Here is a 115,343-nt window from a genome sequence, read left to right on the forward strand (position 1 = left end):
ACAGAAGAACCGAGCAGAAAGCTTTGGCTTGTTTCATTTTTCCATGCCATCCACTCCATCAATTCATCGATTTTTTCATTCATTTCCCTCTGAGCAAGTTTTATTTTCCTTGTTAGCTCTTCAAATCTATAGCTAGAATTTGATATTTTAATTTTTAGGGAATCAAATAAATCATTAATACTCTTTCTGTAATCATTATTAATATACTCTTTAAGTGAATCAAGAGACTCATTAGTTGATTCTACTAAATTCCCAATAATTAGTTCCAAAATATCTTCAACAGTTGTCTCTATAGAAATGTTTTTTATTAGAAACTCAACAAACTCTTGGTCAGTAAAGTAATTAAAAGCCTTTTCTTTATCACCAAACTCACCAGTATTTATATGAATGTAAGACTTCACTTCTTGGATTTTCTTATCAAGTCCAATAGAGAAATCTCTAAGTGAATCATCCAAAAGACTACGAGTCAAAGGAGGCATGTATGGATTCTGATCAAACCAGTATTGATTTTTTTCAAAATTCCCTTTATCTGTTTTCAAATAACATAGCTTATGTTGCTTGGCTGGGCCCCATAGCAAATTTACAATGCCACCATGCCTAATATTCATATTCAAAAAATAATCTAAACCATTTGTGGGGCTTAAAGTAAATACATCTCTTACTTGAAGATAAAAATCCAAAATAGATACAAAATACTTGTTATTACTTACAGTGAACGTACCTTTTTTAGTAACAACATCAGTATAATTACTATCATTAATCTGTTCTTTTTCTGATTTCTTTATTGAGTCAAAAGTTTTTCCAAGGTGTTTCACCAAGCTATTTTTAACTGATAGAAAATCAACTTCAATCTTCCCTGCACCACATTCAGTAACACACGTTTCTTTAATTAATTTTTCTAAGTTTCTAAATAGTCCCTCTCTTAATTCTGTATCATCAAGTTTAGATAAGAGAGATTTTATTATATAAAACCTAAAAATATATACTTCTTCAGAAGATTCAAATATATCTATTTTTTCTAATGCTGAAGGTAACAAAACCTCATTGAAAAAATAAGTAAACTCATCACCATCTGGTATGTAGATATTTTTAACATCATCTATGCCCATTAATTCCAATATATCTTCACATAAAAGACCTAAAATCTCTCCATCCTTTGAACCCAACAATTTATAGTATTGATCTGAAATAATCGCTCTATTCACTAACTCAAAATCTGAGAGCTCCTCTTTGCATTCGCAGTAAATGTAATCATAAACTTCTTTTATTGGTAATAGGCTATGACCTTTTCCATCTATAATTAACCGTGCTAAATTATGAATTGCTTTGTCAAATTCTTTTAAGTTGTAATAACAAGAAATTAACTTTGACTGAGCATATTCAGCGAACAAAAAGTCTTCACTTATACTTAATTCTTCATAATATTCGATACAAGAACCAAATTGAGAATCTTTATAGTGGCTATCTCCAATTATCTTTAACCTCCTGCTTTCATCAACTAAGTTAAATAACGCCGAGTCTACACCATGATCTAATAAAATTTTCTGTGAAATATGCTCAAATCCTAATCCATTTTGAATGTCGAGCTTTGTAAATGGGTTAAGTATAGAGCTATATATATCAATGTATCCATATAACTTCTCAACATTAAACTGTTCTAAACCATGAGAGAACTTATCACAATGTAATTTAATAAAATATGACCAATCTGTATGATAGAATCTAAGATAGTATTTTTGAAGTGCTATTATTGACTTGCGTTTATCAGCAGTTATATAAAGATCTAAAATCTCATTACAAATAACAGCAAGCAAGTTATTTAGTCCAGATCTTAAACCACATCTTATTAATGATTTTATATAGATTTCATTTATAGAAACAAAATTTGGCCTGATAGAAAGTAATCTCTCAGATTCAGTTACTACCTCAAGATATTTACCTTTAACATATAAATCACAAACACCTAGCAATTCATCATCATAGACATCTAATTCAACATTGGACTTATTAATTAGCGCAACTATATTTCTAAGTGATTTATCATCAATAGAACAATTTAAATCTTTTATAATGCTATTGTATTTTAAAATTTTTACATCATTAAGATAAAGTGAACAAAGTATCCTTCTGAAGCCTAAGTACCTGTCTATTATATTATTAGCAGAATTCTCTAATATAAGACCAGAATAGTCTTTATATTTTGTTGATGGTGAAAAAAAATGTGAAAAGTATATTATGTCATTATTTCCATCCGCCCCAAACTCTTCTGATTGGTGCTGTATTGAAAATGAATACCTTTCAAAAGAAACATTTTTATCACACCTTATAAACGGGTAATTAGAGTAAACTTCAGACAAACTATCAGATTCATTTGAATTAAAATACTCCATAACTTCATTTCTGAACTTATCAGACTCACTATGTAAGCATTTATCATATAAAAGGTTTAATTTTGATGATATATACCAATTACTAAATCCAAACTTATTAAATATTTCTTCGAGTTTCAATTCTGCATCATCAAGTCTTGAAGTTAACAGGAATGCATCATATTCATCAGAAAGTTTTATGAAACTTGATATTTCATTATAAAATGACTTCAATATTATTGATTCGAATGCAATATCAAAATCTAAATCATGTTTTGAGTCCATATATCTAAAATTGCTTTTGATACGGAAGTCAGTGGGAAATTTACAATCTATTGCACGATCTCGACTACTTGAATCTTCAAGCATATTACAAAGTTGGTGTAATGCAATCTTCTCTGGAAGCCCACGAATACTGGATAACCTCGATGTTGCATTAAGGCCCATTATCATAGGCTTACCATCAACTTTCACTACCTTACTTGATGGTTTTTTTTTCAATCCAACAATCTGTCCAATTATTTTAGATCGAAGACTTAATCCTTTTTTTCTTGTTTTTGTCTTAGCCATAATCTCACCTAATTTTTAACGCTATTATATTACATTAATATGCAAAATTGACGCAATTAATACTTGAAAGTTATACTTGTAAACATGAATAAATTGAACGCCCCATTTTAAATCAACAACATAATGCACTTTCAGTTTGCCAGCAACCTTTACGAGCTAGAACTACTTGAATGAGAGTCATCCAAGTTGTAGGGCCGTATCAGAGGCAACAAATAACGTTATTTCATTCACGAATGTGTAGTGCTTGAGTAATGCTCAGCGATGGTTGTTATTAGAGAGATATCAAATCCCTGTCGGAAAGATCAGACAGGCATAACACTTTTAGGCTAAAAGTAGTCTTATCACATTAGCTTTTCTATAGCTAAAGCTTACTGGCCCTGTTTGCTTTTTTAACTTCGAAACTGAATTTGGGGTAAAAGCATAGAATCATCGGTACCAGTTTGGCTAGAAACCTATGTATCAACATCCCCAAAAATTAACAGTTTCCTTTAAGATCTTGAATCCTTTTATGTAACCAAACCATGCCACCAGGCATTCGTTTTTCAACCAATTGTTGAGTTCAAAAAATCAGAATAGATCACCAATTAGTCACTAGCCCCCCCCCAAGATAGAACTTCCTTATCGTATTGTTAAACAATTTGTACATATTTAATATCAAAACCATTATTTTTTATGTGCATTTATAAGTACTTACATCACTATTTTTTATAATACTAGCAACAAAAAATAAATATACATTTTGTATTGACCTCAATATGTACATAACGTACATTTAATTCGTTAAATAAAACTGCCTAGCAGAAAGCTAATCCTAAGCACTGACATTTTGAACCATAAACGACTGACGGCCCTTTCGAGCTTTGCTCCCAATGGGCACTACCGAGGACAAGGAAATGATTCTAGCGAAAGTTCACACCACACCTAAGCAACGCGATGAGTTTCGTCTACTGGTTGCAATACGTTTTGCCTGCTTGATGGCGCTGGCCAAGGGCCACACCGACCCAATGGATTGCCCACGGGTGCAAGTCCGTTGCGCCGAGCTGGTCAAGCATTTTGCCTATCACCACCCTAGCCCTGCCTTTTACCGCCAGTTCATCCGCCACACGGGCGAACTCGGGCTCAACTTCTGCCTGCGCTTTACCGAGCCCCAACAAGGTTTGTACGGCAAGGTGATGGTGTGGCGTAACGACTCGCAAGCCGTCACTAATGTGCATCCGCTGCACACGATGACGCCAGCCGCGCCGGTCGGCCGCTAAGTCACGATTTAGGCAACCAAGGGGTGATGGTCCATATCCCTGTAATGATAACGGCGACAGTTTCACCTTGTTGGAGGCAATTATGTTTTTTGTTTACGGCGTGTCCATGACCTTAGCGAAAAAACAAGCGGCCAAGAAGTGCAGCACCTCAGTTGGCGCGCACCCTAACCGCCGTCAACTGAGCCCTGCGGAGTACCAAGCCAAGTTGGATGATATGGCGCAGCACTTGTTTGAAACCATGAAGCCACAACGCCTGTCGCATTCGTTATCGACGCCCGCGCTGTGCCAGCAATACATAGTTTTAGCCATGACCCAAGAAGCCCACCGCGATGTGCATATTCGCTATCACAAGCTTTCGGACAAGGTGAACCCAAAAACCAAGAAACCCATCATCAATCTGGTGGTGTTTAACGGCGAAGCCGCAGCCTAGCCCTGCTGATTCAAAAGGAAGGAATAGCGTATGAACCACCCAACGAGAACGACATTTTTAAACGATGTGGCCGAACATCAACTCACCATTCTTAAAGATGATGGGGTGTTCCGTCACATGGAACTCAGCCAAGGCAGCTTTGAGCATCGCTTTGAGATAACCACATGGCCGCAGCATTTGTGCATCAGTGGCGATATGGGCTGTTATGTATTTTCTCGGGTTCAGGACATGTTTTGCTTCTTTCGCCAAAGCGGTGATGACTGGGGTGTGAATGCGAGTTACTGGGAAGAAAAGGTACTGGCTGAGTGTAAAACCGACGGCACTCGCGAGTTTGATGCCAAGGAAGCCGATCAACGCCTTGAGCAGTTTTTGCAGTGGTTTGTCGAAGGGCTAGACCCGACGAATGAAGAAGATGCCGAGGCGATTAGCAGCGCGACCAATGCCGTTAAGGAGTTTACCCAAAACCGCGAGAACGCCGAGTGGGATGTGGTTTATCGCCTCAATAACTGGGATGAGGAAGATGCGGGCGGCATGACGTTAGATGATTTTTGGGATGGCTGGAAAGACCCCTTCACCTATCGCTTTATCTGGTGCTGTTTCGCGATTGTGTTTGCCATCCGCCAATACGATGAAGCCACCCAAAGCAAGGAGGCAGCATGAGCAACGAACATGATTTTTACGCCAAACATTACCCTTGGCTCAATGCAGATCAACGTGAGTGTTTTGATTTCCTTTGTGACATTCACAACGGCGGCAATCACATGTTTGGCAAAATCCAAGCCTGTGGTGATCACGGGTTATCAATCAACAGTACTAGCGCGCATTACATGTCTACCTTCGACTATAGCGCCCTAACGACTGCAGTCGTTCTTGCACATGACCGAATGATCCGCTTTCAAATCGAGCCATCGGGCCCACGCATGTTAAAGCTCGTTGCACATAAACGCCATCAACGTGAAGGCCGAATGAATGAACGCCATCCCAGCATGGAAGAGGCGATTGCCAATGTAAGGAAGCAATACCCATGTGACGAGGTGGCAGCATGAAACAGCGCCCTATTATCTTCAACACCGAAATGGTACGCGCCATCCTTGATGGCCGTAAAACACAGACGCGCAGAATGTTTAAAGCTCAGCCGCATGATGATTGGGCGCCATTTTCTAAAAATGCCGAATGGTATACACCGACAATCATTGATAAGCGCGGATTCTATCAAGCTGCAAATGATGATGTTTTTGGGGTTAGCAGTGAGGATTGCGCGTTTGTTTCACCGTTCGGCACGCTTGGTGATCAGCTGTGGGTGCGTGAGGCAATGACCAAAGCACACGGGCCTGATTTGCATTATGTCTGTGGTGGATTAACGGCAGGCACGGGTGATGAAGACTTTGATTATCGTGGCGCTGAGTATCGCGGGTTTATTCCCTCTATCCACATGCCACGCTGGGCGGCGCGTATTCTGCTGGAAGTCACTGCGATCAGGGTTGAGCGATTGAATGAGATCTCAGCAGACGATGCCATAAAAGAGGGTTTTGATCATTCATGCTCTGCCGCGGCGAAATCGGCGGGCTGGTATGAGAAGCCGCGCACCGCATTCCTGCGCACTTGGGAGCAAATCTATCACAACGTTAATGCTAACCCGTGGTTATGGGTGATCGAGTTCAGGGTGATCAGTACCACAGGCGGTGCGGCATGAACCACTTACTCCCGGGCTTTGAATCACAAGAGCGCGTTGCGTTATTGCTGTCGCTTACCCGCATTAGTTCGCCCGAGGTGATTGCCGCGTTAACGCTGCATTACACCAGCGCCCTGCCAGCTGAACGCGCGGCGGCTCGCCACGGGATCGAACTGTCGAACTTTATGCGCGGGCAAAAGAAGCTGGAGCAAATCGCCGCCACGATCGAGGCCATTAAAGCCATCGACTGGGCCAAGCTGCAATCAAACCCTTTGCTAACAAGCTCTTTGCAACCGAAGCAGGTGGCCTAAATGACTCAATCAGCGGCGTTTCGCCATCTGTAAATCATTATCGCAGCCATAAGTTAAGCCTGTTACTCAAGGCCACAACTGGCGACAGCATCAAAATCGCGCTGGCGCTGGGCGCGTTAGATTGCCTCTACTGGCAAGCATTGGGCAACGGTTTAACCAACCTCGCCAAGGGCATTAGCCGCACCATAGTGTATTCGTACCGATATCACCCAATGCGCCTGCCCTGCCACCAACCTGTCAGCCAAACAAGCGACAACCAAAACAAGGAGGCGGCATGAATACGTTCAGCACTAAAGCGGGCGTGGTCACGTTATCTAAGCCCTACTCCACCTTGATGTGCGATCAGCAACAAATCGAAGTGAAGTACACCCCCAACAACTACCACGGTTGGGGCATTTGTAAGTCTTTTAACGCCATCGAGTGCAGCGACTTCGGCCAAGCCGACGCCGAAGTATTCGCACTCAACGCAGAATCAAAACTCAGGATAAAAGGAGAAGCAGCATGAGCACACCCAAGATTAAAGCGTTTCAAGTACAAGAACATTGCGAGGGCGCCGCGTGCATTGTGTTTCATCAACATGCTGCCGCCGCTCGCCGCATAGGTGCAGGCGAACTCAATCTGACCTTTGAAGATGATATGTCAGTGACTCGCTGCCCTGAATATGACCAATACGCTGCGCAAGGCAACGTGCCTTATCAAGTGTTACTGGCGGATGGTTGGTGTTTTACCTGTTACCACTGCGGCAACCCAATTAAAGCCGAAGACGATGAAGGCAATGCGACGGACATTGAAGCGGTGATCTGCATCGGCGAGGCGTTTTATTGCAACGCGGCGTGCCATTCACAAAAGCAAGCTGACATTACGGATCACAATGCTAAGGCCGAAGCCTTTAAGCAACGACTGTTATCACTGCGCCCTGATCTGACCTTCACGGCATTTAACGGTGCATATCCACAACTGTATTGCACTGCGACATTTACTTTTGAGGGTGCTCAATATGGCGGCTCAGTGGCCTATGACAAGGCTGGCGAGCTTGATTGGCGAGTATCAAACACTGATTTGCCCGCATGGCAAACATACCAAGCCCAGCGCCAAGGAGAAGCAGCATGAAGTCGATACAAGCAGCAACAGTAGAACGTGAAGAAGGTTATTGGACCCATCCCGATTTGCCAGAGTGGGATGAAGGCGTGACCCGTGTGGAGTGTGAAGCATGGGCGGCACGCCAAGGCGGCGAGTTTGTGGCGATTTGGTTTGAACTCGACGCCCCTGAAAACCTCATCGAGCGTTACTTTGACGAGGGCGACACCGATATCAGCGATTGGCAACCCATTTGCGACAAAGCCGGCTCATTCTTGCTGAGTATTCACGACACCGAAGATGGCCCCGTCGCACTGTTCTTCGCACCTAAGGATAAGGACGCGGCATGAAGCTTCAACAGGTGTTATCCGTGTTGGTAAGCCATAACTATGTGAAGGAGTTTAGACCATGAGCCAGCTATTAACTGATGCTGAACTTGAAGTATTGAGTGGATTAAAGCGCCCAGGTGCGCAAGTAAAATGGTTACGTGATCAGGGCATAAACTGCTTTATACGTGCCGATGGTAAACCTTCTGTCACTTGGGATTTTGTGAATAATCCTCGGGGTATGTTGGTTCATCACAAGTCAAGCGAGCCCAACTTTGGAGCACTAAGCAATGCGTAAACGTAAACCTGAGGATGCTTGGTTACCACCTTCAGTCTACATTCATCGCCGTGCTGGAAAGCCAATTTGTTATGTGATTAAGCGTCCTAACTCGACTAAGGTGCTGTGCAAAATCACGGCGAGTAAAGCCGAGGTATGGACTGCATACGAAAAGGCAGTGGCTGAGCTTAGCCTTGAGTACACGGTTAACCGTTTAGCGATGGAGTATTTGGATAGTGCAAACTTTAAAGAGCTTGCCCCCAGAACCCAGCGAGATCGGGACCGTGAACTTAATGTGTTCAGTAAAGTGTTTGGCAGTATGTTACCGGACCGTATTGAGCCACATCATATTAGGCGCTATATGGATCTAAGGGGGCAATCAAGTAAGACCCAAGCAAACCATGAACTCGCGGCAGCTAGCGTGATGTTTGCTTGGGGTTATGAGCGTGGACGCTGTAAAAGCAACCCCGCAAAAGGGGTTAAAAAGTTTAAGGTAAAGGCTCGCGATAGATATATTACTGATGCGGAGTTCAACGCTCTGCTTTCATGTGCAGAGATAAGGTTAAAAATTGCCTGTGAAATAAGTTACCTATGTGCAGCAAGGCAAGGCGATGTTTTGCAATTAACTTGGTCGCAGGTCAATGAAGATGGCTTGTTTATCCAACAGGGTAAAACAGGGAAAAAGCAAATCAAAGCTTGGTCGCCTCGACTACGAAAAGCGATTGCCGAAGCAAGAACTCTGCATTCAGGCATTGCCAGTATTTATGTCATTAATAAACATCCCAGCGGGAAATTAACACAAGATGGATTGCGCAGTGCTTGGAAGCGAGCGATGGCAAAAATGGAAATGGATTATCCGCAGATTGAACGCACTTTCACGTTCCATGATATTAAGGCTAAAGGTGTATCAGACTTTGAGGGAACACTGTCAGAGAAGCAACAATACTCGGGCCATAAAACCTTGGCACAAGTGAACACCTACGACAGGAAAGTGGAAATAGTACCGACAATTGGTAGCGTTAAAAAATGACTACTTATTCAATCCGAGTAAAATCATTTTCTACGTTTTATTCTACGCAAAATAAAACGGCTCGCATATTTCTATGCAAGCCGTTGTTTTATTTGGCAGGGGTGGCAGGACTCGAACCCGCAACCATCGGTTTTGGAGGGGGAGATTAAAAACAGTAAAAACAATTTGTTATGTTGCTTTGTTGAAAAATATTTTTTCTAGTTTACTTTATAACTATATGATTCTATTGAAGATTAAAAAAGAAATTCCAACGATTTTCTCAATCAAACTGACTATAAACTCAAGCGCAGACTACATCATTTAGTTATCAGGAACCTCAATAAAATAAATGTTAACGCTAAAAAAAACCACCAAGCAGAGCCTAGTGGTTTTGATTACTATAAAATTTCGCCGCAACAAAGCTAGTTTACGGTTGCAGCATTGCGCAATGTGCCATTTTTTTTGGCATCAGAGTAAGCTTGATTCAAACGACGCAAGCCCTCGGCTTTACGTTTAGCTATATCGCTACTGTTTTTTGAATGCATATGTAACTCCATCTTCTCCAAAAGCACACCAATGTTCATATTGTAACCGCTTAGCATATTTAGATGCAAGTCGATTATAGAATGGTGTCAACTCAGGTCGTATAGCGGAAGCTGTATATAAATCTGTATGGCGGAACCTTGCATGAGCGTCAATGATTGTAACCAATACAATACCAAACATATTAAGCTGCTCTAATGTAAACTGATCTCTAGGAGTCGCGAAAGATTCCCCTCCTTCAGCCGTATTAACTTGAAGATCAAATTTCACCTCAGAGCTTTTCATTGTAAGCGTTTGTTTTGTATGAGATTCAACCATTAAAACCTCATCAGGTGAACTATAAAACTCTAATGTAGGAGAAAAATAAATTGAATATTCTCGCCCATAAATATTACATTTGACAACATCAGCATCGTAGGTGCCAAATGGAAATATGTCAAAGAAACATTTTAAATCTAGTTCTGTTAAAGCACTAATGGCAGAGAAGGTTTTACTAACATCTCCAATAACTTGGAATGATGCTAAAGACTCATTGTGAAGAACATTATAGTTACAAAAATAGGCTCCAGAAGAAACCACATTATTCTCTAAAAAAGCGAGAGGATAGCCATCATTACTTACCCCAAGAATCAATAGAACATCTCCGGCTTCCCATACAATTTTCTCAAATGGGTCAACTGTTTCAAATCTATTCTCAACAAGATTGGCCAAGTTATCAACACAACCGTGTAAATGAGTGACTTTACAGCCTATTGATTCTGCTAAATTATCAATATTAAGGGTATAGTGTTCAAAGCCAATCCCCATAAACTCACAAAACCGTTGGATTTTCAAGCATTCTCGATGTGCATTATTAGGTTTGGCGTAACTAAATTGCTCTACAAAACCAGAAATAATATTTAATGCTATGTCTGCGCTGGAAGAGAAAAAATTAGAGTATTGAACATCGCGTTTAAGTTCCTCATAAGTAGGCAACCCAGATGGTGCAGACAATCCTGCACCAGATAAAATAATTACCCTCATATAAATATAGTTCTCAACAATAGTTCACAAATCAATAGATAACAGAATATTAATCAACAGCAAACAGTATACCGATAATTCAAATAATCTAAATGGTAGAGTTAAAAATATACAACACTCATGGCCATTTCATCGCATTGAAGGTTGTGTGGCCACGACCGAACAACGGTAGCCACCTTTGCTATCACCCCGGGCTGTGACCTTATCAATGGACCAATCACCGGCCATTTCTGGCGGGAAAGAGTCATTAAGAGTCAGCAGGCCCTCGGCAACCAAGTAAGGATCACCTGGTAAGTCTAGCCTGACACTGGAACCTTGCCGGTTAACCTTGGTCAGTTCGGCGCGGCATGCATGTTGCGCAGTATCAGCGCTTTCGTATGCCTGGCGTAGCTTCTTAAACGGTTCTGCGCCATCGAAGACTTCATGCTCTTGCCCCGTGGCGTTGTCCATCCATTTCGCTTTAACGCCGCTGAAATTAGTTCGGCTAGGTTTGTCCAACTGACAGTTGATAAATTTACCAGCATCATTGGGATCATTATTACCAGGAACACAAACCACTACGGGCGGGATAGTCTGCCCAGTGATGGTTTTAACCTGCCCACGCTTTGCCAACACATACAGCTCATTCACCGGCTTGGCCACGGCATCTCGCTCCTTAGCCAGCCGAGTTAAAAAAGCACTGTCGGTTTCGTCAACTTGGTCAACGTGTGCCAGGGTGATGCCCTCAAACTCGGGCGCCACCCGGGGACTGAACCCATGGGCGCTAACCACCTGGCGAAACAACTCAGCTAATGTCACGTTATCAAATGAGCGGGTTCGGCGTTCCTTGAAGCGGGTTTTGTCATCGATCTGAAACGGCGCGGCCGTGGCCACTATGGTAACAGTCGGCGGGAACAGGCGCGGGATGATGCGGGTGATCTTAAAATCGCCCTTATCAACCAACTTGCCGTCATACCCCTCTGACCAACCCAAGGTGGCGCCCTCTTTGGGCATACCAGTTTGGCCGGCTGTGTCCACCGTCAGAGTAATTTGGTCAGACTGGATGCCTGAGGCGTCCACTCGCTCCCAAGAGATTAGCCGGCTATTGATAATGCCAGCACCCGGGCCACGAACTGACACTTGTGGAATAAATCCTAATCCCATACGTTCACCACCTTATCCGGCGTTTTAGCTGCAAGCTCAGGCAGCTTCACCTCTATCCCTGCCGGCAAGATAGGGCCGTATTGCTCCAGACCAGGATTGAGTTGATACAGCGCCTCTTCGGCTTCGTCATCATCCCGCTGCAGCTGTTGCCACAAAATAAGGGCCACAGAATCACCATCACGACTGCGTATTGTACTCACCGGCATACTCCTCCAGTTCTATGGTAAAGCCCACAACAAAAGCGGTACCGTCATCGATAATGCGGTCTTGTTTCTCCTGCAGGCGCTTAACTGTCCACAGCCCTAAATTGCGCCCATAGCCATCAGTCAGCACTAAAGGCGCTCGCTTCGCTTGGAGTGCTCTGAGCTTGTCCATATTGCTCATACCTTCACCACGGAACCAGGTACCCGTAACATTGATATTTTCCAACGCTTGACCAGTGTTTTGGCTGATAGGTTTTTGGCCGTACCTGGGAACAGTTACCCATCCCCCATCACTGGTACGCTGCAATCCCTCATAGGGCGTCCCCTCGCTGAGCGAGAAGACAAACCCTCCCAATGACATCATCTGTCTCATGTGTCGCTCCTATCTGACAGACTGCTATCTGCCCTGGCTGATACATCACTATTACCCAACAGCATCGGGCTAAGCTCAGCCTTCATTCTGGCCATAAGGTCGTTACCCACATCACGGTCATAGGCAGGATTGCCCGAAGGCGTGATCTGAATAGTCGGTGAGAATGTGATGGTCTTGTTGGACTGTTCGAGCTGCTTGGTTTGTTGAGCGACAGCAGCCGGCGCGGGTTGGTCGGTTTTATCCTCACTGAACCAGCCGCCTATCTTAGTGCCTGCCCACTCTCCCACAGCACCACCACCTAAACCGCCAACAATGGAACCAATGATCCCACCGATAGCAGTGCCGACAATAGGCACAACAGACCCTAATGCCGCACCGGCCATAGCGCCAGCTGCTGCACCACCCATACCGCCGACCATATCCCCTGCAGTGCCGCCTATCTGCTTAGAATCACCGCCAGATATGGCAGACGCTAATCCAGCCCCTTGCAGCAAAATATCCGCTGGTTTAAAGATCTTCCCGGCACCTTTCAATAAGGCACCGCCTGCGGGTAGCATATCCATCACGCTACCTGCCGCACCGGCTATATCTGCACCCGCCATGGCTAAATCACCGGCTGAAGCGGAGCCTGAAACCATAGACAAAGCAGCGCCACCACCAAGTAAGCCTGCCATGCGACCAAACCTACCGGCACGACCAGGACGACGACCTGGTGCATTAGAACCCGCCAAGGCTGGCTCTGGCATAAAGCCACCAAGCAGATCACCTATGCCTCCGGCTAAGCGGCTGGCACCTCCGCGCATACGACCAAGACGGCCACTAGGACGGGCAGCACCTCGCCTGGTTCGGCCCTGACGGCCCTGACGGCCATAACCGCCTGAGCCAGCACCTAAGCCGCCAAGTTTACGATTAAGCCTATCCAGCGCTCTAGATGCTCTGTTGGCGCTTGTGGTTGTTTCATCGGTAGAACTGGAGAGTTTGGTCTTACCCAACTTAAAGCGATCGAGGCCATTGCCCATGGTCAGCTTGGCCAGCTTGAATGCGATAGCACCAGCTTTAACCACAGCAATGGCTGCAGCCACTCCTAACAGGCCTGTGGCCAGCTTAGGGTTTGCCTCGGCAAAGTCTGAGACCGCATCCACCACTGTCATCAGGGGCGGCACCACGGCATCGAGGACGGGTAGCAGGCGATCACCAAGGGTGATCACCATACGATCAAACTTACCACTCAACTGGGCAAGTAAATGTCCTCTAGTCTTCGACCTGTTTACATATTCGTCATTGACGCTGCCGGCGCGGTCAGCTTCTTTAGCAACCCGACCAAAGGCTGCTATCACCCCGTTTTTGTCATCATCCATGGTCGTGACCAACTTGGACACGGCACCCTTGATTTCAGAGCCAAACAGTTGCGATATGACTGCCCCACGCTCATCGGCTGAGACGTCCTGCAGTTCGCGTAATACGCCTAACAAGGTGCCCTTGGCATCTTGCTGCATGGCACTGGCGAGTTCTTCTGGGTCGAACCCCAATTTACCCAAGGCCTGTTTCTGACTGCCCGTTGCCGAATAGCCAGCAGTCAGCGCCCCTGAGATATTTTTCAGGGCCGTTGCCGCTGTTTCTTCCGTGGCGCCACCGGCGATCAAACTGGCAGACAATGCGGCGGTATCGTTGTAACTGAAACCGGCACCCATGGCGGTAGAACCCTGACGAACCATCACAGCAGCAATGTCTTTCGCCTTGGCGTTCATGTTATTGCTGAGATAGTTGGTGGCGTCAGCTAAGTCGAGGGCGTTCTTCTGGGTGAGGCCCATAGCCGCTCGCCACGTTGCTAACGTAGAACCCGCCTCTTCAGCAGATACGTCCCATGCCACACTCATTTTGGTTGCCGACTCGGCGAACTGCAGCAGCTGGTCTTTCTCGATACCAGACTGACCTGCAGCCGTTACTATGTCGGCAATGCCGTCTTGCTTCACACCCAAGTCACCGGCCATCTTCATCATCTGGCGACGGTAATCGGCTTCTTCCTTCTCACTTGAAAAGTTGACGACTTTCTTTACATCGGCAAACTTGCTCTCGTACTCAATGGAACGCTTACCCGCCATCACCATAGGTGCAGCGGCAGCCGCCACCCCAACCGCCTGACCAACCAGCTCGCCCTTTTGAGCATTTCTGGCATCAATGCGGCCCTGTAGGGTCTGAATGTGTTTCAGCTTCGCCGATTGCTGCTCGAGCGCCTTGTTCGCTGCCGTGGTTTGTTTGGCAAGGCGTAACTCTTCTGCGCCCAAGGCGTTAACCTTAAGCCCCGCGGCGCCCAAGTCACGGCGTAAACCACCAAGCTCTTGAGCCTGGCGACCATAGGCAGTGGTTAACTTAGCCGTGGATTGCTCTGCCGATTTCAATGCCAGGCGCTCTTTTTTCAGCGCCTGCTCGGCATCCTTCTTGGCCTGAGTGAGACGGCCTACTTCCTTACGGGCCTTAGCCACTTCTGCCGATTCAGCGCCATAGGATAAAGTCAGTTTTTCTACCTGACTTTCAGCCGATTTTAATGCTGTGCTGTGCTGGTTCAACGTGGCAATTGCAGACTGTTCTGACTGCTGCAATAGTTTGGTTTCTAACTTAGCCCCGGCGAGTTTTGTGCCGGTTGCATCAAGCTGTTCAGACAAACTCTTGAAACGGGCGATCAGCTTTTGCTTATCACCCAGTTCCTTGAGCTTAGCGCTTGTCTCAGTGGCTGCGCTTCGCAGCTTGCCGACACTCTTGGTCGCATCATCGGTCGGGCCGCTAAAACGGTTTACAGCCGATAAGATGATCGATGTTTTTTGGTTGGTATCTCCCACGGCTTACCCCTTCTTTATCCCCAGCTTTGCGGCCGCCAAGTGATAGCGGCGCATAGCTTCGTCAATGCGCCAGCCTAAAACCTCCCCCGGGGATACGTGGTAAACCAGGGGGATAACATCCGTTAGGACTTCAACATCTTTTGGCGAAAGAAGTCCGCCGGTTTTTCCAAAAAATCAATCAGGCGCTCCTGCAGTAAATTCCAGTCAGGCAGCGAAAGGCGCTCCAACTCTTCACGGCTGAAACCTGAGCAACTGGAACTGATAAACAGGGTTCGGTCCCATTCATCCTTGTGCGTGTCCATCAAGTCGGTCGTGGCCACGGTAGGTGGACGAAGCGTATAGCCGGTTTTATCCTGGCCATCGTCACCTTGGAATGGCACCAACAACACCGGCTCAGCAGATGAGACGAAACCTTCAATAAGCTGCGCGGCGCTCATGTGCATAAGCTCCAACACTTGCTCCTGCAGGCTGGTATAGTCTGGCGTAACAAGGCGCTTTAATTCGCTCAACGTAAGGCCGGTACTGGCACAAATGCAGGCACGGAGCAGGTCGGTATCTTTGCCTTTGTGGGTCTTGCTCATTTCTCGGTGCTGACCCATGGTCAGTAATTTCACTGGGACAGAATTAAGCGATTGTTTCTTGTCGTCTTCAATCGGCCATACCAGTTGATGCGTTTTAGGTTCAAACATTTCAAACTCCCAAAATGAAAAAAGGCCCACTCCTAAATGGAGGGGCCTGTGCGTAACAACGAAGAAAAATTATGCCATGCCGATATTGCGACGATGCTCTACCATGAGGTCGCCTTTACCCAGATTCAAAATCTGCGCGTTGCGGTCAATCTCGTAGATCAACTTGCCATTTTCGGTTTTCTTGTAGGCACTGACGGCCATTTCCAACTCAGAATCGGGCAACTCTCCCATCTTGCTCGGGGATTCAGTGACAGAGATTACCTCGCCGGTCAGGCTGTAGACGATAGCGAACTTGTTACCATCTTCATCCTGGTGCGATTCCTTCACATCCACCTGACAGACTTCACCAGCGGCAAGACCAAAAGCGGCAAGCAGCTCCTGGTTGGCGCCCTTGACCTTGAACTTACTGTTCATCTTTTCCAAGCCGACCATGATTTGCCCAGGGATGAACGAACCACCCCGGGTGTCCTGCATGGCTTTCTTGATTTCTGGCGCAGTAAACTCTTCCAGCTCTTTGATTAGTGGCTGACCGTTAATCATGCCGGCGCGGGTAATACGTGAGCGTTGTCCACCCATTACAGAACTCCTTCTAAGAATGACTCGACAATGCCGACATCCTCAATTAAGTGGTATACCATGTGCTCGTTCGGGGCGAAGCCATGGTACTTAATGGCAATATGCCATTCGCCGTTGCGATAGTTTTCTACCGTATTCAACGTGGGGTGCAGATACACTTGAGCGCCCATCACTGTCTCATCTGCCTGCAGCGTCTTGAGCCAGTAGTTCAGCTTAGTGATCTCTTGCTCCATAAAGCTCTTGCTGAGATTGCGGCCCATGGCGCTCTGTGCTGTTTTAGCCAGCTTGCGCACAATCGCGTACTCAAGCCCCACCTGAGACACGAAGCGCCCCGTCACGCAGCGGTTGCCAATCAACGAGAAGCCGCCCATTGAGGTTCGGGCAAAATAAGACACACCGTTCTTATTCAACAAATCACCATTTGTTGATTTGTCCATGATGTTGTAATCAATAGTGCGAGCAGTACCTTGGATTAACGCACCCATGCCGCCCTTGGCTGGACTTTCCCAAGCTCGAACCCTGGCAAAGCAAGACAACGCCACGGCAGCCGCCGAGAAGTACACGTTACCCTTGGCCGCTTGGCTGTATACAGCCACTTGTGGATCTACTAAATAGAAAGACTCATAACCAGTGCCCTCACCGCCCAATGACTGTGAGTAAGCCACTGCGGCTTGGTCGTTAGTATTTGGACCATCACCCACAGGAATGGCAAACAGGCGCTTACCCATGGCTGCCAGTGCATCAGCTACTGGCTTAGTATTGAAGCCCGGGGCCGCAATATGGGTAGGTGTTTCCTGACAATCTGGCAAGGCTTCGATACCGGTACGCTGTCCAGTGGCGCCATCTATAGTACCTATGATGTTGTTAGTTGTTGCGGCGGCATCTAGCCCCTCACCCACAATCACTACATAGATTGGTACTGAGACTAAGCGGAAAATCTCATAGCAAGAACGCCACAAAGTGCCGCGCTCGGTACCGGCAACATCTAGCTTGGCCGCATCACCTAGATTAGCCACACGAATAGGACTGTTCTTAGGCAGTAAAGGGTCGGCATCCGGCGCAGTACCGACCAAGCCAAGGACAATGCTACCCAAGGGTCCCATAGGTGGCGGCGCGGCTTGACGCTCGATGCTGATCCCGTTATGCACAAACGATGCAATCTCAGGCATTAGTTATCTCCTTTGGTAGATTTGTCAGCTTTGGCAACGCCAATCTTGCCTGACAGCAATAGAAAATCTGCCTCACAGGGCAGCAGTTCAAGCACGGTACCGGCTTGGTGCCAGTGCTTCTTATTCGGACACTGATAGGCTTCCAGCACCTGATACTTCTGGCGCGGATTAGCCTGGGCTTTCTGGGTAGCCATAGGGCCTCCTGAAATAAAGAACCCGGCAACATGGCCGGGTTAGAGGTATAAAAAAACCGCCTTAGGCGGTTAGTTATTCGGGTTTAACGGGCCAGACGATTGTCCCGGTATCGATGTATTGCTGTGGCATATCTCGTAAAGCTTGACGATATACAGCATATTTATCTTTTAATTCTGCTGACAATGGACTGTCTGCAAACTGAGTCCAATCTGTGTCAACTATCAACAAATCTCGACGATTGCGAATAACTTCTAACTGACTGTCTGTAATTGTATTTAATGCACTCATACTCGCACACCTTAAATATCCAAGTTTGTATAATTGGGCAACGCTTTTATGGCGTCATGCTGTGCTGAACCATTTAAAACAGCTTCTTCTTTCCTGAAATGAAGCGTTCCTCGATCATTAGAGGAAATCCCAAGAGCAGCGTTATAGCGGCCAATATAGCCACGAGCGACAAATACTAATGTGTTGTATCCTGCAGCACTACTAACCCATATTTTTAGCTGTCCAGCACCAAACTGACCACCATTAGGGTAGAAAGACATCGATACCACACCAGCACCCAACCCATTCTGAGCCATACACTTGATATTGTAAGTGAATCCTACATGCTGTTGTTTCCAGCTAACATGAAGCTGTCTGAACCAGTTGGCCGTTGATGTTGTCGCACCGCTAGCAAATATATCGACAACAAATGAACCTTGAGAAAAACTAGGGTCTGATGAAACATCAAAAGTGAAAATAGGCAAAGTAAAAACAGCAGGGGTACCTGGAATACTTCCGCTACTTATAGATTCATTTGATGGTTGAATACCAAAACGAGAATCAAGAAACAAGTTGTTCATCGTTCCGTTTACTTCAGCAATTTTATCGGCCACCTTCTTGTCAATCTGTCCCATCTTGCCGGCCACTGTGGCGGTCATATTATTGACCGATTCAATTAGCGCCGCTGTATCTTGCGTACTCATAGGTGCTCCTTTTATACGCTGTTAATTAAATTAGTGCCGTTATCAAAAGCGGCGGTTAATTGGGTTATCAGGCGACTCAGTTCCTGATTCGTGCTATCTAGCCCGGTTTGTTTGGCGTAGAACGCTGCCGCTTTCCCCTCTAATAAAGCGGTATCGGCAGCTTTAGCGCCTTTTGCCAGATACCTAGCATCGGCTGCTATCTTGTCGTACACATCGGCGCTATTGGCCTTAGCGGCCAGCGAGGTAATGATGGTACCAATGCTGTCCTGGTTGCCCTTAAGCGCAGCTGCCAGCTCGTAAATGGTGTCCAATTCAGCCGGCGCCAAACCGATAAGGTTCTGGATAAGCTGGTTAACTTCATCCTTGGTGTAAGTCACCCCCTTATCAGCCTTATTAGCCAGCTCAGCTATGTTGACGGTAATTTCCACATCACCACTACCGTCAAAACTCACTTGGCCAGACGCATCACCAGTCAGGCTAAACAGTCTGGCCACCTTAAGCACATGGGCGTAATCGGCGGTGGCTGCTAAACGATTGGTTACCGTCAGATAATCAATGGTGCCGCCGGATTTACTCAGTTTGTTACGCAGCTTGCCGTCAATTGTGCCAAGCAGCTGACTGAACTTACTCAGCATGATGTCTATCGGCGTTTGGGGTTCAGCCATGGGTTACTCCTGGGCGCCAATGGCGCCAATATAATGATCCAGTGTTAGGCTCATACCGCTAACCATACCCAACTGCGCTTGGCTTACCTGTTCGGCTTTTTCGCTTGCCATAACGGCGGCATGCTGTGCCTGCTGCGCCATAGTTAACACGCTTTCAGCCACGGTACCGACAGGCCCTTGGACACCAATGGACACAACATTAAGCCGTGGCCGGCTAAGCTGTTTAATGGTGACCTGATTGCCACCAATATCCATTCTCACCACCTGGCGAACGGTATGGCGCAGCGTTATACGGTTGAGGTTATTCATTGCACGGCTCCCACCGTCAACCGCGCCCAACCGCGCACCAGGCTGTAAGCATCACCACTTGGGAAGGCGACCCGCACTTCCCAGTGCGCATCCTGCCACGCATCAGCCTGCTGACCAGCGGTTTTCTCTGGGCTGATATGTATGGCCATGCGGCCCTTGGTAGGCTCGGTCACAGTAATGTCACCCGCCATACTTGTGCAACTAACCAGTAAGGCATTACTGACTGAACCACGCACCTGCAATGTGATGCTGCAACCAGTAATGTCCACAGGTTGCAAGACGCCAGCTTCGTTTTCAGTCTCCCAAGTCAACTCAAAGTCGAAGGTTGTGCCAGTGACTAGGGGAAGCTCTTGTTCGTCCATACGCCCCCCTTAGGCATGTTTCTTTTCTAAATCCAGCAGACGAAACTCCTGCTTTATTTGGCGGTGCATGGTGTCTACCTGGACGATGGCCATCTTGGTAAATTCCTCATCGATGAGGATGTTGAGATTCTCAGTGCCAACAACCACGGTCACTGTGTTACTGGGTAAAGCGCTCAAGTCCAAGGTGATGGGCTGAATACAGTGGCCATCCTTTGGCTTGTAGTTCAATGTCGTGTTAGGGGCAGAGATCACCCCGAACAACGTTCCAGACGCCAACCAGAACCCCAGTTCCTTGATAGGGTATTCCTGTGGGCCGCTGAACTTGGCAGTGGCTTGCAGAGTGGCGCCGGCACCGTCCTTATATTCGCCAAACTCGACCCGCTGAACTTCGTTCTGCAGCGCTGTCTGGTCTGAGTTTGGGGTGTAGGCTCTGTCACCTGCCGATACCCATTTGAGCTCGGCTTTAATCCCTTTTGACTTGGCACCAATACATTCGTCCAAGCCCTTACGGGTAATTACTAATTTGAGTTGGTCGGTCATCTCGTTACCTTATATAACTGCGCTCGCGTTAACTGCTGAGACGGTGATGCTGTAATGGCCGGCTACGGCCGTGATACCCAACTGGGCATAACCGCTAACGATGGGCGTGATAGCCAGCAAGTTCAGCGGCTGAATGTTTATCCCTGGTAGAGCACCTCCGGCAATGGCCAGCGACACTGTGGCCTTAGGCATAGGCCAAAGCCCTGCCGCACCATGGGTCTCTTTGACATTGGTCGCAGGGGCTCTAGCACCGGCTAATCCGAGCTGAGTTTCTACCCCAAACATCAGCGACAGTTCGATCACATCACGCTCTGATTTACTGTCCGCTATGTAAGCCATCAACTTATGCACGTTGGCGACGTTGACCGGCTTATTGCCTTTCTCCCACGCCAGCACAGCGAGGTTATAGGGTGCCGCTTGCGGAACCTGTTTATACCAAGGCGTGATCTCACTCAGAAAATCCAGTGACTCCAGCGCCATTTTTAAGCCGGCACGGGTGCCACTCAAGCGGCGAACCTGCCAGGCATTCCCGGTCAAGTTGCGTTTTAGATGCTCAGGGTCAGCCGAATCCCATACTGGCAGCTGCCGTTCGGCAGCAAGATACGGCAGCATATTAGGCGGGGTATACCTGGTATCGAGTAACTGAGGGTAAGGCTGAGGAACAGCATAAAGCTCTTCACTCAAAGCCAGCTCCAGCCCACGCTCTAAGGCGCTGCGGTTATCTGGCAGGACGCTATAGGTTTTCAGTGCTGACGGTAATGTTGATTGACTCAAGATACGGCGCCTCACTGTGAGCACAGCGTATTGGCTGCGCGGGTTCGGTTAAATCGGCTCTGTGAGCCCCAGTTGATTTCAATAAAACGCTGTAGATCATTGACGGCTCTATGCTCCCGCCCAACCTATGCTGGCTGGTTGCATATTCCTGCACGGCTTTCTCTGCGGCGACTTTAACCATGTTGGCATCTGGCCCAGGACGAACATAAAGCTGGGCTCTACACGACCAGTTTTGAATGCTCGGGGTCTTCACTGTAATAAGATCCGTTTCTTGGGCTATGTCATCCCGCCCAAGGTAGTTCTGGGTCGCATCCACCAATGCCTGCTCTGGTATGCCGTTGCCGGCATGGGCCAAAATGTAACAATCAACTACCCCGGGAGTGACTTGACGTGCCTGGGCATCTTTGGTTTTGCCGGCATCTTCATGCTCGGCAAACTCATAAGTCACCACCACCTTGTTAGACTCAGGACTTTCCACCTTAACCATTGGCCTACCGCCCAAGGTCATAGCATGAAAGCGGTAACCTGAGCGCGTACCCGTGGTGGCCAAGGCGTAGGCCGCTAGGTAATAACGGGTCAATAGGGCCTCGTTGCTCTCCATTACAGGCGGTACTGGCGGGTAAGCATTGGGGTCACCTTCTGCCAGCACCAGACGCTTAACGCCCAACTGGCTGGCGATCAAATCAACCATAGCGTTATCCGTGGCATACATACCGAACATCTGCTGCGCTTGGGCGTTCATCTGCCGAAAGTGGCTTTGCAGGATAACGGTAAATGCCTCGGTAAATTTGGTCATCAGCTCAGCCTCGTTGGCGAATGTTTCGCGCACTGCGGCGGCATATCCTGGGGCTTTTTGTTCTAGGTACTCCAGTACGCGAGTTTTGACATCGGCCAGCAAGGTTTCAAAAGTCGGCGTGGTGATCACATCCGATTTAGGTAATGGGTTTTGATGGGGAAACATCCAGTGGCACCTCAAATCTAACGGGACGGCCATGCCACATGCCCTCAAAATACAGGCTCAATCCAGTGGCGCCGCGCTTGGCCATGCAGCTGCTAGGGATAAAATCCTGCAGCCCGTTGGCCGGGTTATAAAAAGCCTCGATGGCAAATGCCTGGGCACGAACCAGCATGCTGTCCGACATATTGTCGGCCAAGGTTTCCCGCACTCGGCTGCCAAATCTCGGCCGTTTAGCACGGCCAACCAGCGGCGTGGTCATCACCTGGATAATCCGGCTCACCAACTGTTCAAAGCCGTCAATCTGACGGCCTGTGTTACGGTCGATTCCTATCATAGAAGCGCCTTTATATTCTCCGGCAGCGTCTTATCTAACGCTGCGCGGGTGCAGTCATTGTTCCATAAGGCTTCAATAGATTGAGCCAAAGACGATGCCATCAACTTATTTTTCATATCAGTTAAGAATCGTTGCTCTGCTGCAAACCGCTCAGCAATGCTGCTCATTGCAGAGTGAAACATTTCCGCAATGCCAGACAAAAAACTTTCTAAAGCAGACGATGACATTGAACCTGAAAAGTAAGCTGCAACTTTTTCAACGATGCTATTTGCAGCATCACCAATCGCATTAAAAAACTCGTCACATGCCCCGTTAACCGTTGCAAATAAAGCCTCGGTATTGAAGCAGCTAGACGGCACTTGATTTGTCAGAGCATCTAATCTATTAGCTTGCTGCGCCATAGAAGAAAGCCGTAAGGTGTCATTTGACATTGCCGTTATTTGAGACACATTACCCAATAGGCTGCCATTTGCAGAACTCAATAGCTGGCGCGTACTTGCTAGAATATCTGGATTAACGACACCTAAACTTTCTAATGGCCTTAATGCATTGTCAGCTTGATTTACCGCCGAAATAGCTTAATTACCCACTCCGATAGATGGACTCGAAAAACTCAGGCCGCCCGATTGGATTTTTTTAAATAAATCAATTTTCATCTCTATTTCGTCTCGTTAGGTGTACTCGTGTTAGGGTTGCCAGTTGGATGCGTATGTCCATTATAAATATTGCGATCATCTTGCATGCTGCGCGTGTGGTCGCTGACCTCGCCATCAGCCTTGACGTCCTTAGTCGCGTGCACCAACTTGGTATCGAGGGTAATCTTCTCGCTCGCCTTTAATATCAAGGTGCCGGCATCCATGTCCCATATTTCTGCGCACTTATCCCCGTAGGCCGTAACCACTTGTTTAGGGTCATCAGCGGGGAAAGGGAACTGGGTGGAATCTATACCAACCAGTGCAATGCTTTGGGCGCCGGTGTTGCCGCCGCCAAAATTCAAAATGAGTGCCTGCTCGCCTTTCGTCGGACAACGGTAATGAGATACCCGCCCTGCAGACTGAGCAAACCACTTTATAAAAGGCGTGGTCAGGTCGCCATGCTTGACCTTGACCAGTTTATTGCTTCCGTGTATTTCACTGACACAACCCAAACGGATCATGAGTTGCTGGCGCCGGCGTAGTTCTTCCACCTCAGTGCTTAGCTCTTCAATACGATCCAGATATGGCCCAAGCATTTCACGCACCAAGAGTTCAAGCATCTGCCTCATTGAAGTCCTCCAGTGGGAGATATTCGGCAGGGTCATCCATGTTTACCGGATTCACTGCCAGGCGTATGCCCCGTTCTTCATCAGGCTCCAGCGTTGGCATGCCGATGGTAACTTTCTGCACGTATTTGATTGACCACACTGAATAGGCATCAAGCTCAGGATCTAATGCATCTGGGTCGGCGCTGACGACTTTAGCCGGCATAGCCTTGATGCCAAAGTTAGTGTCCTGCAGGACCACACTGAGGAACATGGCCGCATTACGGGCATCAAGCTGATAAGTGCTTTCTTTTACTCCCATAACGGCCAACACTTCACAGTGCAAATTGACCGCCAACTGGCCATTACCCGGTTGTTCTCCAACCGGCTCCCATCCCATTACTGAGATAAACGCACAAGGCGTTTCTATGGTGTCCGTAATCTCAGGGTAATACTCGACGTCCTTAAGCCATGGCGCCTTAGATTTGAGCCAAAGGCGCACCGCCTCGTGATATTCCGTTAGGTGTATGCCTTTGCTCATGCGTATTTATTCCATTTCTGTTGACGACTAGCGATTGAACTACGACCAGCCACCCGGCCTTTCATATCCGTGGTGAAGTGCTGCATAAACACCTCTGGTAACCCAGAGAAAATATCGTCTTCCAATTTGGTATGCAGCTGGTCTGAAACCGCCACTTTCTTCTCCCGAATAGGGAATCTGGCCGCCCCTTTACGCGCAAAGATAGAGCGTTTACCGCGAACTCGACCAAGAAAGCCGTCTTCGTATTTTTGCTGGCCAAGGGTCTTTGATGTAAAAGCCGCGCCGGCTGGAGAACGCTTGCTACCTAGTCGAGACAATCGGCCTTTTAAACGGCCAATAGACATATCGTTAAGACCAAACCACAGCTTAAGTTCGTCCAGCTTGGCGCTATCAGTTTGACCAACACGAAATGAATACTTGTGTGCCTGCATACGCTTGCGCACTTCCTTGAGCCCCTTGGCATCCATGCCGTCACGCATTAATTTTGAACCTTGTGACTTCATGGTGACCGACGTTCTAGCAATAGCGCGGTTATAGGCGGCCAAAAGCTCCTTTTCAGTGCCGCCCAACATCAACTGAACAGACTCAAGCTCACTTGGATCAATATCGAATAGCAGGCTTTGTTGATTGCTTTGCATCTTTGACTCCAAGATAAACCCGGGTCAGACCTGAACCTTCTGGAACGGGTTGTTTCACCAGTTGCCATTCGCTGCCGGCCACGGTCACACAATCCCGAATATTAAGCCCTGCAGCATCACTATCGGGCAGCAGTAGGGAAGCGTTATTCCCCTCAACAAAACCGCCCCCTTTCAGCTTGGCCGTCTGCTGTGGATTTTTGTAAATCCCCACAACAGGCTTATTTCCGCTTGATAGATGCAGGATGGCTGGCGTACCGAAGTCTTTGGGGTTAAAGAACACCCCAAAGTCATTAGCGCCTATCACTCTTCAGTCTCTTCTTCATCACCGAAGAAATCATCAAGCGCATCGGCTTCGCCTTCTGGGTCTTTGATTTCAACAGTGACCTTGGTTGAGTCCTTAACCACTTTTGCCTGACCGGCACGTACTAAATCACGCGCTTCTGCTTTTGTGACTTCTACGACAGAATCAACCACGCTCTTACCTTCGCCGGTCTTTGGAAAGACAGCGGTACCACGGATCATCACGCCAGAAATAATTTGAACTTTCATGAGTTCACTCCAGATATAAAAAAGGCGCCTCATGGGCGCCGTAACTTAAGGGTTATTACACTTTCTTGCCGTAGGCAAAGGCAGCACCATGGCGAATAGCAACGTCTGCATCCTGGAACACGCGTAGCACAGTACCACCGCTAGCAGCCTTCGTTGACTTATCAACGGTCAGGTCAAGAGCACCCCACATACCGACCAGTGCCTGGCTAAAATCGCCGTGCAACATGGCATCAGTTTCAAGCTGGGTAGATACCACACCTGGATAACCGTTAACCTGGTCGCCATCCCACAGGTACTTAGCCGTTCCAGCCGCCTTTTCTGTGGTTTTTAGGATGCCACGCAGCGATGGGCGCATGGCGTAAGCCATATTAGCCGCCAGTGCGTTAGACTCGGCCACGGCGGTTTCAAACGCCACAATGGTCTTCCAGTCCCAACCGCCTGCAGGGATTGGGATAGCATGCACACCCGTCTGGTTTTTGATACCCAGCGGCTGGTTATTGAGGCCAGTTCCGAGGAACACCGCCTTATCAATACCCAGACCGATACCGCGCAGCATTTCATCACGCACCAGTAAATCAATATCTGGCGTGGATTGCTGCATCAGACGGCGTGTAATTGGCACAGCACCGGCAATGGTCTTCGGTGACATCTTAATGATGCCCAGACCCACATTTGACTCAGTACCGTCTTCGTCTTCATCAATCCAGTAGAAAGACGCGCCGCTGGTCATTTTTGGGATATCGACGTTACCGACCAGGCCAGTCGCAAAACGCACACCTAAGCCGGCTGCGATTGAGTTAGGGCGCAGCAGATCGATAAACTGGCTGCTCCATAAGTCAGTTGCGACCAACTCGCCACCCATACCTGCACCAGTAGACTGAGCAGCACGGCCCAGTTGCGCCAATACTTCATAGTTTACGTAGAAGCCGCGAGCATCTTTGCCCATTTTATCTGCCAGGGCGACAGAGATTTCACGCTCAAAACCAGCTGTTTTCCAATTACCGGTGATACTGGCGCGAACCGCATTGATCAGGCTATAACGGCGAACGTCTTTAGCGTCTAACCCCAGGTTCATTTCTGTACCTGTAGGTTTAACTTTCTTATCACGCACACCGTCAAGGACCAATTGACGGAATTTATCAACTGGGTCGCCATTGGCCACGGCTGCTTGGGCTTCGCGGCCCATGCCAAATTGTGAACCCATAGCCATAATTTCTTGGCAGCGTTCAGTTTCTTGCTTGCGAACGGCTTCTTCGTCTACGGCTACAGCTGGAGCCTTCTGTCGTGGCTTACCAACAGGCTTTTTATCACGGTTTTGTTCTTCTAGTTGCTGCTCTAGGATTTCGTCTTCGTCCATACCTAACTCTCTTAGTTCAATGTTAAAATCAGTTGTGTCGTCGTTATCATCACTTCGGCCTAACCCCACTGAAGTGTCAGCTGGCACAGATACAGATGAAATTTCATAGGGCTGCCATTTGGTTGCCCGATACCAATCAACCCCGTTCTCATCTCGCTTAACGTGGATGATCTCCAAAATACGGTACCCAACGCTGATATGCGGTCGAATACCATCTTTGAGGTCTTGCCATAGCTCTTCGCCGCGCTCGCTACTGGAAAGGCGAATAATGGCTCTACCTTTCTTTTTGTCGATAACTGCGCTTTCAATCGCTCCACGTTGGTCACGAGTGTTGTGATCCATCAGGAACGCGCCGCTATTATTCAGTCTCGACAAATCACACTCACCAGGCGCATGCCCGAGAATTTCCATGCCGAACCACCGTTCAACGGGTTCCTCGCTTGAGAAACTCAATTCAACGGTGCGGTTTTCTTCATTAATGGATTCACGGACAAAGGTGAGGGTGCGAAACTGGCGGCCAAGCTTAAGAGTCTTGCTCTTCTTCTTTGCCATTCTGGTTTCCTTGTTGTTGAGTGGTTACGGCTCGCTGCTTGCGTACCTGTGCCACCATGTTTTCAAACTCCAGCAACTCGTTGATCACTGTCTCAGGGTCCTCCCCCCGTTCACGAATGATCTGCAGTGGGGATTTGGTCATGTTGTTGATGGCCTCAGTGTTGGCCTTCTCATCTTTGAGCGGGTCAACCCAATCCCATCTGCGGCCCTGGAATCTGTGATTATCCAGCCGTTTAAGTTCGCTAAACCGCAAGCCAGGGATGGCATTGCTGAGCAGTGACATTCGCAGCCATTTGGATTTAACCAAGTCACACAGTTCTTGACGCATCCAGCGCTGTTTCTTCTTCCAGCCGTCCCTGTCTTCCAACACGAACTGACGTAGGCTAGAGAAGCTAATTCCCTCACCATCATTACCTAAGGTGTTGTAACTGACATCCAGACCACTGGCAGCGCCGCGCTTACCTTCTTTCATGTAGGCCGCAAAGTTGCTGCCTGACTGATTGAAGTTCAGCTCTTTTAGGGTGTAACCATAGGGAACAACCACGGCCATGCCGGGTTCGACCTCTTCAACAAAATCGGGCTCATCGTCTTCATCCTCTGGCTCAACGTCAGAGTCTGGCTCGTATGCCAACATCTTGGATGCTGCAACCCTTGCACCGGTCAGCTCCGCTTCGCGGTAGCCATGCAAGTGGTGCATTTCCAACAGCGCAGCATGTGCCCATGGAACGCCACGACATTGACCTACCCTGAAAGGCAAAAAGGCCAGTAACATTTCACTGGCCGGGATGCGTTCATAACGGGTGTTGCCGTAAAAATAAACCCTATCTCCAGGGTGGTGAGTGAGAATGTGGTACGCCACTGGGCGGTCCCATCCATCTAATTCCACCCCCATGCGAATACGCAGGCCATCTTTAAGTTCACGGTTATAGTTAATGTCTAAGTGGGCTGAATCGAGCAGTTGCAGCGCAAAGCCGTACTGATTAGGGAACCCCTCAACAAAGCGCACCAGGATTTCACCATCCTCGGCAACTGTACGAATAAACAGCGTCTGAATGTCTTGCCAGCTATAACGGCCAGTCACATCACAAGCGCCTTTCTTCCCCCAGTTAGCAAAGTGTTCCTCAATCAAATCATTGGCGGCCTTGTCATCTGACTGACCACCAAAAGACTTGGCCTTACTCTGGAAAGCGAATCCTTCTGGGCCGACTATGTGGGTTTCACACATAGACAGGAACTTGACCACGTAACCGTCATCGTTACCGGCGCGGCGAGACTGAGCCTTTATCACGGACAAGTCTCGGCGCAGTTCCTCGTTAATGCTCAGTGACATGCCACCAAGTCGTGGTCCTGTCAGCCCTTGCTTTGCCAGCGCGAAGCGTTTGCTGCCTGGCTGGCTGCGGCGCGTCTTGCGGCCATCGGTTTCTTGTTTGGCTTCTGTCATGCTGGCAACCTCGTCAACACTCGTTTAAGCCGGAAGCCTTTACCCTTCTCGCTTCTGACTTTTTGAATGTAAACCCGACGCAGCTTATGCAATTCCAGAATGGGAATGCGGTCTAGGCGGCGGTCGTCAATGGTGTAACTCTCATGATCGGAAAGAATCCGGCCCTCGAGCACCGTATTAATCGCATCCAGCATTCGCTTGGCGTGACTGCGGGGATCGTGCCCAGCGGTCAAGCTGGCAAAATCGGCCTCAATCTCCATCTGGCCAGACGCTATTAACTGCCGGTCAGCGCCATTACTGGCATACAGGCGCCAGTCATACAGCCCAGGAATCCAGGCTGCTGTCACATCGGCTAACTTGGAGACTGTCACCAGTCCGTCTGCAGCGGTTGTGTCTATGTCAATGGCACCTTGGCCGCGCAGGGCATAGTTAAACTGCCACTGGCCATCCGCTAACTCGTGACCAAATGACCAGCTAACTGAGGTACCGGCGCTTATTTTCTTAGGTTCATTCATTATCTATACCGGCTGACAAAGCCTCCGCCGCCGGTGCGTTTACGGCTGGACCGTTTGCGCTTGACTGGCTTTCTGGTGGCTTTTGGTGGAGTTTCTTCATCTGGCTCGGCATCTTCATGCTCGGAGCCATCGGGTTCATCTGGTGAAGCAGACGACTTCTTGCGGTCAATTCTCAGCATACGGGCGCACATGTATTGCATCCCCTCACAGTCCAGGTAATCGTTCCGCTTGGCGGTCTGATTCCACTTTCCTGTTTCTTCGTTAAATTCTTCGGCAACAATATGGCGGCAGTATTCCTCGGTAATATCTGAGGGGATCAACCAATCGCCTTCCTTGCCCTTGGGCCATCGCACTCGGCTATGTACCCAGGCTTTGGCCAGCGTAGTATCAAAGTCCCATCGTTTATCACCGTGCAGGCGAGTCTTACCCTTTTTGTCTACTTCAAGACGAACTAAACGAAACGGTTTAGGCAAACGCTCAAACCCCATAAGGGCGCGAGTTCGGCCCTTGTGCCGGCGCACGAACGCCAACACTTCATCAGTTCTGAAGCCAGCATCGACACCCATCAGTTGGATTTGCTTGCCATCCCATTCCTGCTCTAGAAACTCGGACAGCTCATTCCAGACCTCTGGCTTATCTGTGTCTCCCCAAATCTCGCCCCACTCAATCAGGCGGCTAGACATGCCTGGGCGCCAAGCGCGTAGCACGTAGTACAGCCTGTTTTTCTGCACGTCTACCGTGCAAATGAGTTGGTCAAAACCTTCCGGTATCTGGCCGGATGCGTAGGACGAACGCAGCGCATAAACCTCTTCCCACTCTGGCGCCTCGCCGGCTATGGCGTATATCTCACCAAAACCAGTGTTATAGACAGTCAGTAATGCATTGGGGTTACCACTCTTTTGTGCTTCCAACAATTTACGAGCAAGAAAGCCATAACTTTTCTTGCCAGAAAAGCTACACAAACCACTGACCCAAAGACTGAAATGGTTGTTTTCATCGGCGGTATTCAAAAAACCCGCATAGGGAATGACATGCTCATAGCCATTCTGAGTGATAAGCACATGCCCATCGGCAAGCGTAGCAGCCTGACCAGGAGCAATTGCCACCCCGAGACGGTTCATTTCTTTACGGTGACGATCTTCAATCTGGCTCCCACAATGAGGGCAAATTAATCTCGCCGCTTTCACTGCTTGAGCGGGTGTACACTCATCCTCAGTCCCGATGCCTGGCCACCATAGAAGCTCACTTCTAGGCATAAAGTATTCATGACAGTCGGGACAAGGTACTGCCCATTCGTGGCGAGTTCCCTTTTCCCATTGCCGCCAAATGGGGCTTGAAACTTTCCCCTTATCAGAAAGCGCCCAATGAACTAAGCCTGTATCAGGATGTGGCGATGCCCTCACAATACCGTGTGTTGGCGTGCTGGTGAGTCCAAGCTTAGAATCGGTATACGCATCACCACGCGCTTCGGCGATTTCAGCTAAATCCCCTTCACCAGTGGCGTTCTCATCGGGTCTATCCAATTCATCAACGAGCGTGATAACCGCTGAATCAGATGCCAGTTCTGTGGCCGAACCTGCCCATGCAAAACGCAGCGATGCGCCCGCGACACGTTTCTTATGTTTGGTACTTTTCTTGTCAAACTTCATCCATAAGGTTTTGGCCTCTTGGAACATTTCAATGATTTTCGGTTCGACGACGTTGTTAATATTAGATTCTGTAGGGCCGACATAAATGATTGGTGCAGGATCATCGTCAAGCTTCCAACCAATGACATTCTGCATCGTTGCAGATTTACCCATTTGCGTTCCCATCACAAAGGTCACGCGATTAAACTGCGGACAAGCAAATGCTTCACAAACAGGAAGCATGTAAGGCGTTGTCGAGGTATCAAAGGGCCCAGGTATCGGAGAGCCGGGTGGCATGATCCGATTCTCAGTCGCCCAAGTCGCCGCATTCCTCAGAGGCTTCGCATCCACGATCACTGCGCTGTTGAGCACGGTATTCAGCAACAAATCCACGGAGGCGTTCAGCTGTGGCAGCGCGGACACGGCGGCATTCACTGTCGATTCGATGCTTGCACATGGCTGGTTCATGTATTTGTGCGACCTCTGAAGCTAAACGCGCTCCCAAGCTGTTGAGTTCACTGCCATAGAGTGCGGAAATTGCATATAAAAATTGCCCAACATCTTCCAAATCAATCACAGATTGCTCGGCTTTCGCGGCATCTACATCGGCCTTACGCCGTTTAGCCATGGTTAAAAGCAACTCTTCACCATCTTTGGTGCCTTCTACAGGAGCACCGTTGGGACCTTGAAGCTCACCAACCTGTCGTTTTACTTCACGCTCGATCAACCAATTGATCGCTAGCTCAGTATTTATCACTAACGCCTTACCTCTACTCCCACCTCCTTCAACGGGTAACCCCGAGTCAATTTGGTTAGCAACCCATTTGGGTGACTTACCCAAAATGTCAGCAAATTCATTACGATTTACATATGCCATAACGCACCAAAAGAAAGGACTTCTTAAATTGAGTAAAAATAAAACAAAAGTCCTTTCTTTTGCTCCAAAGTCCTTTCTTCATATTTAAAACAACGATCTGATTTCAAAAATCTTTTATCAAAAGTCCTTTCTCAAACCAGAAAGGAGAAAGGACTCAGTTTGAAAATATGAAACGAGGCAGACTCCGCGAGTCTATGCCCCGTTGGTTAACTCCTTTCCTGGGAGTACCTTTTTTCTTTCATATCAGAAGATTACATAGAGTTGACTGCAACGCATTGGCGTAATTGTTCAATGTAAAGCGTGAGCTGAGCCATGTCTGATTGAGAAACAATAAAAACTTCATCACTCTCGATCACATTCGTTAGCACTGGAACTGTTGCCACGCATGGGGTTTTGGGGGGCGGTAACATGCTGCACCCGCCCAAACTGACGCAAATAATCACCAGGATTGGTCTTAGCCAGTAGCAACCGTTCTTCACGCTTTGTTTCATCATCACGCCTTTTTAGTTGCACGCCCCACTCAAGCAGTAAAACGAACAACTTCAGCCAATTCACTGCTTATTCTCATTCTTTGCTGCACCGTAATTAGCAGCAACAAAATTCAGTATTGCTTTCAATGCATTAGGTAAACGAGAGGTAATAGACGTTGGCAGTAATGCAACAGCATGAGCAACACCATAAAGCACAGCAATCATCACTCCTGCCCATCCCGGCAATGCCTCAATAGGTGGAATTAGTTCTGGCGATGCTGCCAATGCCGCAAATGGCATTAACACTAAAGCAAGCATCAACCCGAAAACCGTGGCTAATTTCGTATTTGAAAATAGTTTTTGCATAATCAATCTCCTATGGAAGTAACGCATTAACACCTGCAAGCTCACACCGCACCAAGTACTCCTCTGGTGTGCCCTTGCCTGCCGATGTGTTGTAATGCCGCTTCCAGTACAGCGCTCGCCCTTCACGAGTCTCAGGTATCGGACTCTGCACAGCGAAATAACGTAAGCGACAAAAGATAAAACTCAGTAATGGCGAGGTTTCTAGCTCGACATAGCTAACCTTGCCCAGATAGATGCCAAATGCCTGATAAAGCGCATCAGCCAGTCGATGTTTTTTGTATTTACTCTTTAACCAATCAAACGTGCCTTCATCTACCTGTGTTACACCTGTTCCAGCGGCATAAGTGGTTAAGTCACGATAAGAGCCCAATAGCGTTTCGGCTGCTGCAGTCTCAATCAATAAATCAACGGCCTTATCACCACCGCCTAACACCCCACAAACCGCTTGAGCAAACACCATTACTTGCTGCTTATTAACGAGGCCGTAATACACGGTCATAGCAATCCTCCAGAAACAAAAAAGCCCTGAATATTCAGGGCTTATGGAATGAGTTGACTGTTTTATTTGGGCTTCTTAGCCTGCTGACGCTCGTCTAAATATTTCCAAATATCAAACACTAATCGGCCTGCCACAACTAACAAGCCACCAACTGAAACTAACGTGGAAATAGTAAAAGCTGAGGTAGGAATTTGTACTGCCATATCTGCGGCTTCCTGTGCCTTAGCCGCCACTTCACTAGAAAAAATACTGATACCACTACCGCCACCGTAGGCAATTAAACGCCCTTTCCATTCGCTGGCTTTTATTAATACATTCATAAGCTTTAGGCCAAAAAAATGCCCTATCCAAATGAATAGGGCAACAGGTGAAGTTCTCAGGGTATTGCTTTGGTGAGCATAGTTGTAATGTACAGTTTTTCGGCGTTTCAAATAGCCCTAAAAATGTCCCTTTTTAAGTCTTTTGCCACAGAAAACACCTTTTTTTCCTTGGCTCAGGCTCAAATTTTGTCGCTTAACTGACATTTTTAACTTACCGATTCACCAAACTCATCCCAAATTGACTAAACCATTGCATCCTTCTCTGAGGCTGATGCAACAACTTAGCTGCAGAGCTTGGTGTTACAGGACTTAGTGCTGACTAAGAAAATAAGATGATCTCAGGATTATCTCAGTCATAACGACCCCATTTTATTTAACGCCAAGTAGTCTTAGCATTTCCTTTTTAACAGCACGTAAATCATGAGCTGCAATAGTGTTTGGGTTATCAAGATAATGCATCACAGCATCATCTCCCTTATGCTTTTCTTTGGTTATGTCGCTGTGATAATCGTAGGTAGACGTAGTATAAGCATCAAAAACATAGACTCCCTCCCTCTCCAATTCATAAAGGAGCTTTAGATCTTTCGAGCACGATTTTTGATAGCTCTTGGGGTAGAACATGATCTCGTCTATTAATTCGTCTTTAAAAGACTCATCAACATAACTTGAAAACCTAAATGCATAGTCCATTTTTACATCGATTAACAAGAAAGCTAATTTAGTGCTAGGTTTAGCAAACTCCACTTCATTCCTGCGCATAAGGAATGCCCTGCTATTTTCGATTGAGGTGTGAAAGCGGTCAAAAGGACGACCAGGTGTAACAATAAGGTCGATAGGGAAATGGTCAGCAACTAAATGACGGACACCAGTCTCAAGGTCAAAAAAGATAAAATCATAATGCTTTTGTATCTCTGTAAATGTTGCTTTTACAAAGTCTCGACCAGTCCAACAAATGTCTTCTTCAAAAAGAATCTTCGGAAATGGCTGGTTAGTATAGGCCGCAAAAGTTTGACCATGTATCAACTGGCTGTATTTTTTACTAACAACTAGCAACACATCATAACCATCATTAGCAAGAAGAATCGCCATATCTCGAGTAAGTGAAGATCGCCCCATACCTCCTGCACCACCGGCAAAACTAATCACTTTCCCATGGTGATAGCCACCGCTAAAGTTTGGTGGAAACGTTAAGCCAGTCTTCAAACAGAACAATTCCAAAGTAGCATCAGCGATTCGTACATGGGTACCAGAAGATTCAGACTCTTCAAATTTCTGCCACTGTCGAAGTGAAACATGGATCAGTTCTGCAGCTTGCTTTTGAGTCAGCCCGACTTTTAAGCGTAGGGATTTAACTTGTTCAGGACTAATTAAGAAAGTCTTTCTAGCCATACGTCTTTTAATTCGTAGTAACAACAATAAGTCGTACATTAGTACATTTAACGAATAAATGCACGTATGAAAAAACGGCTAGAAAAAACATACAACTAAAGAGAAACTGTTTGTAATTAAAGAGAAATATTCTGAATTTGCGCTTTGTGTTATAGCTGTTTTCTTGCGCGATTGGAAAGGCGTGTTCTCATAGGTTTATCAAGAAACGTAAAGAAAGGCATAAATATGGCACTAATAACACGAACACTAAAAAATGCAGATGGTACTCAACAGATCGCTATTTTTGATACTGTGCAAGAGCCTGTAAACTCTGAGCTGGGGCTTTTTACTGATAATGAAAAAGAATTCATTGCACCGAAGAATAAAGGAGATGCAATGAATATAATAGGAAAGTTAATTTTTATAGGGAAAAATATATAACCAAAGACATTAACATTGAAGAGCCTTTAAAGCATACTCAGCAGACTTCCTATTTAAATCTGTTGCACTTAGTAAGTCAGAATATAGTTGCCGCTCTCTCATAAAATACTTCAACCCAGATTTTGAACACAAAACCGTATAATATTGATACATTCTAAAATATCGAGAATGCAGCTCTTTAGTTGCTTCAATTTCATCAAGAGCATTAGTAATAAGTACATTTTTAGGAATTGGTCGCGCAATAAACTTTTCGCCATCATATCGCCAAGGATTTTTAATCATATCCTTTGGCAATAAATCATAATAGCCACTTTTCATAGCTACTTCATATATTTCAGAATCAAATGAGTCATCTAAAAGTAAAGCCTCATTTAAATCCTGAAAATTTTGTATATTCTTCCCTATAATTCTTCGAGCCTCACTAAGTATCAGATTAGTTGCTGAAGTTTGAGTATTCAATTCTGTCTGACTTTTCGCAAATAGTACTTCAGCCTCACTTGCCTCTCTAACACACCCAAGAACCTCTTTAACATATTGTGAGTCACCTAATTCTGACGGTGTACAGAAGTGAGGGTTATCAACTAGATACAAGCCTGAATACTGATATGATTCAGCAACTAACCTTGAGCAAAATTGCTTATCGCTCGGAGTCACATTTTCTTTAGGCAAAACAGATTTTATGGCATCTTTAATACTGTATTCAGTGCCTATTTTATTTCTTGCATAATCACAAGCTAATCTAATGTATTTTTCATCATTAACCCTAACGACTTTTACATCATCAGCCCTATCAAAGAGTTTCCTTTGAATATTTCCTGAATGAACTCCAGCTCGGTCAGAATGAATATAACTTGCTCTAGCTACATACAGCATTGCATGAGAATAATCACCTTGAGAAAATAAGCGAACCCCTTTACTAATAAACTTCTTTTCTCTTGTAAGTAAAATATCCCCGACTCTAAGTACAGACATATCTAAAATAAACATATTCACTAATTCCGTTTAATATATATCCTATCGTTCAACCCACCATGCAGGCCTAGGATTTGGAATAACCCCCATGATTCGTGAAAGAACAGAAACTATATCGAAAGACTTTTTGCCATCTACATGCAAATTCAGCTCTTGGTCTACATTACCGTACAATGGGTCTAACATTACATCAACACCATGAGTTCTAGCTAGCTTAGCTGCTGGAACAAAGTCAGCATCACTTGCGAACAATACAATAGCATCTGCGAACTTACTCAATGTTAATGTTGCAATGTCGATACCTATACGGGTATCAACGCCTTTTTGCTTCACATCCAATTTAAAATGATCTGGTTTGAGATCCGCAACTTGAATTTTACCTGACAATAGCTGCTTCTGTATGTCTTGCTTTAAGATCCAGTCCTTTGCATTGGATAACTTTCCCATTCTTAGCGCCAACTTTCGACGATTTTTTAGGAGATCGTGCAATTCAAGTTGGAAAATGGTATTAGGTGAATTTTTAAAAGACTTAGTTGAAAGTCCTTGCCCAGGTTCTCTAGGTACAGGTTCTCGCATCTGCTCACTGTATGGCGGAGCATCGTAGTAATAAATACGATATAGTTCATCACGATGAATATTTTCTTGATGATTTCTAATCAAAGAGTATAGGAGTTCAACGACATGCTTCGGAGTAAGCTCGACTCCTGATGTGGAATAGTATTTTCTATAGTAAAATTTGACACGGGACATGAAGTACCCGCCATCAACAAAAAAAGCCACTTTTTTATTCATTTTTTTCACAAAATAAAAGGCTCGGGACTGTGGACGTTCGCTAAAAATTTGAACGTGCACTGTGCCGAGCCGATAAATGTATACTAGGATTTAATGACGGTACTGTCAACAATAAAAGCAAGTACCTTTTGCATCCTATCCCTAAAGCTCTAATGTTAGATTATCTCTAACTAATTGCTTTAGCAATTTAAAGAAGCTGCCTTTCAGCTCTTTTCAACCAGTATAGATATGACTTCTCAGAGTCAAATTCAACCAAAGCCCAGTTGCGTTTGCAGATATAGTGGACACGCAAGGCGCGGCGGCAATCATGACTTAACCGGGTAATTTGTCGATCATAGTTGGCAATATTGGCAGGAACTGTGGCTTCACTGATAACCGAACCAAAGCAACGGACTTCACCCAACTTATCGCAGGCGCTGCGGCTGGCGTGCCCTTGCCCATACTCCTTGTTCGACCAATAACGCCCCCACTGAGTCAGCTCTTTGCGCAGCTGTTTAATGGTAATCCTTTCTCTTACATCATCTTGCATAAACCGCCGCCCTTTGGATTTCACTCAATGGAATACGAAACACCTGGTCGCAAATCGCCGTTAAATCATCATAGGAAACTGGCGTTTGTCCACGTTCCCAACGCTGATAAGTCTTTGAGTTAACGCCATAGGTTTCAGCAACTTCAGCTTGGGTCAAACCACGAATACGGCGACCCGTTTTTAAAATCTCAAATCCACGAGTCATACAGCCCCCACAAATCCGCGCTTAACCAAGTGTTGGTGATAAGCCTCAAGCGCCGCCAAAACACCTTTATCTAAGGTGCTATGCACGTAAGTACGCAGTAATATCGGTAAGGCATGATTTAAAATGCGCTCGCCAACCATAGTGTCTACGCCCATATCGGCAATAATGGTTCGACAGAGTTTACGAAGCGCATGGCTAGTAAACCCTTTAAAGCGGATTTGCTCGCTCCAGTATTGCGCAGCTCTTTTGGAGATCACCCCACTATCACCACAAAATAAGTAAGCTCGCTTACCTATGTGCTTTAACTGCCATTGGCGATAGCCCAGTAATAATGACTTTGCAGCTGGGGTTAATGGCAATCGGTGCTCTTGGCGAGTTTTGGCATTTACTGCAGGGATAATCCAATAATCACCAGCAAAGTGCTCCCAACGGCTTAACCGGGTTTCATTAATCCGTGTTCCAAACATCAGCATAAGTAAAAACAGTATATTGGTAGGACGACTTGCCCCCTGTAATGCAGCAAACAGTTCGGTTAAATCCGTCTCTGTGAGCGTTGTTTCTAACCCTGGGCCCAACTTCAAGCTAAACTGCACTCTGTATCCAGCTAGCGGGTTAACCGCTAATAAACGTAAATCGCATGCCGCCGAAAAGGCTCTTTTTAAAACGTTTACACATAGGCGGATATAATGGGGAGCATACTCAGCAGAAAGCATCGCTTTTACCAGTAAAGAGTCGATACAGATAAAATCAAACTCAGTGATTTTTTGGTGCCCGACTTTTGGTAGGAGCTGCTTATGGATCATTGAGACACAGTTATCACGCCAACTTTTACTTAAGGTTGTATTGGTCGAAACATGATCTGCATACCAAAGCAACAGATCTTCAAGCGTTAGCAATTCACTACTATTGCTAATCTCACCAATCGCACGTTTGGCCAGTAATTGTGGTAAGCCATTAAAAAACGTCTTCAAACACATAGCAGGATAGTGGCCTTGCTTCTTCCAAAGGCTTTTCCCGCCCTCATGTAACACCAAGAACACGCTCGCTTTAGTCCTATTTTTATTCGCCCTAAACTTCACATTGGGATACTGCCAATCCCTAAATTCACGCGCATCAGACTCCACTAACCAGCGTTTGATTGTTGTTGTGTTAGCCTTGCCAAACTGCACTCCCACGAAAGGCTTAACCGATTTTGGCATCAATCCCCCCCACCCAAACCATGCTTAGCCCTTAACTCAGCCAGTATCTGCCTCGCCTTAGAGGGAGCGGTTGGAACAGTCACTTCTGCAGGTAAAGCTTTCGGTAACTCAAAATCAAAATCCTCACCGGCCACATACCGCCTCACTAATTGTGTGTAATTATGGCTAAACACCTCAAAAACCTCTTTTTCAGCCCCTTGAGCAAATAACCAACTTCCAGTCTCGCGTACAGCCAAACGCACAATATCATGGCTCCAGCGGTGCCTATCGGGACGATGGTAATGCTTTAACGCTTCGCGATAGGCAGCTTCCAACTCTGGCAATCCGGCATCATTTGCAGATGGCATACACCAGGCACAAAATTGCCTTGGAGTAGGCCAAAACTTACGGTCGCCTACCTCTCGCCGCGCCCTATTTAAACCATGCTGAACTTGTTCACGACTACGAATCCCCTGCACTGCTAGTGTCTTAAGCCATTCAGATTTATGTATTCCTTCTTCATCCTGGCGAGGCGCACCAACAGGAAATAAAATTCTTAGTTTGACGAAAATACTATCCACAATGGCCCGATCTGCAGTAGTCGGTTCAGCCCTATTACCCTGCCCGCCATTCCCAACAATCGGCCGTGAATGCATTAAGGTTTGTATGCTTTGTGCGCTCATACCAAAGGGTCCTCCGGGTCAAATACATGGCGAGTCCAATCCTCTGAAGCAGTCGGAATATGATTAGGGCTTACGCCCGCATTCCCTAACCACACAGCATTAAATCCACGCCAATTTCGAGTAACACATTCGGCCAAGCAATCATCGACGCTAAAACCGGCACCAACGGCTAAGTGCAACTGTGGCGCTAAACGATTAATCACCGTTTGGCTAACATCAGCCCTTTGTCGTTTTCGCATAGCCTGCCAATCAGCCAATGTCTGTTCACTCGGCATGGCTGGCCAAGCAGAAAAATCCAGCGCATTTTTTTGTATAGTTTTTTTAGAGCTTTTAATTACTGGTTTAATGACTGATTCGGTGCTATCTGGTGGCATAGGGTCTGCTACCTGCTGGCATACCCCTATGCTATCTGGTGACATAGGGTCTGCTATCTGCTGGCATCCCCCTATGCTATCTGGTAGCACCCTTGAATTATCAGCCTTTGCGGCCTGTTTTGGTGTTAAAGACGGATTTTCACTCTGTTGCAAAGGCTCGTGCTTAGACGGTTTGCGCTCACCTTCCCGCAGGTGCAATTTATACACATTTGAGTCATTGCCTTTTGGACCTTTTCTGGCCTTAATCGTCAACAGACCATCATCAGCAAGATCTTTAATGTGTTTACGCACCGTACTGTTGCCAATCTCGCACTGCTCAGCAATGTATTGATAGCTCGGCCAACACTCGCCACTATCACTCGCATTGTCAGCGAGCTTGATTAGGACCAGCTTGCGTAGGGGGTTGCCGACTTTCACCTTCATCGCCAGCACCATTAGCTCCATACTCATACGTAAGCCCCCGTTCTTTCCCTCAAATTAGTCAAATTGACTAAACTCATTTGCTTATCTATCATGCTATTGCCTTTTAGATGGGTATTAAGCCTGCACTCTGTCGCCAAACATTCGGCAGGCTTTCTTCATTTTTTCGGACTTAAGTGAATCGCAATTAGACCGCGCCAATAGAACTTCACGCTTTATCCCAACCTCACCGTCTGCTTGTAGCTTTGCTTTTTTGGCTTTAAGGGCAGTAATTTCAGCTTCAAGCTCTAACGGATCTTTGTCACTTAACTGACTATCCAAATCATGTGAATGTGCGCTGCAGTTTGCTGCACCATAAAAACAACAGATCAAACATTCCTCATCAAACATGCTTCCCCTCCACTGCCTTTAAGCCGGCTTTATTACCAACAAATGGATAATGCTTTTCAAGCAAATCAAGAGCCGCTTGGGTTGTTCCCCTCGACTCAGTTAGCTCACGATATGCGGCCATAACCTCATCACGGCTTGGCGCATTACCGAGTTGAATAACGGCAATTTGGGCTTCGGAGTTTTCTTTGGTCAAAGTGATAGCTAACGCCGCGGTATTAATCTCATTCCCGGAAAATCCATGGTCGGCAACTACAGTCACCCCAACAATGCCGTAAACGGCGTTAAGGTAGTTCAGCTTCAAGTGCTGAGGCATAGCCGCCAAAATGGCTTGTTCAACGTGGAATAAACGTTCAGGCATGGCATGGGTTTCTTGATACTGCCCAAGCCATCTAAAAATCTTCTGAGCATTAACCCGCGAATCGTTATACGGGTCGCTTGTGCAGTTAAAACTTATCCCCTCATTTGCCAACAAAGTTATTAGCCCAAGCTCATTAGCCGCTGTAACAATCTCAGAGGCAATAATCGAACGGCTCACCTTAGGCATTTCAAGCCAACGGTGAATCGCCACCATAAGTAAATCCAACCGTGATTTGTGTTTCATGAAGATTAATCCCTAAGCAGTATGCTTGAGCTGGTGATTAGTTTCGTGATCGTGCAGTAACTCATCCACACTGACCGCACCTTGAGTAGCTGTGGAAATAAAACGGATATATTTGGCAGGGGCCTGTTTATGACGATGGAGCCAATTCCACACATGGCCTTGTCTGATCCCTAACTGGTTGGCTAATACTGTTTGTCCACCAATAATCTCAACTGCTTTTTCAATAGCTAACATAAACACCCCTTTAAATAGATTTAATGTGTATTTGAAACAACTTTAGTTGAATTGTCAAGACATGAAAAAGTTGTGAGAATAGGTGTTTAAACAACTAGAAGTTGTGACCTTAATAAATGACCATTAGTGAACGAATCAGAAGCCGTCGAAAAGCACTAAATATCACTCAAGCGCAATTGGCTAGTGAGATAGGTGTATCTCAAAATGCAATCCATAAGATTGAAGATGGGACAACCAAGCAACCTCGAAATATAGTAGAGATTGCTAGGGTGTTAAAATGTTCACCAGATTGGTTATTGTTTGGCAAAGAAGCCGTTCCGCCGTCAGAAATGAGCAACATATCTGTTGGCCCAGAAATTAAGGGGTTCTTCCCATTAATTAGTTGGGTGAAAGCAGGAGCTTGGTCTGCTATAGAAGAAATTCACGCCCTCGAAGCCGAGCGTTTTCCTTGTCCTGTAAGCTGTAGCGCCAATACCTTTGTGCTCAAAGTGCAAGGGGTTAGTATGGAGCCCACTTTTCGCGATGGTGATTTAATCTTTGTCGATCCAGAAGTTGAATGGCGCCATGGTGCCTATGTGGTCGCACGATTAAACGACCAGAACGAAGCCACCTTTAAACAGCTAGTGATTGAAAGTAGCCATAAATTTTTAAAACCGTTAAATCCTAATTGGCCAGAGCAATTAATTCCCATTAATGGAAACTGCGAGATTGTCGGTGTAGTGATATTTTCGGGTAGGGCATTCTAGTTGACATAGCCATTGCAGTTCCCCGAACCCTATGATATTGAAGTTTTATATTTGAGCTAATAAAAAAAACAAGGAATCAATACAATGATTAATGATGATCGATATGCTTTCCAGATATCCTACGACACCGACGGAACTGCAAACCACACCATTGACGCCGAAAAACTCGGAGACGCCATAATAAACATGGCTAAGGTATTAAAAAATACTAATAAAATTATTAATGGTGAAGCTTCAGAACTTAGGCTTGAAGTCAAGGCTCACAGCGAAGGTTCATTCGTTGTCGAGTTCGTTTCTTATCTATCTTCTAATGGGATAAACCCAATGTCCATCATTGGTTTTATGAAGGGAGCCGGAGCTGCTACAACCGTTATAGGAGCACTGAAACAGATAAAATCCCGCAAAATAAAACTGACTGAAAATGCCAAAAATGGCATGACACAGCTGAAATTTTCTGATGATAGTACGTTGAATTTACCTTCAGAGATCGCCGAACTTGTGGTTAATAAAACCATCAGAGACAGCTTAGATGCCATTATCAACTCTCCACTTGAAGGGGAAAGTAATGCTAAGCTGGTTTTCAAAGATGAAAAGGGTCAAGAAGTCAACAATGTAACTATTGAAGAGGCTACTGATTTTAAAACCATTTCTCAAAGTATTATCGAAGAGGTTACAGAAGAGACTAAAAGAGTTGAGGTTTATTTTACCAAAGTAAACTTTGAAAGTACTTCCGGCTGGCAAATTCGTTTACCTGATGATTCGTTAGTTAGTGTCACTATGAAAGACGCCGCTTTCATTGAACGCGTCCTCAAAAAAGACGAGAAATTCTCGAAAACTGCATTATTTTCTGTAAACTTAAGAACAATTAAAACACATCGTCATGGAACCTCTCCGACATATAAAAGAGAGTTACTTGAAGTGGTAAGGCAACGTGGACAATAGCAGAACAGCAGCTTAAAAATGTCTGAATATGAAGCTTATACTCAATTAATCATGATGATTGGCCTAGTCATATCTATGCCTTTCTTCATTAAGACTTGCTTAATCATTGGCAAATTCTTGGCTTTATATTTGTTTCCGCCTAAGTATTTAACAGTTGAAGTCACTAGACTCGACGGCACAGTCGAAGTCACTAAGGTGAAAATTGACGACAATAAGGCTTTGGTTGAAGCCCTTCTTAAATCTACAGGAAGGGTAATATCATGACTGAGGCAAAGGCAGAAAATAAGTCACCAACAACAAGCTCCTCAAGTAAACTTGCGCATCCTGCAGTCGCTTCTTCATCTTTATCATCGGTGGCTATTGCCGCGATCCAACTTATCAACTGTTCGCCAGACATAAAGGCGTTGCTCGCGACGAGCGCCCCCTTAGTCGTAACCGCTTTGGTATACTTAATTCATTGGCTACTTGTATGCTATGAAATAAAACCGATTGGAGTAATGCGAACCGAAAAAGCCTTGGCTAGTTCCATCAGACAACTTAGAGAAGACATTGATATAGAGTTAAAAGCAGGGAGAGATGTAAAGGAGCTCGAAGCTACACTTCAGAGGAATTTGGTTGCTCGGTCTAAATTGTTTGAGTCGGAAATCCATTCTTAAAATAAGTTGTAATCAAAACCGCCTTTTGGCGGTTTTTTTATGCCTAATTTTTAGTTTCTGCATAAAAAACACATTTAAATAGATTTAATGTGTTTACAAATAACACCTTTAATGTTTATTATTATTCCATTACCTATACTGAGAGGATGGAAAATGATACTCACCCATACACCAAGCACCACCAAACAACGCCAGGAACATCGTCTACTGGTCTCAATCCGCTTTGCCGTCGTCTTACACGCTATACGCCATCCAAACAGCAACCCGATGGAGAGCGAACGCGTGCAACAGCGTCTGCAGGATCTAGAACAACATCTGTTTTTTAACAATGCAACTCAGCTATTCCATCAACAGTTTGTCGGCCGTAGCGGCGAACTTGGCCATGAGTATTCGCTATATGTTGATCCCCGTTCAGGTAAAGCATCAGTCACTAAAGTCTCATCTGAAAACATAAGCCACTTAGCCTTAACGAGAGCCTAAATGGCGGCATCAGAGCCGAAACAGGAGACACAATATGTTTTATGTATACGGAATTTCCTTGGGTGTAGCCAAAAAACTTGCGCGGAAAAAATGCAGTACAAGTGTTGGTTATGGTGCTAATCGCCGAGACCTATCACCTACCGAGTACGAACAAAAACTTGAAGAATTGACGTTAGCGAACTTTGAAAAAATGAAACCACAAAAACTCAGTCATTCACTTTCAACGCCAACGCTATGCCAACAATACATTGAGCTTGCGAAAACACAGGAACCCCATAAAGAGCTGCATATTCGTTATAGAAAACCAACAGGGAAAGTACACCCAAAGACTAAAAGGCCAATGTTTTCTTGGGAAGTTTATAACGGAGAACAGCTATGAATTACCTAATCCAAGGTGGTGAATCGTCTAAGCGCCTCAAGCTATTGGTTTCACTCACCCGTATCGACTCGAAGGGAATTTGTGAAGCGTTAGAAGATTATTACGTATTCGGATTTCAAGACTCTGTGGCGATCGCTAGGAATAGCATCGACGCCGGTAACTTCTCCCGAGCGCGTAAACGCCTAGAAAGTGTGGCAGCTACCGTTGAGCGAATAAAAGAGATCGACTGGATCAATAAAGATTTGTCAGTTAACCGACAATAAAGGAGAACAACACTATGCAGTTATCAGAACAAGCAAATAACCAGGACATCATCATAGGCTCTGGTTGGATCGTTGCCGTAAAAGATGGTTGGGCCTTACCCGGAGGTGGATTTACCACAAATCGTGCCGTAGCCATTCGCGCTGCCAAAGGTATTCACAGAGCATCCGTTAAGAGATAAAGGACTTATCATGCAACAAATCCTAACAGAGCAAGACCTTGAGGAACTGTCAGGCCATAAACGTGCTTCTGGACAAATTGAATGGCTTGGGCAAATGGGGATTAACTTCTTTATTCGAAAGGACGGCAAACCCAGTGTCACTTGGCACTTTGTTAATAATCCCTATGGCATGAAAGCGAAAGCCGCTGCCAATGATGAACCTGATTTTGGTGCAATGTAATAATGCGTAAACGCAAAGCAGAAGATGCCTGGATGCCACCTAGGGTATACCGCAATAAGGTACGTGGTCAGTATGTAAGTTATATCTATAAGCAAGCTGGTAGCACTAAAACGATCACCCTATGTGGTATCAATGCGAGCCGTGCCGAAGTGTGGGTAGCCTATGAGTCCGCAATTGGTGAGCTCAATGCCGTCTACACCATGCGCAGTTTGATCAATGAATACCTAACAAGCACTCACTTTATTGAGTTAGCTCCCCGCACTCAAAAAGATCGAGAACAGGAGCTTGAACGCTTTGGTAAGGTATTTGGCAAAATGCGTCCCGACGCCATTGAGCCACACCATATCCGCACTTATATGGATAAGCGCGGAGTAAGCAGTAAAACACAGGCAAACCATGAGTTAGCCTCTGCCAGTGTGGTATTTGCTTGGGGATATGAACGCGGCCGCTGCAAAAGCAATCCAGCAAAAGGGATTAAAAAGTTTAAGTTAAAAGCGAGGGAGCGTTATATCACCGATGTGGAATATCAGGCTATTTGTGACTGCGCAGAGCTGCGCCTACGACTGGCAATAGAGATAAGTTATTTATGTGCTGCTCGTCAGGGAGATGTGATCGACCTGAAATGGTCACAAGTAACAGAGGAAGGATTATTTATTCAGCAAGGTAAAACCGGCAAGCGCCAAATCAAAGGCTGGTCAAATAGGTTAAGAAACATCATCGATGAAGCCAAAAGTTTACAGTCTTGTGTTGCCAGCATTTATGTCATTAATAAAGATAGAGGCGGAAAGCTATCATCCGAAGGTATTCGTTCTTCATGGCGCCGTGCGATTAATAAAATGAAGGAGCAATACCCACATCTAGCAACAGACTTCACTTTTCATGATCTTAAAGCCAAGGGCATTAGTGACTTTGAAGGAACTTTGGCAGAGAAACAACAATTCAGTGGTCATAAGACGTTAGCGCAAGTAAACACTTACGACAGAAGAGTGCCAGTGGTACCCACTTTAGGCGGTAATAAAGGTGAATAGAGATGCGATGAACTGCATATCTTTTTTCAACACTTATTCCAACAAAAATAAAACGGCTCGCATATTTCTATGCAAGCCGTTGTTTTATTTGGCAGGGGTGGCAGGACTCGAACCCGCAACCATCGGTTTTGGAGACCGCTGTTCTACCAATTGGAACTACACCCCTGTTGACGTGGGGCATTATGCTAAAAGCACTCTCAAAGGTAAAGTACTTTTTATGACAAAACTCATTAACTGAAGGTTTTTCAAACAAGTCTGACGATTACTGTTGAATTAATTACCACTGAGATTAAAAAGCCACCGCATATCGGGCACAATGTTTTAACGAATGCATTATCTAGAGAATTAGCCGCCCTAATGTCCTAGGTCGAATCACTGCAGTAAATTCGACAGATATGGTTGTTTCGACAAGTTTTGGACCGCTTAAGGGCAAAAGCCACACATTTATCGAAAAAAGATCTGAGTTAGATTTATAAAATCGGCGTTTTATAGTATAAGCATCGTCAATTTCATACACTGCTCGACGGAACCAAGATGTCAGACAAATTTTTCTTCAAAGGTCGTAAAACGCCTAAACCTAAGCATGAGAGCTTTGGCTACAACACTAAGCGTGTTGCTAAACCGGGTACAGAAGCTTTCCCTCTGCAATTAATTGTTGCCGATGAAGCGCGTAAACTCGAAGTTGCTGCGATTGTTGCCGAGCACCAACTGTTTGCTAATATCGAAGTCAATGCCGACGTTGCTGAAGATATCCTTGAGTTAGAAGGTTTATTGAATAAGCCTAAGACCACAACGTTCGAGAAGAAACCGAATCGTAACGAGCCTTGCGCTTGTGGTAGCGGTCAAAAATTCAAGAAGTGCTGCGGCAAGTAAACGCTTTAATCAGCGTTATGAGTAATAAAATAGATAGGGACTTTTGCCGTGATGTTTTTGTACGTCGGGAATAGCCCCTTTTCTCTCCCCAATTCTAGTTTCTGCCCAAAGCTAATCTTCCAGCTTCGAGATAAAAATCCGCTGCAAATCGTTATTCCACAGCTGAATAATTTTGCGGGTCTTTTCTTTATTCCAAAAACATTTGCCAAATAAAATCAATCCCGCACCTTCTAGATCGCGTTTATCTTCTATTTCAAATTGCGCTAATAATGGCTGTTTTATCCCATCGATAGGAATACCGATATCTTTACTGTCGGCGGGATTAAGCCAGCTCATGGTCGGGTCTGTATGGGATATTGTGCCCCAATACATGTGGGGTTTGTTATCAAGCGGGTCGGCATCGGCAAAGTTGACGAACAGGTTCTTCGCCCGCCAACGGTATTTGCGCTCAGTGTCTGTGTATACCCAGAGATCAGATTTCGCCAGATCTGTGCCACGCAATAAACTGTGCAGTAACTTTTCGAGCCCTTGGCTTGGTACCCGTTTCTCGGTTGTGTGCGCCGCAGTGTTAACTTGATAGTCTGTTTTCGACTCTTGCACTTGAGCATCCATTAACGATGCAACAGGTACTGGTGGCGACTCAGATATAGCAGAGGACTCAGATATAGCAGATGACTTAGCCGTTGGCGCAGTCTTACTTGCAGATGGCACGGTGGGCGCTTTGTTTGCGGGAGAATGGCGGCGGGGCTTGCGACTAAAATCGATCATTAACGCATCGGCGTCCACCAGCTGCTGATGCACTTCGATGGCATCTTGCTCCTCGCGGGACTTTTGCGCCGAGGGTTTAAATTCAATGCAATCGGCTTGGTGATAACGCGAGCCGAAACAGGCGGCTTTGCCATCCTTTGAAGCTTTACGAAAATACGCTTTACCGCCGCACGCAGGGCAAATTAACCATTGTCGCAAACGCTCAATATCGTCATCGGATAATTGTTGAAACTTAAAAACACTGTAAGTGGTTCTCGCTGTTAAATGATCCTCTGTTTCGAGTTCACAAATGGCATCTAACATAGCGTTCTCCTTTATTTTTACCTGTTGGCACTGATGATCACAAAATCACTAAGCTCAGGCATTTACCCCAAGGGTGATCATCGCTAACAGGATCAACATGCCCAGCACGCGGTAAATCAAACCTAAGGTACTGGTGCCCTGCGAGCTCATATCCGAGTGTGATGGCCTGATGTTTTCCTTTGCAGCATCTTGGGTTTTGCGCTTCATGCAACATCCTTAAAATATTTCGCCAATGGCGCCGCTAGACTCAAAGGGATTAACGGCGCGGCTTTTGTGGCACTCGATGCATGATAAAAAGGCGTCAGCTGAGTGATTAACGCATTGAAACACATGAGTGCCGCCAAGGCATCGGCGGCGGCATAATCGATTTGCGCGCCAGATAATGGCACATGCTGCCAATTCGATAGGGTGATTTTTTTCGGTTTATCGATACGAGTGCCCAGCAGAGTCGCCACCAACTGGCGCGTCCCCATTTCTTTCTCCGCACCAAGTTGCGCCAGTGCCCAGTTTAAATCTAACTTTGAAGTGACATTGATGCCCCATTGCCGCTTGAGGGCCTGCGCATCACTGCGTAAACCGACGCCGACTTTGAGTATATTTTCATCTTCTAATACGGTTTTTAACTGGGTGAATTGCTCACCTAAAATGGCATGTTGAAATAGATAACAAGCGTCCGCTGTCGCGATTTGGATAAGGCTCAATGGATGTTGTACGCCGCGCTCAAAACTCGCACGGGTTTCAGTATCAAAACCTAGGACTGGCTCAGCCTGTAATCGCGTGACAACCGCATCGAACTCCGATGGCTGAACCACTTCAATGTGGATCTGTTGAAATTCAAAGGCCGCTAATGCCGCCATGTCAGCATCATCGATACGAGTCGCTAAGGCAATCCGCTGCTGCAACCACAAATACGCCAAATGACGCTGCGCTTGCCGCTGAGTCTGAGCCTTCGCATTGGTGGGCGTATCAGTCTCGGCCGCCTCACCTTCTAGCGGATCTCCCTCTAACGCCTCGGTCGATGCATTGAGCTTATCGAGATAAGCTGTGCCCGCAGCATCCATTGCCGCAATCAAGCCGTTGGCATCTTTACCCAATTCTTTGCGTAACCAAGCCAACTTACTCGGGGAGATACAGTATTTCATTAACTTCATCGTCGCCCTTCCTTGTTGAGTTAATCCTCGATTGTCGATGCGCGCACCTCACTCGCCACGCAGTTTCTGTATCCCTGTCATCACGGCGAGTGCGAGTGCGCCAGCAACAACGCCAAATAGGCCGTTGAGCACACTTGGCGTCAGCACAGCAAGCATAGGTCCGACAAAACTCATCGACGCGACGGCTTGCTCAGCATGCTGGATTTGCTCGCCAATCATGTGTAAGCCATGGGTTAAAATCCCGCCACCCACCATAAACATGGCCGCAGTGCCGATAATGGTTAAACTTTTCATCAGTACAGGTGCGGCGCTCAATAAGCCAAAACCCAGTTTACGGTTCATTTGCGTTAAGGCCGACTCGCCTTCACGCTGACTCAAGTACAAACCCGCATCGTCCATTTTCACAATCGCGGCCACTAAACCATACACACCTATGGTCATGATGATCCCGATAACGGATAAGGTGAAAAACTGCGTCGATAGGGATTTGTCCGCCACTATGCCTAAGGTAATCGCGATAATCTCCGCCGATAACACAAAGTCGGTGCGAATCGCGCCTTTGACCTTTTCAGCCTCGTAAGCGGCTAAATCTTTGATGTCTGGGAGTTCGCTTTCCTCCTGCGTTTCGCTGTGTGGCTGGCCTTTTCTGTGGCTATAGCTGTGGTGCAGTTTTTCGAATCCTTCGTAACACAAAAACAGTCCACCAAACATCAATAACGGTGTTACCGCCCAAGGAATAAAGGCGCTGATCAGCAGGGCTGCGGGCACTAAAATGCATTTATTACGAAACGATCCCTTAGCTACCGCCCAAACGACAGGTAATTCACGCTCGGCACTCACGCCTGTGACTTGCTGGGCATTGAGGGCTAAATCATCCCCAAGCACACCCGCGGTTTTCTTTGCCGCCACTTTACTCATTACCGCTACGTCATCCAAAATCGATGCGATATCGTCAAGTAAGGTTAATAAACTTGCGCCAGCCATGCTAAATCCCTCTACCAATCATCTATAAACCATTCTGCTTTTGCCATAGTAGCTTAGTTAGATTAGTGGCGTATAGCGAAATGCTTTCTAACTTAACTGCTTCTGTTACTTAGGTTATTGGGATCACTGACTCATGTCGACAAGCCTGCAATCTAGATCACACCTAAGGCTGAATTGCGCCACATTATTTATCGGAAAAGAGTATACTAAGCGCAGAATTTTTTACTCATTTGCCGTTACAGGATGTCAACATGACTCAAGATGAAATGAAAAAAGCTGCCGGTTGGGCCGCACTCAAGTACGTTGAAAGAGACAGTATTGTTGGTGTTGGTACTGGTTCGACTGTGAATCACTTTATTGATGCACTGGCGACCATGAAAGCTGATATCGAAGGCGCAGTCTCTAGTTCTGAGGCATCAACTCAGAAAATGAAAGCGCTGGGTATTCCCGTTTATGACTTAAACAGCGTTGATCGTTTATCTGTCTATGTGGACGGTGCCGATGAAATCAACGACCGTATGGATATGATCAAAGGCGGCGGCGCGGCGTTAACTCGCGAGAAAATTGTTGCGGCTGTGGCTGAAAAGTTTATCTGTATCGTGGATAACACTAAGCAAGTCGACATCCTAGGTGAATTCCCACTACCAGTTGAAGTCATTCCTATGGCGCGCTCTTATGTGGCACGTCAGTTAGTTAAGCTGGGGGGCGATCCTGTGTACCGTGAAGGCGTAGTGACCGATAACGGTAACGTGATCCTCGATGTGTACAATCTTAAGATCCTTAATCCAAAAGAATTGGAAAGTCAGATCAATGAGATAGTCGGTGTCGTCACTAACGGTCTGTTCGCTAAACGCGGCGCAGATGTGTTGTTAGTCGGCACCCCTGATGGCGTAAAAACCTTTACCGCCGAATAAGTTAAGCGTTAACACTTACATTCCAGTCACACGGCTGCAGATGTAAAAAACACGGTAAAAATACGCGATAAAAATGCCAGCCACTTTATTCAAGGGCTGGCATTTTTTATGGTTCTTTTTAGGGTTAAATGTTATCTGACTAAGCCATCTATTCTCTGACTAAGCCTCCTATTCCCTAACTAAGGCCTATTCTCTAACTAAACCCACATCGCAGGCAGCTTAAGCGCTTGGCTTAAGCTCTAGCGACTATCTACCAAGCTCTGGCGGCTCTTACCAAGCTCTGGCGACTAAGCCTTTTAAGTAGAATCCTTCAGGGAAGGCGCTACCGATTGGGTGATCACTTGCTTGGCTTAAGCGTTCGATAAACTGGATTTCGCGTTTCGCGTCCAGCGCCGCATCGGCCACGATTTTTTGAAACAGATCCGCAGGCATTAATCCCGAGCAAGAGAAAGTCAATAACACCCCGCCCGGATTCAACAACTGCAATGCAATCATGTTGATGTCTTTATAACCACGGCATGCCCCGTTCAACTGCGCCTTGTTATCGGCAAACTTAGGCGGGTCGAGTACGATCACATCGAAGGTTTTGCCTTCATCACGGTATAGACGCAGCAACTTGAACACATCGGCTTCGTTGTAATGCACATTGTCATCACTCAAACCGTTCACTTGCATGTTCTGGCGCGCCGTCGCTAATGCTAAAGAAGACACATCGACGTTTTCTATGCTGGCCGCGCCTGCTTTCGCGGCGTACAAACCAAAGGTGCCTGTGTAGCAGAAACAGTTCAATACCGATTTATCTTTCACAAAACGGGCGGCAATGGCGCGGTTATCACGTTGATCGAGATAGAAACCTGTTTTATGGCCTTTGATCACATCGACGGCGATCTTGATGCCGTTTTCTTCGATAATCACCGGCATTTCTGGCAGCGTACCGTGCAGTAAACCCGTAACTGGCAGCAGGCCTTCTTTCTTACGCGAATCCACATCGGAACGCTCATAGATAGCGCAATCAGGATATTGCTCAGCCAATAACTCAACTAAGGTATCGCGCCATAAATCAGCACCTGTGCTCAGTAACTGACACACCAACACATTGGCATATCTGTCGATGGTGATCCCAGGTAAACCATCGGACTCAGCAGCCACTAAACGATAACCCGTTAAGCCTTGCTCACGAATTAAATCGTTACGGCCAATTTGCGCCCGCTGTAAACGTCTGGCAAAAAACTCGCGATCAATTTCTTCTTCGCGATCGAAAGTCCAAATGCGTACTTGGATTTGCGACTCAGGCGACCAAGCACCACGACCTAACCAATGACCATCATGCGCGACCACATCGACCGTCTCACCCGCTTCAGGTTTTCCCTTAATGTTATGAATAGCATTGGAAAATACCCAAGGATGGCGACGCTCGAGCGACTTCTCGCGGCCGGGTTTAAGTTTGATTCTGATAGCCATAGTGCTGCCTGTAAAATAGTGCCGCCACTAAAAAAGGGCTGCAGTCTAAAAATGGGAAACGGATGATATACCCAATGTCACCTAAGTGCGAGTACCGAACGCGCCGCAGCGCTTATTTGCCATCATCCACGGGTTGCCGATCATACCTTATTTACACCACGAAACCTGCGTAAGAAACACCATTTTTCCCACAAATTGGGCAATGTCTCTGCTATCTCGATCGCACTGGTCTCGATTTTCACAACATTATTTTAACTTAAGTTGAAAGATATTGGTCTGAGTGCGGGTCTCATTAACGCAACAGGAAAAAGCTCTGCGCATTCGAAAGGCTCGTTTAGCCAGCGCACAAGATATTCAAACGAATCGCTCGATAACAACTAGGCTTACTCCTGTGTTTATTAGTCAATGCTTTATAAGTCGTCGATTTACAGCAGTCGTTATCAAAGCAACCAAATCAAGATTACTCATTAGCAGTCACACTCAAAAGGATTAGAACCATGAATAAGAAAACACAAACTGCACTGACGGGCGCCGCATTAGCGATGGCAATGGCAATGGCAAGCATGGCGGGTTACGCCAATGCCGCCGAACCTATGGCTGGCGCTGACAGTACCGATCTCGTACATTGTTATGGCGTGAATGCCTGTAAAGGCCATAACGATTGCAAAACCGCTGATAACGCCTGTGCTGGACACGCCAGCTGCAAAGGCAGTGGTTTTGTAGCTATGCCATCAAAAAGCTGTGGTGATGTCGGCGGTAAAGTCGCAGATGACTGGGTGGGTAAAATTGCTAACGCCGAACTCGTTCACTGCTATGGCGTTAACACCTGCAAAGGCCATAACGATTGTAAAACTGCTGACAACGCCTGTGCGGGCCACGCCAGCTGTAAAGGCAGTGGTTTTGTCGCTGCACCTGCAAAATCCTGCGGTGATATCGGCGGCAAAGCAGGCGCTTAAACGCCAATATGCTGATTAAAAATCGTGACCAGCTTGTGCTGGTCACGTTTATCGCCCTGTTTACCACCGTGTTAACCCATACAACAGCAGCAGAAAACTTAAGGATAAGGAGTCAATGTGGCGCAAGATGTCATCACGCAAGCACCATTAGGTTTTGGCTTAGGTCTGAGGACGCAGCATTTTGATGCAGTGCTCAATACCGAGCCCGATATCGATTGGTTTGAAGTGCTCTCGGAAAACTACATGATCGCCGGCGGTAAACCCCGCTATTACCTCAAGGAAATTGGCGAGCGCTATCCCCTGGTGATGCACGGTGTTTCCCTGTCGATTGGCAGTACCGACCCGCTTAATATGGATTACCTTAAAGCCTTAAAGCAGCTCGCCAACGATGTGCAGCCCCAATGGATTTCCGATCATATCTGCTGGACCTCAATTCATGGGGTGAACAGCCACGATCTCCTGCCACTGCCCTATACCGAAGAAACCGTTAAGCATGTGGCGCAGCGGATTAAAACCGTCCAAGATTTTTTAGGCCGCCGCATTTTGATGGAAAACGTTTCTAGCTATTTGTCCTATCAAGATTCCAGCATGGACGAATGGGAATTCGTTAATGCCGTTGCCGAGACCGCAGACTGTTTAATCTTGTTAGACATCAATAATATTTACGTCAGTGCCCGCAATCACAATTTCAACCCGTTGGACTACTTGAATAAAATCAATCCCAAACGGGTGCAGCAATTTCACCTCGCCGGACACAGCGACTATGGCGACTATGTGATAGACACGCACGACCATGATGTACCGAGCAGCGTGTGGGACCTCTACTGTGCAGCACTGAAACGTTTTGGCGGCATCAGCACTATGATAGAGCGCGACGCCAATATCCCCGAGTTTTACGCCCTCGAAGCCGAACTCACGATTGCCAGAAATATCGCCCGCGATACCTTAGGTGAGGCGCATCCACTCAACGCCGCCAAAGGTAGAAAGAACATGCATGAAGGAAAGGTTATCGCATGAGCCAACTTCAGCAGCTACAACACGCATTTATGAATTATCTGCTGGCGAGTGCTGCGGTAGATACACCGCCCACACTTGAGCAAACCACGCAAACCTTCAAAGATAAGATTGCCGAGCAAGGCGGCATTAATGCTGATATTCGGATGCAGATTTATGCCAATGCCTATCGCATTCGTCTAACCGAAACCCTCGAAACCGACCACGAAATGCTGGGCATCTATCTGGGTGATGAACTCTTTGAACGCATGGCCAAAGGTTATATTGCCAGTCAGCCATCGGCGTTTACCTCACTGCGCAGTTTTGCCGATGCCCTGCCCGACTATTTAACCCAAGATGCGTTTTTCAGTCAGTATCCGATCATTGCCGATATTGCTCGCTTCGAGCGGCGTTTATTGAATGCCTTCGATGCTTTTGATACCGAGCGCGCCACTTTTGCCCGCCTGCAAGCACTGCCTGCCGAGCAATGGCCGGGTTGCCAACTGCGTTTTCACCCCAGCGTGCAGCTATTCCAATGCAACAGTAATGCGGTTGAAACTTGGCAAGCATTAAAACAGCAAGAATCACCGCCCAGTCCCGATTATCAAGGCAAACGAGCTTGGTTACTTTGGCGCGGCGAAAGCCGATTAACTGAGTTTATTTCCCTATCCGAATATCAACTCGCGCTGCTGCTGGGATTTATTGGCGGTGCCACCTTTGCCGAACAATGCGAAATGATGTTGGCATTTTTTAGCGACGCGCAGGCGCCGATGCAAGTGCTGCAGGCACTGCAAGCTTGGTTTCAAATGGGGCTTATCCGCGACATCGCCTGATGCGCAAATCGGTTTGAGGGATACTGAGTTAGCTTGATATAAAGTGATTTCAAGTGCGCTGAATTGAAGGATTGGCTTAGCTTCGCAGCGCCAACTCAACAATCACTGGCGCATGGTCAGTACTGTAGGCATCACGCTCGTATTCGGGTCTGACTAAGTGCCTGTCGCAGGTTTGATAATCCACCACTTGGGCTAAACTGCGGCCATGGCTCGCATCAAACTCGCTCGAAAGCAAAATATAATCCAGCACAGAACCTTTGGGGCCATAGTAATGGGTCGCCGCTCTGTGTTCCCTATGGTAAGCGGTATTACCCGTCAAACTGTCCCTCAAGTTCGCTTCAATAAATAACTCATAGGCATCTTTAAGTTGATACTGAGCAAACACCGCAGCTAACGCCGCATCCGATAAATGCCCAAGGCCAGCGGCTTTAATATCATTACTGTGAAGGCTCTCGCCCTGTATCGTTAGTGCATCTAAGGCGCCCATCGTCAGGCTGTCATTAAAGTCACCCATCACTAAGACGGGATGTTTAGATGCTTGCCTGCGTACTAATATGCCATTGAATAATAACGCAGCTTCCGCGCCGCGCTGCATGGTGGATGCCCAGCGGCCTAAAGCTTGCTCTGTGAGTAATTGGGTTTCTGAATGCAGTTTTATGCTTGCTGCGGGTGCCGAGTTATCGAATCCTAGGGGCTGATTTTCAAATCGCTTAGGTTCAAGTGGCTGATGTTCAAATAGCTTAGGTTCGAGCGCTAATCCGGCGCGTTTTGATTTAAAGTGCACCACATAAAAATCACACTTACCAATGTGCGGCACCTCAACGGTTGCGCGCAGCACCTTACGGCTAAAAGCAAATTCACTCGATAATCCCATCGCCGACACTAAACGCGCATCAGGTTCGACACTGCTGATTTCCACTATGGGATAACGGGAGGCAAGCGCGACCACAGGGCTGCGATAAATGTAATCACAGATAAGGGTAGGCGCATCAATGACAGCAAAATGCACTAGCCCTTGCTCGCTGGCGATTCGTTTGAGCGGTTCAGGGCTAAACACTTCTTGAAATCCAACAATATCGGGCTGGCGATGGGCGAGAAACTCACTCAGCCATTGGCACTTTTTCTGCCACTGACCATGGCTATAGATATTTTCAAAGTCGTAGTAAGCCAAAGGCGGCTCAATAAAGTTAAACAGATTGATACTGGCGATCTTGATATTGGCGACCCTCATCTGGGCGATATCATTATGCTCAACAGCCGCAGCCATGGAGTCCAACTCATCAACGTCGATATTGTGTGCCACAGCGTAATACCTCCAAATCTGAAAACGGCGACCAGTCTTAACCTGTCTGAACCTGTATGAATGATCACTTTGACTCACAGGTACAGACACTACAAGGGTATACCCGATGCGCATCAATGCCAAATAATCCATTTGAGATAAGGTGTTAGCCAAACTCAATCGACGCATCAATATCCGATCCCGAGACATCAATACCCAATGCCCGATATCCGATACCACTAAAAGACACCTCATAGAGGCAGCATTACCGTCAGCGCCCATAAAACAAACAAATCAACAACAAGCCACTGCACATAAATTCATCAAGCAGTCCAATAACCATACACAGACCTAAGCAGCACCATAATGTTAACATTTAATTAAAATCTAAATTTAAACAAAAACATAGGTAACGACTTATGCGGTTGACTTTAACTTTTTGGCCATTAGAATGATGGCGACTTTTAATCATTGCGGAGACCCACTGTGGGCACACACATAAGCGACAGTAGATGCCCTGTCCAAAAGACAGGATTTAACGCCTAGCACTAGCCCGCAATATTTTGCTGCTACCTGCTAAGCAGGGTAGTAGTGTGAACCATTCTTCACTCCGCCTCCCCCAAAATATCAATCACAAACCATAAAGCCTGAGCCTATGGCTGCGCTTTTCGCAATTCCAGCATATTCGCTGGGGTTCAGTTATGTGTATTTTTTGCATCTCAAAGCAAGTTTTTGCCTCAGTCCCCTCCGTTTACCCCTATGGATTAACACCTAAGGGTTTACACCTGAGGAGCCTTAACATGGCTTACATAAACAACGCAGCAATTTTGCGGTCTTTATCCTGTGCAAGTTTCAGCTTGTACTACAGCATGAGTGCGGCAGCATCCCATCTTGAAGTGGATGATCCTGCCCTCGCAGAACACTGCGAATTAGAACTCGGCTGGCAACAACCTAGGTCGGATCATGCTCGCCCACAATTAAACGCGGCCACCACTTGTAGCCGTAATCAATGGGAATGGCACTTAGGTTTAGCGTCCAATGCCAATGACGCTATTCGTGAGGAGCAAGCTGAAGTCGGTATCAAGCTACCGCTCAACTTAAACTCCCACTCCGATTCAGATCGGCAGCAGAATGATTGGCACAGCGCAGTGGTGATCAACTTGCAGAAAAACCTCGATAACGGCAACGGATTTGCCACCGAAGCCTTCGGCATTATGGGTAAAACCTTAGGCGACTCCGATGTCAGCCTGTATGCCAACTTAGGTTTTACCCATGAGTTTAATGAATCGACCCAATTACTTGCGGGCATCGCGGCGGCCTATGAACTCAGTAGTCACCATCGCCTGATAGCCGAGCTTTATCAAAAAGAGTTGAGTGAGGCTGCCTATCAATTCGCCTATCAACACACGCCGCAACGACAGCTACAGCTGGAATTGAGCTTAGGCAATGCCCTTCGTGGCAACGCGCTGCAACTTGGCGCAGACATCACCTTTTACTTTGGTCACTAGATCGTTGAGAGAATGAACTATGAACATGAATAACAGCACAAACAACACTAAAAAAATCATCCATAACCTGCAGATGATTATCGAGCAACGCAGTGCCAGCGCCATGGCTGAATTAGCCGAAAAGCGCCATCCTGCCGATATTGCAGCGGTATTTAACGTCTTTAATCAAGAGCAACAAGTCCTATTATTGCAACTGGCATCACCTAAGGTTTGCGCCAATCTATTTCGCTACCTGACCGACGAATTGCAGGCGAGCTTAGTTCAGCAGCTAAACAAAACCACGCTTTCTGCGCTGCTAGTGCACATGGCGGCTGATGAACGTGCCGACCTTTACAATCTGCTCGATGAAACCCAGCAAGCGGCCATTTTACCTGCGCTCGCATTGGCCAAACGGGAAGATATGCGCACCCTCGCCGCCTATGACAAAGCGAAGGTCGGCGCGGTCATGACTTCGGATTACACCTTGCTCAATAGCCGCCATACTGCGGCAGAAGCCATTGATACCCTACGCACTGAGGCCGCCGATAAGGAAACCATTTATCAAACCTATGTGGTGGACATGTTAGGTCGCTTGATTGGTACTGTGTCTTTAAGACAGCTATTGCTGGCGCAGCCGCACGAGCGAGTGGTCGACTTTATGAAACCCGATCCCGTCGCCCTCGATGCCAATGCATTTCGCGAAGAAGCGGTGCAGATGATCGCCCATTACGACTTGATGGCGCTGCCTGTAGTCAATGGCAAAGGCCAGCTTGTCGGTATTGTCACCTATGATGACGCTATGGATATTGCCAGCTCACAGGCGGATCTTGAGTTCACGAAAACCGCGGCCATCGGCAATATTGACCATAACCTTAAGACAGCTAGCATAGGCTTACTCTACCGCAAGCGCGTGGTTTGGCTGGTGATTTTGGTGTTTGGCAATATCTTCTCAGGAGCCGGTATCGCCTTCTTCGAAGACACGATTGCCAGTTATGTTTCCTTGGTCTTCTTCCTGCCGCTACTTATCGATAGCGGCGGTAATGCGGGATCACAATCGGCGACCTTAATGGTACGCGGGTTAGCCACGGGAGAAGTGGTACTCAAGGACTGGCTATCTATGTTGGGCCGTGAGTTATTTGTCGCCGGATTATTAGGTGCAAGCATGGCGGCGGCCGTATCACTGCTCGGCTTCTGGCGTGGCGGCCCTGAAATCGCGCTGGTTGTCGCGCTCACTATGCAAATTGTGGTGATTATTGGCAGCTTGATTGGTATGTCTCTGCCCTTCTTACTGAGCAAGTTAAAGATGGATCCTGCGGCGGCAAGTGCGCCACTGATCACCTCCATCGCCGACATCATAGGCGTGCTTATATATTTCAGCATTGCCACTGTGGTACTCGACTTACCTATGCCATAGAGCATAAAACCTCAAAGTGAACCAAGCTAAGTTAACCTTAGCGTGGTTCGCTTATCATTCGATAGTACTAAACTACTTATGGCAATTCACAAAAGCAGCAATAACCCTAAAAAAATTAAGAATAAAGCCAAAGGATCAGTTAATATTTCAACACCTGAATAGTTTTACTTCTTATTAACATTGCAGTATTTACCGCTGAGCCTAGTCACTGTAAGTCGATAAGCAATAGCCATAGTCCTTGCGACGCTAGAGGTCTTTTTATGTGGTTTAATTCCCAGCTCAAAGCTGAAAATAAGGCGCTTAAAGAGCGGCTTATCCAACTAGAACAACAACGCCAAAATGAAATCGATGAACTGCGTGGCATGATCCGTGAAAATGAGACTATGCAGCAGCAATCGCGGCAAAATGCGGCTCACTACACTGAGGTGATAGCCTGCCAAAACCAAGGTGGAGAAATGCTCAATGCGGTGCGCGAAGGTTTAGCCAACAGTGCTGAATTGCTCACATCCGAACAGGATTCACTGTCAGAGCTTGATAAGATTTTTGATCAAACCCGCATCGCCGTGGCAAGTTTAGGCACACGGGCGACTTATATTAATGAGCAAGCGTCGAGCAGCATGAAAGCCGTTACTGAGCTAGATGCGACGACCTCTTCAATCAACCAGTTTGTTGCCGCGATTCAAGGCATCTCAGAACAGACGAACTTGCTGGCATTGAATGCCGCCATTGAAGCCGCCCGCGCAGGTGAGGCTGGACGCGGTTTTGCAGTAGTTGCCGATGAAGTGCGCCAACTTGCCAGTAAAGCCCACGAAGCCAGCAGCCACATTGAAAAACTCGTGAAACAAATCGTCATTCAAGCTTCTGAAATTAAAGAAATTGTCCATAACAATCAAAGCAGCGCTATCGATGTTGCCAGCTCTTCTACCCAAATCGGCCAAGTGGTTGAAGATGTACTGCAACGCTCAAAGCAAATGCAGCAGGTTATCCATAACGCTGCTACCGCGTCATTCTTAAATACCACGAAACTTGACCACGCGGTCTGGAAAAGCAGTGTTTATCAATTAATTGAAAAACCACAGCATAACCACAGTGTAAACTCGCACACTGAGTGCCGTCTCGGACAATGGTATTTCAAAGGATTTGGCGCTGAGAATTATCAGCATTTGAGTAACTTCAAAGCCTTAGATGCACCACATAAAGCGGTGCACGAAGCGGGTAAAGCCGCACTCAATGCCAGACAAAAAGGTAATTTACCTGAGATGGTCAAACAACTGCACTCAATGGAAGACGCCAGTATGCGTGTTGTGAACTGTATTGATAATCTGATGCGTGACGTCTATCGCGCCTGATGTTTTCTAACAGGCTGCAGTCGCATTGATAAAACCTACCTAAGAGCGCCATATTCGCGCTCTTTTTTATCGTTAAAAACGATATAGTAAATTTCATCTTAGAAAATCAACCTCTAGCTATACTTGATTTGAACACAGCGTTCATCTTTAATCGTTTTAAGAGCAAGCAGTGAGACTCAATTATAACGTTCTAATCTTTAGGGTTATTAATGAAATTAGTCACAAACTTTTTGCTATCACTTATCCTCTGCTGCGCTTTCTCTCTGAGCGCACAGCCGCTAAACATCTATACGGAAGAATGGTCACCGATCAGTTTTTCTGTTGATGGCAAACCTGCTGGTTTAGCAGTACAAGTCGTAGAAGAAATTCAAAAACGCATCAAGAGTCCAGACCCAATTAAAGTCGTACCTTGGGCTCGCGGCTGGAAAATGTTGACCGAGCAGCCCAATACTGTGTTATTTACTATGACGCGCACCGCAGAAAGAGAACAGATGTTTACTATGATTGGACCTGTTGCTGTCGGCACAACCAATTTTTATGCCTTAAAAAATAGCGGTATAAAAATTACCTCAATAGAAGATGCTAAAACGGCGAAGGCAATTGGTGTCTATCGTGCCTCAGTGGAAGAGCGCCTATTGCTCGAACTGGGATTTACAAACGTTGCCGCCTCATCCGCGCCCTTATTGAGTGCAAAACAACTGATGAAGCACCGCATCGACCTTTGGTGTAATGCCAATCTCACCGCGCCGAGTATTTTATCGGATGCGGGCGCCAGTATTGATGATGTAGAGTCCCTCTTCACTATTAGCGCTAACCATCTTTACATTGCCTTCTCGCAAGGCACGCCCAATGAGGTGATCGAGCAATGGAAAAGTGCCCTAGAAGCGATAAAAGCGGATGGTACTTTCGCAACGATTTACCATACTTGGCTCCCCAATGATGCGCCGCCCATGCAGACCGAACGTATCGGGCTGGGTAACTAAATCGATTGCGCTACGTTTTAAGTGCTAAGTGCTATGTTTTGATTTCTAAGTGCTAAGCACAAAACTCTATAACTCTTTAGCAAGCTCTTAGAAAGGACACTCGCAAATCCAGTCGATACGCTCCCCCGTCAATGGATGATCAAACACTAAGCGGGTCGCATGCAGCATTAATCTGCTGTTACTCGTCATCTTAGTGATGTCTGGTTCAGGTGCAGCAGCGTTATCAGCCACACTCTCACCCACGCCACCATAGAGATCGCACCCCAAAATTGAGTGACCAAATTGCTGACTGTGGATCCGCAGTTGATGGGTTCGGCCAGAAACCGGGGTAAACTCGACCCGCGTGGCGAAAGGCTCGGTTAACCGCTCGAGCACCCGATATTCGCTGATCGCAACTTTACCTGTGCTGTGGCAAATCTTTTGTAGTGGGAAATGATCGACATCTTTAGCGATCGGTAGATTAATCACCCCGCTGTCAGCGGCGATATGTCCGTGCAACAAGGCGGTATAACGCTTCTCGACCGTGCGCGCCTGAAACTGCTTGGTCAGCAAGCCATTCACGCTTTTATTCAGCGCCACCAGCATGATGCCCGAAGTGCCAAAATCAAGTCTGTGCAGCAAAGTGGCCGTCGGAAAATCCTGCACTAAGCGATAATGCACTGAATCGAGATTGAACGGATTCTTCCCCGACAGACTCAATAATCCGCTCGGCTTATCAATCAGCAGAATGTCGCTATCTTGATAAAGCACGCGTATTTGCCCGAGGCAAGGCGGCGCAATAAACGTATCAACTTTAGTAGGACTAGCGGCTGGCGCAGGCATAATTTTCTCAGGCAACATAAATAGAAGATAAAAAGAGTTAAGTCATACTCAAAACAAACTCAGTAAAACAGACTAAGTAACCCAATAAAACAAATTCAAGAATTGAGCAAGACAGACACGGGCCTAAATAATAAGGCCGCATAACCTAAGTTATGCGGCCCTCTCATTCACGGCATTAACCCTGTGGCTTATTTAGCCAGTACGCGCAGATGCAGTTCTTGTACTGACGTCACATTAGTACGATCATCAGCGGCATGGGCCATACACGTGGCGAATGCAGCGTTCATGGTCGTCGTGTAGTTCACTTTGTAACGCAGTGCACCGCGGCGCAATTGACGAGAATCTTCAATCGCTTGGCGACCTTCGGTAGTGTTCACGATATAAGTGTATTCACCATTCTTGATGCGATCGAGAATGTGTGGACGACCTTCGTGTACCTTGTTCACTAAACGTGGGTTGATACCCGCTTCGCCAAGGATAATCGCAGTACCGTGAGTGGCATCGATTTGGTAACCGAGCTCGATTAACTTAGCCGCTAAATCGGCAACGCGTTTCTTATCGCTGTTACGCACAGACAATAATGCACGGCCTGACTTAGGCACCTCAGAAGTCGCACCTAACTGCGCCTTAGCATAGGCTTCGGCGAACGTATCGCCCACGCCCATGACTTCACCGGTAGAGCGCATTTCTGGGCCTAACAGTGGGTCAACACCTGGGAACTTATTAAATGGCAACACCACTTCTTTCACTGAGTAGAAAGGTGGGATCACTTCTTTAGTGAAGTTTTGCGACGTTAAGCTTTGACCCGCCATCACACGCGCGGCGATCTTAGCTAAAGGCACACCAGTCGCTTTGGACACGAATGGCACAGTACGGGCAGCACGTGGGTTAACTTCAATCATATAGATTTCGTTATCTTTCACGGCGAACTGTACGTTCATCAGGCCGACAACACCGAGTTCCATCGCCAACTTGCCGACTTGAACGCGCATACGATCTTGGATTTCTTGGCTTAGCGTGTATGGCGGCAGCGAACAACCTGAGTCACCTGAGTGAACACCCGCTTGTTCGATATGCTCCATAATCGCGCCAATCACCACGATTTCACCGTCGCACACAGCATCGATATCCACTTCAATCGCATCATCTAAGAAACGATCGAGCAATACAGGCGACGCATTCGATACGCTCACGGCTTCGTTGAAGTAACGCAGTAAATCTTGCTTGTCGTAGACGATTTCCATCGCGCGGCCGCCAAGTACATAGGATGGACGCACAACTAACGGATAACCGATACGCTCAGCGGCAATCACAGCACCTTCAACCGTAGTCACGGTATCGTTTTCAGGCTGCTTCATCTCTAAGCGTTGAATCGCTTGTTGGAAACGCTCACGGTCTTCGGCGCGGTCGATTGCATCTGGGCTAGTACCAATGACAGGTACGCCAGCGGCTTCTAAGGCACGGGCCAATTTCAATGGCGTTTGACCACCGTACTGCACGATAACGCCTTTTGGCTTCTCGATACGGACGATTTCTAGTACGTCTTCCAGTGTGACGGGTTCGAAGTACAGACGGTCAGACGTGTCGTAATCAGTTGAAACGGTTTCAGGGTTACAGTTCACCATGATGGTTTCATAACCGTCTTCACGTAGCGCTAACGCCGCGTGTACACAGCAATAATCGAACTCGATACCTTGACCGATACGGTTTGGCCCGCCACCTAACACCATGATTTTGTCACGGGTCGATGGGTTAGCTTCACATTCCTCTTCGTACGTTGAGTACATGTAAGCTGTGTCTGTTGCAAACTCAGCCGCACAGGTATCCACACGCTTGTAGACTGGGTGCAGGTCAAACTTGTCACGCAGCTTACGCACTTCGGCTTCGTTCACGCCTAATACATCGGCCAGACGCGCATCGGCAAAACCTTTACGTTTTAGTTTGCGCAGTAAGTCGATATCCAGACCCGCTAGACCCGCGTCAGCAACAACACCTTCAAGCTGAACCAGTTCTTCGATTTGTACCAGGAACCAAGGGTCGATATTGGTCAGCTTAAAAATTTCATCTAAGCTCAAACCCGCACGCATCGCATCGGCTATGTACCAAATACGGTCGCAACCAGGCTCTTTCAGCTCAAGGCGAATACGCGCCATCGCTTCAGGCTTAGACATGTCAGTGATAGGGTCTAAACCGTTACGGTTAACTTCTAAACCACGTAAGGCTTTTTGCAGTGACTCTTGGAAAGTACGGCCAATCGCCATCACTTCACCCACAGATTTCATCTGTGTGGTTAAGCGATCATTGGCGCCAGCAAACTTTTCAAAGTTAAAGCGTGGTACTTTAGTCACAACGTAATCGATAGCAGGCTCGAATGACGCTGGCGTGCGACCGCCAGTGATGTCGTTCATCAGCTCATCAAGGGTGAAACCAACCGCTAACTTAGCGGCGATTTTCGCAATCGGGAAACCCGTTGCCTTTGATGCCAATGCTGAAGAGCGCGATACACGTGGGTTCATCTCGATGATAACCATACGGCCATCTTTCGGGTTGATACCAAACTGTACGTTCGAACCGCCGGTCTCAACACCAATCTCACGCAGTACGGCCATAGAGGCGTTACGCATGATTTGGTATTCTTTGTCTGTCAGGGTTTGTGCTGGCGCAACGGTAATAGAGTCGCCAGTATGTACACCCATAGGATCGAAGTTTTCGATGGCGCAGACGATAATGCAGTTATCGTTGCGGTCACGGACCACTTCCATCTCGTATTCTTTCCAACCGATCAGTGATTCGTCGATCAGCAGTTCACTCGTTGGCGATAACTCTAAGCCCTGTGAACAGATCTCTTCGAACTCTTCCTTGTTGTAGGCGATACCGCCGCCCGAGCCACCCATAGTAAAGGATGGACGGATAATACAAGGGAAACCCACTTGATCGAGTACGCCGTAAGCTTCTTCCATGTTGTGGGCAATACCCGCACGTGGACAGTCAAGACCGATACTTTTCATCGCTTTATCAAAGCGGCTACGGTCTTCAGCTTTATCGATGGCATCGGCGGTCGCGCCAATCATCTCGACGTTAAATTCTTTCAGTACGCCTTTAGCTTCGAGTTCTAATGCGCAGTTCAGTGCGGTTTGGCCGCCCATGGTTGGCAGAATCGCGTCTGGGCGTTCTTTAGCAATAATGTTACGGACCACTTCCCAGTGAATCGGCTCGATATAAGTGGCATCGGCCATTTCTGGGTCAGTCATAATGGTGGCAGGGTTAGAGTTCACCAGAATGACACGGTAGCCTTCTTCACGCAGCGCTTTACAAGCCTGTGCGCCAGAATAGTCAAATTCACATGCCTGACCAATCACGATTGGGCCGGCGCCTAGGATAAGAATACTCTTTATATCTGTACGTTTTGGCATTGCTTCTCTCTTCTCCTAGCTAGCGTACTACTTGGCGTTCTGACGGTATTGTTCAATAAGCTCGATAAAGTGATCGAACAGCGGGGCGGCATCGTTCGGGCCTGGGCTCGCTTCAGGGTGACCTTGGAAGCTGAACGCAGGTTTGTCCGTAAGATGGATACCTTGCAGTGAACCATCAAACAGCGACTTATGCGTCACCTTAATGTTGGCGGGTAGCGTGGTTTCATCGGCAGCAAAACCGTGATTTTGGCTGGTGATCATCACGTTACCTTTCTCGATGTTGCTCACTGGGTGGTTTGCACCATGGTGACCAAACTTCATCTTTAAGGTTTTTGCACCTGAGGCCAGAGCCAACAACTGATGACCTAAACAGATACCGAAAATCGGTGTGTCGGTTTTCAGGATCTGTTGAATTGCTTCAATCGCGTAATCGCATGGTTCTGGATCGCCAGGGCCGTTCGAAAGGAACACACCATCGGGATTCATCGCCAGCACGTCGGCGGCAGAGGTTTTAGCTGGTACAACAGTGACGTCGCAACCGCGGTCCACTAACATACGCAGAATGTTTTGCTTAACGCCGTAGTCGTAGGCTACTACTTTGTATTTAAGCTCATTTGCTGGCGTATCTGCAGGTAAACCGCCCACTAAACGCCAGCTACCTTTGCGCCATGGATAGGCAGCTTTAGTTGTGACTTCTTTAGCGAGATCCATGCCTTTTAAACCGGGGAAGGCTTTGGCAGCGGCGAGCGCTTTTGCTTCGTCTAAGTCTGCACCAGCCATAATACAACCGGCTTGTGCACCTTTTTCACGGAGAATACGAGTTAACTTGCGGGTATCGATATCTGCTATGCCAACGACATTGTTCGCTTTGAGATAATCACTTAAGCTTTGTTGATTACGGAAACTACTTGCGATGAGCGGAAGATCACGAATGATAAGACCACAAGCGTGAACCCCATCGGATTCAACATCTTCATCATTGGTACCAGTGTTGCCTATGTGTGGGTAGGTTAATGTTACAATCTGGCGAGAGTAGGATGGATCAGTTAAAATTTCTTGGTAACCTGTCATGGAAGTGTTAAAAACAACTTCACCAACAGAGAGACCATCGGCACCAATTGCTGTGCCAGAGAATACAGTTCCATCTTCGAGTACGAGTAAGGCAGACTTTGTCAACGCGACCTCCATAAAGAGCCAAGCCACTGAAATATAATGTTTTTATGTTCTATTAAGATACCAATTTCCGCTAATTTACGAAATTTTGACAAATTCCAGCGAGTTTACAGGAAAAACGCGAAACCGTCCACCCATTGGTATATGGGTGCAAAAAAAAACGCCATATCGGCGTTTTTAATATTAATGCAAACCTAAAACCTGCTGCATATCATACAAGCCCGGTTTTTGCTCCACTAGCCAGTGGGCGGCACGCATAGCGCCGTTAGCAAAGGTCATACGACTCGAGGCTTTATGGGTGATCTCTAAACGCTCACCGATATCGGCAAACATCGCAGTGTGTTCACCGACTAAGTCACCGGCACGAATGGTTGCAAAACCTATGGTTTCACGATCACGTTCACCCGTGATCCCTTCGCGGCCATACACGGCACATTTCTCAAGATCGCGACCTAAGGTCTTAGCAATCACTTCACCCATTTTAAGGGCTGTGCCCGACGGCGCATCTTTTTTGTGTCTGTGGTGACCTTCGATAATTTCGATATCCGTGTAATCACCCATGACTTCGGCAGCCAGTTCGAGTAATTTCCACATCAGGTTGACACCCACAGACATGTTCGGCGCCATCACTACCGGCGTTTGCTCGGCAAAGGCATTGATCTGTTCTTTTTGAGCATGATTGAAACCGGTTGTGCCAATCACCATGGCTTTCTTGTGGCGCACACACCAATCTAAATGGACAATACTGGCGTCTGGCGCAGTGAAATCAATCAAGACATCAAAATCATCGGTCGCGTAATCCAGCGAATCCATGATCATGACCTTTAATTTACCCACACCAGCTAGCTCACCCGCATCCACGCCCACTAAACTAGAGCCTGCGCGCTCAATAGCGGCACCCAGCAATATATGGTCGTGATTGTAAGCCGCTTCAATAAGAGTGCGTCCCATACGACCACCGGCACCGACGATTGCCACTCTCACTTGTCCACTCATTTCAATCTCCTCAATCTTTCTTTGTCTTCCATAAGAAAACGCCTAAGACAGGCTTAGGCGTTTTATCAATATTAGATGATATCTAATAATTCAACTTCGAATACCAAAGTTGAATAAGGAGGAATTGATGCCCCCGCGCCGCGCTCACCGTAAGCTAAGTGATGTGGCACAAATAATTTCAACTTAGTGCCAACTGGCATCAGTTGCAGTGCTTCAGTCCAGCCAGCGATAACGCCAGATACTGGGAACTCAGCAGGTTGACCACGAACCACAGAGCTATCGAACACATCACCATTGATGAAAGAACCATGGTAGTGAGTACGCACTGTATCTTCGTAAGTTGGAGTAGCACCGTCACCTTGGACTAATACTTCGAACTGCAGACCAGAGTCAGTCACAGTCACGCCATCACGCTTAGCATTTTCCGCTAAAAACGCATCGCCTTCAGCAGACGCAGCTGCAGCAGCTTGCTCTTGAGCAGCTTGAATACGACCGCTGATTTCAGTGAAAGCAACTTGCAGATCTTGCATAGACACAGCACTTTCTAAACCGGCAAACGCATCGGCTAAACCCGCTTGAACGGCTGGAATATCCACACCATCAAAAGAATTGGCGGCCAGTTGCTCACCCATTTGACGACCTACACCGTAGCTTGCTTGCTGTTCAACAGTACTGAATTTATCAGACATAATTAACGACTCTCAATTTATCAGTGGAATTTTGCGCGCCAGTTTACCATAGTTCAGCGAGCTATGCTGATAAACTGACTGCTTATTTAACTCAGGCGGCTTTTTTACACACTTATTGCGTATTTATCCAAAAGCGTAAATAGGCTAATGACGTATACAGGCCAGAAAACAACCGCTAACACTCAACCAAATGGCACTTCGCTATGCAGCGTTCAGCTTATTTCGGCGCCACACATTGATTCTTCACTTGGGTTTTCGCACTGGCATAGAGTGGCTGCATCTGCCCTTGCAGTTGTTGCAACTGAGCGATACGGTTACTGTTCGAAGGATGGGTCGATAATAATTCTGGCCCCTGACTGCCGCCCGCCTTCGACATGTTCTGCCATAACGCCACGCTTTGCGCCGGATCAAAACCGGCCCGCGCCATCAACTCTAACCCCATGATGTCGGCTTCGCTCTCTTGAGCGCGGCCAAAGGGCAGTATTACCCCGACCTGAGCGCCTAATCCCAAGGCCGACATATATAAGTCACGATTCGACACACCACTCGCCCCTAGCGCCGCATCGGCTATTTGCATACCGACGCCCGTTAGCTGCCCACGGGAAACCTGCTCGTTACCATGTTGCGCCAACACGTGCGCCACTTCATGACCGAGCACAGTGGCAAGCTGATCAGGGCCATTAGCGACCTTAAGCAATCCGCTATAGACACCAATATGGCCACCCGGCAGTGCAAAGGCGTTTACTTGTTCTGAGTCAAACAAAACTACATCCCAGCGCTGGGTTTGGTCTGGCAATACTGCCGTCACCCGATTGGCGACACAATTCACGTATTGCGTCAGCTTTTTATCGCTACTCACCTTTTGCTGCTTTTTCATCTCTTCAAAAGAAGCATCGCCCATCTGCTGCATCTGCGCCGCAGAAAAGAGCAAGGTTTGTCCCCGCCCCGTTGGCGATTGCGTGGTCGCGCAGGCGGATCATCCGAGCACGACCGCCAAACCTACTAAGCCTAAACGCATTGATTTCATCTGGCATTCCTTACATCCCCTGACGGGCGTGAAGATCTTTGAGCCAACATGGGCTCAACTAATGGAAAGATTTTACTGAGATAGACAAGATAAGCCAAATGGGATTGGGCATTCTGCTTGGCTTCATACTCTACACCAAGTACAAAACCCGCAGGTCAATGGCTCATGCAAAAGTCGGACTTTAACGACCTAAACCGTTACGGCTAGATTTTTAAGCCTGTATTAGATTAAGTTAGCTATCTGTCTTTATTAAATAAACTCTTTACCATCATGTATTTCATCGCAATCGCGAACCTATGTATAACTATTCTGTTAGTCGTTCAATTTAAAAATTTTGCTAAAATCCAGCGTCACGTTGAAAAGTATTATCCAGAAGAATGGCATAAAGCTTCGGCGAATCCGATGAAAACCCGACTCAGAACAGCCAGAAGCGCCTACATTCACGAGTCACTACAACATGGCTTTCTCTCTACACAAGATGATCCAAGGCTTAGTCAATTTACCCGAAATGAAAAACGCATTAGCTACCTTTGTGCTGTTATTCTTTTATGCGGTTTTGTTTTTGCCTTGGTTTATTAATACTCTTCTTTTAACAAGGCGTAGAGATACTCATCGCCCCACGCGCCCTTAAAGAAGATGTTTTTCACATAATGGGCTTCGCGCCTAAAGTGGAGTTTTTCGAGTAAGCGACAGCTGGCAAGATTTTGTGCGTCTGTGATCGCAATAACGCGATGCTTATGTAATTCAATGAAGAGGTAATCCAGTAATGCGCTGACGGCCTCAAAAGCGACATGTTTACCTTGATGCTCAGGCGCAATCGTAAAGCCGATTTCCACCTGCTGCTCATCAATAAAGTGCAGCGCCAGATCGCCAACGAGCGCGGTCGGTGTTGCTCCCGACGCGGCAGTGACAATCGCAAGTTGAAACCATGTATCCGCCGCACCAAATTGCGCATAATCCATATTCTCGAATAGATCGACTGCATCGCTATAGCGGTAATCCGTCCAGCTTTGATATTGGGCGACCTTAGGGTCGGCTCGATAGGCGGTAAAAGCCTCAAGATCCGCTCGCTGGAATGGCCTAAGTACAAAGTGCTCAGTCGTTAAACCGTTATTCACCACTTTATGAAGTGCTTTGCTTAACGCCAATGTCGATGCCATAACTTGGCTCCCTTAATGTCAATAAGTCACTACGTTACACCCAGAGCGAAAGCGTTAACAGCAGCCAATGCGCTTTATTCTGTTATCGGTTTAGTGATAGCTGCGCGCCAAGCTTGGATGCTATGAATCGCTTCACTCTTTGCTTGAGGATGGCATCACTCTAGCTTCACTATGAATAGCCTCAAGCTCAGCGCTTACCTTTAAACTCTTTGGCGCTATGCTTATTGATGCTACGGCGATTCGCCTGTTTATCACGTGGTGGTCGCTTACGCTCAACCTTGCTATCTGCGGTGCCATCACTGGTATTTTCACTAGGCTTATCCGTTACCGGAAAGTCAGCCAATAATGCCAGCGGTAACTCCCGTGCGGTCAAGCTGCGGATCGCCGTTAAAGTTGCCATTTCACTGTGGCACACGAGGGAAATCGCCAGCCCTTTTTCGCCAGCGCGCGCGGTGCGGCCAATGCGGTGCACGTACACAGGCGCACTCATGGGCAAATCCAAATTGATGACCACAGGCAAGGCATCGACATGAATGCCGCGCGCCATCAAGTCAGTCGCCACTAATACTTGAATGCGATTAGCTTTAAAGTCGGCCAAGGTTTGGCTGCGCACGCTTTGATCTTTTTCACCGTGCAGCGCGGCGACTTTCATCCCCGCTTTGGCGAGCCGTTTAGCAACGGCATCGGCATCATCACGGGCGCTGATAAACACCAACACCTGCGGCCATTGATATTGTTTTAACAACGCAATCAGTGCCTGTGCTTTACTGCCCTTGTTGACTAAATAGAGTTGTTCTTCGATTTCAGCAGCCACTGAATTCACCTTGTGGGCTTCGACCCGTAACGGCTGATTCACCAGCAGCTTGCCCGCCAATGTATCCAACGCCTCGGGCAAGGTGGCGGAAAACAACGAGGTTTGCTTAAGCTTCGGCATAAACGCCATCAGCTTTTGCACATCGGGCCAGAACCCCATTTCCAGCAGGCGGTCGGCTTCATCCAGCGCAAGATGTTTTATCGAATCGAGGCTGATGTGGGACTGTTTGCATAAATCCAGTAAACGCCCGGGGGTTGCCACTAACACCTGCGGCTTGGCAGTGAGTTCGGCCAATTGGTCTTCCAATGCGACCCCGCCACACAGAAGCTGAATGTTCAACGAAGTCGATAACTGACTCGCCACGGTTTGCAGCGCCTCAGTCACTTGCAGCGCTAATTCCCGTGTAGGCACCAGCACTAACGCCAGCGCATTTGAGGGCGGCACAGACTTAGCACCCTGTAACTGTGTTTGCTGTTGCAATAAAAGTTGTTGTAGAAGTGGTAAACCAAAAGCTAAGGTTTTCCCGCTACCGGTTTGTGCTAAGGCTAACAAATCCCGTCCCGCAAGAATGGCCGGAATCGCCAGTTGCTGCACCTTTGTCGGATGTTTAAGACTTGCAGGTAAAACCTCAAGTAACGCCGAATTTAAGCCAAGCTCAGCAAAAGTTAACGACTCAGGGGAAGAAGAAAGCTCGGGAAAGGTCATCACAACACCGGATCAAAACATGGGAGCGAAAGTTTACGCAGAGTCGAGTGGGATTACCAATATTGCTTGTATCAATCGAGATCAAAGTTAGCAGTCCCTTTTGACTCACTCATTTCACTGATTCATTTATCTCGCTAAGACTTGCTCGTGCAAGCACTAAACTAATAATCGAGTCCGAAAACCCCGCACGGCATAATAAGAGTCTGCACCATTATGATAAGTAAATACTTTGCCATAACGTCGATCACAGAAAATCGCCCCGCCTTGAGCCCTAATATCTTTTGGCGTGTCTACCCAACTTGAGGTTTTAGTATCAAACTCGCCTAAGGTTTGTAACTCACGATATTGCGCCTCGGTCAGCATTTGTGCCCCCATTTGCACCGCCAGTTCCAGTGCACTGCCGACGGGTTTATTTTTCTTGCGCGCCTCGAGCGCTGCTTTGTCATAACAAAGACTGCGCCGTTCCGCAGGGCTTTGCGCCGCGCAATCTACAAAAATAAATTTGCCCGTATTCGCATCAATCCCCACCACATCTGGCTCGCCGCCTGTGTGTTCCATCCAATGCAGCGCATTTTGGATTTGCGTATCACTTTGCAAAATACTGGCCTCAACTTCAGCCCACGAAATCCCTTGATGGTGCAACCTATTTGCCGCAAACCTTGACGCCAGCTTTGCCAGCAATTCGCTTAAGAGTAAATCATTCACCGTTATTTTCCCCATGACTTCCCTGCCCTTGGTTTGTTATCGAAAATCCCCCCCCAATGGACCATAAACTGTTTTAGCATAACCTAAGATAGTCAAACCACAGTAAAATGCACAGGCCTGATTTACTCGGACCATGAGCAAGAATAAAGCAAGTTTTAACATAAAGTGCACTAATAACATTCTGTTTTGGATTGGCGCATTTTACCGCGCAGATTTAATGCCAGCTTATGGTAGAATCCCGCACAATCAGCTTTATGAATGTGCAACACAACTCATTTGTTTAACTGAACGTAGTGGAACACTACCGTGATTAACTAAATGAGGAGAACAGATTATGAGTAAGTTAAATGCCGAAGAACGTAAAGCCCGCGATAACGCCCGTTTTTCACAACGCGTCGATGAACGCCGCACAAAAGGCGAAGACGTGGTCGCCTACGTACTGGGCAACAAGCTCGCGTTTAAGTTTCTGACTAAACCAGAGAGACACGAATTTAAACAAAGAGAAGCCGCACTTGAAGAAGAAGCCAAGCTTAAAAAGCAGCAAGCGTTTCAGCTTAAAACCGAGCAAGAGTTAGAGAAAGCCGAAGCCGCATTTACTGATACTGAAGAGTAAAAACTCTTAGGTTTCCAAACTTCGTTTGGATTTTCGAATCGAAATCAAAGTCAAAATCAACGTCGTGGGGCTTCACCCCACACCCGACCAAAAGGGGAAAAGCGCCTGTTCCCCTTTTGGAAATCCCCCGGCGTCCCTAGCGAAGTTACATGCATTAATTACTGGCCTTGGTCTTATGGATAAATGGCTATCGCTTCCGATGGTACATCCTGTACCCCGAAAGCTAGCCAGTCATCCATGACCGGACTCACGCAATTTATTCCAACGCCCCGCGGCAACTTCGCAGGGGAAGGTGAATACCTGTGATTGCAATGTTAATATTTAACATCAAAAGAGTTCTGCCTATCCTATTTTTTACTCTTTATTTTACTAAAAATATTTAAAAACAGCATCTTACATATTAAAGAGCAATTAAAGAATAAATAAATCTAGCAATCAGCTTTGCTCGTTTTTCTACATCAACAGGCTCTAAATTAGATGATGTCAAAAAATTTTGTTCTAACGGATAGTTGAACCCTCTTAGTAACTCAATTTTTTCTTTAGGACTATTATCTTTTAGCTTACGTCCATTTGTTTTCTCATCAATTAAAATTAAGTTTCCAATATTCCCAACAATCACTGATGGACAACCATTTTTTAACTGAGCCTCAGGAATTATATGTTCTATCGTCAAATTCAAATGATTAATATCAAGACCATTTGAATGTTTCCCTAAAAGCTTACATAAAATATATTTTATGACTGTTTTATCTTTAGTCCTATTTGACAGATAATTTAAATCAATAAATTTAACTTCAAACTCTTCATATGAAGGAATTTTCTCACCGAGCTTTCGCGTGAGACTAGATAATATTTTTTGTATCTGATCATTTGTTTCTGCTTTTGATAACTCAATTGCATGTTGAGAGTACATTGTGGCAATACTCCCCGATGACCGTTGCTGCGTTATAGCATTAAACAAAAAATGAAAATGTTCAATCTTTTCAAGCATTGTTCTAAGCTGCTTGTTTGTAATTCGTTTTTCTGTATAAGCAGATAGTAATGATAAGACAAATGAAGATTGTTGTTTAACTTTGAAACTATTAAGTGCATTTAATGAATTTTTTACATCATACAACTCCCTAGTCCACGATGATGTTTCTGGACTTAGCATTAAACAATAGTTATGTGCAGAACTATTCAAATCCTGTAGTAACTCCCTAGCATTATCAGTATGTTTCAATACATACTGCTTTATGCTTGAAAACAACTTCTTATCAGTACAATACTCATATTTAGAAATCCAATAGTGAAGAAGAAATGTATCAACAATATTAATATCAGACATATCATCAAACTTCTTAACTAATCCATTCCAAGCTTCTTTTGGAGTGTCTAGTCTTCTATTGGTTGATTTTATAGTCTTTAATATTAGATTTTTAACCAAATCAGATGTTTTTAGATCTCGCCCCCTTGCATTAAGAGTTTCAAAAATTAAATAAGCATCATCCTCATTATCTAACTGGATAAACACCAGTTTCAAAGAAAGAAACTTATCACGTAATTCTTTTAGTTTTAATACAGATTCCTCAGTCGAGAACATATTCAATTGCGGACTATAAATCTCATTCAATGGTATATGTTCCAATAGCTTAAGATTTAAAGTATCATAGGCAAGTTTTAAATTTGACTCTTCAACTCCTATATCACATTCAAGTTCAATCTTATCTCTGCATCCTTTAAATGTTTGAATGTAATTTTGCAAGTATGGAAAAGATGTTTCAGTGTTAAGAACGAACTCATTCTCAAAGTCATTATTAGGTGTTTCAATAAACTGATGGATACCTTTAGCAAGGTTAGTCTCACCTAACAGTAAAAAAGCATCACGAATGACTGATAGCACTACTGTTATAGTTGTCAACCGTTGTTGACCATCCACTATGCCAAAGTATGGTTTACGAGTCTGGTAGACGACCATTGAGCCAATGAAGTAGTTGTCACTTGTATCACTAATTATATCATTCCAAAAGTTTTCAACCTCTTCTCTCCCCCAAGAGTATGGACGTTGGAACTTAGGGATTTGGAAATAACCTGATGAGAAAATATCTTGAATTTCCTTATCATTCGCTTCAATTTTCACTAAATTAATCCTTTAGAAGTTTTCTCAAGCTAAACTATATCATAGTGAATTAACGCTTCCACTTTATCTAATCCGAAAAATCGGCCACGTATTGTTTTTAAGCCTTTAAAATTTACCGATAACTTCAGAGTCTAAGGAATACACCTCCCCTCGGAGTTGCCGCAGGGCGAATAGGCAAATTGCGTGAGTCTTGCCATGGATGGCAAGCTAGCTTTCGCAGGTGCAGGGACGCATCCTTCGGAAGCGATAGCAAATTTGCCAATGAGCACAAGGGGCTTTCAACTCCGTTGGGGGCGTCATGGAGCATCCAAGGAGGATAGGACGAGCAGTCCTCCTTGGTCGGGTGTGGGGTGAAGCCCCACGACTTTGACTTTTCTTTTAGAAATAAAAAACTAATCTGATGCTTAAGCCTTACTAGCGCAGAATCAAAAGCCATATTCATGGTCAAAACTCTATCAAAATGTATTTGCCAAAATTTAAATATAAAAAAGCCCCGCAGTGCTAAACACTGCGGGGCTTCATTCATCTAGTGCGCAGCTAGCCGCTGCGCCACTAGACCAAGTTAGCTATTCAGATCTTGAAAGAACTTTTTCACGCCATCGAAAAAGCCCTCAGCCTTTGGGCTGTGCTTCTTTGACTCACCGGTTAAGGTGGCTTCAAATTCGCGTAACAGTTCTTTTTGACGATCGTTTAAGTTAACTGGGGTTTCCATAACCACTTTGCAGAGCAAGTCACCTACCGCATGGCTGCGAACCGACTTGACGCCTTTGCCACGTAAACGGAACATACGGCCCGTTTGCGTTTCGGCTGGGATCTTCAGGCTGACTTTACCATCCAGTGTTGGCACTTCAATCTCACCGCCTAAGGCCGCTTTACTGAAGGATATCGGCACTTCGCAGTAAAGGTTGTTGCCATCACGGACGAAAATCGCATGCTCACGCACACTGACCTGAACGTATAAATCCCCTGCTGGCGCGCCAAACTCACCCGCTTCGCCTTCACCCGCTAAACGAATACGGTCACCCGTATCAACGCCGGCTGGGATCTTAACCGATAAGGTTTTGCTCTTTTCAACACGGCCATCGCCATGACACTTAGTGCAAGGATCTTTGATGATCTTGCCGCGGCCATGACAGGTTGGACAAGGCTGTTGCACCGCAAAGAAACCTTGGCGCATTTGCACTTGGCCTTGACCATGACAGGTGCCACAGGTGGTTGCAGAGGTGCCTTTTTTCGCGCCGCTGCCTTCACACAGATCGCAAGTCGCCAGTGTTGGAATCCGCAGTTCTTTGGTTAAGCCTTTAACGGCTTCTTCCAGTGATAACTCTAGGTTGTAACGTAAATCTGAGCCGCGGGCCGCTTGGCGTTGACCGCCACGACGTCCACCGCCGAAAATATCGCCAAAGACATCACCGAAAATATCACCGAAATCGCCTTGACCACCACCGTAACCACCGCCACCGCGATTAGGATCCACACCCGCATGACCAAATTGGTCGTAGGCCGCTTTTTTGTCGGCGTCGGTTAGGATCTCGTAGGCTTCTTTAATTTCTTTAAAGTTAGCTTCTGCGGTTTTGTCGCCTGGGTTGCGATCTGGGTGAAATTTCATGGCCAGACGTTTGTAGGCCTTTTTAATTTCACGTTCGCTAGTGTCACGACTGACACCTAATACTTCGTAATAATCTCGCTTTGACATAATCTCATGCTTCTCAGCTGGTGTTGAACAAACGGGCGTTAGGGTTGCCCCGTAACGCCCGCCTAGAAATTAACGCTTTGAAATCAATCTATTTGATTGAAAACAAGTCATTATTTCTTGTCGTCTTTCACTTCTTCGAATTCAGCATCGACAACGTCATCGGCAGTCGCGTTAGCCTGTTTGCCCGCGTCGGCATTGTCGCCGCCTTGAGCTTGAGACTTAGCTTGAGCGATTTCCATCAGCTTAGCAGATGCTTCGATCAGTTCTTGAGTTGCCTTTTCAATGGCTTCTTTGTCATTGCCTTTGATAGCAGTGTCAACAGCATCCATCGCAGCTTGGATTTTCTCTTTATCTTCGCTTGGCAGTGCATCGCCCGCTTCTTCAACTTGTTTCTTAGTTGCGTGAACTAAGCCGTCAGCTTGGTTGCGTGATTGCACTAACTCTTCAAACTTCTTGTCTTCATCTGCGTGAGCTTCGGCATCACGTACCATTTGCGCCACTTCTTCTTCGCTTAAGCCAGAAGATGCTTTGATGGTGATGTTTTGTTTCTTGCCGGTTTTCTTGTCTGTAGCAGACACATGCAGAATACCGTCGGCATCGATGTCGAACATCACTTCAATTTGTGGCTGGCCACGTTGTGCTGGCTCAATACCGTCTAAGTTGAACTGGCCTAATGACTTGTTCGCGCTCGCTTGCTTACGCTCACCTTGCAGTACGTGAATTGTCACTGCACTTTGGTTGTCATCGGCTGTTGAGAACACTTGCTGCGCCTTAGTAGGAATAGTGGTGTTCTTCTCAATCAACTTAGTCATCACGCTGCCCATGGTTTCGATACCAAGAGACAGTGGTGTTACGTCTAACAGTAATACGTCTTTCACGTCGCCTGACAGAACACCCGCTTGAATTGCAGCACCTACGGCTACCGCTTCGTCTGGGTTCACGTCTTTACGAGGTTCTTTGCCGAAGAAGTTTGTCACTGCTTCTTGAACCTTAGGCATACGTGTTTGACCACCCACTAGAATCACTTCGTTGATGTCTGTTACAGATAAATCTGCATCAGCCAGGGCAACTTTCAGTGGCTCTAATGTACGGATAATCAAGTCTTCAACCAGTGATTCCAATTTAGCACGAGTGATTTTAATCACTAAATGCTTAGGACCTGTTGCGTCTGCCGTGATGTATGGCAGGTTCACTTCAGTGTGGTTGGTGCTTGAAAGTTCAATTTTCGCTTTTTCTGCTGCTTCTTTCAGACGTTGCATTGCTAATGGATCTTTACGCAGATCTAAGCCTTGCTCTTTCTTGAATTCATCAGCTAAGTAGTTGATCAAACGGTTGTCAAAGTCTTCACCACCTAAGTGGGTGTCACCGTTGGTTGCCAACACTTCAAATGTTTGGTCGCCATCGTTGCTGTCGATTTCGATGATAGAGATATCGAATGTACCACCACCTAAATCGTATACCGCAACAATGTTGTCGCCTTGTTTCTTATCAATACCGTAGGCTAATGCTGCTGCCGTTGGTTCGTTGATAATACGTTTAACATCAAGACCTGCGATACGACCCGCATCTTTAGTCGCTTGACGTTGTGAATCGTTGAAGTATGCAGGAACAGTAATAACCGCTTCTGTTACTTCTTCACCTAAAAAGTCTTCTGCGGTTTTCTTCATCTTTTTCAAGATTTCTGCAGAAACTTGTGGTGGAGCCATCTTGTTGCCACGCGATTCAACCCATGCATCACCGTTGTCGGCTTGAATGATTTTGAATGGCATGATGTTCACGTCACGTTGGACTTCGTCATCTTTAAAGCGACGACCGATCAAACGCTTAATCGCGAAGAATGTGTTAGTTGGGTTAGTCACAGCTTGACGTTTTGCTGGCGAACCGACAATGGTTTCATCATCTGTATAAGCGATGATTGACGGGGTTGTGCGATCGCCTTCAGCGTTTTCTAACACACGTGCTTTGCCACCATCGAGGACAGCTACACAAGAGTTTGTTGTGCCTAAGTCGATACCAATAATTTTACCCATGAGGTCCTCCGAAAAATTTCATTCAATCTAAATTTGTTTAGTTGGTTTTGATATGGGGCTAGACGGTTGAAATATCAAGTCCATCGTTGGCCACCTTCTCTGCCTTGATACCTATATTGGGACAGGGAATTTAATTACAAGGGCGAACAAAAAAATTTTCTGATTTATCTTTCTCACATCTGCCGCGGGATAAAATATCCAAGCACATAAAATAGTCTTGCTTATCAACCCAAGCTGTTATTCAATCTGCCCACATTTGGCGGATGTTTATCCATGTAAGGTAGCAGAGTGAAGTCTTCGAATTTAGCGTACGTGTATGGCATGGCGGCGGTCTTCCTCTGGTCTACAGTGGCCACGGCCTTTAAGATTGCCTTGAGTTACTACACGCCACTGCAACTGGTGTTTGTTGCCGTGCTCACGTCGATTATTGCCCTTGGCGGTATCCTGGCTTGGCAAAAGAAGCTTTCCTTACTCACGCAACAGTTTTTGCGCCGCCCTGCATTTTATCTAATCACAGGGCTCATCAATCCCTTCCTTTATTATGTGGTGCTGTTTAAGGCGTATTCCTTACTGCCAGCGCAGCAAGCCTTGTCACTCAATTACACTTGGGCGGTATTGCTGCCGTTACTGGCTGCGCCTTTGTTAAAGCAACATTTGCGTAAGAGCGACATTGTTGCGGCGCTGATTGCCTACACTGGGGTGTTTATCATTGCCACCGGCGGCGATATCAGCGGCTTTAGTTTTGATAGCCCGCTCGGGATCGGCCTTGCCCTCACCAGCACCTTACTCTGGTGCCTATATTGGATCGTCAACACCAAAGATCAAGGCGATCCCGTGGTGAGTTTATTATTGAGTTTTCTTATCGGCTTACCTTTTATTGCCGTCACCTTAGTGCTGACAGATACCCTGCCCAGTTTTAGTCTTAAGGCGATATTTGCAGGTGTGTATGTGGGCTTATTTGAGATGGGCATTACCTTCGTGCTCTGGTTAATGGCGCTGAAAACCGCCACTCGTACCGCGAACATCAGCACTATGGTGTTTTTATCCCCTGTGATGTCGATTGGTTTTATCGCGTGGATTTTGCAAGAAACAATTGCGATGGCGACCTATCTCGGCCTAGCGTTTATTTTATCAGGGATGATGTTGCAACAACTTTGGCCCCGTTATACCGAGCGCAAAAGTAAGATAAGCCCAAAGCCAAAGCTCGCTGAATGATGGTTAAGAGATAGCTGAGTGATAATTGAAAATAGTTGAGTTGAATGATGACTGAGTCATCACTGAGTCGCCGCCTTAAACAAGCTTGGCTCACTGTAATGAGCCAATTAAAGAACGTAAAAACGAAGTGGCTAACGTTTTACATCAAAATTAAGCGCTAATATCACCCATTTTGTGAAGGAGTATAGAATGACCCCGGCCGTTCGATTGGCGAAAAAAGCCAAAATTGCGTTTGATATCCTAGAGTACAGCCACGATCCACACTGCGCCGCCTACGGCGAAGAAGCTGCCAACACCTTAGGGCTTGAACCCGCACAAGTGTTTAAAACCCTTTTAGTCGCCATCGACAAAGCCCATGCGCCAATTGCCGTCGCCCTCGTACCCGTCGATCATCAGCTTAATCTAAAAGCCGTGGCAAAATGTCTAGGACAAAAGAAACTGCAAATGGCCGATGCCGAACTCGCGCAAAAATCCTCGGGCTATCTGGTTGGCGGCATTAGCCCGCTAGCGCAGAAAAAACAGTTACCGACCTTAATTGATGACAGCGCTCAAGCCTTCGACAGGATTTATGTCAGCGCGGGCCGACGCGGCTTAGAGATAAGCTTAGCGGCCACAGACTTAGCCCAGCTTTGCAAAGGCGAATTTGCCGATATCAAGACGCTTTAAGCCACATCGACCACATTAAGCACAAGTCATTCGACGTTAAGCAATCTACTCCATTAAATAGCACGCGCTCATGTTGGATAACTCGCAAACAAGACCCTAGCAACAACAAAATTGGCTTCAGCGTACTGGGTCTACAGTAGAAAGCGTTTGATAATGCCTAGACTTGCGTCTATAAATTGTACTGAGGTACAAATCGACTAAGGATAGTCAGATGGAAAAATCAACCCAATGGGCCCCAGAAAATAGCATCAGCCCACTAAGCTGGTGCGCTATGTTACTCTGCATCGCCTTATTTATTTATGAGCATTTCTGGGGAAACAGTTTTACCACTATGGTGGTCATGCTCTATTGCAGTTTTATGCTGCCCTCGGTATTACTCACCCGCAGAGTACAGGAAAAGTACTTTATTTATACCTTGGAATACATCAAAGCCTTTCGTAAATTCACTGCCGTCATGTCGACGCTATTCTTCTGTATCTGGTTACTTGCCACCTATACGCCGCTTCTCCATTGAAGCACTGCCATAAATAGACTCTGCAAATTGGCACTTACAATCAAACACTGCAAACAAAAAAGCCGTCAACACAGAGTGTTAACGGCTTTAATTTTATGATTTTTAATCACTAAACACGGCTAGTGTAATCACCCCATGCTAACCACTTATATGTGGTTAATGCCTCAAGCCCCATTGGGCCGCGAGCATGGAGTTTTTGCGTGCTCACCGCCACTTCGGCGCCAAGGCCAAACTGACCGCCATCGGTAAAACGCGTGCTGGCATTAACATACACAGCCGCTGAGTTCACTTCGTTCATAAAGTGCGCCGCTGCGTGAATGTCATCGGTCAAAATCGCTTCCGAATGGCCGCTAGAATATTGGCGAATATGACTAACGGCGGCATCGATATCGCTCACCACTTTAATACCTAAGGTTAACGACAACCATTCGATGCCAAAATCCTCAGCCTTGGCGAGCGTCACATCAAACCCTAAACCATCCAGCAGGCTAAAGCTTGTGTCACAAACTGAAAAACGCACGCCTAAACGATGCTGATACTCGGCAATTTGCGGCACAAATGTGCTCGCCACACGCTCATCCACCAGCAAGGTATCAAGCGCATTACACACAGTTGGACGCTGCACTTTGGCGTTAGCGATCACGGCCAAGGCACGCTCAAGATTGGCATTTTTATCGACATATAAATGACAAATACCAATGCCGCCCAAAATCACCGGAATCGTCGCCTGCTCGGCACATAAGCGCTGCAGTGCTTGACCGCCACGGGGCACTATCATGTCGACATATTGATCGAGCTTAAGTAAACCTGTCACTAAAGCTCTGTCTGAAGAATCAATAAATTGCACCGCATCTATCGGTAAACCTTGGGCAACAATCGCACCGCGGATCACGTCACTAATGAGTTTATTCGATGCTAGGGTTTCTTTACCGCCACGGAGGATCACCGCATTACCGGTTTTAAGGGCAAGTACCGCGATATCGACAGTGACATTAGGCCGAGCCTCATAGATAACACCGATCACCCCAAGTGGTACTCGGCGGCGAGTCAGCCTTAAACCGTTATCTAATAATCGACTGCCAAATTCTTCACCTACCGGATCGGCAAGACGGATCACATCGCTAATATCGCCAATAATACCCGCCAGACGCGCCTCATCGAGCAACAATCTGTCGATCATCGCATCCGTTAATCCATCGGCTTTAGCGGCGGCAACATCTTTAGCATTCGCGGCTAAAATGGCGGCGGCGTTTTCTGTCAGCGCATCGGCGATGGCTTCAAGCAAACCGGCCTTTTGGCTCGCCGTTAAGTTAGCTAAGGCATAACTTGCCTGTTTGGCATTATTACCAAGTTGCTGTAAATACTGATCTTGATTAATTTGACTCAAAACAGACCTCGCTTATAAGACAACCATGTCGTTGCGGTGCACGATTGCGTCACCATAATCGTAACCGAGTAAAGACTCGATCTCGTCGGAATGCTTGCCCGCGATCAAACTGAGGGCTTGGCCGCAATATCGTGTCATCCCTTTAGCAATCACTTTACCCTGTTGATCAACTAATTGCAGCGTTGCGCCGCGCTCAAACTGACCTTTAACGCCGACGATACCTTTAGACAATAGACTGCGGCCCTTGTCTGTCACGGCTTTGACCGCGCCCGCATCGAGCACTAAAGAACCTTGAGTCGCAGGGCCGGCTAAAATCCACTGTTTACGGCTTTCGAGCGGGTTTTCGATGGCACTAAAATGCGTGCCAACGGATTCCTTGCTCACCACTTTTTTAATCACATCGGGGTGATGGCCAGAGGCGATAACCACTTCGATGCCCGCACGGCGAGCAATATCCGCCGCTTCCAATTTAGTCGACATTCCGCCCGTACCTAAACCAGAAACAGACCCGCCCGCCAACATACGCAGACTATCGTCAATCTTGACGACTTGGGAGATCAACTTAGCATTCGGGTTCGTGCGCGGATCGGCATCAAATAAGCCCTTTTGATCCGTCAATAAAATCAATAAATCAGCATCACACAGCAGTGCGGCACGGGCCGATAGATTGTCGTTATCACCGACTTTGATTTCATTAGTGGCAACGGCATCGTTTTCATTGATGATCGGCACAATATTATTCGCCAGCAAGGCATTGAGCGTGTCGCGGGCGTTGAGGTAACGCTCCCTATCCTGCAAATCGGCACGGGTCAGCAGCAATTGGCCGACATGCAGCCCATAAATACTAAAGAGTTGTGACCAAGCGAGGATCAACTGACTTTGCCCGACAGCGGCTAACAATTGCTTATTCGCCATAGTGTCGGGCAGTGTCGGGTATTGGAGATGTTCACGCCCAGCGGCAATGGCCCCTGAGGTGCATAATACGACTTCGACCCCTGACTTCATCAGTGCGGCCATTTGACGAGCAAGCTCAACCATGTGGGCTTTATCTAGCTGTTTACTGCCAGAGGTCAGCACACTCGTCCCCAATTTCACTACTACGCGGCGATACGCAATCTCACTTAAGTTCATTATTCATTTGTAAAAAATAACCGAACAATCCTTATACCTAATCCGCTGGGTAATTGGTAGCAGGGAGTTATTAACTCGGGATAAATTTTCGATTTTGCTTAGAATCGCGCATGAAAAAGGGCCATCAGTTAGATGACCCTCAAAAAATATTGTCTATTGTAGACAATCTACGTTGCGAGCTCGCACTGCACGAGCCACTAATCGACAGCCTTAGCCATAGATAAACTTAGCCACAAACAGCGCAGCCAAGACGACAATGCCCACATTGAGATCGCTAAAACGACCTGTGAGTAATTTGATTGCGGCGTAAGAGATCATCCCAAAGGCGATGCCTGTTGCGATGGAAAACGTCAGCGGCATTAAAATACACACAACAACTACCGGTGCTGCTTCAGTCAAATCTTCCCATTCGACATGCACGAGTCCTGACATCATCAGAATCGCCACATAAAACAGTGTGCCCGCCGTCGCATACGCTGGGATCATGCCCGCCAATGGCGACAGAAATAACGCAGCAATAAAGAGTAATCCCACGACAACTGCCGTTAAACCAGTACGACCACCCGCGCTCACACCCGCCGTACTTTCGATATAACTTGTGGTCGTCGATGTACCAAAAGCCGCGCCCGCAATGGTCGCTAAACTGTCAGCAGTTAAGGCACGGTTTAATCGCGGTAAACGGCCCTTCTCATCGAGGAAACCACCGCGCTGCGCAACCGCAACTAAAGTGCCAGAGGTATCGAAAAGATCGACAAATAAGAAGGCAAACACCACAGATAACATGCTGACTTCAAAGACTTGGGATAAATCCATCTTCAAAAAGGTTGGCATGATCGATGGCGGCATAGACACAATGCCGTGATACTGCACATCGCCAAACACTAATCCCAGCCCTGTGATAATCAAGATACTTAGGATAACCGCCGACTTCATCCCGCGTTGCACCATAGCAATGATCAGGAAAAAACCTAACACAGCCATGACAGCCGGAAATGCAGTGATATCGCCTAAGGTCACTAAGGTTGCAGGGCTTGCCACCACAATACCGGCACTCTTAAGGCCAATCAGCGCAAGGAACAGACCAATACCAGCGGCAATACCAATACGCAGCGACATGGGAATGCTATTTACAATCCACTCTCGAATGCGCACTAAAGATAAGATTAAAAAGCAAATACCCGACAGGAATACCGCGCCAAGTGCAGTCTCCCAGCTGTAACCCATTTCACCCACGACTGTGTAGGTAAAAAAGGCGTTCAGCCCCATGCCAGGTGCAAGTGCAATAGGATAATTCGCCATCAAGCCCATAACTAAACAGCCGACAGCCGCAGCCAAACAAGTCGCGACGAATACAGCCCCATGGTCCATGCCCGCATCGGCTAACATCATTGGATTCACAAAAATGATGTAGGCCATGGTCATAAATGTTGTCAAACCTGCGACCGCTTCCTGCTTGAGGCTCGTTTGATTTTGTTTCAGTTTGAACAGTTTTTCTAACATGGAACAAGGTTCCTTTTTATTTTAAGTATGTAGGGTAGTTAGATGTAAACACTATGTAGCGTGATGACATTTGCAGCCGATTATAGGGAGTTTAGGCTGGTCAGGCCAGAAAATTGGCAAGGGATAAACACAAGTAACCATAAATCATTCGGTAAACGGCCGAGTGATTTATTCTGAACGCAAATAATGGAAACCTCGCCATGACTGTGCGGTTCAATAAAATGATAAATATGCGGAGTCAGTTAGCGCTTAGCAACTTAGTTAAGCTTGTATTTATTAGCATTGGTAATGCTATTACCTGAGCAAACTACTTCATCGGATAGTGTTTACATAGCGCATGAAAGGAGCGCTTGGAATTTTTTAGGATCACCCAGTGCATACCACTAATCCCAGAGTGGCGCAGGCTCAACATACACTTCAACCTCTTCTCCAGTAATCTCAACGCCACATTTATTAAAGAAGCAATCCCTCACCTCTGAGGAGGCGATTAAGCGTGAGGGCTGGTAATAGGTGCTTTACCACTTCTGACACTAACAGTTTATGCTCATTACTATCAGGTAAAACAGTTACAGGCTTAAGCGAAAAAAAGGCAAAAAAAAGCCTGCTCAATGAGCAGGCAAAGACATATTTCAAGCGTCCCTTTCGGGGAAGTACATTACCGCGCTAGCGGGAAAAAACTGGCATATCCATGCAAAAACACCGATATGCTACTTGAGTCTAAACACGCCAAAAAAGGCGATACAAAGGTTGATGGATGATGGAAACTAAACTTTAAGGAGGGTTAAGCCTTAAAGCTCATGGCGAATAAACCGCCACGCAAAACATCAGTGTTAAACCAAGTGTTCTGCCAATAAAAATGGTTGTTGCCTGTATAAGACATAGTCAATACTCCTAAATTAGTTGTGATTAAGTACTCTAGTGAAGCTTGGCTCGGTTCCCTGGAACTAGAGATTCTCATATCCGTTGAGACGACTTGTCACTCAGGTCCTTGGAGAAAAATATCCATCCTGGATAGACTAGAGAGGAAAGGCATTAGTGCCTAATCCACGAAAGCAATTATATGGTTTTGTAGTTTTATTACAACCTTTATTTGTATTTTTTTTGATTAAGGCTTTTTAATGTAATTAAATTACACAATTATAGTAGGGTTAATGGCGATCTATTTCACAGAAAAACAGAAATAATCCTGTAAGCATCTAATAAGTAAGATATTACAGAATTATTTCTTTTTGTTACCACAAATCGTTAGCGATTGATCAGATATTGATACAAGCCCACCAGCGGACTCGCTGTAGGTTTGCCGTAGAGCGGATCACCTTCTGTCGCACTGCCTGCGATATCTAAGTGCATATAAGCTAAGGGAATTGGGGCTGTTACACCATGGTCAAATAGCCCAGACGCTTTCAGCAAAAATGCCGCAGGATATTGATGTCCACGCGCGGTAATCGATGATGGGGCATTATTTGAAGATAACATTTCAGCAGCGCCTGACATTTTCGCAAAGTCTTCAGGACGCAGTGTAGACACTTCAAAGGGTTCGCCCCATTGAGTCGCCTGCTGTTGTAAAGTGACAGCGCATTGCTGCGCACTCGCCACAGAGTTTTCCACCGCCGCAGGATAACTGCCATAACAACGCACAACATGACCTGTGAGTGTTGCTACCGAAAACATTTCAGGCTTCACCGCCGACACGGCTTTGATGCGTAAATGGCTCAGTAAATCCGCCAGCACTAAGCGCCCTTCGGCGTCCGTATTACCAATCCGCACTCGTACACCCGCATGACTGGTGATGATTTCATCGGTCACGAAGGCTTCGCTGCCTATGCTATTACGCACTAAACCTAACTCGGCAATCACGCGAATGCCCTTAGGCTTGAGCATTGACAAGGTTTTGAATAGCCCCGCCACGGCAGAAGCGCCGCCTTTATCACGGCTCATGCCCGCCATAGAGCCGCCGACTTTCAGATCGGCGCCGCCGGTATCGTAAATCACGCCCTTACCCGCGAACAGGAAAGTACGAGTCACTTCACCCTCTGGCAGATATTCTAATTTCACCACCCGAGGTTGATGACGACCGACGGCAAAAGAGGAACGCACCACTGCACTGAGCAGCGGATAGTCACGCTCTAAAATATCTCTGTCTTCTACCACTGCGGTTTTGATCACGCTGCCCGCTAAGGATTGCAGACAATAGTCAGCAAAGGCTTTAGCCGACATGCGCTCAGGTTCAGTACCACATAAATCCCGCGCTAATACGCGGCCCGCTTCTAACGCATTGAGTAAATTGCTGTTATGGGTTGATGAAGATAGTAAGCCTATGGCCTCAAATGCAGGCGTTAAGCCCGTCGCTTCACGCAGCTCTAAGGTTTGCCACAGTTCTTGACCGCAGGCTAACGCTGCGACTTCAGAGGCAAAACCAAAACGCAGATCCTTCGATGGCACCACATATAACAACGGACGTTTGGCGCCCGCCTCTTTTGCGATAGCAATCGCCGCCCTTGCGGCATCGGCATATACACGCACATCTACATACTCGTCGTTCACTTGGGTGACAGGCGCGATGATCAAGCGACCTCCCGCCAGACCCGGGGCAAACAGTAATGTCGGGCTCTTACCTACGCGCTTATCCACGTGGGCACCGTGCTGAGCCAATAAACTGATCTCATCAAAACCTATGGTATCCAGATCTGGCGTTACCACCACAACTGCATCCCAACCTTCACCATCAAAAATGGCATTTTCTGCTTTTACATCAACGAAGTTAACTTGAAACATGACCCATCCTTTTTCATTATTGTGTCTGCATTATTCCCGCTCTATCGCCTAATTACCAATCTAAAAGTGGTATCGAGACCCTCTGAAAAATCCCAACTGGAAACTTTGGCTGCCAGCGTAACAAAAGCCTGTGATGCTGAGATTAATTGGCTGCGCAGAATGTGCTAGAATGGCCGCAAATTTGCCCTATACCCACAAGACCTTATGAGGGACACTTCTGTGACAGCTTTAAGTCAGTTATACCCACAGCCATTATGGCAATGGTTTGAACAAATCTGCGCTATTCCCCACCCATCTAAGCATGAGCAAGCCTTAAGCCAGCACATTCAAGCGTGGGCAAAAAGCAAACAACTTGCCGTCGTTGAAGATGCCGTTGGCAACTTGATCATCCGCAAACCGGCTACGCCTGGAATGGAAGATCGTAAAATCGTGGTCATTCAAGCCCATATCGATATGGTGCCGCAGAAGAATGCCGACAAAGTACACGACTTCACCCAAGATCCTATCGAAGCTTATGTTGATGGCGATTGGGTTAAAGCCAAAGGCACGACCTTAGGTTCAGATAACGGTATCGGCATGGCATCGGCGCTGGCCATTTTGGGCTCAGATGATATCAAGCACGGTCCATTAGAAGTGCTGCTGACGATCGATGAAGAAGCCGGCATGACCGGTGCTTTTGGTTTACAAGCGGGCATGTTAGATGCAGAGATCCTGATCAACACAGACTCTGAGCAAGAAGGTGAAATTTACATGGGCTGCGCCGGTGGCGTCGATGCTCAAATTACCCTGCCTATGGTGTGGCAAGCGTCTGAGCAAAGTTACTCTGCCTTTAGCCTGCATTTATCTGGCTTAAAAGGCGGCCACTCTGGGGTGAACATTCACTTAGGCCGCGGCAACGCCAACAAGTTATTGGCGCGTTTCCTATTTGAAAATGCAGATAATTTAGCGTTAGAGCTGACACAATTTAGCGGCGGTTCATTGCGTAATGCGATCCCACGTGAAGCCAACATCAGCTTTATGTTGCCAGAAGAAAACGTCAGTGCCTTAAACGAAAAAGTCGCTGAGTTTGAAGCGCTTATCCGCACTGAACTCGCCATTGCCGATCCTGATATGCGTTTAGTGTTAAACACTATCCCCACGCCAAAACGTGTGATGAGCGAAAACAGCCAAAATACCCTGATCGATTTGCTGCATGTGTGCCCGAACGGCGTGATCCGCATGAGCGATGAAGTCGAAGGTGTGACTGAAACCTCGCTCAACGTAGGCGTTATCAGCACTGACGATGAACAAGTCACTATCCTGTGCCTTATTCGCTCACTGATTGATTCTGGTCGAACTCAAGTCGAAGGCATGTTAACTGCATTAACTAACTTAGCCGGAGCCGATATCGATTTAAGCGGTGCTTACCCAGGCTGGAAGCCAGATAACAGCTCACCTGTAATGGCGATAGTGCGCGAAACCTATCAAGACATTTACCACAAAGAGCCAGTGATCATGGTGATCCATGCGGGTCTCGAGTGTGGTCTATTCAAGAAACCTTATCCTGATATGGATATGGTCTCGATTGGCCCAACCATTCGTTATCCGCACGGACCAGATGAGATGGTAAACATCACCACAGTCGGCCAATATTGGACCTTATTACTAGCCGTACTCGAGCGTATTCCAGTTAAGGCGTAACGCCCAAGTTAGCCTAGCTCACTCAATTGGCACTTAATTCAAGGCCACATCTGCTCAAGTTAGATGTGGCCTTATTTTTTATCGCGTCTTCTATTTGTGTGCAGAAATGCCATTGATAAAATTTTTATGAAAGAACTGAATAACTTGAATTTTCTACTATAGTTGTTTTGTCTAACCCGAACGTATTTTTGCTTGTCGCGCTTTTAGAGATAGCCGCTATACCCTTCAATACTGTGACCTTAAGGAATAGAGATCATGAAATTTGGTAAAATCTTGTCAGCCGCCGCACTACTGCTCAGCAGTAACCTCAGTTTCGCCGAAGAAGTCCCCCAAGCCGTTATCGATCTAGCCGATTCACTGATGCCATTAGGTAAAGAAGTGGTGCTGGTAAATGCCGTTAAAGCGCAAAATGCTCAAGGCAAAAGTTTAGATTCGATCAAAACATTAGATGAAAAATGGATCGCCACCGCTGGGATTGATGACTTTATGTCGTCCTTGATGAACAACGAAGCGGCCAAGTTTCTCACCAGCTTCGAAGCCAGCCAACCTTACTACCAAGAAATTTTCCTCATGGATAATCAAGGTGCTAACGTCGCCATGACCAGTAAAACCTCGGACTACTGGCAGGGTGATGAGGATAAATGGCAAAAATCCTTCGCCAATGGCAAAGGCGATAAGCACATAGGTCCGGTCAAATTTGACACTAGCTCCCAAGCTTATCTGGTACAAATATCGATACCCGTCATGGATGGCGATGCCGCAATTGGTGCTATCACCATAGGGATCAACCTAGATCAATTCGGACTCTAATAGCCAGAGAACGCCAGTGATGGGCCGCATCCGCTTTTATTTCGTGGTTATCGCGGCCCTCACCTTTCAGTGTATCAATCAAGGAGGGCGTGGCTATGGAATGGTATAAAGATCTTTCCGTTAACCAGAAACTGACTTACCCGAGTCTGCTACTCGCTGGCGTAGTCATCTTCGCCTCTTCAACTGGCATCTTAGGGCTTAAAGCATTAAATAACAGCGCAAATACGCTCGCACTCGAATACTTACCGAGCCAATCTGAACTGCTGCAAGCTGATAAAGAGCTTTACCAAGCGCAAGTTGCCGAACGTAGCCTGATGTTCGTTAACGTGGGCACGGAATCCTATAATAGCCTTCTAAAACAGCACACTAATAGTATATCCCTGGTCAAAGAACACCTTAATCAGTTTGCCAATGTGACCACAAGTCCCCTCGCAAAAGAGAAGCTGAATGAATTAAATCGCAGTTTCGAGGTATGGCGAACCACCACCTCTGAAATCAGCAATCAGCGCACCCAAAATGGCCGTAACGGTCGCACAACCGCCATTGATCTGAGCTTTGGCCAAGCAGCGACGCAATTCGAGCAGCTGCATCAAAATATTAATCAGCTGATCGATGACTTAAACAGCAATACAGCAGCAGCTGTCACCCAAGTGGATGATGACGCCTATCGTGGGCAGCAGATGCAGTTAATTGCTTTAACAATCAGTATCCTGATCTGCATTCTGTTCATCGTTACCTTGCCTAAACTCATCAGTAAGCCGCTCGCAGTTTTGCTCGCGAAAATCCACGATATTACCGATGGTGATGGTGATTTGACCGAGCGGGTCCAGCTAACCTCTAAGGACGAACTGGGCGACCTTGCCAATGCCTTTAATCATTTTCTCGATAACTTACATGGCATTATCTCGCAGTTTAAACAATCTACTTCGGAGCTTAATGTCGCCGCCGAAGGGCTAGCCAAAACCAGTGCCACGGCAAAACATACCTTGATGGATCAACAGGCAGCCACCCACAGAATCGCCGATGCCAGTGATCACATTGCTGCTTCTGTGCAAGAAGTGTCAGTCAGTGCCAGTCATGCCGCCGATGCCGCGAAACAAGCCGATATCTTTACCGCCGATGGCCAAGAAAGAGTGAAAAAAACCATCAATGTAATTCGAGAACTCGCGGGGGATGTAGGCTCGGCAGAAATGCAAATCAATAAACTCGAACAAGAAGGCCAACATATCGGCCGCGTACTTGAGGTGATCCAATCTATTGCCGAACAGACCAATCTATTAGCCCTTAATGCAGCAATTGAAGCGGCGCGAGCGGGCGAGCAAGGACGCGGCTTTGCTGTGGTTGCCGATGAAGTGCGATCCCTCGCCTCTAAGACCCACCAATCCACTGAAGAAATTAAATTGATGATCGCCAATGTGCAAAATGGCACCCAAAGCGCTGTGGCGGCAATTAATATCGGTAATGAAAAGGCCATTTCGAGCGTCGAAGCCGCCAGTAATGCCGGTGAAGCCCTAGCACATATTGCAGAAATGGTGAGCCAGATCAGCGAAATGAATAATCAAATCGCCCTCGCTGCCAAAGCGCAAACCACTATGGCCAATGAGAGTCATCAAAATATTCAACACATTGCCGAACAGTCGGAGGACAGTTTACGCACCACTGATGAAATCTACGCCGCGAGCGTACAACTCTCGTCAATGGCGGGTAACCTCACGGCGCTGGTCAGTCGTTTTAAACTGTAATTTGTTGAGAGTGAAAGTTTTTATATAAGTTACCTTTTGTAAATCAGTGATGTTTGAAAAGTCCCCTCTACCGAATAAGGGAGCATAAACCTGTCGCAGTGATGATCTGAATTCAGGTGCTCCCTTATATTTAAACAGCAAAGCTAGCATAGATTAGCAGCGCTTAACCACTAAGCCTCTTTCCGCGCGTAGGTTGACTAACATAGGTAACATCAACGCAAGGATTACTATCAGCATCCCTAACAATTGAATTTCCGTTACCGCCTGCCCCATAGCTAACGCCGTTAATGCTGCAAATACAGGCACGAGATTAAAAAAGACCGATGCCTTAGCGGGGCCAAGCGCTTTAACGCCGTTAATCCAAAACAGATAACCGAGCACAGTGGCGAACAAACCTATGTAGAGCACGCTAGACAAAGCCGTCGTCGACAGCCCCATCAACTCCTGCCAAGGGTGAAACTCACCACGGCCAAGCCCAACCACGGACATAGACACACTGGCTGCTATCATACTCAGCAAGGTAAAGGGCAACACAGGCAACCAATGGCCGACCCGTTGCGAACAAATGGTATAACCACTCCACGCCAACATGCCAGCGGCAATCATCACATCACCTTGGCTAAAACTAAAATTGAGTAATTGCTGCATACTGCCGTTAGTGATCACTAGCAATACGCCCGCCAAACCGCCCACTAAGCTGAACACTTGTTGTCTGCTGAGCCATTCACGCTGTAATAACGCGTTGACGATTGAAGTCACCAGCGGACTGAGCGCCATAATCAAGGCGCCATTGGCGGCAGAGGTGTGCTGCAGCCCATTAAATAACGCCAGATTTAAGCCGCCAACACCAATCACGCCTACTAGCGCTATGACAATGTATTGCGCCAAACTCAATTTGGGCCAAGCCTGACGAGTAAAAACGATATATAACGCCAGAGTCACCGCCGCAATGGTAAAACGCCAGAATACGAGGGATTCCCCTGACATCTCCTCCAGCACTCGCTTAGCAATCGGAAACACACTGCCCCAGCTAAAAACGCAAATCAGTAGGCAAACAATTGTCATGTAAGGTGTATGGGATTTCATATCGGACTCTAGGGAGGTAATTGGGATTGAGCTTAGTTTATAAGTTTCATATATAATTAAAACCTAAAAAATTGAGAGCTTAAATTCCAAATATGAAACTTAATTATTCCTTAGACGATATGCGCCTATTTTGGGTGGTGGCACAACAAGGGAGCTTTAAGCTCGCGGCGCAACACTTAGGCATTCCACCTTCGACCTTAAGTCGTCGAATCAATCTGTTAGAGCAATCATTAGGCCTGCGTTTACTGCACAGAGACGCCCATAGAGTCAACCTTACCGCCACAGGTCAGCGTTATCTCGAACGCTGCGGCCCGCTGTTTATCGAGTTAAACCAGGTATCTGGTGAGTTGCATGCGGATAAACATCAAGCGGTTGGCAAACTGCGGATCTCGGCGCCCATCAATACAACCTATCGCTGGCTAGGTGAATCACTCAACGCCTTCCAACGGCATTATCCCAATATCGACATCGATTTAAGCCTGTCGAACATGAATATCGATGTCAGTGAAAACGCTATCGATATTGCCTTTCGAGTGGGTGAACCTAAAGATCCCGATTGGATTGCAAGGCCGCTCACCACGATTAGCTTTGTACTTTGCGCCAGCACATCGGCAACCCAGTGGCATGCACTGCAAGCCATAGAAGCACTCGAACAACATCCAGTTATCATCGCAAAGCCCGTAAAAACATGGCGCTTACAGCACAATATCACAGGGCAAGATTTCGAGTTTGAGCCAAGAGGTAACATCAAATTAGCCGTCGATGATATGGCGATCGCCAGTCAGGCTGTGGTGGCGGGACTCGGTATTGGACTATTGCCCATCAGCATGGCGAGTGAACAGATACAAAGCGGCAAGCTCGTTCAAATACTGCCAGAATGGCAAGGTATTCCGCGCACCGCCTACTTGATGTATCGCGATCGGGACAATTTACCCTTGCGGGTCAGACTGTTAATTGATTTTATGTTGGCGAATCCACCCGAGGCTTATTGAGCCATTCAGGTATGAGTCTGCGGCTTATCGACTCAGTAAACAGCTAGAGCGCTAAATCAAGCTGAGTCTGGGCATTTGGGATTTCGGGCACTGCGAGGATAGAATCGGCGAGGCCCACCGAAATACCTAATAAGCGAATGCCGCGCCCCTCTTGCCTTGCCATCGCCTGTGCGAGTAGATCATAAAACATTACAATCGAGACTTCATCGCTGCGATGCTCGATAGTGGTTTGCTTGAAATCATTAAACTTGAGCTTGACCACTTGCTTGTGAATTTTGCGCTCCTTAGCGCTGCGGCTCAAACGTAGGGCTAATTCTTGGATCAATCCTGGCATCACTTGTTGGCACTGCTCTAGGTTATAAATATCCTTCGCCAGCGTAGTTTCAACACCGACTGATTTACGCTCCCTGTCAGCGGAAATGCCCCGCTCATCGATGCCTTGGGAACGCTCAATCAAGACGCCACCAAACTTGCCGAATCGCGCCAATAACTCAGGTTTAGAATAGGTTTGCACATCACCACAGGTATTGAGCCCAAGCGAGGAGAGCTTTTCGGCGGTGACTTTGCCGACACCGGGAATTTTACGCAGCGATAAGGTTTTAACAAAATCAGGGAGTGTCTCTGGGGTAATCACATATTGGCCGTTTGGCTTATTCAGATCCGAGGCAACCTTAGCCAAAAACTTCACTGGTGCTATGCCTGCCGAAGCGGTTAACCCCGTTTCGGCTAAGATATCGTGGCGAATGGCCTGCGCAATCAAGGTCGCCGAGCCCTTATATTGTTGGCACTCACTCACGTCTAAATAGGCTTCATCTAAAGAAAGCGGCTCAATCAATGGGGTATAGCGGGAGAAAATTTCACGAATTTGCAGCGACACATCTTTATAAACCTGCATCCGCCCAGGAACCAAAATGAGATCGGGACACAACTTAAAGGCATAAGCGGTTGCCATCGCTGAACGCACACCGAATTTACGTGCCTCGTAACTGCAAGTGCTAATAACACCACGACGGTCGCTGCTGCCGCCCACGGCTAAAGGCTTGCCACGGTATTCGGGAAAGTCGCGCATTTCCACTGCCGCAAAATAGCAGTCCATATCGATGTGAATAATTTTTCGCACGTTGAATTCCTCCAACGCCAAAATACTGTATATAAAAACAGTAATCAAGTGTTCGTCATCAATTTAGCGGGGATCGGGCGGGAAACCTAAAATTAAAAGGAGCCTAAGCTCCTTTTGTGAGTGCACTATGAGTGATGCCGTGATTGAGCTGATGGTCAGTGAGCGAATAGTTCACTGACCAACTCAGGCTTAAATCTTAAATTGGCCGATATTGCGAGTAAGTGCGCGGGTCATATCTTCAAAGCCTTGCAAGCTTTGCGACAAGTCCTGACTCGAAAGCAAAGACTGATCCGACAACCCCCGCACATTATCGACATTGAGCGCCACTTCCTCGGCCGCCACGGCTTGCTGATCGATTGCTACGGTTATTTCAACCGTTTGCTGTTGGATTGACATAATCGCCGTGGCAATATCATTCAGTGCCGCTTCGACCTGAGTCGTTAACTCTTGCCCCGCTTTCGCTTGCTCAACGCCCGATTCCATCACTTGCTCGGCCTGCAATGCGCTTTGTTGCAAGGTGTGAATAATACCTTGAATGTTAGCGGTAGAATCTTGGGTACGGGATGCCAGCGTGCGCACTTCGTCTGCCACCACAGCAAAGCCGCGGCCTTGCTCACCCGCACGCGCCGCTTCAATCGCCGCATTCAATGCCAATAGATTGGTTTGTTCGGCAATGTTACGGATCACGCTCAAGACTTCACCGATTTGCTCTGAGCTATTACGTAAGTGTTTAATCACTTTCGCCGCGGCGATCACTTGCTGCGACAGCGCTTTCATCCCTTCGGTCGCACGGGAAACAATCTGTGTACCATCGTGGGCTTGAGTTTGCGCCTTCTGAGCAAAATCATTCGCCCTCTGGGCACTGACAGCCATTTCTTGACTGGTTTGCGCCATTTGAGTCGCGGCGGTAGCAACCGAATCTATCTGCTGCTTTTGCGATGAGACCGACGACACGGCTAAGTCGCAGATTTGCCGCGCATCGACAACACCCGTGCCTACCTCTTGGGTTAAGCTGCGCGTATCCAACAACATATGCTGCACTTTCTCGGCAAAGCGGTTAAAAGCATCGCCAAGTTTGCCTAACTCATCTTCTCGATCCATTAGAATACGTTTTGATAAATCACTGTCACCTTCGGCGATATCTTCCATCGCATCCAATAACTTAGCGAGTTGACGTCTAAAGGGTAGCAACATCAACCATACCGTCACGCCCATTAGCAGCATGATGCCTATGGCAACCATACTGGCATTCCAGAACGCAGCGGTCACTGGTGCTTCAATCACTTCGTGAGGCAACATAAAGGCTAAGTGCCACTTTTGTTTGGGATAATCGCCGCCCACAGTCACAAAGCTCACCCGTTGGGGCACGCCATTAAAAGTAACGTTAGCAAACCCTTGCGCTTCCCTTTGCATCTGTTGTCTTAATGCCGAAAACCCTGAGGTATCCTTAAACTGAGTATCCACTTGATTCGCCAAGGAACCCGGCGGGAAACGATCGGAAAAACCAGGGAAATACACTAGCTTGCCTTCGTCTGTCATTAAGAAAGCTTGGCCGAAATCACGGTATTTAATCGGTGCCAGCAGGGATTTTCCAATAGTATCAATCAAGATATCCATGCCGCCGATACCAATCAGCTCGCCATTCGCCGCATAAACGGGGGTTTTAACCGTGGCAGAAATTGAACCATCGTTCGCATCGACCGCTGGATCGCCAACAAAGAGCCCGGCTTGATCGATCGCTTCCTGCCACCAAGGTCGTTTGTTGGTGTAGTAATCAGGATCGCCATCGAAGCGGCCATTAAGGTCAAAGTACTCGAAGGTATTGGCCGAGCCAAAAAACACCGACTTAACATCGCTATCGCGATCGGAGAAAGACTTAAAGTAACCAATAATGTCTTGATACTGGCGATCAGCCGCGAGATGACTGCCACGGGCGTGATACTGAGTAAACCATTTGACTAAACCCGGCTCGGCAAATACTGAATGGATCACTTGGCCCTTAGCAATAAAGTAGCCGCTGATCTCATTGGCTTTTAAGGCAACTAACGCCGAAATATCCGCATCGACTTGCTTTCGCGTGTTATCACTTTCTTTCGTTACCAACAAAGCGGCGACTAAGGTAAGCAGTACAGCAAGCGCTCCAACGATAGTCACCACTAACTGCAAACTTAGAGAACGTTTCATATATCCCATCAATCTTCCCGTCTGGCTGGCCAACAAGTTAACAATATGGCTCGCAAAAATAGTTTTACACGGTAACAATTTTTACCTGTTAACAACAGATGAAATCACCATAAAAAACGTAAATAAGTATTTGTAAAGAAAGGACATTAGCTTTATAACAGGATTCGCTAAATTTAAGATATTTTGCAGAGGATGAGTTTGTAGAGGCAAAGTTTTACAGTCAGATAGACTATATAGGGATTCAAAAAATAGGAAGCGGTAGAAATAAGATCAGCGAGTTAGCCTCGCTGATCTTGATTTAGCGATTACATCTTAGTTTGCAGGTAGTTTTGCAGCCCGACACGGCCGATCAGCCCGAGTTGTTTTTCGAGCCAATACATGTGGTCAGACTCAGTATCATCGAGTAACACTTCGAGGATTTCGCGGGTCTGGTAATCTTGCTTCTGCTCACACAGGGCAATCACTTGGCGCAAATCGTCCGCGACCTTGTACTCGTAGGCAAGATCATTATGCAGCATCTCTTCCACATCTTTACCTATGTTCAACGCCTCACGGGCGGCAACATTAGGCGTTCCTTCAAGGAATAAAATACGCTGTACTAATTTGGCCGCATGGGCTTTTTCATCATCAGACTCATGGGCGATGCGCTCATAGAGTTCATTCAAGCCCCAATCTTCGTACATATGGGCATGGACAAAATATTGATCCATTGCCGAGAGTTCTCCCGTTAGGAGTCGATTTAACGCATCGATGACGTCTTTATCGCCTTTCATATCCCGCTCCTATTGGTCGCTAATTTGCGATTGAAGATAATTTTGAATACCGGTTAGCGAAATGAGCTCTTGCTGCGACTCGAGCCAATCTAAATGCTCTTCCTCGTCTTCGAGAATGTCTTCCAGCAGATCGCGGCTCACATAGTCTTGCTCGGCTTCACACAGGCTAATGGCATCACGCAGCAATGTAAGCTGCTCTTGCACCATGGCCAGATCGCAGTCGAGCATTTCTTGGCTATGTTCACCAATACGAAGTTTCTCGAGTTGCTGCAAATTTGGCAGGCCTTCCAAAAACAGTACGCGCTCGATGAGCTTATCGGCGTGCTTCATATCTTGGATGGATTTTTTGTATTCGACGTGATTTAGCTTCTCAAGGCCCCAGTGCTTAAACATGCGGGCATGGAGAAAATATTGATTGATGGCGGTCAACTCACAGGTAAGCACCCGATTCAGTTGCCCAACCACTTTAGGATGACCTTTCATAAGTTACTATCCTTGGTAAGCGTGAAAAGATTGATCTAAATCAAGCTTCTAGCCTAGTACAATTCAGCAGCCAACTCAAATTATCTTTATAATTCACCTACTTAATGATAACAACCATTATCATTTCCGCTTAGATTAGCGCGCTATCTCCCTCATATCCCAAGGATAAATTTAAGTGAATCGTCTAGGCTGATAAGTTTCAGGCAAAAAAATAGCCTCCAGATGGGAGGCTATTGTCAAAACAGACGATGTAGAGAATGTTAGATAATACGGTCTTTGGTTAACTTCTCACGGCGCGCTTCTTCAGCGGCCATACGACGTTTACGTTTGTCACAAGGGTCATCACAATCGCACGCTTTCTCAATCCCTAGAACACCTAAACCGCCACAACTTCCTTCAACGGCTTTGCGCTTGATGAGATAACCAATCGACATGAGCAAAAAGAATAATAACAAAATCACAAATGCCGCGATAAAAGAGGTCATGGTTTACTCCAAAAACTAAATAAGGAAAGGCTTGAAGGCGTCGCTATAGTAGACCTTAAATCCGTCGCCTTGCTTTTCGATAAGCATTATCGCCAAGTGTTCCTTCTTGGCAAGCTCCAATGATGCTTCTGTGCCCAAAACCATCATAGCCGTTGCAAAACCGTCGGCCGTCATACAATTTTGATGCAATACGGTCACGGATGCTAGCTTATGATTTATCGGCAAACCGGTACGCGGATCAATTATATGGGTAAAACGTTGGCCGTCTTCCTCATAATAATTACGATAATCGCCCGAGGTCGCCATCGCCATAGTACCTGGTGAGATAACCTGCTGTACGGCTTCAGAACCGTCATCGGTTGGTTGCTCTATGGCAACGCGCCAAGAGCTACCATCGCCTTTAGCACCTTTAATGCTGAGCTCACCACCAATTTCAACTAAATACCCAGTCGCGTGGTATTTATCAAGAATGGAAGCCACTTTATCAACGCCAAACCCTTTGGCAATCGACGATAGGTCTACGTATAAATGGGCGTTGTGCTTAGTTAGACGGTTACCTTCAATGGAAAGTTCACTAATACCGGTTTTGGCTTTTGCCGCATCTATATCGGCCTGACTCGGGACCTTTGTTGGACGCTTATCTGGCCCAAATCCCCACAGGTTAACTAAAGGACCTAAGGTAATATCAAGTGCCTTATCCGTCACTTGATATAAGCGTACTCCCTCTTGCACCACTTTGATGGTATCCGGTGAGACTTCAACACTTTGCTCCAATGGCAACTGGTTGAAACGGGATAATTCTGAATCAGGGCGATAGGTCGACATCTGATCATTGACTAGCTCAAGGGCTAAATCAATTTCCGCTTGAAGTAATTGCGCCGTCGGCATCTGCTCATTCGGCACGACTTTAATGTGATAAGTCGTCCCCATAGTGCTGCCCGCTAATGAAATGACCTCGTTCTGCTTTGAGCAGGCTGAAACAAAAAAGGCCAGCCCTACGAGGACTAGCCAGTTAAATGAATGCTTTAGTGCTGAGGTATTGATCTTTAAGGTCTGAAACATAGTGACCTACTACTCTTATTTGGGCCCTTAAATGCAAAAGTTGCAGATGAGAGATTATCCTCAACATCTGCAACTTTTCTATCTAGGACTAATGAACATTAGCCGCCGAAGTCATCCAACAAGATGTTTTCGTCTTCGACACCAAGATTTTTCAACATGCCAATTACGGCAGCGTTCATCATTGGAGGTCCACACATGTAGAACTCACAATCTTCTGGTGCATCATGGTTTTTCAGATAGTTTTCATACAATACGTTATGAATAAAACCTGTGTAACCATCCCAGTTATCCTCTGGTTGAGGATCTGAAAGTGCCACATGCCATACGAAGTTATCATTCTCAGCCGCAAGGCCGTCGAAATCTTCTACGTAGAACATTTCACGTTTAGAACGTGCACCGTACCAGAAGCTCATCTTACGTTTAGAGTGAAGACGCTTCAGTTGGTCGAAGATGTGCGAACGCATTGGCGCCATACCCGCACCACCGCCGATAAACACCATTTCTGCATCGGTATCTTTCGCGAAGAATTCACCGAATGGGCCAGAAATTGTCACTTTATCGCCAGCTTTTAAGCTCCAAATGTAAGATGACATCTTACCGCAAGGCAGAGTCAGGTTACGTGGTGGAGGCGTAGCAATACGCACGTTCAGCATAATAATACCGAACTCTTCTGGGTAGTTAGCCATTGAGTATGCACGGATAGTTTCTTCATCAACCTTAGATTCAAGATTGAAGAAACCGAAGTGTTCCCAGTCGCCACGGTATTGTGCAGGTACATCGAAATCTGCATATTTAACATGGTGAGCAGGTGCTTCGATTTGAATATAACCGCCAGCACGGAATGGTACAGATTCGCCATCAGGGATTTGCAGCTTCAGTTCTTTAATGAAAGTGGCTTTGTTATCGTTAGAGATAACTTCACATTCCCATTTCTTGATACCGAAGATTTCTTCGTCAAGCTCGATTTCCATATCGTTCTTAACGTTAACCTGACAAGAAAGACGACAACCTTTACGGGCATCACCTTTGCTGATGTGGTCAAGTTCCGTGGGCAGAATATCGCCGCCGCCAGACTTAATCACCACGCGGCATTGGCCACATGAGCCACCGCCACCACACGCACTCGATACGAAGATACCGCTGTTAGCCAAAACGCCTAACAACTTACCGCCCGCACCGGTTGTAATCGCTTTTTCAGGATCGTCATTAATGCCGATCGTGATGTCACCACTAGCCACTAACTTAGACTTAGCGAATAAAATCACTAATACCAAGATGAGGACAATAGCAGTAAACATACTCACACCGAGGTAAACCTCGAGCGGAGTAGATTTAAAAATACCAAGAATATCCATTAACTTATCCTTAGAAGGTCCAATTCAAGAAGCCGTTATGTGTCTCTTACAGAGACACACCAGAAAACGACATGAAACCTAAGGCCATCAAACCAGCAGTGATAAAGGTAATCCCTAAACCACGTAGGCCGTTAGGCACGTCGGCATACTTCAGCTTCTCACGGATACCGGCCATCAATACGATAGCTAATGCCCAACCCACTCCTGAGCCGAAACCAAACACCACACTCTCGCCTAACTTGTAGTCACGCTCAACCATGAATGATACCGCACCAAAAATCGCGCAGTTCACTGTGATCAAAGGTAAGAAAATACCTAATGCGTTGTACAAAGGTGGAAAGTACTTGTCCAGTGCCATTTCCAGAATTTGAACCAAAGCCGCAATCACACCGATAAAGGTAATGAATTTCAAGAAGCTTAAGTCAGCTTCAGGTGCGCCAGCCCAAGCAAGTGCACCAGGAGCTAGCAGCCCTTGATATATAACTTGGTTTGCTGGGACAGAGATAGTTAACACTACAACTACCGCAATCCCTAGGCCCATGGCTGTGGTGACTTTCTTAGACACAGCCAAGAAAGTACACATACCTAGGAAGAAGGCCAGTGCCATGTTTTCAATGAAAACAGAGCGAATTAACAGGCTAATATAATGTTCCATCGCACTTACCCTTTTGCTTCAACTTGCTCTGGCTTATAGGTACGAATAATCCAAATCAAAACACCGATCAGGAAGAACGCACTCGGAGGCAGTAGTAGCAGACCGTTTGGTTGGTACCAGCCACCATCAGAGATCTTGTGCAGGATTTCAACACCGAACAGAGAACCGTTACCAAACAGTTCACGTACGAAGCCAACAGCTAACAGAATTGCACCGTAACCTAAACCGTTACCGATACCATCCATAAAGCTCATCATTGGCGGTGTTTTCATCGCGTAGGCTTCGGCGCGCCCCATTACGATACAGTTCGTAATGATAAGGCCGACGAATACCGACAGCTGCTTAGAGATCTGATAAGCATAAGCCTGCAGCAATTGGTCAACCACGATTACCAAAGAGGCAATAATGGTCATCTGTACGATAATACGCACACTGCTTGGAATATGATTACGGATCATTGAGATAAACAGGTTCGAAAACGCGGTTACCGCAGTTAACGCCAACGCCATTACCAGTGCAGTTTCGAGCTTGCTCGTTACCGCTAATGCACTACATACACCAAGTACTTGTAAAGCAATCGGGTTGTTGTTGACTATAGGTCCGGTCAAAACCTGTTTCAGTTCTTTAGCGTCAGACATTAGTTGAGACCTCCATTGCGTGCTTTTTCAATGAAACTCGCAAAACCTTCTTTCCCTAACCAGAATGTCAGTGAATGTTGCACACCGTTACTCGTTAAGGTTGCGCCAGATAATGCGTCTACACCGTATTCAGTGCTAGCAACAGCTGGGTTTTTAGTTACGCTGATAGCAATGTTACCTTGCTCATCAAATAACTTTTTGCCATGCCATTTCGCTTTCCACTGAGCATTTTGCACTTCGCCACCTAAGCCCGGCGTTTCGCCTTGCTCATAGTAGACTAAGCTTTGCACTGTGTTTAGATCAGCATCCATAGCAAGGAAGGCATACATAGTAGACCAAAGGCCATAACCATGGATTGGCAGGATCACACTCGTTAATTTGCCTTGTTCATCACGAACAAGATAAACCACAGCGTTATCCGCTACACGTTTCACTGAAGCAATGTCGTTCTCAGGTACAAATGAGGTTTTCACATCACGAGACGCTTTACGTTGATCAAAAGTGTCAGCATTAACACCATCAACCCAAGCACCCGTTTTTAAATCGACCAATTTAGCTTCGATGTGTTTGCCGTAAGTATCCAGAATTTGCGCTTTGGTGACCTTGCCAGCTTTAGTATCGATAAGACCAGCGGCTTCCAGAATGTACTTTTGCTTATCGAGCAGTTTATTTTCTGCTTGAGTCGGTCTCAGTAACACTGCTGCAGTAGACACAAATATCGCACAAATTAGACATAGGCCAACGACGATAAATAAGGTTCTGCCGAACGAATCTTTATTACTAGCCACGGGCAATCCTCCGCTTGATATTTGCCTGAACCACGAAGTGGTCGAACAATGGCGCGAACAAGTTAGCAAACAAAATTGCCAACATCATGCCTTCAGGGAATGCAGGGTTAATCACGCGGATAAACACAGCCATTGCACCGATCAAGATACCGTATGCCCATTTAGCTTGGTTAGTGAATGACGCTGACACTGGGTCTGTCGCCATAAACATCATGCCAAACGCAAAACCACCTAACACTAAGTGCCAGTACCAAGGCATTGCAAACATTGGGTTAGTGTCGCTACCGACAAAGTTAAGCAGAGTAGAAATGGCAATCATACCGACCATTACACCGCCAACGATGCGCCATGAAGCGATACGGGTGTAGATGATGACCAAACCACCTAACAGAATCGCTAATGTAGACACTTCACCCACTGAACCTGGAATGAAACCGAAGAACGAATCCCACCAGTTTTGGTTGATTGCATAATCTAATGTGCCCGCTGCTGCTTGGCTCAGTGCAGTCGCACCTGAGTAGCCGTCAGCCACAACCCATGAGGTATCACCCGACATGTTCAACGGATAAGCGAAGAACAGGAAGGCACGACCCGCTAGCGCTGGGTTTAAGAAGTTACGCCCTGTACCACCGAATACTTCTTTCGCCACGACCACACCGAAGGTGATACCCAGCGCCACCATCCATAATGGGATAGTTGCTGGCAGCGTTAAAGCGAACAGGATAGAGGTAACGAAGAAACCTTCGTTGACTTCATGGCCACGAATAGAGGCAAACAGCACTTCCCAGATACCACCGACGGCGAAGGTCACCGCGTAGATAGGTAGGAAGAAACAGGCGCCATACCACATTAGCGCAGGCCAGCCAGAGTTTGCCGTCAGTTCGGTACCGAACATGCTGAACAAGCTCACTTGCCATACGTCAGGGGTAGCAAAGCCAGCCACTAAAGCTAATTGAGCTTGTAAACCTACGTTGTACATACCCACGAACATCGCTGGGAAAGCACAAGCCCAAACCGTAATCATCATACGTTTTAGGTCGAGGTTATCGCGAACGTGGGTTTTGCCCTTGTTCACTTTACCTGGGGTATAAAAAATTGTGTATGCCGCTTCGAATAGGGCATAAAACTTTTCGTATTTACCGCCTTTTTCAAAGTCGGGTTCAATACGTTCGAAAAAATCTTTCAAGCTCATTAGCCTTCCCTCTCGATCGTATCTAAACAGTCACGCAGATATGAACCGTAGTCATACTTGCCTGGACATACGAACGTACACAGTGCGAGATCTTCTTCATCTAACTCTAACGCGCCTAAAGTAGCAGCACCGTCAAAGTCACCTGAAATCAAGTCACGCAACAACATAGTAGGAAGAATGTCCAATGGCATTACACGCTCATAGTTACCAATTGGCACCATAGCGCGGTCTGAACCACCTGTACTGGTCGTCATACTGAACAGACGAGAAGGAGCAAGATGTCCTAAGAATGCACGAGTGATAGAATATTTGTCTGAGCCTGGTAATACCCAGCCTAAAAACTCTTTCTCTGTACCTTCTTCTAACAGACTTACTTGAACATGGTAACGACCTAAATACCCTTGTGGGCCAACGGCTGTACGACCATTCAGAACAGAGCCTGAAATCAGACGAACATTACCATCTAAGGCTTCACCTGCGGTTAATTCAGTCATACTCGCGCCCACAACAGTGCGTACGAGTCTTGGCTTAGCCGCTTTAGGGCCTGCGATCGCAATAACACGTTCGGTATTGAGTTCACCCGTCGTAAATAGCTGACCAATTGCTATTACATCTTGGTAACCAATATGCCAAACGGTACGTTTTGCAGAGGCAGACAATAAGAAGTGAATATGAGTACCGACTAATCCTGCAGGGTGCACACCAGCAAATTCTTCAACTTGTGCGTTTGCGGCAGGAATATCAGCGCCAGGCGCTTTACAAAGGTAAACTTTACCGTCAGTAAGTCTTGCTAAGACCTTAAGACCATTAGCAAAATCTTCTTTATGCTCACGGATCACCACAACGGGATCAGCGGCAAGAGGTTGAGTATCTATTGCGGTTACAAAAATACCAGCAGCAGAAGAGTCTACAGCAGGAACTTTGCTAAAAGGACGAGTACGCAATGCTGTCCATAAACCTGATTCGATCAGATTGTCACGGACTAACTGCGAGTCAAGCGTATCGAGTGCAGTGGCATCATATTTAGCAAAGGCAACGCTTTCGTTTCCTTCCACTGCAATGACAACAGACTGCAGAACACGCTGGGCGCCCCGGTTAATGTCTAATATAGTACCACTGGCTAAAGCCGTATATTTAACGCCTAAATTCTTCTTATCTTCAAAAAGAACCTGGCCTTTTTGTACTTTATCGCCCACTTTGATTTTCATCGTTGGACGTAAGCCAATATACTCTTCACCCAAAGTAGCTACATGTTTAATGGCTGGGCCATTATGGATAACTTGCTCTGGTCCGCCTGCTATAGGCAGTTCCAATCCTTTCTTAATTGTAATCATATCCACAAGCACTACGTTTGAAGGAAAGACAATGCGCCGCGTTCCTGCTAAATACTTAGGTTTTAAACAAAACCTACTGCATTGAGCTAGCGCAGATTTATCACAGAAATGCGATCGCAATCACGCTGGTCGCGCGCATTTTACCCCAATTGACTTGGCATCGCCACGAAAATTATAGGTGATTTCAAACCTAAAATACGGATTGAAAAGAATCATGCGCTACGGCGTTCACCTTCCGACCTAGTGACTGATCAGAAAGAGAGAATATTACGGCCACTGGGTACTATAGCATTAATAATTAAAGATTTAATTTAGCAAAAAGTCGAAACATCCACTAAACGCGTCTTAAATCGATCTTATTTGTTTCAATTGATTTAAATTCAAACGAAATAAAATTCAACTTAAAAGCGCCATTGATAACCTAAATAGCTAATACGTCCATTTTCCGATCGAATTCCGCTATTTGATGCTGTTGTGACTAATGTCTCATCTAAGAGGTTTTCTATCCGAAAATAAATCTCATGGTGACGGTTAAAATGATAATTCGCCGCTAAATCTACCCGCCATTGTGCGGCGACAGGCTGTAATTGGGCGCCGAATTGGCCCATTTCGCGCTCCGATTGATAAAAGACATTCGCGTTCAGTTCATATTCGTCATACTTCATTCCAGCACTCAACTGCAGCTGCTGCTCGGGTAACCACGCCACCCTATCGCCAGCCACGACGCAGCCTTGAATTTCGTTGCAGCTATTAGTTTGATACTCAGCATTCGAATACTGATAATTCACAGCTAAAGGCAACTGCACACTGCCCAGTTCCCATTGATAGCCAAGATTCAGCTCAACCCCTTTGGTCTGCACATCCACGACATTGCCTTGAACCCACAAACGACTGTCGGCGCATTGGCTATAAGCATCGCAATTGACATGCAGGTTATCAAAATCTTGAACGTAGGTTTTGATGTCAGCACTAAAATGCTCGCTGGCATATTGGGCGCTGACTTGATATTGCAGCGACACTTGTGCCTCTTGCTCAAGATTCCCCGCACTCGCGGCGGTCCAGGAGCGTCGAATATCTGCACTAAAGCGCCAATCTCCAGCATGATATAAAACGCCAAGCTGTGGCATCCAATCGCTATCAGAAAAATCCGCCGCTTCGAGTCCGGCGTAGGCTAGATTGACCTCGCGATTGACGTCCACTTTTTCATAGGCAAGCGCGAGTTTGAGCTGCAATCCGTCCCAATTAAACAAGGAGTCGATGGCCGAAGTGAATGCGGTCGCATCATCGGTATAAGCCAACAGCGCATTGGGTGCTTCACTCACTACACTCAAGTCCTGTTGCCATAGACTCTGCTGATCGCCAAGATGCATCTCGGCTTTATCCGTATGATAACGAGCGCTATAGCTAATTTGATGGGCACCATACTGATTCACTGACTCAGTTTGTACCCCAAAGGAGCTGAAATCATTGTCTTGTTGTAAGGAGGCGACCGCGACGCCATCAGCAGTCGGCTGCCGTTCAAATGCGGCCAGCGCAGCTAAACTCTGGGTATCGAGCATTTGCCCATCAAATTGATTGAGTTGATTTAATTGCTGCGAATAGGATTGATAGTAAAAGTCCGTGATGACCTTATGCCCACCACTAAGCGCAACTTGGTGTGACAGTTGATACTTATGGTGTCGCCCTTGATACTGATCTCCAGCCGTGGCCGAATACAAACTCATAGGATCTTGTTGCCAATCGGCCTGCGTTAAGCCGAGTTGGGAGCGATAGCTATCATCATCGAGGAACTGGTAGGTAAACTCAGTCACCTGCGGACTTCTGGCACCTAATAAACTCGCAGCGTTGATTTTAAATAAGATATCAGTGGTTTGACGGTCAGTATCTTGGCCATTGAGCAAGTGCTCGGCGCCGCTACCATCGCTGTAGTTAACCGCGAGTATCATGCCGTATTCTTTTTGCTTCACGCCCCAATTCACATCGACACTGTAGTCAGCATCCGTATTGCCTTCGAGCGTTACCTTACTGTTTTCCGCTTGCTCGGCTACAGGTAAGGTTTGATAACTCACCACCCCAAACGCCCCTTGCCCACCAACCACCATATTCGCCATTGGCGTGACAGTGACACTCTGTTGTTGCAGCAGATTGGGTAATAGTTGTAATTGCGGTGCAGAATAAGGCGCAGGTGAGAAATACACTCTATCTTGCAATACGGCCACGCCTTGACTCGCGCTGCGCATATTAATGCTTGCTGGATTTCCGTTAAGATCCGCAGGTAAAACCGTCAAAGCCGTTAACTGGCCTAACGCTAAACTGTCAGCAGTGGAGTGGAATGTGTCATTGAGCTGATTCAGTTCAAGCATTTGACTGTGGAAATCATCGGCGAACGTTGTGTTAGAACAGGCAAGAGATACAGAAATTGCACAGAGTGATACTGTGAAGTAACGACTAGGCATACCAAGCTCCCAAAAATTTTGTTAGCGTACGGCGTTTTTGTTATTAACTTGTAAAATAGCTGAATTTGTTTGAAAAAAAAAGCGACTCTCGTCGCTTTCTCTCATTAACTTCAGGAAACTGAATTTAATGGCTAGGCACTCTTACACAAGTAAGAGTGCAAACCGTTACAGATTACCTAGAATTTCGTCGCTTAATTTCAAATCATCATTGCGATTCACACTTACGCCAGCCGCAATAATATTACGGGCGATATCTTGTGCCTGCTCTAATGAATGCATCTCATACGTACCACATTGGTATTCGTTCAGCTCAGGGATTTCAGACTGCTCAACCACTTTAAGCACATCTTCCATCGCAGCTAACCACGCATCGGCCACTTGGCGCTCAGTCGGCTCACCAATCAAACTCATATAAAAGCCGGTACGGCATCCCATTGGCGAAATATCGATGATCTCAACATTGCTACCATTTAAATGGTCACGCATAAAGCCAGCGAATAAATGCTCCAGAGTGTGAATACCACGCTCACTGAGAATATCTTTATTCGGTGCGCAAAAACGTAGATCAAATACCGTAATCGCATCGCCCTTTGGCGTGCTCATGTGCTTAGCAACACGAACTGCAGGGGCATTCATTCGAGTATGATCGACGGTAAAGCTATCAAGTAATGGCATAGGGATCTCCAAATTCTCAGGGCGACATCAACGCCACTGTAACTGTCTATTTATGGCTTGCAAGCATAACACCAAATGAATTACGCCGATAACAAGATAATTTAAGATGAAATCATCTCATATAAATCAGGTGTTAATGTGACAGTGAGTGCTAAAAACAGCACGCATTTAGTGTTGACGCTGTTGGCTGTAAGCATCCTCAGATATTTTATGATACTGGCGCACACCTTGCTCGTAGGCGTGATAGGCGGCGTACACTTTGCGCATTAAAGGATCTTGATTGGCTTGTTCTTCAATCACTTGTTTAGAGATTTTCTCAAGTTCCAACAACACTTTCGGTGGAAATGCTTTAAGCACTACCCCTTCATCATTCACTAAGGTTTCAAGGGCCGTCACATTGCGGGTCGTGTATTCATCGAGCATATCTTGGTTAATGGCTCTCGCCGCGACTCTCACTATGGCTTGTAAATCTTGAGGTAAACTTTCGAAGGCAGCTTTATTCATCAAAAACTCCATATTGGAACCCGGCTCATGCCAACCTGGGTAATAGTAGTACTTCGCCACTTTATGTAGAGCAAAAGCAAGGTCGTTCAATGGCCCCACCCACTCAGCCGCATCAATCGAGCCAGTTTGTAGCGCACCATAGAGTTCACGCCCCGCCATATTCACAGGTATAGCGCCAACACGCTTTAAGACTTCGCCGCCCAAGCCCGGCATGCGGATCTTCAGTCCCTTAAAATCAGCAATGGTATTAATCGGTTTATTGAACCAGCCGCCCATTTGCATGCCCGTATTGCCACCTGCGAGGGGAATGATGCCAAAGGGGCGATACACTTCTTCCCACAACGCCATGCCACCGCCGTAGTGCAACCAGCCGTTCATTTCTTGCGCTGTCATACCAAAGGGAATCGATGAAAAAAACTGCGCCGCGGGCGCCTTACCTTTCCAGTAATAAGAAGCGGCATGGGCCATTTGAATTTTTCCCTGACTCACGCCATCAAAGATGGCAAACGCTGGCATCAATTCTCCCGCACCATAAACCTGGATCTTTAACCGACCGTTAGACATTTCATCGACTAAATGGGCAAAACGCTCAGGAGCCATGCCTAAACCGGGGAAGTTTTTCGGCCAAGAAGTTGCAAGGCGCCATTCAATAGCGGGAATAGCTTGGGGGTCATCCGTTGCGGCATGGGAAACGGCTACGCTTTGCGCGTCACTGGCTGCGGGATTACAACCGCTCAGCCCCATCAGCAGCATTAAGACGAGTACACTCCCAAACTTACGCATTTTTAATACTCTCCCTGACATCAAACGAGCCCATGGTTCTAACAGACGTGAACATGCTCTCAGGACAGAGCTCCGCAATCGCATCACCCAAACCCTTAAAATAGAACATATTGTTAACACAGAAACGCCTATAGGGAAACCAGAAACTCGGGCACAGAAACCAGAAAATGACCTTAGTTTGACCTAAAATAAAAAGCCACTCGATGAGGAGTGGCCTTGGGATCTAAACTAATTAACTTTGTAGAGCGGATTAATTAGTCTATTGATTAACTGCAATAATTTTTGATTAACCGCGACAATTTGGCGTATTAGGCACTTGTGCATTCGCATCCCATTCACTTTGAGTGAATGTGTGAATCGACAAGGCATGCACGCCATTGGCTAGCTCATGGGCTAAGTGAGTATTAACCAATCGATGCCGTGCCAAGAGACGTAAACCATCAAACTGCTCACTCACGAGCACAACTTTGAAATGGGTTTCTGAATTCGGTGGCACATGGTGACGATTACTTTCGTTGATCACTTCTAAGTGCGTCGGCGAGAAGCCTTCGGTTAACTTCTGCGTGATAGTGTTAGCCACTGTGCCCTGCGCATGAGTATTGGACATATTCGAGTCTCAGAATGGGGAAATCCAGTGGCCGCAGAGTACTGCTTCAGGTGGAAAAGATCAAATTCACTTATCCAGTTTGCTGATCTACGACCACATTATATCTCACCTTATTTGGCAGGCAGTCCGCAGCCACAAACAGTTAACAGTAGGCATTTAGCCATGGAAATTAACGATGAGTTGTCTAAAGGTGTAGTTCCAGCGGGGCTCTTTTATTTTCAAGCGTTTAGGTAAGCTGTGTAACCAATCGTTTTGCATGGGCCAATGCATGATCAGCAGATCGCCGCTGTGCAAACTGATGTTGTACTTGGTTTGGCTGTGTTTATGCTTAAGCATAAAATCCCGCGTGGCGCCTAAGGTAATAGACGCAATATGGCTACCATGGGCAATTTCTGGTTCATCATCGCTGTGGGCCCCCATGCAATCCTTACCATCTGCGTAGCGATTGACTAATACCCCATTGCTGGCCAAGCCATAATCCCGCGCTAACTTTTCCCTCAACTTATGGGCATATTTAGGCCAAGGTAAGGCGCGGATAAACAGTCCTGAATATAAATAGTCGCAGCCCGAGTCGCCAAACCACACTTGCTGGCGGGGAATCGCGTGAAACTGACCGAATACTTGGATTTCGGGGCGACTTAAGGGATAAGTCTGCGCTTCTTTCATCAGCGCAGCTTGCTGCTCAGCATTAAGATAACCCCGAACTAAGGTGATTGGCGGTGTGGGTTGCTCAGCTTTTTTCGAACCTTGTTCGGCCATGCTCAAACTTAACGGCAAATCAGGATCCGCCGCGGCATCAAGCTCAAGCTCAAGTTCAAGTTCAGAAAACAAGTCAACCCTTTGGCCGCCACCTTGATTGTCACTCTGGTCACGCTGATTATTATCTTTGGTCATCATCTTGCTTGTTCACCACCCTCTCCTATCCGGCAGTTTAATTACCGCTTCGTCCACAGCAGGGCTGCATTTAGGACGATACATTAGGCCTATATATTAGGGCTAGACATTAACCCTTAATGCAGAGCCGTCGCACTGCGCCATGAAATCTGCGATAATCTGCGCCTTAATTTATTGGCGCAGTGTGGCACATGACAACACAATTTTCAGTAGCGGGTGTTGAACTCGAACTTTTACGGTATCCAGCTCAGCAGGAATCTAATCTTCAAGCTTGGGATGCCGCCGATGAACACTTACTCAAAAGCCTTATTGAGTCAGAGCAAACCGCCGTGCCAACCGCCATTATCAACGACAGTTTCGGCGCCTTAAGCTGTGGTGTATCGAAACTGAATCCAAGTTGGCCACTGTGTGTTGAAACCGATGCCAGAACCAGCTTTTTAGGCACAGAACAAAACCATGGTCGCAATCAGTTGCCGCTGGATAATCTGCAATGGTTTACCAGCCGCGATACCTTGCCAGAAAACTTAGCCTTAGTATTGATGAAGTTGCCTAAGAACTTAAGCTACTTTGCCCACCAGCTAACACGCTTATCGCAAGTGTTACCCGCTGGCACTAGCATATTAGTGGCAGCCAAAGCTAAATCGATTAATGGCGCCTTGCTCGATGTCTTTGCTAAGCATTTAGGCCCAGCAAGCGCTAGTTTAGCGTGGAAAAACACCCGAGTAATTACCTGTGTCAGTGATGGTAAACCCAGACCATTAGCCAAAGAAGTGACTTGGGCCGTACCTGAATATCAACTTGAGATCAGTAACTTAAGTAATGTGTTTGCCGCCAACAAACTCGATATTGGCGCACGCATCATGCTCGAAAATCTGCCGAAAGGGGATTTCAAGTCGATTGTCGATCTCGGCTGTGGCAATGGCGTGCTGGGACTGCGAACCGCTCAGTTATTCCCTGAAGCTGATATCCACTTTATCGACGATTCCGAAATGGCGGTCGCATCAGCCAAGGCAAACTGGGCACGTAATCAATTGCCTGCAGATAAAGACCACTTCTATTGGGACGACTGCATGACGCATCTGCCAGAAGAAGTGCAACCGGATCTGGTGC

At 46.6% G+C, this 115,343-nt stretch carries 123 protein-coding genes, 1 tRNA gene and 2 pseudogenes (1 of these 126 running past the window's edge); 40 read left to right on the forward strand and 86 right to left on the reverse strand.

Annotation, left to right across the window (positions count from 1 at the left end; genetic code table 11):
- The coding region (locus tag FW758_RS03120) for a hypothetical protein (protein ID WP_446444600.1) at positions 1-2,939 on the reverse strand (2,939 nt) is incomplete at its 3' end.
- A gap of 893 nt (positions 2,940-3,832) precedes the next feature.
- On the opposite strand from FW758_RS03120, the gene FW758_RS03125 reads away from it, so the two are divergent.
- The 12 genes and pseudogenes from FW758_RS03125 to FW758_RS03180 all read left to right on the forward strand — a co-directional run bounded on the left by FW758_RS03125 (position 3,833) and on the right by FW758_RS03180 (position 9,318).
- On the forward strand, positions 3,833-4,195 hold the full coding sequence (locus FW758_RS03125) for a hypothetical protein (protein ID WP_446444601.1): 363 nt from the start codon (positions 3,833-3,835) through the stop codon (positions 4,193-4,195).
- An 82-nt stretch (positions 4,196-4,277) separates the two neighbouring features.
- A complete protein-coding gene (locus tag FW758_RS03130) occupies positions 4,278-4,625 on the forward strand; it encodes a hypothetical protein (protein WP_025007746.1) in 348 nt (115 codons plus the stop codon).
- 30 nt (positions 4,626-4,655) lie between these two features.
- On the forward strand, positions 4,656-5,285 hold the full coding sequence (locus tag FW758_RS03135) for a hypothetical protein (protein WP_446444602.1): 630 nt from the start codon (positions 4,656-4,658) through the stop codon (positions 5,283-5,285).
- Positions 5,282-5,671 (forward strand): hypothetical protein, encoded by a 390-nt coding sequence (locus FW758_RS03140; protein ID WP_446444603.1) that lies wholly within the window; start codon positions 5,282-5,284, stop codon positions 5,669-5,671. The genes FW758_RS03135 and FW758_RS03140 overlap by 4 nt, the downstream gene beginning before the upstream one ends.
- Positions 5,668-6,318 carry a hypothetical protein gene (locus tag FW758_RS03145; RefSeq protein ID WP_446444604.1) on the forward strand — a complete coding sequence of 217 codons (651 nt, stop codon included), beginning with the start codon at positions 5,668-5,670 and terminating at the stop codon, positions 6,316-6,318. Before FW758_RS03140 ends, FW758_RS03145 begins: the two co-directional genes overlap by 4 nt.
- On the forward strand, positions 6,315-6,608 hold the full coding sequence (locus FW758_RS03150; protein ID WP_446444605.1) for a hypothetical protein: 294 nt from the start codon (positions 6,315-6,317) through the stop codon (positions 6,606-6,608). The genes FW758_RS03145 and FW758_RS03150 overlap by 4 nt, the downstream gene beginning before the upstream one ends.
- Positions 6,609-6,886: pseudogene (locus tag FW758_RS03155) on the forward strand (hypothetical protein).
- On the forward strand, positions 6,883-7,113 hold the full coding sequence (locus FW758_RS03160) for a hypothetical protein (protein ID WP_012089043.1): 231 nt from the start codon (positions 6,883-6,885) through the stop codon (positions 7,111-7,113). Before FW758_RS03155 ends, FW758_RS03160 begins: the two are co-directional and overlap by 4 nt.
- Positions 7,110-7,718, forward strand: a complete 609-nt coding sequence (locus FW758_RS03165) for a hypothetical protein (protein WP_446444606.1) — start codon at positions 7,110-7,112, stop codon at positions 7,716-7,718. Before FW758_RS03160 ends, FW758_RS03165 begins: the two co-directional genes overlap by 4 nt.
- Positions 7,715-8,035, forward strand: coding sequence for a hypothetical protein (locus tag FW758_RS03170; RefSeq protein WP_446444607.1), 321 nt, complete (start codon positions 7,715-7,717; stop codon positions 8,033-8,035). The genes FW758_RS03165 and FW758_RS03170 overlap by 4 nt, the downstream gene beginning before the upstream one ends.
- Positions 8,036-8,093: 58 nt before the next feature.
- Positions 8,094-8,309 carry a DUF4224 domain-containing protein gene (locus tag FW758_RS03175; RefSeq protein WP_006083887.1) on the forward strand — a complete coding sequence of 72 codons (216 nt, stop codon included), beginning with the start codon at positions 8,094-8,096 and terminating at the stop codon, positions 8,307-8,309.
- The gene (locus FW758_RS03180) at positions 8,302-9,318 is read left to right on the forward strand and encodes a tyrosine-type recombinase/integrase (protein ID WP_311999515.1); all 1,017 of its coding nucleotides are present in this window, start codon (positions 8,302-8,304) and stop codon (positions 9,316-9,318) included. The genes FW758_RS03175 and FW758_RS03180 overlap by 8 nt, the downstream gene beginning before the upstream one ends.
- A gap of 504 nt (positions 9,319-9,822) precedes the next feature.
- Here FW758_RS03180 and FW758_RS03185 read toward each other — a convergent pair.
- The 33 genes from FW758_RS03185 to FW758_RS03345 form a co-directional block, all read right to left on the reverse strand.
- Complete coding sequence (locus FW758_RS03185) at positions 9,823-10,863, reverse strand: SIR2 family NAD-dependent protein deacylase (protein WP_446444608.1); 1,041 nt, start codon at positions 10,861-10,863, stop codon at positions 9,823-9,825.
- A 129-nt stretch (positions 10,864-10,992) separates the two neighbouring features.
- Positions 10,993-12,006 carry a hypothetical protein gene (locus tag FW758_RS03190; protein ID WP_446444609.1) on the reverse strand — a complete coding sequence of 338 codons (1,014 nt, stop codon included), beginning with the start codon at positions 12,004-12,006 and terminating at the stop codon, positions 10,993-10,995.
- Complete coding sequence (locus FW758_RS03195) at positions 11,997-12,206, reverse strand: tail protein X (protein WP_220054888.1); 210 nt, start codon at positions 12,204-12,206, stop codon at positions 11,997-11,999. Before FW758_RS03195 ends, FW758_RS03190 begins: the two co-directional genes overlap by 10 nt.
- Positions 12,184-12,582, reverse strand: coding sequence for a phage tail protein (locus FW758_RS03200; protein WP_263161838.1), 399 nt, complete (start codon positions 12,580-12,582; stop codon positions 12,184-12,186). The genes FW758_RS03195 and FW758_RS03200 overlap by 23 nt, the downstream gene beginning before the upstream one ends.
- On the reverse strand, positions 12,579-15,419 hold the full coding sequence (locus FW758_RS03205; RefSeq protein ID WP_446444610.1) for a phage tail tape measure protein: 2,841 nt from the start codon (positions 15,417-15,419) through the stop codon (positions 12,579-12,581). Before FW758_RS03205 ends, FW758_RS03200 begins: the two co-directional genes overlap by 4 nt.
- 122 nt (positions 15,420-15,541) lie before the next feature.
- Positions 15,542-16,108, reverse strand: a complete 567-nt coding sequence (locus FW758_RS03210; RefSeq protein WP_446444611.1) for a phage tail assembly protein — start codon at positions 16,106-16,108, stop codon at positions 15,542-15,544.
- Positions 16,109-16,177: 69 nt separating this feature from the next.
- Positions 16,178-16,684, reverse strand: coding sequence for a phage major tail tube protein (locus FW758_RS03215; protein ID WP_330149518.1), 507 nt, complete (start codon positions 16,682-16,684; stop codon positions 16,178-16,180).
- On the reverse strand, positions 16,684-17,853 hold the full coding sequence (locus FW758_RS03220; RefSeq protein WP_446444612.1) for a phage tail protein: 1,170 nt from the start codon (positions 17,851-17,853) through the stop codon (positions 16,684-16,686). Before FW758_RS03220 ends, FW758_RS03215 begins: the two co-directional genes overlap by 1 nt.
- A complete protein-coding gene (locus tag FW758_RS03225) occupies positions 17,853-18,047 on the reverse strand; it encodes a hypothetical protein (RefSeq protein WP_446444613.1) in 195 nt (64 codons plus the stop codon). Before FW758_RS03225 ends, FW758_RS03220 begins: the two co-directional genes overlap by 1 nt.
- 73 nt (positions 18,048-18,120) lie before the next feature.
- Positions 18,121-18,336, reverse strand: a complete 216-nt coding sequence (locus FW758_RS03230; RefSeq protein WP_446444614.1) for a tail fiber assembly protein — start codon at positions 18,334-18,336, stop codon at positions 18,121-18,123.
- An 11-nt stretch (positions 18,337-18,347) separates the two neighbouring features.
- Entirely contained in the window at positions 18,348-19,019 is a 672-nt protein-coding gene (locus tag FW758_RS03235; protein WP_446444615.1) for a hypothetical protein, read from the reverse strand.
- A gap of 11 nt (positions 19,020-19,030) precedes the next feature.
- Positions 19,031-19,684 carry a hypothetical protein gene (locus FW758_RS03240; protein WP_446444616.1) on the reverse strand — a complete coding sequence of 218 codons (654 nt, stop codon included), beginning with the start codon at positions 19,682-19,684 and terminating at the stop codon, positions 19,031-19,033.
- 3 nt (positions 19,685-19,687) lie between these two features.
- Positions 19,688-19,993, reverse strand: a complete 306-nt coding sequence (locus tag FW758_RS03245) for a hypothetical protein (protein ID WP_338255815.1) — start codon at positions 19,991-19,993, stop codon at positions 19,688-19,690.
- A complete protein-coding gene (locus FW758_RS03250; protein WP_446444617.1) occupies positions 19,990-20,355 on the reverse strand; it encodes a hypothetical protein in 366 nt (121 codons plus the stop codon). Before FW758_RS03250 ends, FW758_RS03245 begins: the two co-directional genes overlap by 4 nt.
- A gap of 9 nt (positions 20,356-20,364) precedes the next feature.
- Complete coding sequence (locus tag FW758_RS03255) at positions 20,365-20,895, reverse strand: phage tail protein (protein WP_446444618.1); 531 nt, start codon at positions 20,893-20,895, stop codon at positions 20,365-20,367.
- A 9-nt stretch (positions 20,896-20,904) separates the two neighbouring features.
- Complete coding sequence (locus FW758_RS03260; protein WP_446444619.1) at positions 20,905-21,669, reverse strand: phage tail protein I; 765 nt, start codon at positions 21,667-21,669, stop codon at positions 20,905-20,907.
- A complete protein-coding gene (locus tag FW758_RS03265) occupies positions 21,629-22,630 on the reverse strand; it encodes a baseplate J/gp47 family protein (protein WP_446444620.1) in 1,002 nt (333 codons plus the stop codon). Before FW758_RS03265 ends, FW758_RS03260 begins: the two co-directional genes overlap by 41 nt.
- Complete coding sequence (locus FW758_RS03270) at positions 22,602-22,961, reverse strand: phage baseplate protein (RefSeq protein WP_338255805.1); 360 nt, start codon at positions 22,959-22,961, stop codon at positions 22,602-22,604. Before FW758_RS03270 ends, FW758_RS03265 begins: the two co-directional genes overlap by 29 nt.
- Positions 22,958-23,536, reverse strand: a complete 579-nt coding sequence (locus FW758_RS03275; RefSeq protein ID WP_446444691.1) for a DUF7217 family protein — start codon at positions 23,534-23,536, stop codon at positions 22,958-22,960. Before FW758_RS03275 ends, FW758_RS03270 begins: the two co-directional genes overlap by 4 nt.
- Before the next feature lie 83 nt (positions 23,537-23,619).
- Positions 23,620-24,216 carry a phage baseplate assembly protein V gene (locus FW758_RS03280; RefSeq protein WP_446444621.1) on the reverse strand — a complete coding sequence of 199 codons (597 nt, stop codon included), beginning with the start codon at positions 24,214-24,216 and terminating at the stop codon, positions 23,620-23,622.
- Complete coding sequence (locus tag FW758_RS03285) at positions 24,209-24,703, reverse strand: hypothetical protein (RefSeq protein ID WP_446444622.1); 495 nt, start codon at positions 24,701-24,703, stop codon at positions 24,209-24,211. Before FW758_RS03285 ends, FW758_RS03280 begins: the two co-directional genes overlap by 8 nt.
- 35 nt (positions 24,704-24,738) lie before the next feature.
- On the reverse strand, positions 24,739-25,380 hold the full coding sequence (locus FW758_RS03290; RefSeq protein ID WP_446444623.1) for a phage tail protein: 642 nt from the start codon (positions 25,378-25,380) through the stop codon (positions 24,739-24,741).
- On the reverse strand, positions 25,343-25,684 hold the full coding sequence (locus tag FW758_RS03295; RefSeq protein ID WP_338255796.1) for a head-tail joining protein: 342 nt from the start codon (positions 25,682-25,684) through the stop codon (positions 25,343-25,345). Before FW758_RS03295 ends, FW758_RS03290 begins: the two co-directional genes overlap by 38 nt.
- The gene (locus FW758_RS03300; RefSeq protein WP_446444624.1) at positions 25,681-25,929 is read right to left on the reverse strand and encodes a hypothetical protein; all 249 of its coding nucleotides are present in this window, start codon (positions 25,927-25,929) and stop codon (positions 25,681-25,683) included. Before FW758_RS03300 ends, FW758_RS03295 begins: the two co-directional genes overlap by 4 nt.
- Positions 25,930-25,984: 55 nt before the next feature.
- On the reverse strand, positions 25,985-27,838 hold the full coding sequence (locus tag FW758_RS03305) for a phage major capsid protein (RefSeq protein ID WP_446444625.1): 1,854 nt from the start codon (positions 27,836-27,838) through the stop codon (positions 25,985-25,987).
- Positions 27,810-29,279, reverse strand: a complete 1,470-nt coding sequence (locus FW758_RS03310; protein WP_446444626.1) for a phage portal protein — start codon at positions 29,277-29,279, stop codon at positions 27,810-27,812. Before FW758_RS03310 ends, FW758_RS03305 begins: the two co-directional genes overlap by 29 nt.
- Positions 29,276-29,794, reverse strand: a complete 519-nt coding sequence (locus tag FW758_RS03315) for a hypothetical protein (RefSeq protein ID WP_446444627.1) — start codon at positions 29,792-29,794, stop codon at positions 29,276-29,278. The genes FW758_RS03310 and FW758_RS03315 overlap by 4 nt, the downstream gene beginning before the upstream one ends.
- Positions 29,794-31,719, reverse strand: a complete 1,926-nt coding sequence (locus tag FW758_RS03320; RefSeq protein WP_446444692.1) for a terminase gpA endonuclease subunit — start codon at positions 31,717-31,719, stop codon at positions 29,794-29,796. Before FW758_RS03320 ends, FW758_RS03315 begins: the two co-directional genes overlap by 1 nt.
- A 10-nt stretch (positions 31,720-31,729) precedes the next feature.
- Positions 31,730-32,299 carry a terminase small subunit gene (locus tag FW758_RS03325; RefSeq protein ID WP_263161771.1) on the reverse strand — a complete coding sequence of 190 codons (570 nt, stop codon included), beginning with the start codon at positions 32,297-32,299 and terminating at the stop codon, positions 31,730-31,732.
- 551 nt (positions 32,300-32,850) lie between these two features.
- Positions 32,851-33,135: a hypothetical protein gene (locus FW758_RS03330; protein ID WP_263161769.1), complete on the reverse strand. Its 285-nt coding sequence runs from the start codon at positions 33,133-33,135 to the stop codon at positions 32,851-32,853.
- 10 nt (positions 33,136-33,145) lie between these two features.
- A complete protein-coding gene (locus FW758_RS03335; protein ID WP_330149494.1) occupies positions 33,146-33,634 on the reverse strand; it encodes a hypothetical protein in 489 nt (162 codons plus the stop codon).
- A 62-nt stretch (positions 33,635-33,696) separates the two neighbouring features.
- Positions 33,697-33,954: a hypothetical protein gene (locus tag FW758_RS03340; protein ID WP_446444628.1), complete on the reverse strand. Its 258-nt coding sequence runs from the start codon at positions 33,952-33,954 to the stop codon at positions 33,697-33,699.
- Positions 33,955-34,323: 369 nt separating this feature from the next.
- Complete coding sequence (locus FW758_RS03345; protein WP_446444629.1) at positions 34,324-35,343, reverse strand: hypothetical protein; 1,020 nt, start codon at positions 35,341-35,343, stop codon at positions 34,324-34,326.
- A gap of 225 nt (positions 35,344-35,568) precedes the next feature.
- Between FW758_RS03345 and FW758_RS03350 the strand changes: the two genes are divergently transcribed.
- Positions 35,569-35,763, forward strand: coding sequence for a hypothetical protein (locus tag FW758_RS03350; RefSeq protein WP_446444630.1), 195 nt, complete (start codon positions 35,569-35,571; stop codon positions 35,761-35,763).
- Between the two features lie 9 nt (positions 35,764-35,772).
- On the opposite strand, the gene FW758_RS03355 is transcribed toward FW758_RS03350, so the two are convergent.
- From FW758_RS03355 to FW758_RS03400, 10 genes are all read right to left on the reverse strand, one after another.
- A complete protein-coding gene (locus FW758_RS03355) occupies positions 35,773-36,750 on the reverse strand; it encodes a YiiX/YebB-like N1pC/P60 family cysteine hydrolase (RefSeq protein WP_446444631.1) in 978 nt (325 codons plus the stop codon).
- 27 nt (positions 36,751-36,777) lie between these two features.
- Positions 36,778-37,527, reverse strand: a complete 750-nt coding sequence (locus FW758_RS03360; RefSeq protein ID WP_446444632.1) for an NYN domain-containing protein — start codon at positions 37,525-37,527, stop codon at positions 36,778-36,780.
- A 187-nt stretch (positions 37,528-37,714) separates the two neighbouring features.
- On the reverse strand, positions 37,715-38,056 hold the full coding sequence (locus FW758_RS03365; RefSeq protein ID WP_446444633.1) for a hypothetical protein: 342 nt from the start codon (positions 38,054-38,056) through the stop codon (positions 37,715-37,717).
- Positions 38,046-38,261: a helix-turn-helix domain-containing protein gene (locus FW758_RS03370; protein WP_220054856.1), complete on the reverse strand. Its 216-nt coding sequence runs from the start codon at positions 38,259-38,261 to the stop codon at positions 38,046-38,048. Before FW758_RS03370 ends, FW758_RS03365 begins: the two co-directional genes overlap by 11 nt.
- The gene (locus FW758_RS03375; protein ID WP_446444634.1) at positions 38,258-39,460 is read right to left on the reverse strand and encodes a tyrosine-type recombinase/integrase; all 1,203 of its coding nucleotides are present in this window, start codon (positions 39,458-39,460) and stop codon (positions 38,258-38,260) included. The genes FW758_RS03370 and FW758_RS03375 overlap by 4 nt, the downstream gene beginning before the upstream one ends.
- Positions 39,460-40,122, reverse strand: coding sequence for a replication protein P (locus tag FW758_RS03380; RefSeq protein WP_446444635.1), 663 nt, complete (start codon positions 40,120-40,122; stop codon positions 39,460-39,462). The genes FW758_RS03375 and FW758_RS03380 overlap by 1 nt, the downstream gene beginning before the upstream one ends.
- Positions 40,119-40,946, reverse strand: coding sequence for a helix-turn-helix domain-containing protein (locus FW758_RS03385; protein ID WP_446444636.1), 828 nt, complete (start codon positions 40,944-40,946; stop codon positions 40,119-40,121). Before FW758_RS03385 ends, FW758_RS03380 begins: the two co-directional genes overlap by 4 nt.
- Positions 40,947-41,033: 87 nt before the next feature.
- Positions 41,034-41,306, reverse strand: coding sequence for a hypothetical protein (locus FW758_RS03390; RefSeq protein ID WP_446444637.1), 273 nt, complete (start codon positions 41,304-41,306; stop codon positions 41,034-41,036).
- Positions 41,299-41,907 carry a hypothetical protein gene (locus tag FW758_RS03395; protein ID WP_446444638.1) on the reverse strand — a complete coding sequence of 203 codons (609 nt, stop codon included), beginning with the start codon at positions 41,905-41,907 and terminating at the stop codon, positions 41,299-41,301. Before FW758_RS03395 ends, FW758_RS03390 begins: the two co-directional genes overlap by 8 nt.
- Positions 41,908-41,919: 12 nt before the next feature.
- On the reverse strand, positions 41,920-42,141 hold the full coding sequence (locus FW758_RS03400) for a helix-turn-helix domain-containing protein (RefSeq protein ID WP_263161739.1): 222 nt from the start codon (positions 42,139-42,141) through the stop codon (positions 41,920-41,922).
- A gap of 116 nt (positions 42,142-42,257) precedes the next feature.
- On the opposite strand from FW758_RS03400, the gene FW758_RS03405 reads away from it, so the two are divergent.
- Positions 42,258-42,887, forward strand: coding sequence for a LexA family protein (locus FW758_RS03405; protein ID WP_446444639.1), 630 nt, complete (start codon positions 42,258-42,260; stop codon positions 42,885-42,887).
- Positions 42,888-42,971: 84 nt separating this feature from the next.
- Positions 42,972-43,829, forward strand: a complete 858-nt coding sequence (locus tag FW758_RS03410) for a hypothetical protein (RefSeq protein WP_446444640.1) — start codon at positions 42,972-42,974, stop codon at positions 43,827-43,829.
- A 241-nt stretch (positions 43,830-44,070) separates the two neighbouring features.
- Here the strand turns inward: FW758_RS03410 and FW758_RS03415 are convergent, their stop codons facing one another.
- Positions 44,071-44,226 (reverse strand): hypothetical protein, encoded by a 156-nt coding sequence (locus FW758_RS03415; RefSeq protein ID WP_446444641.1) that lies wholly within the window; start codon positions 44,224-44,226, stop codon positions 44,071-44,073.
- Positions 44,227-44,638: 412 nt separating this feature from the next.
- Here FW758_RS03415 and FW758_RS03420 point away from each other — a divergent pair, with 412 nt between their 5' ends.
- The 6 genes from FW758_RS03420 to FW758_RS03445 are packed head-to-tail and all read left to right on the forward strand — an operon-like array spanning position 44,639 to position 47,034.
- A complete protein-coding gene (locus FW758_RS03420) occupies positions 44,639-44,965 on the forward strand; it encodes a hypothetical protein (protein ID WP_263161728.1) in 327 nt (108 codons plus the stop codon).
- Positions 44,966-44,999: 34 nt separating this feature from the next.
- On the forward strand, positions 45,000-45,344 hold the full coding sequence (locus tag FW758_RS03425; RefSeq protein ID WP_263161726.1) for a hypothetical protein: 345 nt from the start codon (positions 45,000-45,002) through the stop codon (positions 45,342-45,344).
- A complete protein-coding gene (locus FW758_RS03430; protein ID WP_263161723.1) occupies positions 45,341-45,607 on the forward strand; it encodes an adhesin biosynthesis transcription regulatory family protein in 267 nt (88 codons plus the stop codon). Before FW758_RS03425 ends, FW758_RS03430 begins: the two co-directional genes overlap by 4 nt.
- Positions 45,608-45,621: 14 nt before the next feature.
- Positions 45,622-45,786: a hypothetical protein gene (locus tag FW758_RS03435; protein ID WP_220054843.1), complete on the forward strand. Its 165-nt coding sequence runs from the start codon at positions 45,622-45,624 to the stop codon at positions 45,784-45,786.
- 10 nt (positions 45,787-45,796) lie between these two features.
- Positions 45,797-46,006, forward strand: coding sequence for a DUF4224 domain-containing protein (locus tag FW758_RS03440; RefSeq protein ID WP_220054842.1), 210 nt, complete (start codon positions 45,797-45,799; stop codon positions 46,004-46,006).
- Positions 46,007-46,008: 2 nt separating this feature from the next.
- Positions 46,009-47,034: a tyrosine-type recombinase/integrase gene (locus FW758_RS03445; RefSeq protein ID WP_338255737.1), complete on the forward strand. Its 1,026-nt coding sequence runs from the start codon at positions 46,009-46,011 to the stop codon at positions 47,032-47,034.
- 89 nt (positions 47,035-47,123) lie between these two features.
- On the opposite strand, the gene FW758_RS03450 is transcribed toward FW758_RS03445, so the two are convergent.
- Positions 47,124-47,200: transfer RNA gene (locus FW758_RS03450), tRNA-Trp, on the reverse strand.
- Positions 47,201-47,568: 368 nt separating this feature from the next.
- Here FW758_RS03450 and FW758_RS03455 point away from each other — a divergent pair.
- On the forward strand, positions 47,569-47,907 hold the full coding sequence (locus FW758_RS03455; protein ID WP_446444642.1) for a PBPRA1643 family SWIM/SEC-C metal-binding motif protein: 339 nt from the start codon (positions 47,569-47,571) through the stop codon (positions 47,905-47,907).
- A gap of 111 nt (positions 47,908-48,018) precedes the next feature.
- Here the strand turns inward: FW758_RS03455 and FW758_RS03460 are convergent, their stop codons facing one another.
- The 4 genes from FW758_RS03460 to FW758_RS03475 are packed head-to-tail and all read right to left on the reverse strand — an operon-like array spanning position 48,019 to position 51,113.
- Positions 48,019-48,978, reverse strand: a complete 960-nt coding sequence (locus tag FW758_RS03460; protein ID WP_446444643.1) for a hypothetical protein — start codon at positions 48,976-48,978, stop codon at positions 48,019-48,021.
- A 54-nt stretch (positions 48,979-49,032) separates the two neighbouring features.
- Entirely contained in the window at positions 49,033-49,185 is a 153-nt protein-coding gene (locus FW758_RS03465; RefSeq protein ID WP_199908748.1) for a hypothetical protein, read from the reverse strand.
- Positions 49,182-50,129, reverse strand: coding sequence for a 3'-5' exonuclease (locus tag FW758_RS03470; protein WP_446444644.1), 948 nt, complete (start codon positions 50,127-50,129; stop codon positions 49,182-49,184). Before FW758_RS03470 ends, FW758_RS03465 begins: the two co-directional genes overlap by 4 nt.
- Before the next feature lie 48 nt (positions 50,130-50,177).
- Complete coding sequence (locus FW758_RS03475; protein WP_446444645.1) at positions 50,178-51,113, reverse strand: DUF808 domain-containing protein; 936 nt, start codon at positions 51,111-51,113, stop codon at positions 50,178-50,180.
- A gap of 251 nt (positions 51,114-51,364) precedes the next feature.
- Between FW758_RS03475 and rpiA the strand changes: the two genes are divergently transcribed.
- On the forward strand, positions 51,365-52,027 hold the full coding sequence (gene rpiA / locus FW758_RS03480) for a ribose-5-phosphate isomerase RpiA (protein WP_006082772.1): 663 nt from the start codon (positions 51,365-51,367) through the stop codon (positions 52,025-52,027).
- Between the two features lie 270 nt (positions 52,028-52,297).
- Here rpiA and FW758_RS03485 read toward each other — a convergent pair whose 3' ends face one another.
- A complete protein-coding gene (locus FW758_RS03485; RefSeq protein ID WP_006082773.1) occupies positions 52,298-53,488 on the reverse strand; it encodes a class I SAM-dependent rRNA methyltransferase in 1,191 nt (396 codons plus the stop codon).
- Positions 53,489-53,985: 497 nt separating this feature from the next.
- On the opposite strand from FW758_RS03485, the gene bufA2 reads away from it, so the two are divergent.
- The 3 genes from bufA2 to FW758_RS03500 all read left to right on the forward strand — a co-directional run bounded on the left by bufA2 (position 53,986) and on the right by FW758_RS03500 (position 56,270).
- A complete protein-coding gene (gene bufA2, locus FW758_RS03490) occupies positions 53,986-54,444 on the forward strand; it encodes a BufA2 family periplasmic bufferin-type metallophore (protein ID WP_107948786.1) in 459 nt (152 codons plus the stop codon).
- Between the two features lie 117 nt (positions 54,445-54,561).
- Positions 54,562-55,461 (forward strand): MNIO family bufferin maturase, encoded by a 900-nt coding sequence (bufB, locus tag FW758_RS03495; RefSeq protein ID WP_347097026.1) that lies wholly within the window; start codon positions 54,562-54,564, stop codon positions 55,459-55,461.
- Positions 55,458-56,270: an HvfC/BufC N-terminal domain-containing protein gene (locus FW758_RS03500; protein WP_259522231.1), complete on the forward strand. Its 813-nt coding sequence runs from the start codon at positions 55,458-55,460 to the stop codon at positions 56,268-56,270. The genes bufB and FW758_RS03500 overlap by 4 nt, the downstream gene beginning before the upstream one ends.
- Positions 56,271-56,346: 76 nt before the next feature.
- On the opposite strand, the gene FW758_RS03505 is transcribed toward FW758_RS03500, so the two are convergent.
- The gene (locus FW758_RS03505; protein WP_446444693.1) at positions 56,347-57,573 is read right to left on the reverse strand and encodes an endonuclease/exonuclease/phosphatase family protein; all 1,227 of its coding nucleotides are present in this window, start codon (positions 57,571-57,573) and stop codon (positions 56,347-56,349) included.
- Positions 57,574-58,352: 779 nt separating this feature from the next.
- Here FW758_RS03505 and FW758_RS03510 point away from each other — a divergent pair.
- The 4 genes from FW758_RS03510 (at position 58,353) to FW758_RS03525 (ending at position 62,785) form a co-directional block, all read left to right on the forward strand.
- On the forward strand, positions 58,353-59,060 hold the full coding sequence (locus FW758_RS03510; RefSeq protein WP_446444646.1) for a hypothetical protein: 708 nt from the start codon (positions 58,353-58,355) through the stop codon (positions 59,058-59,060).
- 19 nt (positions 59,061-59,079) lie between these two features.
- Complete coding sequence (mgtE, locus tag FW758_RS03515) at positions 59,080-60,453, forward strand: magnesium transporter (RefSeq protein WP_071938436.1); 1,374 nt, start codon at positions 59,080-59,082, stop codon at positions 60,451-60,453.
- Between the two features lie 260 nt (positions 60,454-60,713).
- Positions 60,714-61,802: a methyl-accepting chemotaxis protein gene (locus tag FW758_RS03520; protein WP_446444647.1), complete on the forward strand. Its 1,089-nt coding sequence runs from the start codon at positions 60,714-60,716 to the stop codon at positions 61,800-61,802.
- Positions 61,803-62,011: 209 nt separating this feature from the next.
- Positions 62,012-62,785, forward strand: coding sequence for a substrate-binding periplasmic protein (locus FW758_RS03525; protein WP_446444648.1), 774 nt, complete (start codon positions 62,012-62,014; stop codon positions 62,783-62,785).
- An 87-nt stretch (positions 62,786-62,872) separates the two neighbouring features.
- On the opposite strand, the gene FW758_RS03530 is transcribed toward FW758_RS03525, so the two are convergent.
- The 9 genes and pseudogenes from FW758_RS03530 to FW758_RS03570 form a co-directional block, all read right to left on the reverse strand.
- Positions 62,873-63,607 (reverse strand): RluA family pseudouridine synthase, encoded by a 735-nt coding sequence (locus FW758_RS03530; RefSeq protein WP_446444649.1) that lies wholly within the window; start codon positions 63,605-63,607, stop codon positions 62,873-62,875.
- A gap of 188 nt (positions 63,608-63,795) precedes the next feature.
- Entirely contained in the window at positions 63,796-67,020 is a 3,225-nt protein-coding gene (gene carB, locus FW758_RS03535; protein ID WP_012197570.1) for a carbamoyl-phosphate synthase large subunit, read from the reverse strand.
- A gap of 27 nt (positions 67,021-67,047) precedes the next feature.
- Positions 67,048-68,208, reverse strand: a complete 1,161-nt coding sequence (carA, locus tag FW758_RS03540; protein ID WP_107403950.1) for a glutamine-hydrolyzing carbamoyl-phosphate synthase small subunit — start codon at positions 68,206-68,208, stop codon at positions 67,048-67,050.
- 168 nt (positions 68,209-68,376) lie between these two features.
- Complete coding sequence (gene dapB, locus FW758_RS03545) at positions 68,377-69,189, reverse strand: 4-hydroxy-tetrahydrodipicolinate reductase (RefSeq protein ID WP_006082785.1); 813 nt, start codon at positions 69,187-69,189, stop codon at positions 68,377-68,379.
- A 71-nt stretch (positions 69,190-69,260) separates the two neighbouring features.
- On the reverse strand, positions 69,261-69,878 hold the full coding sequence (locus FW758_RS03550; protein ID WP_006083907.1) for an FKBP-type peptidyl-prolyl cis-trans isomerase: 618 nt from the start codon (positions 69,876-69,878) through the stop codon (positions 69,261-69,263).
- Positions 69,879-70,095: 217 nt separating this feature from the next.
- A pseudogene (locus FW758_RS03555) lies at positions 70,096-70,905 on the reverse strand (M48 family metallopeptidase).
- A 575-nt stretch (positions 70,906-71,480) separates the two neighbouring features.
- Positions 71,481-72,065 carry a GNAT family N-acetyltransferase gene (locus FW758_RS03560; protein ID WP_432329733.1) on the reverse strand — a complete coding sequence of 195 codons (585 nt, stop codon included), beginning with the start codon at positions 72,063-72,065 and terminating at the stop codon, positions 71,481-71,483.
- 187 nt (positions 72,066-72,252) lie between these two features.
- Positions 72,253-73,584, reverse strand: coding sequence for a DEAD/DEAH box helicase (locus FW758_RS03565; protein ID WP_446444650.1), 1,332 nt, complete (start codon positions 73,582-73,584; stop codon positions 72,253-72,255).
- A 156-nt stretch (positions 73,585-73,740) separates the two neighbouring features.
- The gene (locus FW758_RS03570; protein WP_311889876.1) at positions 73,741-74,304 is read right to left on the reverse strand and encodes a DUF4256 domain-containing protein; all 564 of its coding nucleotides are present in this window, start codon (positions 74,302-74,304) and stop codon (positions 73,741-73,743) included.
- A 319-nt stretch (positions 74,305-74,623) separates the two neighbouring features.
- Here FW758_RS03570 and FW758_RS03575 point away from each other — a divergent pair, with 319 nt between their 5' ends.
- A complete protein-coding gene (locus tag FW758_RS03575; protein ID WP_173243176.1) occupies positions 74,624-74,902 on the forward strand; it encodes a DNA polymerase III subunit epsilon in 279 nt (92 codons plus the stop codon).
- Positions 74,903-75,085: 183 nt separating this feature from the next.
- Positions 75,086-75,208 (forward strand): hypothetical protein, encoded by a 123-nt coding sequence (locus FW758_RS03580; RefSeq protein ID WP_446444651.1) that lies wholly within the window; start codon positions 75,086-75,088, stop codon positions 75,206-75,208.
- Positions 75,209-75,302: 94 nt separating this feature from the next.
- Here FW758_RS03580 and FW758_RS03585 read toward each other — a convergent pair whose 3' ends face one another.
- The 3 genes from FW758_RS03585 to dnaK form a co-directional block, all read right to left on the reverse strand.
- Positions 75,303-77,021: a DUF262 domain-containing protein gene (locus tag FW758_RS03585; RefSeq protein ID WP_446444652.1), complete on the reverse strand. Its 1,719-nt coding sequence runs from the start codon at positions 77,019-77,021 to the stop codon at positions 75,303-75,305.
- Between the two features lie 562 nt (positions 77,022-77,583).
- Entirely contained in the window at positions 77,584-78,717 is a 1,134-nt protein-coding gene (gene dnaJ, locus FW758_RS03590; RefSeq protein ID WP_006082793.1) for a molecular chaperone DnaJ, read from the reverse strand.
- A gap of 110 nt (positions 78,718-78,827) precedes the next feature.
- Complete coding sequence (gene dnaK, locus FW758_RS03595) at positions 78,828-80,747, reverse strand: molecular chaperone DnaK (protein ID WP_446444653.1); 1,920 nt, start codon at positions 80,745-80,747, stop codon at positions 78,828-78,830.
- A 288-nt stretch (positions 80,748-81,035) separates the two neighbouring features.
- Between dnaK and FW758_RS03600 the strand changes: the two genes are divergently transcribed.
- From FW758_RS03600 to FW758_RS03610, 3 genes are all read left to right on the forward strand, one after another.
- Complete coding sequence (locus tag FW758_RS03600) at positions 81,036-81,962, forward strand: DMT family transporter (RefSeq protein ID WP_432372207.1); 927 nt, start codon at positions 81,036-81,038, stop codon at positions 81,960-81,962.
- Positions 81,963-82,151: 189 nt separating this feature from the next.
- Positions 82,152-82,628 carry a Cys-tRNA(Pro) deacylase gene (gene ybaK / locus FW758_RS03605; protein ID WP_446444654.1) on the forward strand — a complete coding sequence of 159 codons (477 nt, stop codon included), beginning with the start codon at positions 82,152-82,154 and terminating at the stop codon, positions 82,626-82,628.
- Positions 82,629-82,839: 211 nt separating this feature from the next.
- Complete coding sequence (locus tag FW758_RS03610) at positions 82,840-83,142, forward strand: hypothetical protein (RefSeq protein WP_446444655.1); 303 nt, start codon at positions 82,840-82,842, stop codon at positions 83,140-83,142.
- A gap of 109 nt (positions 83,143-83,251) precedes the next feature.
- Here the strand turns inward: FW758_RS03610 and FW758_RS03615 are convergent, their stop codons facing one another.
- The 4 genes from FW758_RS03615 to FW758_RS03630 form a co-directional block, all read right to left on the reverse strand.
- On the reverse strand, positions 83,252-84,529 hold the full coding sequence (locus FW758_RS03615; protein ID WP_446444656.1) for a glutamate-5-semialdehyde dehydrogenase: 1,278 nt from the start codon (positions 84,527-84,529) through the stop codon (positions 83,252-83,254).
- 12 nt (positions 84,530-84,541) lie between these two features.
- Positions 84,542-85,660, reverse strand: a complete 1,119-nt coding sequence (gene proB, locus FW758_RS03620) for a glutamate 5-kinase (RefSeq protein WP_006082800.1) — start codon at positions 85,658-85,660, stop codon at positions 84,542-84,544.
- Positions 85,661-85,870: 210 nt separating this feature from the next.
- On the reverse strand, positions 85,871-87,160 hold the full coding sequence (locus tag FW758_RS03625) for an NCS2 family permease (RefSeq protein ID WP_006083923.1): 1,290 nt from the start codon (positions 87,158-87,160) through the stop codon (positions 85,871-85,873).
- A 1,245-nt stretch (positions 87,161-88,405) separates the two neighbouring features.
- Positions 88,406-89,935, reverse strand: a complete 1,530-nt coding sequence (locus FW758_RS03630) for a leucyl aminopeptidase family protein (RefSeq protein WP_446444657.1) — start codon at positions 89,933-89,935, stop codon at positions 88,406-88,408.
- Positions 89,936-90,154: 219 nt separating this feature from the next.
- On the opposite strand from FW758_RS03630, the gene FW758_RS03635 reads away from it, so the two are divergent.
- The 3 genes from FW758_RS03635 to FW758_RS03645 all read left to right on the forward strand — a co-directional run bounded on the left by FW758_RS03635 (position 90,155) and on the right by FW758_RS03645 (position 94,167).
- Positions 90,155-91,615, forward strand: coding sequence for an aminoacyl-histidine dipeptidase (locus FW758_RS03635; RefSeq protein ID WP_446444658.1), 1,461 nt, complete (start codon positions 90,155-90,157; stop codon positions 91,613-91,615).
- A 255-nt stretch (positions 91,616-91,870) separates the two neighbouring features.
- Positions 91,871-92,425: a cache domain-containing protein gene (locus FW758_RS03640; protein WP_446444659.1), complete on the forward strand. Its 555-nt coding sequence runs from the start codon at positions 91,871-91,873 to the stop codon at positions 92,423-92,425.
- A gap of 95 nt (positions 92,426-92,520) precedes the next feature.
- Positions 92,521-94,167, forward strand: coding sequence for a methyl-accepting chemotaxis protein (locus FW758_RS03645; RefSeq protein WP_446444660.1), 1,647 nt, complete (start codon positions 92,521-92,523; stop codon positions 94,165-94,167).
- A 153-nt stretch (positions 94,168-94,320) separates the two neighbouring features.
- On the opposite strand, the gene FW758_RS03650 is transcribed toward FW758_RS03645, so the two are convergent.
- Positions 94,321-95,253, reverse strand: coding sequence for a DMT family transporter (locus FW758_RS03650; RefSeq protein WP_446444661.1), 933 nt, complete (start codon positions 95,251-95,253; stop codon positions 94,321-94,323).
- 92 nt (positions 95,254-95,345) lie between these two features.
- Here FW758_RS03650 and FW758_RS03655 point away from each other — a divergent pair, with 92 nt between their 5' ends.
- Positions 95,346-96,245 (forward strand): LysR family transcriptional regulator, encoded by a 900-nt coding sequence (locus FW758_RS03655; RefSeq protein ID WP_115334012.1) that lies wholly within the window; start codon positions 95,346-95,348, stop codon positions 96,243-96,245.
- 43 nt (positions 96,246-96,288) lie between these two features.
- On the opposite strand, the gene dinB is transcribed toward FW758_RS03655, so the two are convergent.
- From dinB to FW758_RS03740, 17 genes are all read right to left on the reverse strand, one after another.
- Positions 96,289-97,365 (reverse strand): DNA polymerase IV, encoded by a 1,077-nt coding sequence (gene dinB, locus FW758_RS03660; RefSeq protein ID WP_446444662.1) that lies wholly within the window; start codon positions 97,363-97,365, stop codon positions 96,289-96,291.
- A gap of 189 nt (positions 97,366-97,554) precedes the next feature.
- Entirely contained in the window at positions 97,555-99,558 is a 2,004-nt protein-coding gene (locus FW758_RS03665) for a methyl-accepting chemotaxis protein (protein ID WP_446444663.1), read from the reverse strand.
- 296 nt (positions 99,559-99,854) lie between these two features.
- Complete coding sequence (gene bfr, locus FW758_RS03670) at positions 99,855-100,322, reverse strand: bacterioferritin (protein WP_446444664.1); 468 nt, start codon at positions 100,320-100,322, stop codon at positions 99,855-99,857.
- Between the two features lie 9 nt (positions 100,323-100,331).
- Positions 100,332-100,805 (reverse strand): bacterioferritin, encoded by a 474-nt coding sequence (gene bfr, locus FW758_RS03675; protein WP_126492618.1) that lies wholly within the window; start codon positions 100,803-100,805, stop codon positions 100,332-100,334.
- A gap of 260 nt (positions 100,806-101,065) precedes the next feature.
- On the reverse strand, positions 101,066-101,290 hold the full coding sequence (nqrM, locus tag FW758_RS03680) for a (Na+)-NQR maturation NqrM (RefSeq protein WP_006080474.1): 225 nt from the start codon (positions 101,288-101,290) through the stop codon (positions 101,066-101,068).
- Between the two features lie 15 nt (positions 101,291-101,305).
- Positions 101,306-102,352, reverse strand: a complete 1,047-nt coding sequence (locus FW758_RS03685) for an FAD:protein FMN transferase (RefSeq protein ID WP_006080472.1) — start codon at positions 102,350-102,352, stop codon at positions 101,306-101,308.
- Between the two features lie 98 nt (positions 102,353-102,450).
- Entirely contained in the window at positions 102,451-103,707 is a 1,257-nt protein-coding gene (gene nqrF, locus FW758_RS03690; protein WP_006083934.1) for an NADH:ubiquinone reductase (Na(+)-transporting) subunit F, read from the reverse strand.
- Between the two features lie 46 nt (positions 103,708-103,753).
- Complete coding sequence (gene nqrE / locus FW758_RS03695) at positions 103,754-104,362, reverse strand: NADH:ubiquinone reductase (Na(+)-transporting) subunit E (RefSeq protein ID WP_006080469.1); 609 nt, start codon at positions 104,360-104,362, stop codon at positions 103,754-103,756.
- A gap of 5 nt (positions 104,363-104,367) precedes the next feature.
- Positions 104,368-105,000 carry an NADH:ubiquinone reductase (Na(+)-transporting) subunit D gene (locus FW758_RS03700; protein WP_006080467.1) on the reverse strand — a complete coding sequence of 211 codons (633 nt, stop codon included), beginning with the start codon at positions 104,998-105,000 and terminating at the stop codon, positions 104,368-104,370.
- The gene (locus FW758_RS03705; RefSeq protein ID WP_220590973.1) at positions 105,000-105,788 is read right to left on the reverse strand and encodes a Na(+)-translocating NADH-quinone reductase subunit C; all 789 of its coding nucleotides are present in this window, start codon (positions 105,786-105,788) and stop codon (positions 105,000-105,002) included. Before FW758_RS03705 ends, FW758_RS03700 begins: the two co-directional genes overlap by 1 nt.
- Positions 105,781-106,980, reverse strand: coding sequence for an NADH:ubiquinone reductase (Na(+)-transporting) subunit B (locus FW758_RS03710; RefSeq protein WP_006083936.1), 1,200 nt, complete (start codon positions 106,978-106,980; stop codon positions 105,781-105,783). The genes FW758_RS03705 and FW758_RS03710 overlap by 8 nt, the downstream gene beginning before the upstream one ends.
- A complete protein-coding gene (locus tag FW758_RS03715) occupies positions 106,980-108,314 on the reverse strand; it encodes a Na(+)-translocating NADH-quinone reductase subunit A (protein ID WP_006083937.1) in 1,335 nt (444 codons plus the stop codon). Before FW758_RS03715 ends, FW758_RS03710 begins: the two co-directional genes overlap by 1 nt.
- 401 nt (positions 108,315-108,715) lie before the next feature.
- The gene (locus FW758_RS03720; protein WP_446444665.1) at positions 108,716-110,770 is read right to left on the reverse strand and encodes a TonB-dependent receptor domain-containing protein; all 2,055 of its coding nucleotides are present in this window, start codon (positions 110,768-110,770) and stop codon (positions 108,716-108,718) included.
- 165 nt (positions 110,771-110,935) lie between these two features.
- Positions 110,936-111,445 carry an S-ribosylhomocysteine lyase gene (gene luxS / locus FW758_RS03725; protein ID WP_006080460.1) on the reverse strand — a complete coding sequence of 170 codons (510 nt, stop codon included), beginning with the start codon at positions 111,443-111,445 and terminating at the stop codon, positions 110,936-110,938.
- 168 nt (positions 111,446-111,613) lie between these two features.
- Positions 111,614-112,732 (reverse strand): TRAP transporter substrate-binding protein, encoded by a 1,119-nt coding sequence (locus FW758_RS03730; protein ID WP_446444666.1) that lies wholly within the window; start codon positions 112,730-112,732, stop codon positions 111,614-111,616.
- A gap of 286 nt (positions 112,733-113,018) precedes the next feature.
- Positions 113,019-113,339: a BolA family protein gene (locus tag FW758_RS03735; protein WP_006080458.1), complete on the reverse strand. Its 321-nt coding sequence runs from the start codon at positions 113,337-113,339 to the stop codon at positions 113,019-113,021.
- A 156-nt stretch (positions 113,340-113,495) separates the two neighbouring features.
- Positions 113,496-114,236 carry an alpha-ketoglutarate-dependent dioxygenase AlkB family protein gene (locus FW758_RS03740; protein WP_446444667.1) on the reverse strand — a complete coding sequence of 247 codons (741 nt, stop codon included), beginning with the start codon at positions 114,234-114,236 and terminating at the stop codon, positions 113,496-113,498.
- Between the two features lie 188 nt (positions 114,237-114,424).
- Here FW758_RS03740 and FW758_RS03745 point away from each other — a divergent pair, with 188 nt between their 5' ends.
- A protein-coding gene (locus FW758_RS03745; RefSeq protein WP_446444668.1) for a methyltransferase crosses the window boundary here: on the forward strand, positions 114,425-115,343 show its 5' portion. Its footprint extends 218 nt past the window's final position; only the first 919 of its 1,137 coding nucleotides appear in the window; it begins with the start codon at positions 114,425-114,427; its stop codon lies off the right edge, out of view.

The organism is Shewanella sp. 1180_01 (assembly GCF_052850535.1).

Coding starts and splice junctions, on each gene's coding strand:
- FW758_RS03125 (WP_446444601.1), top strand. CDS start 3,833: ATGATTCTAGCGAAAGTTCACACCACACCTAAGCAACGCGATGAGTTT.
- FW758_RS03130 (WP_025007746.1), top strand. CDS start 4,278: ATGTTTTTTGTTTACGGCGTGTCCATGACCTTAGCGAAAAAACAAGCG.
- FW758_RS03135 (WP_446444602.1), top strand. CDS start 4,656: ATGAACCACCCAACGAGAACGACATTTTTAAACGATGTGGCCGAACAT.
- FW758_RS03140 (WP_446444603.1), top strand. CDS start 5,282: ATGAGCAACGAACATGATTTTTACGCCAAACATTACCCTTGGCTCAAT.
- FW758_RS03145 (WP_446444604.1), top strand. CDS start 5,668: ATGAAACAGCGCCCTATTATCTTCAACACCGAAATGGTACGCGCCATC.
- FW758_RS03150 (WP_446444605.1), top strand. CDS start 6,315: ATGAACCACTTACTCCCGGGCTTTGAATCACAAGAGCGCGTTGCGTTA.
- FW758_RS03160 (WP_012089043.1), top strand. CDS start 6,883: ATGAATACGTTCAGCACTAAAGCGGGCGTGGTCACGTTATCTAAGCCC.
- FW758_RS03165 (WP_446444606.1), top strand. CDS start 7,110: ATGAGCACACCCAAGATTAAAGCGTTTCAAGTACAAGAACATTGCGAG.
- FW758_RS03170 (WP_446444607.1), top strand. CDS start 7,715: ATGAAGTCGATACAAGCAGCAACAGTAGAACGTGAAGAAGGTTATTGG.
- FW758_RS03175 (WP_006083887.1), top strand. CDS start 8,094: ATGAGCCAGCTATTAACTGATGCTGAACTTGAAGTATTGAGTGGATTA.
- FW758_RS03180 (WP_311999515.1), top strand. CDS start 8,302: ATGCGTAAACGTAAACCTGAGGATGCTTGGTTACCACCTTCAGTCTAC.
- FW758_RS03185 (WP_446444608.1), bottom strand. CDS start 10,863: ATGAGGGTAATTATTTTATCTGGTGCAGGATTGTCTGCACCATCTGGG.
- FW758_RS03190 (WP_446444609.1), bottom strand. CDS start 12,006: ATGGGATTAGGATTTATTCCACAAGTGTCAGTTCGTGGCCCGGGTGCT.
- FW758_RS03200 (WP_263161838.1), bottom strand. CDS start 12,582: ATGAGACAGATGATGTCATTGGGAGGGTTTGTCTTCTCGCTCAGCGAG.
- FW758_RS03210 (WP_446444611.1), bottom strand. CDS start 16,108: ATGTTTGAACCTAAAACGCATCAACTGGTATGGCCGATTGAAGACGAC.
- FW758_RS03215 (WP_330149518.1), bottom strand. CDS start 16,684: ATGGGTGGACAACGCTCACGTATTACCCGCGCCGGCATGATTAACGGT.
- FW758_RS03220 (WP_446444612.1), bottom strand. CDS start 17,853: ATGCCTGAGATTGCATCGTTTGTGCATAACGGGATCAGCATCGAGCGT.
- FW758_RS03225 (WP_446444613.1), bottom strand. CDS start 18,047: ATGGCTACCCAGAAAGCCCAGGCTAATCCGCGCCAGAAGTATCAGGTG.
- FW758_RS03230 (WP_446444614.1), bottom strand. CDS start 18,336: ATGAGTGCATTAAATACAATTACAGACAGTCAGTTAGAAGTTATTCGC.
- FW758_RS03235 (WP_446444615.1), bottom strand. CDS start 19,019: ATGAGTACGCAAGATACAGCGGCGCTAATTGAATCGGTCAATAATATG.
- FW758_RS03240 (WP_446444616.1), bottom strand. CDS start 19,684: ATGGCTGAACCCCAAACGCCGATAGACATCATGCTGAGTAAGTTCAGT.
- FW758_RS03245 (WP_338255815.1), bottom strand. CDS start 19,993: ATGAATAACCTCAACCGTATAACGCTGCGCCATACCGTTCGCCAGGTG.
- FW758_RS03250 (WP_446444617.1), bottom strand. CDS start 20,355: ATGGACGAACAAGAGCTTCCCCTAGTCACTGGCACAACCTTCGACTTT.
- FW758_RS03255 (WP_446444618.1), bottom strand. CDS start 20,895: ATGACCGACCAACTCAAATTAGTAATTACCCGTAAGGGCTTGGACGAA.
- FW758_RS03265 (WP_446444620.1), bottom strand. CDS start 22,630: ATGTTTCCCCATCAAAACCCATTACCTAAATCGGATGTGATCACCACG.
- FW758_RS03270 (WP_338255805.1), bottom strand. CDS start 22,961: ATGATAGGAATCGACCGTAACACAGGCCGTCAGATTGACGGCTTTGAA.
- FW758_RS03280 (WP_446444621.1), bottom strand. CDS start 24,216: ATGCTTGAACTCTTGGTGCGTGAAATGCTTGGGCCATATCTGGATCGT.
- FW758_RS03290 (WP_446444623.1), bottom strand. CDS start 25,380: ATGCAAAGCAATCAACAAAGCCTGCTATTCGATATTGATCCAAGTGAG.
- FW758_RS03300 (WP_446444624.1), bottom strand. CDS start 25,929: ATGAAAGTTCAAATTATTTCTGGCGTGATGATCCGTGGTACCGCTGTC.
- FW758_RS03305 (WP_446444625.1), bottom strand. CDS start 27,838: ATGGCAAAGAAGAAGAGCAAGACTCTTAAGCTTGGCCGCCAGTTTCGC.
- FW758_RS03310 (WP_446444626.1), bottom strand. CDS start 29,279: ATGACAGAAGCCAAACAAGAAACCGATGGCCGCAAGACGCGCCGCAGC.
- FW758_RS03315 (WP_446444627.1), bottom strand. CDS start 29,794: ATGAATGAACCTAAGAAAATAAGCGCCGGTACCTCAGTTAGCTGGTCA.
- FW758_RS03320 (WP_446444692.1), bottom strand. CDS start 31,719: ATGCCACCCGGCTCTCCGATACCTGGGCCCTTTGATACCTCGACAACG.
- FW758_RS03325 (WP_263161771.1), bottom strand. CDS start 32,299: ATGGCATATGTAAATCGTAATGAATTTGCTGACATTTTGGGTAAGTCA.
- FW758_RS03330 (WP_263161769.1), bottom strand. CDS start 33,135: ATGCAAAAACTATTTTCAAATACGAAATTAGCCACGGTTTTCGGGTTG.
- FW758_RS03335 (WP_330149494.1), bottom strand. CDS start 33,634: ATGACCGTGTATTACGGCCTCGTTAATAAGCAGCAAGTAATGGTGTTT.
- FW758_RS03340 (WP_446444628.1), bottom strand. CDS start 33,954: ATGAATGTATTAATAAAAGCCAGCGAATGGAAAGGGCGTTTAATTGCC.
- FW758_RS03345 (WP_446444629.1), bottom strand. CDS start 35,343: ATGGCTAGAAAGACTTTCTTAATTAGTCCTGAACAAGTTAAATCCCTA.
- FW758_RS03350 (WP_446444630.1), top strand. CDS start 35,569: ATGGCACTAATAACACGAACACTAAAAAATGCAGATGGTACTCAACAG.
- FW758_RS03355 (WP_446444631.1), bottom strand. CDS start 36,750: ATGTTTATTTTAGATATGTCTGTACTTAGAGTCGGGGATATTTTACTT.
- FW758_RS03360 (WP_446444632.1), bottom strand. CDS start 37,527: ATGAATAAAAAAGTGGCTTTTTTTGTTGATGGCGGGTACTTCATGTCC.
- FW758_RS03365 (WP_446444633.1), bottom strand. CDS start 38,056: ATGCAAGATGATGTAAGAGAAAGGATTACCATTAAACAGCTGCGCAAA.
- FW758_RS03370 (WP_220054856.1), bottom strand. CDS start 38,261: ATGACTCGTGGATTTGAGATTTTAAAAACGGGTCGCCGTATTCGTGGT.
- FW758_RS03375 (WP_446444634.1), bottom strand. CDS start 39,460: ATGCCAAAATCGGTTAAGCCTTTCGTGGGAGTGCAGTTTGGCAAGGCT.
- FW758_RS03380 (WP_446444635.1), bottom strand. CDS start 40,122: ATGAGCGCACAAAGCATACAAACCTTAATGCATTCACGGCCGATTGTT.
- FW758_RS03385 (WP_446444636.1), bottom strand. CDS start 40,946: ATGAGTATGGAGCTAATGGTGCTGGCGATGAAGGTGAAAGTCGGCAAC.
- FW758_RS03390 (WP_446444637.1), bottom strand. CDS start 41,306: ATGTTTGATGAGGAATGTTTGATCTGTTGTTTTTATGGTGCAGCAAAC.
- FW758_RS03395 (WP_446444638.1), bottom strand. CDS start 41,907: ATGAAACACAAATCACGGTTGGATTTACTTATGGTGGCGATTCACCGT.
- FW758_RS03400 (WP_263161739.1), bottom strand. CDS start 42,141: ATGTTAGCTATTGAAAAAGCAGTTGAGATTATTGGTGGACAAACAGTA.
- FW758_RS03405 (WP_446444639.1), top strand. CDS start 42,258: ATGACCATTAGTGAACGAATCAGAAGCCGTCGAAAAGCACTAAATATC.
- FW758_RS03410 (WP_446444640.1), top strand. CDS start 42,972: ATGATTAATGATGATCGATATGCTTTCCAGATATCCTACGACACCGAC.
- FW758_RS03415 (WP_446444641.1), bottom strand. CDS start 44,226: ATGTCTGGCGAACAGTTGATAAGTTGGATCGCGGCAATAGCCACCGAT.
- FW758_RS03420 (WP_263161728.1), top strand. CDS start 44,639: ATGATACTCACCCATACACCAAGCACCACCAAACAACGCCAGGAACAT.
- FW758_RS03425 (WP_263161726.1), top strand. CDS start 45,000: ATGTTTTATGTATACGGAATTTCCTTGGGTGTAGCCAAAAAACTTGCG.
- FW758_RS03430 (WP_263161723.1), top strand. CDS start 45,341: ATGAATTACCTAATCCAAGGTGGTGAATCGTCTAAGCGCCTCAAGCTA.
- FW758_RS03435 (WP_220054843.1), top strand. CDS start 45,622: ATGCAGTTATCAGAACAAGCAAATAACCAGGACATCATCATAGGCTCT.
- FW758_RS03440 (WP_220054842.1), top strand. CDS start 45,797: ATGCAACAAATCCTAACAGAGCAAGACCTTGAGGAACTGTCAGGCCAT.
- FW758_RS03445 (WP_338255737.1), top strand. CDS start 46,009: ATGCGTAAACGCAAAGCAGAAGATGCCTGGATGCCACCTAGGGTATAC.
- FW758_RS03455 (WP_446444642.1), top strand. CDS start 47,569: ATGTCAGACAAATTTTTCTTCAAAGGTCGTAAAACGCCTAAACCTAAG.
- FW758_RS03460 (WP_446444643.1), bottom strand. CDS start 48,978: ATGTTAGATGCCATTTGTGAACTCGAAACAGAGGATCATTTAACAGCG.
- FW758_RS03465 (WP_199908748.1), bottom strand. CDS start 49,185: ATGAAGCGCAAAACCCAAGATGCTGCAAAGGAAAACATCAGGCCATCA.
- FW758_RS03470 (WP_446444644.1), bottom strand. CDS start 50,129: ATGAAGTTAATGAAATACTGTATCTCCCCGAGTAAGTTGGCTTGGTTA.
- FW758_RS03475 (WP_446444645.1), bottom strand. CDS start 51,113: ATGGCTGGCGCAAGTTTATTAACCTTACTTGACGATATCGCATCGATT.
- rpiA (WP_006082772.1), top strand. CDS start 51,365: ATGACTCAAGATGAAATGAAAAAAGCTGCCGGTTGGGCCGCACTCAAG.
- FW758_RS03485 (WP_006082773.1), bottom strand. CDS start 53,488: ATGGCTATCAGAATCAAACTTAAACCCGGCCGCGAGAAGTCGCTCGAG.
- bufA2 (WP_107948786.1), top strand. CDS start 53,986: ATGAATAAGAAAACACAAACTGCACTGACGGGCGCCGCATTAGCGATG.
- FW758_RS03500 (WP_259522231.1), top strand. CDS start 55,458: ATGAGCCAACTTCAGCAGCTACAACACGCATTTATGAATTATCTGCTG.
- FW758_RS03510 (WP_446444646.1), top strand. CDS start 58,353: ATGGCTTACATAAACAACGCAGCAATTTTGCGGTCTTTATCCTGTGCA.
- mgtE (WP_071938436.1), top strand. CDS start 59,080: ATGAACATGAATAACAGCACAAACAACACTAAAAAAATCATCCATAAC.
- FW758_RS03520 (WP_446444647.1), top strand. CDS start 60,714: ATGTGGTTTAATTCCCAGCTCAAAGCTGAAAATAAGGCGCTTAAAGAG.
- FW758_RS03525 (WP_446444648.1), top strand. CDS start 62,012: ATGAAATTAGTCACAAACTTTTTGCTATCACTTATCCTCTGCTGCGCT.
- FW758_RS03530 (WP_446444649.1), bottom strand. CDS start 63,607: ATGCCTGCGCCAGCCGCTAGTCCTACTAAAGTTGATACGTTTATTGCG.
- carB (WP_012197570.1), bottom strand. CDS start 67,020: ATGCCAAAACGTACAGATATAAAGAGTATTCTTATCCTAGGCGCCGGC.
- carA (WP_107403950.1), bottom strand. CDS start 68,208: ATGGAGGTCGCGTTGACAAAGTCTGCCTTACTCGTACTCGAAGATGGA.
- dapB (WP_006082785.1), bottom strand. CDS start 69,189: ATGAGTGGACAAGTGAGAGTGGCAATCGTCGGTGCCGGTGGTCGTATG.
- FW758_RS03550 (WP_006083907.1), bottom strand. CDS start 69,878: ATGTCTGATAAATTCAGTACTGTTGAACAGCAAGCAAGCTACGGTGTA.
- FW758_RS03560 (WP_432329733.1), bottom strand. CDS start 72,065: ATGGCATCGACATTGGCGTTAAGCAAAGCACTTCATAAAGTGGTGAAT.
- FW758_RS03565 (WP_446444650.1), bottom strand. CDS start 73,584: ATGACCTTTCCCGAGCTTTCTTCTTCCCCTGAGTCGTTAACTTTTGCT.
- FW758_RS03570 (WP_311889876.1), bottom strand. CDS start 74,304: ATGGGGAAAATAACGGTGAATGATTTACTCTTAAGCGAATTGCTGGCA.
- FW758_RS03575 (WP_173243176.1), top strand. CDS start 74,624: ATGAGTAAGTTAAATGCCGAAGAACGTAAAGCCCGCGATAACGCCCGT.
- FW758_RS03580 (WP_446444651.1), top strand. CDS start 75,086: ATGGCTATCGCTTCCGATGGTACATCCTGTACCCCGAAAGCTAGCCAG.
- dnaJ (WP_006082793.1), bottom strand. CDS start 78,717: ATGTCAAAGCGAGATTATTACGAAGTATTAGGTGTCAGTCGTGACACT.
- dnaK (WP_446444653.1), bottom strand. CDS start 80,747: ATGGGTAAAATTATTGGTATCGACTTAGGCACAACAAACTCTTGTGTA.
- ybaK (WP_446444654.1), top strand. CDS start 82,152: ATGACCCCGGCCGTTCGATTGGCGAAAAAAGCCAAAATTGCGTTTGAT.
- FW758_RS03610 (WP_446444655.1), top strand. CDS start 82,840: ATGGAAAAATCAACCCAATGGGCCCCAGAAAATAGCATCAGCCCACTA.
- proB (WP_006082800.1), bottom strand. CDS start 85,660: ATGAACTTAAGTGAGATTGCGTATCGCCGCGTAGTAGTGAAATTGGGG.
- FW758_RS03625 (WP_006083923.1), bottom strand. CDS start 87,160: ATGTTAGAAAAACTGTTCAAACTGAAACAAAATCAAACGAGCCTCAAG.
- FW758_RS03630 (WP_446444657.1), bottom strand. CDS start 89,935: ATGTTTCAAGTTAACTTCGTTGATGTAAAAGCAGAAAATGCCATTTTT.
- FW758_RS03640 (WP_446444659.1), top strand. CDS start 91,871: ATGAAATTTGGTAAAATCTTGTCAGCCGCCGCACTACTGCTCAGCAGT.
- FW758_RS03645 (WP_446444660.1), top strand. CDS start 92,521: ATGGAATGGTATAAAGATCTTTCCGTTAACCAGAAACTGACTTACCCG.
- FW758_RS03650 (WP_446444661.1), bottom strand. CDS start 95,253: ATGAAATCCCATACACCTTACATGACAATTGTTTGCCTACTGATTTGC.
- FW758_RS03655 (WP_115334012.1), top strand. CDS start 95,346: ATGAAACTTAATTATTCCTTAGACGATATGCGCCTATTTTGGGTGGTG.
- FW758_RS03665 (WP_446444663.1), bottom strand. CDS start 99,558: ATGGGATATATGAAACGTTCTCTAAGTTTGCAGTTAGTGGTGACTATC.
- bfr (WP_446444664.1), bottom strand. CDS start 100,322: ATGAAAGGCGATAAAGACGTCATCGATGCGTTAAATCGACTCCTAACG.
- bfr (WP_126492618.1), bottom strand. CDS start 100,805: ATGAAAGGTCATCCTAAAGTGGTTGGGCAACTGAATCGGGTGCTTACC.
- nqrM (WP_006080474.1), bottom strand. CDS start 101,290: ATGACCTCTTTTATCGCGGCATTTGTGATTTTGTTATTATTCTTTTTG.
- FW758_RS03685 (WP_006080472.1), bottom strand. CDS start 102,352: ATGTTTCAGACCTTAAAGATCAATACCTCAGCACTAAAGCATTCATTT.
- nqrF (WP_006083934.1), bottom strand. CDS start 103,707: ATGGATATTCTTGGTATTTTTAAATCTACTCCGCTCGAGGTTTACCTC.
- nqrE (WP_006080469.1), bottom strand. CDS start 104,362: ATGGAACATTATATTAGCCTGTTAATTCGCTCTGTTTTCATTGAAAAC.
- FW758_RS03700 (WP_006080467.1), bottom strand. CDS start 105,000: ATGTCTGACGCTAAAGAACTGAAACAGGTTTTGACCGGACCTATAGTC.
- FW758_RS03710 (WP_006083936.1), bottom strand. CDS start 106,980: ATGAGCTTGAAAGATTTTTTCGAACGTATTGAACCCGACTTTGAAAAA.
- FW758_RS03715 (WP_006083937.1), bottom strand. CDS start 108,314: ATGATTACAATTAAGAAAGGATTGGAACTGCCTATAGCAGGCGGACCA.
- FW758_RS03720 (WP_446444665.1), bottom strand. CDS start 110,770: ATGCCTAGTCGTTACTTCACAGTATCACTCTGTGCAATTTCTGTATCT.
- luxS (WP_006080460.1), bottom strand. CDS start 111,445: ATGCCATTACTTGATAGCTTTACCGTCGATCATACTCGAATGAATGCC.
- FW758_RS03730 (WP_446444666.1), bottom strand. CDS start 112,732: ATGCGTAAGTTTGGGAGTGTACTCGTCTTAATGCTGCTGATGGGGCTG.
- FW758_RS03735 (WP_006080458.1), bottom strand. CDS start 113,339: ATGTCCAATACTCATGCGCAGGGCACAGTGGCTAACACTATCACGCAG.
- FW758_RS03740 (WP_446444667.1), bottom strand. CDS start 114,236: ATGATGACCAAAGATAATAATCAGCGTGACCAGAGTGACAATCAAGGT.